Raw genomic sequence first — 89,184 nt, 5'->3', positions numbered from 1 at the left:
TTTTTTTATCGCTTTATTTTTTATTACATAAAAGTTATGGATTTTTATTTCATCATCAAGCAGATGAATACCGCCGAAATGATCTTCATCAGGATGAGTTGAAATAAATCGCATTATACTCTTTTGAGCTGATTGCTCTTTTATTTCTTCTATAATGCCTTTGGCATTTCCAGTATTAATGTTACAATCAATGATTGTGAAATTATCACTATTATGCTTTATATAACACATATCACCATTTCCTACTGAAAAACTTTTAATTATAGACACTTTGCTCTCCTTAATTTATAGTCTTTTCTAAATCGTTGTTGTTTGATTTTGATATTTAAATTGGTATATCTTTTTTCCATCTGCCGCTGCCAAATAACAATTAGATATTACATTTTGATTAGGGATTATTAAAATTATAAAAAATGGTCTGTTATGTTTAGATTTGGTAAATAACTCATGAATGCTATTAATATCAGTAGGTGATGGGTTTGCAATAGTCTCGTTGTGTGTATGCCAGTCGCCTAAATAATGGAAACCATTTTCAAATTGTATTAGTACTTCTTGTTTCGCTTTTTTCTCATCTAATTTGAAATAGTTTCTTTTCCTTATATCAGATGAGCAAGGTATTGAGATTTTATTTATTTCTATTTCTGTGTTGTCAAGTTTATTTGTAAATAACATTCCTCCAGACTCTTTACTTAGGAAATTTTTCTGTCTATAAGAAAATAACTCTTCCATAATATCTTCACTGATGCATATATAAAAATTTAAATCATAACTATAAAATTTATGCATCGTTATTCATCCAGCTTGAGTTTTCATAAATCAAAGAAATGATTCGATCGCCTTTATTTGGATTGCCAAATTTATTTATCCAACAATCATTCCATTGACCACCAAGTTCTACCAGTTCTTCTTGTCTACCAAGATAGCTATATGCAAAGGAACTGTCAGGAAATCTATTCAATATTAAGTCAATTATTGTTCTTGCAGCAAGTGAATGTAAGTTTGCTAAAGGTATCGCTCCATAAGGCTGAAATTCTCCAGCACAAGCAGCAATTCTTTTTTTTGTATTTTCTTTCCAATATGTAGCAGGATATCTCAATGCACCTATTTTTTCACCTTGTGTGTAATGCCAGGCATTAAAGGCACCAGAATCTATTTGATTTACTATTACATGTCCAGCCATTGCATGGGCTTCAACAAAAGCAAAAACAAGAACTCCCAAATTACACTGAGATTGTTTACTTAACAGTTGTTGCTCGGTATTCCAATCGGCAGTGCAGCTTAGGATAAGGTCAGCCTCAGTAATTCTTGTACTTGATTCAGCGTTTTCGGACCATTCTTCATTAAAATACTCTATATTGGTGTTTGGAAATTCTAAACGAAGTTTGGATGCGAGAGCAGATGCTTTATTTTTGTTAACAGAATCGAACCCCAGGAGATGTCGTGAAGAATTTTCTGATTTCATAGAGTCTTCATCCCAGAGCATTATATTTGTAATGCCAGATTGTATTAACAGCCTCGATATAGATGAACCGACTGAGCCACATCCGATTATAGCTACTGTATGCTCAGATATTTTTTTATAAGTAGGATTATGATCTCTACCCATTATCCATGAGTTATCGTTACGTTCAACTAAGATGTTTTGTGCTTTTAACTCACCAATTCTATTCTTTAAAATGCGGCCATTGATATAATCTCTATGACCATCTAATAATGAATTAATGTGGAATCGACCGTTAGCGATAGCTCTTGTATCATATCTATCTGTATGACGATCACCTACACTCTCAGAAATTCGAATTCCTATAATATTCATTCCTGAGGGCGTAGGAAATGCTATTAAAACAGTTGGGTTGCGATTATATATATTTGCTATTGATTTTAAAATAAACTCATCAACTATATCTGGCTCATTATGATATTCATTGATTAAATTGAATAAATCTCTTATTGTTCTTGGATATTGTTCTGGATACCATGCATTTTCAAAAAATATTAATGGAATAGATATTATTCTGGAAAGTTGTCTTTGACGTAGGTGTTTATCTCTTGCATTAGAGTTATCTGAATTGGAAGATAGTAGTTTCTGATTATCTAACCAATTAATTAATTTTTGTTCACCATCAGAATATATCCATCCTAATGTTTTTGCTATGTAGCCGTATACTAATCTTGTGTTCTTTATGTTCAGATCACATAGGCTAATAACACGTTCTATTTTATTGCAATGATAAATCCAGTAATTCTGAAACTCGTCAATAAAATCATCTCTAAGATCTCCTTTGATGCCTTTTTTCAACATCGAATAGGCATCACTTAATAATTCAAGAACATATGAATTATCACTCAAATCAATAATGTATGTATTTGGCCAAACACATAGTTTACCATTTTTTTCTATATGAGGTAATTGACATACATTTATTACTGGAGATGATACAAATACTTCTGGGATATCATGCTGTGTTAAACTTTTATACCTTATTTGTAATACAATTGAGTCGTCATTGAATACTAAATCTGTAGGTAATTCCCAGACACATATATATTTTTCATCAAGAATAGATAATTCAGTATTGGACAGCTTCCTTGCACCATAAGGTGCAAGGATTTTATTTAACTGATCTATCTTTTTTTTAAGACAATCAGGCATAACCACCACCACCTTGTCTATTTACGACAGTATTAGATGATTCTGCCATACCTAATGTAGATGCCGCTATCTTCTTAATACCATTACTGGAAATTTCAATTTCCAAAGGAACATTTTTCCCATTTTTTTTATGATCAGATACGCACAGAAATTGACCGTTTTTATCATCTGTTATTTTTTCATACTCTTCTTTTGCTCGGTAAGCTGGAGGATCTTTTTCATCGTCTTCAATTGTTTTCGAACTTGATATAATGAAAGCATTTTGTTTTGCACGGTTAAATACCTCCATTGCTTTTTCAGAGGTTTTTGCATCATCGCCTTTTTGGCTTAGACTATCATGAGATATACTGTGCCAAGAACAATGATGTGGTGTTTGTAAGATATCATAATCTAACCATGACATTTCATTCTTGTCTGACAGACGATCTTTCACACCTTCCCAGCACACAACCTCAGCATCACCTCCACTTAAAAAATAAGCAGTTTTGTTATCACCTTTTAATTCAAAGTTTATGATAACACTCGAATGATTTTTACCTAATTTATCTTCTAACTCGTCGAGATCTTTCTTGGGTGATGGACCTAATAACCGGGCTTGAAAAACTGATGAAGATTCTCCGTTAATATAACTGGTTGTATTATCTAATTCTAAAAGAATATATGGTATATCATCAGTTTTACCATTCTCGTCTTTTCCTAAAACCAAGACTTGATTTCCGACACCATCCAAATAGCCCTTCTCTTTGTAAAGATTAACTCTTCTCTTCACTTCTGTATTTAACGCTATTGCATCATCACATAATGGATGATTTTGAGCATGATGGCGTCTAAATACAATTGGGCTTGACCAAATTTCATTGATAAAAATTTTATCGCTCTTTTCACTCCAATTTTCAGGTTTCCCCAAGTGAAAGTGATCAGATACTCCATCACAATGATCTGAATCAGGATGCGTCCAAATAAAAAGATTGACGAAAAGACGCCCTTCGCTATCTCGAGAGAGTTTTTCTCTAAGTTGTGAGCGGACATCAGGATGTTCTTCTCCATCCCTAATACGGCAATCGATTAATATATTTTTTCCATCTTCAGTTTGAATAAGTGTCATATCCCCATTACCTACGGGGAAGAAACATAGTTTTGCAGCCATATTATTTCCTTTTTAACTGTTTCTTGATGGTACTATGTTGTCATTGCTGTGTAGGATTTTAAAATCCCAAAAAAGTAGTCATAACTACATCAACAATTTTGCCAACAGGCTTGTTTACATTCAACCCTCAAAAAATGGCAAATCATATGCTCATAGTTTCTACTACCGCATTTTTGTGATGGATTTAACATTTTGAAACTAGTTAAGAAATAGAGAAACCAAGAAAACACATACTTAACCCATAGCCCTCGACAGATACCATACGTGCCAACTACCATCCAAACAGTTTTTGACGTATTACCTAGAAACGCCATACGCAGCGGAGATGGCATCGGATTTCCTAAGACACAACAGTAAACCTGCTGTGAATTATGTTTTTGCCGATGAGTTTTTAGAGGAAAACTTACCTTTTAGAAATCCAGCTTATATAAGAGCAGCCAGATTGATTTCACTATTTGTAGCCTATAGGTAGCTTGTTGTGTTTGTTTTTATTTAAATATTCATACATATCAATTTACTATAATCTTATTTTCTATACTGCTGCATCATCGGCGTATGTGCGTCGAAATTGTCGATTGTGGTCATGGAGTTATGATATCCATTTCTTTGATAATATTGAGCTTTGAGCGGCTCATTGGCCGTTAGTTCCCTCTATTGTCGCATGAAAAAATGGCGCGGCGCAGAAAAATGTCGCGTGTTTACGAGACGTCTTCCGCCATTAACTCAATGACGATTTTTCCATGTTCAACGCCCACTCTTACCTGAGAGTTTGTGGTAAATCCGGCTTTTTCCAGCCAGTCTCCTTTCAGGCTTAGCGCTGCGTGGACGCTATAGCGGGTCGGGATTTTAGTTTTACGGTCTTCGTGACGCTTTCTGAAGTAACCGACCTTCAAGTGGCGATAGGGTTTGGTGATAGCGATCTCTTGCATACGCGCTCCGGTAGTTAAGCACAACGTGACGATGATATTTGCTGTATAAAATACCAGTAAATATCACGACGGGCAGAGGTAAAACTGGAAGGCGTCTTCAGCAAATGGAATGCAACGGCTGAAATCGGGTACATAAAAAGGTATTATAAATGCACGTTATTGTTGGGTGATCCGCCATGTCTGGAAAACGCATCGCACGAGAAAAAGAGACGATCGGTAAAATGATCGCGTTGTATGAAAACAAGTGCCCGCAGGCTTTGAAAGAAGAGGGGCATTATCAGGCGCTTAATGATTATGCAGATAAACGCCTGGATAAATGTGTCTTTGGCGAAGAGAAGCCCGCCTGCAAGCAGTGCCCCGTCCACTGCTATCAGCCGGCAAAACGTGAAGAGATGAAGCAGGTGATGCGTTGGGCCGGGCCGCGAATGCTATGGCGACACCCCATCCTGACTATCCGCCATCTGATTGACGATCGCCGCCCGGTCCCTGAATTACCGGAAAAATACCGGCCAAAAAAACAGTAAACCTACGCCCGGGAAGCCAGTGCTGCGCGCATTGGGCGGCAGATGAACACCAGGGCCACCGCGCTGCATAAAGGGAAAAACGCCAGCTGTAGCCAGGGGAAAACGGCCTGTGGTGACGGTGTTAGCGCGTGATCCAGCTGGCTGCCGAACAGTAAATTCCCCGCCAGCACCGCGCAACCCCCGGCGGTAGAGAGCGCGCCGTAGTGTGCGCCAAGCGTAGACTCTTTCGCAAACCACGGGATGAGATCTTTCGCGGACGGTACCAGCAGCATTTGCCCGCACGTCAGTAGCGTAACAAAACACCCCGCAGGCAGAAGCCTCAGCCAGCCTTCCGGTGGCGGGTGGGCGGCAAACAGGGCCACGCTCGCAAACGATGCCGAAAGCAGCAGAAACCCCGCCGGTAAGATTCTGACAGCCCCCACCCGACGGGCGAAACGCGCAAGCGGTAACTGAAACAGGATTATCAGCACTGAAGCCAGCATAAAGAGCGGGCCAAGATCTTTCTCACTGCCGCCAGCGCGCTCTATTTCTACCGGTAGCGCCAGATAAAGCTGGTTGTAACTCAGCAACCACGAACTGTAGGCGATAATAAAAGCGACAAATCGCGGCTGGCGGAACGTGCTCCACCACGGGTGGATCTCCAGCGTTTGCTTACTGCGCTGAGCAGGAGGAAGGCAAAAAAACAGCACGATCAGCGCAACCACAAAGACGCCTGCACCCGCCAGAGCAACCTGGCGAAAGCCAAGCCCGGTAAGCAGGGCACCAGCCACCGGGCCGAGTACGGCGCCCAGTTCACCGCATACGGCAAACAGCGCAAACCACTCCGCGCGGCTGCGCTTGCCCTTTGCTTCACTCTGTGTTCCCGCTTTTGCCAGCAGCGCTTCAATGGATGGAGAGAAAAGCGCACCGCCAATGCCCGTCAGACACGCCCCCAGAATGATGGGCCACAGGGACTGACCAAACGCCAGCAGAAGATACCCCGCGATGCGGACAAGACAGCCGCACAGGATAATCACCCGGGCACCAAACCGGTCTGAAAGCGCGCCCCCGACGATAAACATGCCCTGCTGCGAGAACGTGCGCAGCCCCAGAACCAGCCCGATAAGCCCGCCGGAAAGCATCAAATCGTCACGCAGGAAAATCGCCAGAAAGGGGATAACCGCGTAAAAGCCAATGTTAAAAACGAACTGGCTGCCCAGTAACACGGGCGGCCAGAGTGTTGTCGCAGGGCGTAGAGAAAACAGTGACATGCGCATTACCCGGCGTTAAACAATGAAGTGGATATGCTTTTTGCCATGGTACGCAGAGATCTCAATTTTGGTTTTGACCCGGAATACATCCCAGAGCAGCTCTTCGCTCAGGATCTCCTGCGGTGTCCCGGTAGCGACGATTTGGCCTTTTTGCATCACAATCAGCGAATCACAAAACATCGCTGCGTGGTTGAGATCGTGGATCGCCACAATGCTGGTTACCGGCAGTTCGCTTATCAGATGCATCAGCTGGATCTGGTGATGAATATCCAGGTGGTTGGTCGGTTCATCCAGCAGAATTTCAGTGGGGGATTGCGCCAGGGCACGGGCGATATGCACGCGCTGGCGCTCCCCGCCGGATAAGCTCAGCCAGCCTTGTTCGCTGCGATCCAGCATATCTACACGTTGCAGGGCGGAGGTGACGGTTTCATCATCCTGCGCGCTCCAGTTGGAGAAAGGCGAATGGTGCGGAATACGCCCCAGCTTCACCACATCACGCACACGCATGTTGGCATCGGTCATGCCGTGTTGTTCAACGAATGCCACGCGGCGGGCAAGCTGCTTTTTGGGCATCCGGGCGATGTTATGCCCGTCAAGCTTCACGCACCCGGCATCCGGGCGACGTAGCCCCGCCAGCACACGTAAAAGTGACGATTTACCACAGCCGTTAGGGCCAAGTAGCCCAACGGTTTCCCCGCGCGCGATGTTCAGCGAGACATCGTTGACGATGACTTTATTGCCTACCTTCCAGGTAATATTTTCAGCGGTGATACTCATCACTTATTCCTTGAACGGTAGATGATAACGGCAAAGAAAGGCACGCCAACCAGGGCGGTGACAACGCCCACAGGCAGGCTTTGGGGGGCAATCAGTAAACGCGAAGCAATGTCTGCCAGCACCATCAGAATGGCCCCGGCCAGCGCGCTGGCGATCAGCAGAATGCGATGCAACGGCCCAAAGAAGAAGCGCATCACATGCGGCACAACCAGCCCGACAAAGCCGATGGAACCTGCCATGCTGACAATGGTGGCGGTGATGAGCGCAGTCGTGGTGAACAGGATCAGGCGTACCCAGGGCACGGCAATACCCAGTGACGCGGCGGCGTCATCGCCAAAGGTAAAGGCATCCAGCGCGCGCGAGTAATAAAGGCAAACCGCCAGCCCGGCCAGAACGACCACCAGCGCCAGCTGAAACTCAGGCCACCTCACGCCACTGAAACTGCCCAGTAGCCAGAACATCACGTCGCGGGCCTGCTGCGCGCTTGCCGAGGTGCTGATGGTATATGCGGTAATGGCGTTGAAAAGTTGAGAGGCGGCAACGCCCGCCAGAATGGTGCGTTCGTTGCCGCCACGCGCGCCGTTCGTCAGGAAAGCCACAAAGACAAAGGCGGCAAACGCCCCGGCAAATGCGCCTGCCGAGAGCGACACCGCACCGGTGCCGATACCTAATACCACCACCGATACCGCGCCCGTTGATGCCCCCGCAGACACGCCCAGCACATAAGGTTCAGCCAGCGCGTTCTTCAACAAGCTTTGCAGCACCGCCCCGCAAATTGCCAGGCCCGCGCCGCAGCACGCGGCCACCAGAGCACGACTCAGGCGAAAATCCCAAATCACGCTTTCATAAATGCGGTTTAGCGGGACTGCGGTCAGCCCCATTTTATTGCTGATGGTGTAAAAGACGTTTTGCAGTGGAATAGAAAGCTCACCTACGCTGACGCCAACGGCGATCACCAGGAACAACAGCACGACGGAAAGCAAACACGAGGTCGTCAGGATGAATCCCTGTCGCGCCTGTTGAACAACAGCGGTCATCAGTTAAGCCCCAGTTTTCTGAGCTGCTCGCCCACCTGTTCAGCACCGTAGAGGGTGCGAATGGTCGGGTTCATCGCCTGGCCGTCCATCACGACGATATGACCTTTTTTAACGGCATCCATCTGGCTGACGGCCGGATCGCTTTTCAGGAATTTGATTTTTTCCTGTGCGTTATCGAGCGCCCAGCGGTTGCGATCCAGGCTTGAAACGACAATCACATCCGGGTTGGCGGCGATAATGCTTTCCCAGCTCACCGTTGGCCACTCTGTTTCGGAGGTAATGGCATTGTGCCCACCCAGAACGTTGGCAATAAAACCGGATGCACTGTTTTTACCGCCGACGTAGGCATCAGCAGAAGGTGAGGCGCTGGAGAACCAGAAGACGAAAGAGAGGTCTTTTTTATTCTTGCCAAACTCAGCGCGCAAATCGTTTTCGCGTTTTTTAAAGTCGGCAATTAATGCTTCACCGCGAGGCTGCACATTAAAAATGGTGGCGAAATCTTCTATCTCTTTATAGAGATAGGTCATATCCCACAGCTTCTGACGGCTGCCGTACATATCACCTGCGGCTTTTTTGGTGGCGCACATGCCTGGGGATAAATAACTGTTCACCCCCACGGTGGCCAGGTCTTCGCGTTTTGCGACCTTACTTTCAGGCCCCAGCAGCAGGGGAAGTTGTGCAGGCACGAAATCAGGGTTCTGGGCGAGAATGGATTCAAGGGTCGGGATTTCTACCGTCAGCGTTTTAATTTTTGCATTTTGCTCAGCCAGCGCCGGTAACACTTTTGTGGGCCAGAATGCACTGGCGGCTACGTTATTTTGCAGGCCTAACAGTAAGAGGATCTCGACGGTATTTTGCCCCAGGGCAACAACGCGCTCGGGCGCTTTGGTGAATGTTTCTTTATATCCGCAGTTTTCAAGAGTGAGAGGATATGTTGTTGCCAGAGCAGAACCGACCGATGCGAACGCCATTCCCAGCGCGCAGATGACCTTTTTCATGAAACGCTACCCTTCATTTATTGTATTTTTGATGCAAATGAAACTCATTATTAAGGCGGAATTTTATACAGAGGAAAATATATTGTGTCAATGAGGGGCAATTTCGCGGAGTGACAAGGGGCGGCGTCAGGAAACACCGCCCGGCAAGACAGGTTACACCAGGCTCTCTTTATCAATGCCCAGCCGCTTCATTCGCGAAAGCAACGTGGTGCGTTTCAGGCCCAGACGCTGCGCGGCGCCTTTCGGCCCGGCGACGACGCCGTTGGTTTCTTTCAGCACGCGCATAATCAGCTGGAATTCATCTTCGCCCGCCTGTGCCACCTCTGCCGCGACCAGCGGTTCTTCTGACATCGTCACTTCGGGCAGGGAGAGTTGCAGCACGCTGCCGCGTGTCAGTAATACGGCACGTTCAATGACGTTTTCCAGTTCGCGCACGTTGCCAGGCCACTCCATGGACGAGAGCGTTCGTAGCGTTTCGGCAGGAATGCTGTCGATACTGCGCCCCATCCGGCGGGCAATTTTCGCGGTAAAGGCTTTGACCAGCAGCGGAATATCCTCAGGGCGTTCCCGCAGCGGCGGCAGATAAATCGGGAAGACGTTCAGGCGATAATAGAGGTCGCTGCGAAACTCGCGGTCTGTGACCATTTTTTTCAGATCGCGGTTGGTGGCGGCAATCAACCGCACGTCCGTCTGGATAAGCTTATTGCTGCCCAGGCGTTCAAACTCTTGCTCCTGCAACACGCGCAGCAGCTTGGGCTGGAGCTCCAGTGGCATATCGCCCACTTCGTCCAGGAACAGCGAGCTTTTATCCGCCAGCTCAAAGCGACCCAGCCGCTGGCTGCTGGCGCCAGTGAAGGCACCGCGTTCATGGCCAAAGAGATCGCTTTCCAGCAGGCCCGCGGGCATGGCGGCGCAGTTCATCTTCACCATCCGGCGGCTGTTGCGGTTGCTGAGATTGTGGATCGCGCGGGCAATTAACTCTTTGCCCGTCCCGGTTTCCCCCAGGATAAGCACCGTACTGTCGCTTTGCGCCACCATCTCGACCTGCTTGAGCACGCTGTACATTGCATCGCTGCGACCGATGATTTCACCAAACTCGCTGTCGACATTGTTGAGCTGTTCCGTCAGGGCCAGGTTTTCATCCACCAGCCGCTCTTTCAGGCGATGAATTTCCTGATAAGCCAGCGCGTTATCCAGCGCAATGGAAATACGTTCGGCAATCTGGCGCAGCAGCTTCAGGTTGGCGGTGTTGAACACGCCTTCTTCACACTGTGCCAGCTTCAGCACGCCCAGCATGGTATTGCCGGACATCAGCGGGAGCAGGCACAGTGTCTGGATTTTATTGCCCCAGGTGTTAAACAGTAATCGTTCGTAGGGTGCCAGTGCATCGTGTTCGTTCAGATTGAGCAACAGGATCTCTTTGCTCTTAAACACGCGTTCAGAAAGGGTTCCCGCTTCATCCACTTCGCTCTGCTCGTGAGCCGGATTGGCTTCGTCGAGATAGTGTGTTGAGTAGATGTTGAGTTTGCCCTTGCGGTGGCCCCGCAGCGCGATGCTGATTGCATCAATTTTGAAATAGTGGTGGATCTCTTTAGAGACTTCACTGACCAGCTCGTCCATATCCAGGCGCGAGAGCACGGCGTTAGTAATTGCTACCAGAATGCGGAAGTTGTCGCGTTCACGGCTAAGCAGGTCGTAGTCGACATTGTTGGTCACGCGGTTCTGGATCTGCTCTGCCACCACGCCCACAATCTGGGTAAAGGTATGCAGGCGCTCATACTCCGCCTCGCTCCACGGCTGGTTAGTCTTGCGGATAAATTCGCAGCCACCAAAAATATGCCCTTCAGCCGCCAGCGGCAGCAGGCAGTAGTGTCCGAAAGGACGATACAGGTTGCTCTCTGCAAGCACCGGCCAGGCCTGGCGAAACTCTTCAAAGCTGCAGTGCAGGGCTTCAGGGCGGGAGAGGATCCGCCGCACCGGGCCATGAGCCAGGACTGTTTCATCTTCGTACTGAAAGGGTTTGCCGTTGTCGTGCGCGGAAAAATAGCTCGCGCGATGACTCCCGCTATGCCAGAGCACAATGGCAGCGCTGTCCGCCAGTGCAGACTGTCTGACCAGCCGCGTCAGGGCATCGCTCAGCGAGCCGAGGTCCGGCTGCTGTAAAAGAGTGCGCGTAATGTCGAACAGGCCCTGCTGTCCAAGATCGCTCATCGGTGTATACGGCATCATTGCTTTCCAATTGAAACTGGCAAAAAAAGAGAAAATCCTGTGCTGCCCGCTTTTGGCGCGGTTCTAGCAAATTCGGGGTAAAGGTTCGGCGTGCGGCAGATCCAGCGTACGTTTAACGCCGTAAAGCCCGGTCAGGCGCACCCCTTTGCGCTCAACCACTTCGCCGATAATCGCGGACTCTTTCCCTGAGGGATGAGCACGCAGCTGCGCCAGTACGGCTTCGGCGGCCTGGCGTTCCACGCCGATAACCAGCTTGCCTTCATTGGCAAAGTTTAGCGGGTCCAGCCCAAGCAGTTCACAAAGCCCCCGTACTGCAGGTTTGACCGGTAATCCGCGTTCGGTCAGTTCAATACCGCATCCGCTGCTTGCCGCGAATTCATGTACCACTGCATTAACGCCGCCACGTGTGGCATCACGCAGGGCTTTTACGCCCTGGCATGAACGCAGAGTCTGAATAAGCGGTGTCAGCACGGCGCAGTCGCTGCGTAACTCGCCATCCAGCCCCAATCCTTCACGCAGGTTGAGTATAGTCGCGCCGTGGCAGCCCAGCGTTCCGCTGACCAGCAACACGTCGCCGGGGGTCAGTTGCCCCGCACCCCAGTGAATATCGGCAGGAATTGCCCCCATCCCGGCGGTGTTGATAAACAGTTTGTCAGCCGCGCCGCGTTGTACCACTTTGGTGTCCCCGGTCACGATGGCGATCCCTGCTTCATGTGCAGTGGATGCCATGCTGGCGACAACGGCCTTCAGGGTGTCCATTGGCAGCCCTTCTTCAAGGATAAAGCCGCAGGAGAGATAGCGTGGAATTGCGCCGCTGACTGCCACATCGTTTGCTGTACCGCAGATGGCCAGCTTGCCGATATCACCGCCTGGGAAGAACAGTGGATCGATAACGTAGCTGTCGGTCGAAAACGCCAGCCTGTCGCCCTGAGCGGTGAGGGTAGAGAGATCAATGCGCGCCTGGTCTTCCTGTTCGGCCAGCCAGGGATTGTTAAAGGCGTCCATAAACAGCTGATTAATGAGCTGCTGCATGGCTTTTCCGCCGCTACCGTGCGCCATTTCTACCCTGTTCATACTTCACACTCCTGATTGCGATACTGATACCACGCAGCGCATGCGCCTTCTGATGAAACCATCAGTGCGCCAAATGCAGTTTGCGGGTTACAGGTGTTGCCAAATAACGGGCATTGATGTGGTTTGCATTTACCGGTGAGTACGTCGCCACAGCGGGCGCGGGGATCGTCGCAAACCTGTTGCGGTTGCGGGTGGAAATGGGCTTCGGCGTCGAACGCACGGTATGCAGACGTCAGGCGCACACCTGATTCGGCAATCAATCCCAGGCCACGCCACTCGCTGTCGCCCTCCACACTGAAAACCTCAGCAATGGCTTTTTGAGCAAGCACATTCCCGGCATCCGGGACCACGCGGCGATACTGATTTTCCACTTTACTCAGGGCTGCTATTTTCTGCTCAACAAGCATGGTCACGCCTTGCAGTAGATCAAGAGGTTCGAAACCAGCGACCACTAAAGGACGATCAAAGTCGCTGGCGATGAAACCGTAAGCCCCGGTGCCGATGACCATACTGACGTGCCCTGGCGCCAGAAACGCGTCAATGCCGTTGCCCGGCTCTTCCAGCAGGCTGCGCAGGGTCGGGATAAGCGTAATGTGCTGGCAAAAAAAGAAAAAGTTGCTGATGTTGCGCGCTTTGGCCTGCTGTAAGGTGATGGCGGTGGCAGGCATGGTGGTTTCAAAACCCAGGCCGAAAAAGACGACTTTCCGCGTGGGATTGTCGGCGGCCAGTGTTAAGGCATCTACCGGCGAGTAGACGATACGCACGTCCGCTCCCCGCGCTCTGGCCTGGAGCAACGAGCCATTTTTCCCCGGCACGCGCATGGCGTCACCAAAGGTACAGAAAATCACGTCAGGCTGGCTGGCAATCTCAATACAGCTGTCGATGCGTCCCATTGGCAGCACGCACACCGGGCAGCCCGGGCCGTGGATAAACTCGATGTTGTCCGGCAACAGCTGGTCGAGGCCAAATTTAAAGATGGCGTGGGTATGCCCGCCGCACACCTCCATGATGCGCAGCGGTTTTTCGGCGGTATAGCGCAGATGTTTTGCCCGCATTTTCAGGTGTTCAATAAGCTGCATCACCTGTTCGGGCGCTCGATATTCATCAACATAGCGCATGGTTATCGCTCCTCGCCGTACAGCAGCGCCCCAACATCAGGCTCCACATCAAACATGTTTTGCAGGGCATCCAGCGTGTCGCGCGCTTCTGCTTCGTTAATCACGCTCATGGCAAAGCCAACGTGTACCAGTACCCACTGGCCAGTGCGGGGCGCACCGTTTTCATCCACACTGCCAACCAGCGTCAGATCGACATCGCGCAGCACGCCGCACACGTCTACTTTGGCCTGATTGCCGTCAATCGCATGGATTTGCCCCGGGACGCCTATGCACATCGTTCTCTCTCCAGCCAGTTCAGCCAGTTATCCATACCTTGCCCGCCGGTGGCGGACACCAGCAGGATTTCAATATCCGGGTTCACTTCACGGGCATACGCCAGACACTTATCGACGTCGAAATTCAGGTACGGTAGTAGGTCGACTTTGTTGAGGAGCATCACCGATGCCGCAGCAAACATATGCGGGTATTTCAGCGGCTTGTCTTCCCCTTCGGTCACCGACAGCACGGCCACTTTATGCCGCTCGCCCAGATCAAAACTCGCCGGGCAGACCAGATTACCCACGTTCTCAATAAACAGAATGCCGTTATCCGCTACGGGCAAACGCGGCGCGGCATCGGCAATCATCTGTGCATCAAGATGGCAACCCTTACCGGTATTCACCTGAATGGCTGGTGTGCCGGTTTCACGAATACGCGCGGCATCGTTTACTGTCTGTTGATCGCCTTCGATAACTGCGCAAGAGACGCGTCCGTTCAGGCGTTTGAGCGTTTCGGTGAGCAGTGTTGTTTTGCCAGAGCCCGGGCTGGAGACCAGGTTCAGCACCAGCAGTTTGCGGGCGGCAAAGCGGGCGCGATTACGAGCCGCCAACTGGTTATTTTTATCAAGCACGTTGATTTCGACGTCCAGCATCTGCCGCTGGCTGATGCCTGGCGCGTGCGTACCGGCTTCGCCGTGGCCGTAATGCAGGTCGCCGTCAGCGGATTGGGTTGGCGTAAATGCCAGGCCGGTAAAGACTCCTGATGGACGAGGCGCAGGAGAGAAGGGTGCGGAGCGAAACGCAGAGTGAGGACGATGCTCATCCCCTTCTATATAGAGGTTGCCTTCGGCACAACCGCAGGTACTACACATAATTATTCCCTCTCGATTTCGAGGCGTTGGATCTGCATTCCGTCATCGGCCACGATGCGAAGCCCGGTGCTCTGACACTGCGGGCAGCTTCGTACTTTCGACGACAGCAACGTGACGTACTGCTGGCACTGTTCGCACCAGCACTCCGCCTGCTGTTCTTCAATATGAAGCTGGCAGCCTTCCGCCAGCGTGTCGCGGCACACCAGCTCAAAGCAAAAGGTGAGAGCGCTGGTTTCGACGCAGGAAAACGCGCCGAGTTTCAGCCAGACACCGGTCACACGTTTTGCGTGGTGTTGTGCTGCCTGTTGTTCGATTAACTCCAGAGCCCGTTGGCAGAGGGTGATTTCGTGCATGACGCCTCCTCAATGAATTGCGCCTGTAATGCAATAACGATGCCATCTTGATTTTTGTTAAGGCGTGACGATGTCAACGCTGTCGAAATGACACGTCGACACTGCCGTTACAGCAGTGTGTTTTGTATTTAAATCATTAAAAATCAATTAATTAAAAACTGGCATGGAATCTGCTTAATAGCCGCAATCTCCATTAACCGGATATCTGACATGACTATTTGGGAAATCAGCGAAAAAGCGGATTACATCGCACAGCGGCATCAGCAGTTACAGGAGCAGTGGCATCTTTACTGCAATTCTCTGGTTCAGGGGATAACCCTGTCGAAAGCCCGGCTACACCATGCCATGAGCTGTGCCGCACAAGGTGATATGCGCTTTGTGTTGTTCGGGCACTTTACGATTTACGTCACCTTGGCAGACAGCTTCAACAGCCACACCATCGAGTATTACGTCGAGACAAAAGACGGGGATAAACAACGCATTGCGCAGGCACAACTGATGACCGATGGCATGGTTGATGGCCACGTCAGCAACCGCGATCGCCAGCAGGTACTGGAACATTACCTGGAAAAAATTGCGCCGGTCTACAACGGCCTTTACACCGCGGTTGAGCACGATTTACCGGTCAACCTGCAACAGCTGATGAACGGAAATCCATCGGCAAACGTTGCCTGAGTATTGCGTGTCGAGAAGTGTCGATAAGACAGATTTTCGTCAAAAATGACCATCACCAGAGGATTACCCGGTGAACCGTTTTGTAATTGCCGACTCGACGGTCTGTATCGGCTGTCGAACCTGTGAAGCGGCGTGTTCGGAAACACACCGTCTGCACGGATTGCAGTCAATGCCGCGCCTGCGCGTCATGCGAAATGAAAAAGAGTCTGCGCCGCAGCTCTGCCACCACTGTGAGGATGCCCCGTGCGCGGGTGTCTGCCCTGTTAATGCCATCACCCGTGTTGATGGTGCGGTACAGCTCAATGAAAGCCTGTGCGTAAGCTGCAAGCTGTGCGGTATTGCCTGCCCGTTTGGCGCAATTGAGTTTTCCGGCAGCCGCCCGCTGCATATTCCGGCGAATGCCAATACCCCGAAAGCGCCGCCAGCGCCACCGGCTCCGGCACGCGTCAGTACGCTGCTGGACTGGGTTCCCGGCGTGCGAGCCGTCGCGGTGAAGTGCGATCTGTGCAGCTTTGATGAACAAGGCCCGGCCTGCGTGCGTACCTGCCCGACCAAAGCGCTCATTCTGGTCAACATTCGCGATATCGCCCGTACCAGCAAGCGCAAGCGCGAGCTGACGATCAACACCGATTTTGGCGATCTTTCGCTGCTTCAGGAACTTAACGAGGGGGCAAAATGAACGCGGTGACGATGATGAACAGCGCTGTGGCCTGGTTCGCCGCCGCGGCCGTTCTGGCGCTGATTTTTTCGTTCCATAAAACCCTGAGCGGCTGGATTGCCGGGATAGGTGGGGCGATAGGGAGCCTGATGACCCTGGCCGCGGGTGGGGTGGTTCTGCTCGGCGGGCAATCCGTTGAAGCCATCATTCCGGTGGTGCATCACGCGGTTCAGGTGACCCCGCTGAATGCCATCTGGCTGGTGACGTTTGGTTTGTGCGGGCTGTTTATCAGCCTGTTTAATATTGACTGGCACCGCCATCACAGCACCAAAGCGAACGGGTTGCTGGTGAATGTGCTGATGGCTGCGGCGGTCTGCACCGTGACCGCCAGCAACCTGGGTGCGCTGGTGGTGATGGCCGAAATCATGGCCCTGTGCGGCGTGTTCCTGACCGGGTGCAGTGCTTCCGGCAAGCTGTGGTTTGCGCTTGGGCGGCTCGGCACGCTGCTGCTGGCGTTAACCTGCTGGCTGGTGTGGCAACGTTACGGCACCCTGGATTTAGCCCTGCTGAACGAGCGGGCACAGCAGCTGCCGTTTGGCGCTGACATCTGGTTGTCGGGCGTGGTGGGCTTTGGCCTGCTGGCCGGGATCATCCCGCTGCACGGCTGGGTGCCACAGGCGCATGCCAATGCTTCTGCTCCGGCGGCGGCACTGTTCTCCACCGTGGTTATGAAGGTTGGGCTGTTCGGCATTCTTACGCTGTCGCTTACGGGCGGGCAGCCGCCGCTCTGGTGGGGCGTGGTGTTGCTGCTTGCGGGTATGGTAACTGCGTTTGTCGGCGGGCTGTACGCGCTGATGGAGCACAACATCCAGCGTTTGCTGGCCTATCACACCCTGGAGAATATCGGCATCATTCTGCTGGGGCTTGGCGCGGGTGTGACCGGGCTGGCGCTCAATCAACCTGCACTGATTGCTGCCGGGTTTATCGGCGGCCTGTATCACCTCATCAACCATAGTCTGTTTAAAAGCACGCTGTTCCTCGGCGCGGGCAGCGTCTGGTTCCGTACCGGCCATCGCGATATCGAAAAACTGGGTGGCATCGGCAAAAAGATGCCGGTTATCTCTCTTGCCATGCTGGTGGGGTTGATGGCGATGGCCGCGCTGCCGCCGCTGAACGGCTTTGCCGGTGAGTGGGTGATTTACCAGTCCTTCTTCGCGCTCGGTCAGAGTGATGCGTTTATTGCGCGTCTGCTCGGTCCGCTGCTGGCGGTGGGGCTGGCTATCACCGGCGCGCTGGCGGTGATGTGTATGGCGAAAGTCTATGGCGTGACCTTCCTCGGCGCACCGCGCACGAAAGAGGCGGAACAGGCCTGCTGCGCGCCGGTGCTGATGGCGGCAAGCGTTGTCGCACTGGCGCTGTGCTGCGTTATCGGCGGTGTGGCTGCGCCGTGGCTGCTGCCGATGCTGGGTAGCGCGATACCGCTGCCGCTCACGACGGCGCACACCACCGTTTCACAGCCGATGATTGCGCTGCTGCTAATTGCCGCGCCGTTGCTGCCATTCATTCTGATGCTGTTCTTCAAACGCGACCGTCTCTCCTCCCGCTCGCGCGGTGCGGCGTGGGCCTGCGGCTATGAACATGAGCAATCAATGGTGATCACCGCCCACGGCTTTGCCATGCCGGTGAAAGAGAACTTCGCTGCCGTGCTGAAGCTGCGTCACTGGCTGAACCCAGTGGTCTGGATCCCAGGCTGGCAGAGTGCTGCCGTGCCTGCGCTGTTCCGCCGTCTGGCGGTTGTCGAGCTGGCGGTGCTGGTGGTGATTGTGATTTCACGAGGAGCCTGACATGAGTCTGTTACTGGCATTACTTCAGGCGCTGGTGTTATTCGCCATTGCGCCACTGCTTTCCGGGTTGAGCCGTGTGCTGCGCGCCCGGATGCATAACCGTCGCGGGCCGGGTGTCCTTCAGGAATACCGCGACCTGTTCAAATTGTTCACCCGCCAGAGCGTTGCACCCGATGCCGCAGGTTGGGTGTTTCGCCTGACGCCGTTTGTGATGGTGGGCGTCATGCTGACCATCGCCACCGCGCTGCCGGTGGTTACCGTTGGCTCTCCGCTGCCGGTACTGGGCGATTTGATCACCCTTATCTATCTGTTTGCCATCGCGCGTTTCTTCTTTGCCATTGCGGGCCTGGACACCGGTAGCCCGTTCACCGGCATTGGTGCCAGCCGCGAGGCAATGCTGGGCGTGCTGGTTGAACCGATCCTGCTGCTGGGATTGTGGGTTGCCGCGCAGGTGGCGGGTTCAACCCATATCACGTTTATCACCGATACCGTCTACCACTGGCCTGTTGCACGTTCCATTCCGCTGGTTCTGGCGCTGTGCGCCTGCGCGTTCGCCACCTTTATTGAGATGGGCAAACTGCCGTTTGACCTTGCAGAAGCGGAGCAGGAGTTGCAGGAAGGGCCACTGACCGAGTACAGCGGCTACGGCTTTGCGGTGCTGAAGTGGGGCATCAGCCTTAAACAGCTGGTGGTGCTGCAAATGTTTGTTGGCGTTTTCTTCCCGTGGGGACAGATGACGCACTTTTCCGCTGGCGGCCTGGTGCTGGCAGTGGTGGTTGCCGTCCTCAAGCTGCTTATTGGCGTGCTGGTAATTGCGCTGTTTGAAAACAGCATGGCGCGTCTGCGTTTTGTAGCGACGTCCCGTATCACCTGGGCCGGTTTTGGCTTTGCATTTTTAGCATTCGTCTCCTTGCTGGTGGCGTGATTAAAGAGAATTTTTATGTCTGAAGAGAAAAAAGGTCAGCAGTACCTCGCCGCATTGCATCAGGCGTTTCCCGGCGTGGTGCTGGAAGAGTCCTGGCAGACCAAAGACCAGATAACCCTCACCGTGAAGGTGAACTACCTGCCAGAGGTGGTGGAGTTCCTGTATTACCAGCAGGGTGGCTGGCTCTCCGTGCTGTTCGGCAACGACGAACGTCAGCTGTGCGGGAACTATGCGGTTTACTACGTGATGTCGATGGAACAGTTCGAGAAGTGCTGGGTAACCGTGCGCGTCGAAGTGGACCCGAACAAACCGGAGTATCCGTCCGTTACGCCGCGCGTGCCTGCTGCGGTCTGGGGTGAGCGTGAAGTGCGCGATATGTACGGCCTGGTACCTGTCGGTCTGCCGGATGAACGCCGCCTGGTGCTGCCGGACGACTGGCCGGACGAACTCTATCCGCTGCGTAAAGACAGCATGGATTATCGTCAGCGTCCGGCACCGACCACCGACAGCGAAACTTACGAGTTCATCAACGAACTCGGCAGCAAAAAGAACAACGTGGTGCCGATTGGCCCGCTGCACGTTACCTCTGATGAGCCGGGGCACTTCCGTCTGTTCGTTGACGGCGAGAACATTATCGACGCCGACTACCGTCTGTTCTACGTCCATCGCGGCATGGAAAAGCTGGCGGAAACCCGCATGGGTTACAACGAAGTGACCTTCCTCTCCGATCGCGTGTGCGGTATTTGTGGCTTTGCCCACAGCACTGCCTACACCACCTCGGTGGAAAACGGCATGGGAATTGTGGTGCCAGAGCGCGCGCAGATGATTCGCGCCATTCTGCTGGAAGTGGAACGCCTGCACTCGCACCTGCTGAATCTCGGCCTGGCCTGTCACTTTGTCGGCTTCGATTCCGGGTTTATGCAGTTCTTCCGCGTGCGTGAAGCGTCAATGAAGATGGCGGAGATCCTCACCGGGGCGCGTAAAACCTACGGTCTGAACCTGATCGGCGGGATCCGCCGCGACCTGCTGAAAGATGACATGATCCAGACCCGCCAGCTTGCGCAGCAGATGCGTCGCGATGTGCAGGATCTGGTGGATATGCTGCTCAGCACGCCAAACATCGAGCAGCGTACCGTCGGTATTGGCCGTCTGGATCCTGAAATTGCCCGCGACTTCAGCAACGTTGGCCCGATGGTGCGCGCCAGCGGCCACGCCCGTGACACCCGTGCCGATCACCCGTTTGTGGGCTACGGTCTGCTGCCGATGACGGTACACAGCGAACAGGGCTGCGACGTGATTTCTCGCCTGAAAGTGCGTATCAACGAAGTGTTCACCGCGCTGAATATGATCGACTTCGGCCTGGATAACCTGCCAGGCGGCCCGCTGATGGTGGAAGGCTTCACCTATATTCCAAACCGCTTTGCCCTTGGTTTTGCTGAGGCGCCGCGCGGTGACGACATCCACTGGAGCATGACCGGCGACAACCAGAAGCTCTATCGCTGGCGCTGCCGTGCGGCAACCTACGCCAACTGGCCAACCCTGCGCTATATGCTGCGTGGCAACACCGTGTCTGATGCGCCGCTGATCATCGGCAGTCTCGACCCGTGCTACTCCTGCACCGACCGCATGACGGTGGTCGATGTACGTAAGAAGAAAAGCCAGGTGGTGCCGTACAAAGAGCTTGAGCGCTACAGCATCGAGCGTAAAAACTCGCCGCTGAAATAAGGACTCGTCATGTTTACCTTTATCAAAAAAGTCATCAAAACCGGCACCCAGACCAGCAGTTATCCGCTGGAGCCAATGCCGGTGGATAAAAACTTTCGTGGTAAGCCAGAGCACAATCCGCAGCAGTGCATCGGTTGTGCCGCCTGCGTGAATGCCTGTCCGTCTAACGCCCTGACGGTGGAGACGGACCTGAAAACCGGCGAGCTTGCCTGGCAGTTTAACCTCGGGCGCTGCATTTTTTGTGGTCGCTGCGAAGAGGTGTGCCCGACGGTGGCTATCCGTCTTTCTCAGGAGTACGAGCTGGCGGTCTGGAAGAAGGAGGATTTCCTCCAGCAGTCGCGCTTTGACCTGTGCAACTGCCGCGTTTGCAACCGCCCGTTTGCCGTGCAAAAAGAGATCGACTACGCCATTGCGCTGTTAAAGCACAACGGTGACGTCCGCGCAGAGCACCACCGGGAAAGCTTTGAAACCTGCCCGGAATGCAAACGCCAGAAATGCCTGCTGCCGTCCGACCGCATCGATTTAACCCGCCATATGAGAGAGGCCAGCTGATGGAAAACTTACTCGGCCCACGCGACGATAACGGCATTCCGGTGCCCATGACGGTGGACGAATCCATCGCCAGCATGAAGGCGTCGCTGCTGAAAAAAATCAAACGCTCGGCCTACGTCTACCGCGTGGATTGCGGCGGCTGCAACGGCTGCGAGATTGAAATTTTTGCCACGCTGTCGCCGCTGTTTGATGCCGAACGCTTTGGCATCAAAGTGGTGCCGTCCCCGCGTCATGCCGACATTTTGCTTTTTACCGGGGCGGTAACCCGCGCCATGCGATCGCCTGCGCTGCGTGCCTGGCAGTCAGCGCCTGATCCGAAAATCTGTATCTCTTACGGCGCGTGCGGCAACAGCGGCGGTATCTTCCATGACCTTTACTGCGTGTGGGGCGGCACTGACAAAATTGTCCCGGTGGACGTTTATATTCCGGGTTGCCCGCCAACGCCTGCCGCGACGCTGTATGGGTTTGCGATGGCGCTCGGTCTGCTGGAGCAGAAGATCCACGCCCGTGCACCGGGTGAGCTCGACAGCCAGCCCGCGACAATATTGCACCCGGATATGGTGCAGCCATTGCGCGTGAAAGTCGACCGCATGGCGCGCAAGCTGGCGGGCTATCGCTATGGCCGCCAGATTGCCGATGATTATCTGCGTCTGCTCAGTCAGGGCGATCATCAGGTAGCACGCTGGCTGGAGGCGGAAAACGATCCGCGTCTGAATGAGATTGTCGCAAACCTGAATCAGGTGGTGGAAGAGGCGCGTATCCGATGAGTGAAACGGTGGTGTTCAGTCAGCTGAGCCGTAAGTTTATTGATGAGAACGATGCCACGCCGGATGCGGCGCAGCAGGTGGTCTATTACAGCCTGGCGATTGGTCACCACCTGGGGGTGATCGACTGCCTGGAGGCGGCGTTAAGTTGCCCGTGGTCAGCGTATCTGGCGTGGATTGCCACGCTGGAAGAGGGCAGTACAGCGCGGCGCAAGATGGAAGGTGTCCCGAAATACGGTGAGATTGTTATCGATGCTAACCATATTGCCATGCTTGCCAATGCGTTCGACGCGGCCATAAGCCGACAAACCCCTGAACAGCAGGCGTGGAGCAAAACCCTGCTCGGGATGCTCCATGATATTCATCAGGAGAGCGCCATCTACCTGATGGTGAGGAGATTACGTGACTGACGTTTTACTGTGTGTGGGCAACAGCATGATGGGCGATGATGGCGCAGGCCCGCTGCTTGCAGAAATGTGCGCGGCCCATCCCCAGGGTAACTGGGTGGTCATCGACGGTGGCAGCGCGCCGGAAAACGACGTAGTGGCAATCCGCGAATTGCACCCGAACAGACTGTTGATTGTCGATGCCACCGACATGGGGCTAAACCCCGGCGAGACGCGCCTTATCGACCCCGACGATATTGCAGAGATGTTTATGATGACGACCCACAATATGCCGCTTAACTACCTGGTCGATCAGATTAAGGACGACGTGGGTGAGGTGCTGTTTTTGGGGATTCAGCCGGATATCGTGGGCTTTTATTACCCGATGACGCCGCCGGTGAAAGAGGCAGTGGACGTGGTTTATTCCCGGCTGGGTGCGTGGGTTGGGGATGGGGGATTTGCCAGGCTTTGAGCCGGTGCCCGGTGCCCGGTGACGCTACGCTTACCGGGCCTACGGTTTTGTAGGCCGGGTAAGGCGAAGCCGCCACCCGGCAAAACAGACTACACCAGATCCGCCCCGTTACTCGCAATCACCTTCTTATACCACCAGAACGATTTTTTGCGCTTTCTGTCCAGCGTGCCGTTCCCGGCATCGTCACGGTCAACATACACAAACCCGTAGCGCTTGCTCATTTCGCCCGTAGAGGCGGCCACCAGGTCAATACAGCCCCATGTGGTGTAACCCATCAGCGGCACGCCGTCTTCAATGGCATCGCCCATCGCGCGGATATGTTCGCGCAGGTAGCTGATGCGGTAGTCGTCGTTAATCTCGCCGTTTGCCTCAATCACATCCTTCGCGCCGAGGCCGTTCTCCACCAGGAACAGCGGTTTCTGGTAACGGTCGTACATCATGTTCATGGTGATGCGCAGACCCAGCGGGTCGATACCCCAGCCCCATTCGCTCACCTCGATGTGCGGGTTACGCAGAGATTTCACGATGTTTGCCGCATTGGTGTTTTGTGCATTCATATCCGCCGAGGCACAGCGGGAGGCGTAATAGCTGAACGACACAAAATCGACAGTGTTTTTCAGCAACTGGTCGTCACCAGGCTCTTTAACAATCACCACCCCTTTATCGCGGAACACGCGGGCAGAGTAGGCCGGGTAACTACCGCGCGCCTGCACGTCGATAAAGAACAGGTTCTCGCGGTCTTTTTCCAGCGCCATCCACACGTCTTCCGGCTTGCAGGAATATGGGTAGAAATTGCCGCCTGCCAGCATACAGCCGACCTGGTTTTCCGGGTTCACCTCGTGGGCGATTTTGGTCGCCAGCGCGCTTGCCACCAGCTCGTGATGCGCGGCCTGATATTTCACCTGATCTTCGTTTTCGCCTTCTTCGAACATTAGCCCCGCACCCGAGAACGGGCTGTGCAGCATGATGTTGATTTCGTTGAAGGTCAGCCAGTATTTCACCAGGCCGTTAAATTCTTCAAAGCAGGTGCGGGCGTAGCGGGCGAAGAGATCGACCATCTTGCGGTTACGCCAGGAGCCATACTCCGTGACCAGATGCATTGGCACATCGAAGTGGCACAGCGTCACCAGCGGTTCGATATTGTACTTTTTGCACTCTTCAAACACCGCGCGGTAGAAGGCAATACCCTCTTTATTTGGCAGCGGCTCATCACCATTCGGATAGAGACGGCTCCAGGCAATGGAGGTACGGAACACCGTGAAGCCCATTTCCGCCATCAGGGCGATGTCTTCTTTATAGCGATGGTAAAAATCAATCGCCTCGTGGCTTGGGTAAAATTCGTCGTCACGCAACGAAAAACGTCTTTCCTTACCGACCTTCACCGCCAGACGGTTTGCGCCGTGGGGGATCATATCGACGGTGGTCAGCCCTTTACCGCCTTCACGGTAAGCACCTTCACTCTGGTTGGCGGCCAGTGCGCCACCCCATAAAAATCCTTGTGGAAAAACAGACATTTTTACCTCGCTATAAAATTATGCTTGTGCGGCTTTGGCCTGAGCCGGTGCGGTTTGCAGGGCGCGCGCTTTTTCTGCTTCGTCCTCAACCGGGATGTCTTCAAAGCCGAGTATTAACGTCAGGACAAACGACAGAACAACTGCCAGCGCCATGACGCCAAACACCCAAACGATGGTCATCGGATTCGCCGGGTCGAAGAACTGTACGCTGGTAAACAACCCCGGAGCGGCCATTGAATGGCTGGCAAGACCGGCAATCCCGGCGACCGCGCCGCAGATAAAGCCGCTGATAAGACTCGCAATTAACGGACGTTTCAGACGGACCGCCACGCCGTAGAGAGCCGGTTCAGAGATACCCGCCATGATGGCAGAGGCTGCTGCCGCCAGCGCCGTCTGACGCAGTTCCGGGTTTTTGGTTTTCCACGCCACCGCCAGCGACGAGCCGCCGAGCGACAGGTTGGCACCAATTTCTGACGGCATCACCATCCCTTCTTTGCCCGTTTCGGCAATGGTCTGAATGATAGTCGGCGTAAACACGCGGTGCATCCCGGTCATCACCAGCAGCGGCCAGAGCGCGCCCATAATCGCCACGGACAACCAGCCGAGGTAACCGTGAATGGTGTAAACCAGCGCAGAGATGGCACTACCGATCCAGATCCCAAGTGGCCCAATCAGCACGATGGCGAGCGGAGCGGCAATCAGCACAATCAGCATCGGTTTGAGGAAGTTTTTGGTGACGGCAGGGGTAATACGGTCAACCCAGCGTTCGATATACGACAGACACCAGGTCATCACCAGCGCCGGGATCACGGTGTAGGTGTATTTCACCGCCGTGACCGGAATAAAAGCGAACTCGACGTGTTCACCCTGCGCCGCTTTCGCCATCAGTTCAATAAAGCTTGGGTGGACCAGTACGCCCGCAATGGCAATCGCCAGCGACATGTTGGTTTTGAATTTCACCGCCGCAGAGGCCGCCACCATTAGCGGCAGGAAGAAGAACGCCCCGTCGCCGATCACGGTCAGAATGGTGAGCGTCGGCGCACCTTTTGGCAGCACGCCGGTCATCTCCAGGATCATCGCCAGCAGTTTGACCATCGAGCCGCCGATGATCGCCGGGATCAGCGGGGACATGGTGCCGATCAGCGCATCGAGGATCCCCGCGCCAACCCGGCGGAAGGTGAGCTTTTGCGGCCCTTCAGGCACGGCGGGTTGCAGTTCTGTCGGCAGCAGGCTCACGACTTCACGGTAAGCCTGGGATACGGTGTTGCCAATGATCACCTGGCACTGGTTATCGTTGCGCACCACGCCAAGTACACCGCTGATGCTTTTCAGGCGAGCGGTGTCGGTGAGGGCTTCCTCTTTCAGGACAAAACGCAGTCGCGTCATGCAGTGGGTGACGGCGACGATGTTGTCTTTGCCGCCCAGCGCGCTGACAACGTCGTTCGCCAGCGCAGCGTAATTTTTGGCCATCGGATGAGATCCTGTTATCGTTGTGTGAAATGTAGGAAACCGGTTCCACACAATCATCATGAGTTTCTTTGAATGAAACAAGATCACATTTTGTACATTTTTTATATTCGTGATGACGATCACTTTGAGGTGTTGAAAGCGTGATATTGCCGCTGCGACAATTTTCCTGCGGTGCAGTACACTGCGCCCCATCAGTTTCAGACGGAATAAAAACATGACCACGATGCTGGAAGTGGCGAAGCGCGCAGGTGTCTCGAAAGCGACGGTTTCCCGGGTGTTGTCGGGAAATGGCTACGTGAGCCAGGAGACCAAAGACCGGGTGTTCCAGGCGATTGAAGAGAGTGGGTATCGCCCCAATTTGCTGGCGCGCAATCTGGCAACCAAACGCACGCAAACCCTGGGGCTGGTGGTGACCAACACCCTGTATCACGGCGTTTACTTCAGCGAGTTACTGTTCCATGCCGCCCGGATGACCGAAGAGAAGGGGCGGCAGCTGATCCTGGCGGACGGTAAGCACAGCGCGGATGAAGAGCGTGAGGCGATTCAGTATCTGCTGGATATGCGCTGCGATGCGGTCATTATTTATCCGCGTTTCCTGAGCGTGGAAGAGATGGATGAGATCGTCGAGAAGTGCGAGCAGCCCATTATGGTGCTCAACCGCCGCCTGCGGAAAAACAGCAGCCACAGCGTCTGGTCCGATCATAAGGCCTCCAGCCAGGACGCGGTGGCGCGGCTGATTGCGAAAGGTCACCGGGAAATCGCGTTTATTACCGGCTCGCTGGATTCGCCGACCGGGGTTGAGCGTCTCTCCGGCTACAGGGACGCGCTGGCGCAGCACGGTATTCCGCTACGCGAGGCGCTGATTGCGCAGGGGAAGTGGAACCCCGCCAGCGGCGCGGCGGCAGTGGCGGAGCTGCTGTCCCGGGGCGAAACATTTTCGGCGCTGGTGGCAAGTAATGACGATATGGCCATCGGTGCCATGAAGCAGCTGCACGACAGCGGCATCGCCACGCCTGAGAAGGTGTCGGTGATTGGGTTTGATGATGTGGCCATTGCGCCTTACATGGTGCCGTCTCTTTCCAGCGTACGTGTGCCGGTCACAGAGATGATCAAAGAAACCATCAGTCGCCTGATCTTTATGCTGGATGGCGGTGAGTTCACCTGGCAGCAAACCTTCTCCGGGGAACTGGTGTTACGCGACTCGGTTATCGACGGCCCGCATCGTTGACATCGACATCTGTCATCGTCAGAAGTGACGATGACAGTCTCCGTGTAATTGCTAAATCAATATAAATCATCAAGTTAAAAACTGGCACGGTTTATGAATGTCTCCGCGCATGACTGTTATGCTGGAGAAGCAGATGAACCGTTTTATTATGGCCGATGCCAGTAAATGCATTGGTTGCCGTACCTGTGAAGTGGCGTGCGTGGTATCGCATCAGGCGGATCAGGATTGTGCAGCACTCACCCCTGAATCTTTCCTGCCGCGTATTCACGTTATCAAGGGCGTGAATATTTCTACTGCCGCCATTTGCCGCCAGTGTGAAGACGCGCCGTGCGCCAATGTCTGCCCTAACGGGGCTATCAAACGTGAAAAAGGGTTTGTCCATGTGATGCAGGAGCGCTGCATTGGCTGCAAAACCTGCGTGGTGGCGTGCCCTTATGGCGCGATGGAAGTGGTGGTTCGCCCGGTTGTGCGCAACAGCGGCATGGGGCTGAGCGTGCGGGCAGACAAAGCCGAAGCCAACAAATGCGATTTGTGCCATCACCGTGAAACGGGCCCGGCCTGTATGGAAGCCTGCCCAACGCACGCGCTGGTGTGTGTCGATCGTAACAAGCTCGAACAGATGAGCGCTGAAAAACGTCGTCGTGCGGCGTTCGATACCTCGTCGTCCATGCTGTTCTGATCCGCCATGAGCTGTAACGGCATACAGGTGCGGGTGCGCGGAAAAGTGCAGGGCGTCGGGTTTCGTCCCTTCGTCTGGCAGCTGGCGCAGGCGCTTCAGTTGACCGGTGATGTCTGCAATGACGGGGAGGGAGTACTGGTGCGCCTCGCGGGTAATGGGGGGGCCTTTACCGCGAGGCTGCGCCAGGACTGCCCACCGCTGGCCCGTATCGATGCGATCCAGACCCAGCCGTTCGAGTGGCCAGACCCGCCTGACGGCTTCACCATCCGCCATAGCGCGGGTGGGGCGATGGATACGCAGATTGTGCCGGATGCCGCCACCTGCCCGGCGTGTCTGGCAGAAATGCGCGATCCGCGCGAACGCCGTTACCGCTACCCGTTTATTAACTGCACCCACTGTGGCCCACGTTTTACCATTATCCGCGCCATGCCTTACGACCGTCCGGCCACGGCGATGGCCGGATTCCCGCTCTGTACGCCGTGCGAATCAGAGTATCGCAACCCCGCTGACCGGCGCTTTCACGCTCAGCCTGTCGCCTGCCCGGACTGCGGGCCACAGCTTGAATGGTGCGGCGAAAACATGCACGCCACGCGCGAACAGGCGCTGGCAGCGGCCGTTGTGATGCTGAGAGAGGGCGGGATTGTGGCCATCAAAGGCCTGGGTGGTTTCCACCTGGCCTGTGACGCGCAAAATCCGCGGGCAGTGGCGCGGCTGCGGGAGCGAAAACAGCGCCCGACAAAACCCCTGGCGGTGATGATCCCCCATGCTGATGGCCTGCCGGAGTCTGTCAGTAAACTGCTGAGTTCACCCGCAGCACCCATTGTGCTCACGCCAAAAGCCTGGCTGCCTGAACTGTCTGAGGCGGTAGCACCAGGCCTGGACTGTGCGGGCATCATGCTGTCGGCTAACCCGCTCCAGCATCTGCTGATGGCGGATGTGCAGCGCCTGCTGGTGATGACCTCCGGAAATCTCAGCGGCAAACCTCCGGCCACCACCAATGCGCAAGCGCTGGACGACCTCAGGGATATTGCCGACGGTTTTCTGCTGCATAACCGTGACATCCTGCAACGGATGGATGATTCCGTGGTGGATGCGGATGGCACTATGCTGCGTCGCGCCCGGGGTTTTGTACCGGATGCCATCACGTTGCCTGCCGGATTTCACAATATTCCCGCCATGTTGTGTCTGGGGGCCGAGATGAAAAACACCTTCTGTCTTGTGCGCGGCAGTCAGGCTGTAATGAGCCAGCACTTTGGCGATCTCAGTGATGACGGCGTGGAGCACCAGTGGCGTACCGCGCTGGCGGTGATGCAGCAGATGTATGCGTTTCAACCTGTGCGCGTGGTGTGTGACGCGCATCCGGGATACCGCGCCCGGCGCTGGGCTGATGAGCAGGCACTGAGCACCGAAACGGTATTGCATCACCATGCCCACGCAGCGGCTTGCCTGGCGGAAAACAGCTGGCCGCTCGACGGTGGCGATGTTATTGCCCTGACGCTGGACGGTATCGGCATGGGCGATAACGGCGCGCTGTGGGGCGGGGAATGTTTGCGGGTGAACTACCGTGACTGTGAGCATCTCGGAGGGCTACCTGCGGTGGCATTACCGGGCGGCGATCTGGCGGCCGTTCAGCCGTGGCGTAATTTACTCGCACACTGCCTGGCATTTGTGCCTGGCTGGCAGCAGCGCAGGGAAACTCACGCGGTACAGGCGCAAAACTGGCCATTGCTGGCAACGGCGATTTCACGTGGCATCAATACACCGCTGGCATCGTCGTGCGGGCGGTTGTTCGACGCAGTTGCCTGCGCGCTGGATATCACGCCGGATAAGCAGGGCTATGAAGGTGAGGCAGCATGTCGGCTGGAAGCGCTGGCTGCCTGCTGCAGTGGCGTTGCACATCCGGTCACGCTGCCGGTGATAAACGGCAACCTGGCACTGAGCGTATTCTGGCAACAGTGGCTGGACTGGCAGGCGGAGCCGAGCGAACGCGCGTGGGCATTTCATGATGCGCTGGCAAACGGGCTGGCAGAACTCGCCGCTTTCCACGCCCGGCGCGCGTCCCTCTCTACGGTGTGCTGTAGCGGCGGGGTGTTACATAACCGCCTGCTGCGCGCGCGCCTGCGTCATTATCTTTCTGACTTTACTCTTCTTTTGCCGTGTCGCCTGCCCGCAGGTGATGGGGCTATCTCCTTCGGGCAGGCAGTGGTTGCTGCGGCCCGGTCATGTTCACAAAGGACTTAAAATGTTACGACTCTTACGCAACGAACCGCGTGCAGCGTTTTTGCTGCTGGCTCTGGTCATGGCCAATCTGCTCGCCTGGGGCTGGGCGTGGCGAACCTTCAGCGGCAGTACGGCGCTGATGGCGGCAAGCCTGCTGGCCTGGTGTTACGGGTTGCGTCACGCAGTGGATGCCGACCACATCGCGGCAATTGATACCGTGACGCGTAAGATGATGCAGCAGGGCCAGCGGCCCTCTGGCGTGGGGGCGTGGTTTTCGCTGGGCCACTCAACTATCGTGGTGCTGGCCTCGGTGGCGATTGCTGCCACCGCCACGGCGTTTCAGAAGAACATGGCCTGGTTTCATGAGACGGGCAGCCTGATCGGTACAGCGGTATCCGCGACGTTTCTGCTGGCGATGGCGCTAGTCAATATGGTGATTTTGCACGGTGTCTGGCGCAATTTTCAGGCGCTGAAAAACGGTCAGGCAATGAATGGCGATGTCACGCTTCCGGCTGCGGGTGGGGTGATGAACTGGCTGTTTGGCACTACATTCCGCCTGGTGAACAAAAGCTGGCAGATGTATCTGGTCGGTTTCCTGTTTGGGCTCGGGTTTGATACCGCAACCGAAATCGGTGTGCTGGGGATCTCCGCCGCCAGCGCCTCTAACGGTATGTCGGTCTGGTCGATCATGATCTTCCCGGCGCTGTTCGCCAGCGGGATGGCGCTTGTCGATACCCTGGATAACCTGCTGATGGTGGGAGCCTACGGCTGGGCGTTCAACAAACCGCAGCGTAAGATCTATTACAACATGACCATCACCGGCACTTCCGTTGTGGTTGCCCTGTTTATTGGCGGGCTGGAAGCGCTCGGTTTACTGATGGATAAATTTGCCCTGAGCGGTGGTATCTGGGATGCCATTGGTGCGGTTAATGACAATCTCGGTAATGCCGGGTTTGTGGTAGTTGGGCTGTTTGTCGTCTGCTGGCTCGTCTCGATGATCAACTACCGCTGGCGTGGTTACGATGCGCTGGTCGTACGCTCCTGAGACATTGCCGGGGGCAGCCAGGCTCGCGTGAAATCCAGCCAGCCGCCTGCGGTCAGTACAATATCCTGCACGTTTTCCATGGTGTTAATGCGATAGCGATAGTGGAACAGCGGCGTACATGCGCCGCATTCCAGCAGCCGCCTGAAAAAGGGGACGAGCTGTGTGTTCAGGCGCTCTTCGCTTTCGCAAAACCCCATCAACTGCTGTTTCTCTTCCTGCCAGCGGGCGTCGCCAAGTGCGGTGGCCCACGCGGGCTCGTCGGTAAACCATTCAGCCAGGGCAAAGCCTGGCAACTCGCCCGCCAGATAATCCCCCAGCACCAGGTCGGCCTGTTCTAGCGCACCGGGAGCGTGCCACTCATCGCGGTCTTTCCAGACGATAGTCAGTTCGCATTGGCGTTTTTTCAGGGCGGCATGAAGCGTATCGGCCAGCTCGAGCAGCTCCGGTGTGTGGTAGCAGACCAGGGTTAAGGTGGGCGGTAACGGGACGTCTGGTGCTGTCGGGAGCGGCGGTGTTTGCAGGCCGGGAAGGAGTTCGGTACGGGTTTGCAGATCGTCACGCTGTGCGAAGTTGTGCTGGCTCAAAAGGACGATTTCCTGGCGCAGCCAGGCGGCAAGCGGCTGCGCCAGTGCGATGTTAACCATTAACCACGCGAATCCGCCGCTGGTGGAGGTGACGGCTTCCTGAGCGCTTTTCCCTTTTCCGACGGTTATCCAGGCCGGTTTTTGCGCCCCGGCGCGGGTTCGCCAGAACTCTATCGCGTGCAAAAGCGGGTGGGCGGCAAAGTACCAGGGCTGACGCTCCAGTCGTAAAAAGTGGGAGTGATGACGGGCGATGGCAAACGGCCCGGCGCCGATATCCGGCTGTTGTGGATGAGGCAGGCGGCAGACGTGGTGCGCCAGACGATGCGCCAGCATGGCATCCGGTGCGTGCAGGGTAATATCAAGACACCAGGGTGCAGCAAGCGAAACCTGATGAACATGCTTAAGCCCCGAGTTGCGCACCGGATCGGCCAGCAGCTGTTGTACTCCTGCAAAGATATCTTCGTCACTGATGGCCTGGCCGTTATGCCAGTGTGCGCCACTGCGCAGGTAAAACCGCCAGCAGAGGTTGTTATCACGGGTTTCCCAGTGGTGCGCCAGATCTGGCGCAGGGTATGGCTGGCCGGGTGTGTAGCGCGTCAGTCCTGCATGTACCGCGCAGATAATGTGCTGTTCGGCGCGGCGGCGCTGCAACGCCGGGTAAAGCGAGGTGAGCGGGCGATACCAGGGAATACGCAGGGTCGGCTGGTGCTTAAGCCATTTTCCCCCCAGAAAAGGGGTGATGATGTGATGCAGGCTGGCAGGGTCACCGTCTGCAAGTTGCAATGCGCTTTGATAGTCTCCCTTTTCCAGGCAGGCATGCATCAGCGGCGCGCTGAGCTCGCTGGTGGTTGCCAGGCAGTGCAGGATGGCGCGGTGCCCGCGCCCAGGCTGTGCGCTCCAGCTTAACCATCCGCTCTGGGCGAGCTGGCGCAACAGGGTGCGCGCATGGCGCTCGCTGCACAGGGCTGTTTCGGCAACCTCGGCGATGGTTGTTGGCTTCGGGTCTGCTCCGTAATGCTGATAAAGCCGTTGATACTGACGGATTTTCTGAAGCTGGCGCATGGGGGCATTCCGGTGACAAAAAGGGATGCTGAGAGTGTAGGGTGTTTTGCGGAATAAATAAGGTCTGGTTAAGTAAAGTGTTCCGGTTTTTTTTGCCCGGCGGCGCTACGCTTGCACGGGCCTACGGGGTATGTAGGCTGGGTAAGCGCAGCGCCACCCGGCAATTACTGCTCATGTTTACTGACCGGCATCATCAGCTCACGCAAGCGAGCAATGCGGGCCTCCGGACTCAGATAAAGCCAGCGGAATAAAATGTATTCCGCATTCTTCGTCTGCTGGAAATAACGAGAAAGATAATTGAGTTCTTTATTAAAGGTTGCCACGATTTGTCTCCGGCTGATTAATACCTTTTCAGCGTAAGCCGGATGCGAATAATAAAACAGGTTGCTGTTTTTCAGGTGTTCCGCATTTATATATTGATGAGTGTAATAAACAAAGGACTGTAAGCAATGATTTATCTTTTTTGTATTTATATGGCGAACAGGATGCGCAAAAAAAGCCCCGGGACATCGGGGCGGCGGATAATAAAATCCTAAGGTTAAGTAAGCGTGGTAACAGACTGAAAACTAAGCGGGCAGCGATTTCAACAGTGTGAAAGCCTCCTTCATCCGATCTTCACTAACCACAAAGGCGCGTAGCTGACCGTCATTATCAGCGCCGCGGGCCACCATGCCCTGCGGCTCAATGGCTAACTGCCAGTTCAAATCCTGTCGCTGCGTTTCGCCTGCAAGATGCAGCGGTAACTCCGGCGTTTTTACCTTCACCAGCATGGCGGGTAATTTCAGCGGCGCGCTTGTCCCGAGCAGGTTTTTTGCCAGATACATGGCACTGAGCTGAATAGGTTGCAGGAAGGGCAATACCTGTCCGTTAATTTCCGCACAATCACCCAGGGCATAAATATCCGGCTGCGTGGTTTGCAGGTAACTGTCGACCTTCACACCGCGATTCGTTTCTGCGCCCGCACGGTGGGCAAGCGCTGTTTCCGGGCGCAGGCCGGTTGCGGCAATCACCACGTCAACCTCTACGCTGCGCTGGCGATCAAGCGTGGCGCGAATGCCGGTTTCGGTTTTGCTCAGACCTTGCAGCTGAGATTTCAGCAGCAGATGTACGCCCATATCGGTCAGCCGGTGTTGTAAACGACTGCTTACTTCTGCTGGCATCAGTGCGGAAAGGATGCTCGCGGCATGGTCAACCAGGGTGACCGCTTTCCCGGCGCGGCAAAAATCCATCGCCAGCTCGGTGCCAATCAGGCCGCCGCCTACAATCATTACCCGCTGTGCGTCCCGCAGCCTGGTTTCGCTGGCCTGATATTCCTGCTGGCTGTTCAGTGTCACCATCAGCTCGCGACCTTCAACCGGTGGGACAAAAGCGGCCGCACCTGTTGCCAGCACCAGCTTGTCGTACTGCCAGGTTTTATCCTGGCTCTTCACGACATGCGCGGCGGCATCGATATCCGTTACCCAGGTATAGGGAAACAGCCGCAGGTTTAATTGTTCCGCGAACTCTCCCGCCGTCTGGCGGGTGAGATCCTCTGCGCGCTGATTCTGGCTAATGACATGGCTTAAATCCGGCTTGTTGTACTCGTCCATGCTGTCGGCGGCGATAAGCGTCAGCGGCACGTTCGCGTCCTGTTTGCGGATATTTTTCACCAGCTGGCGGGCGGCAAAGCCCGAGCCGATGATCACGATCCCGTTGTTCATTTTGCCTCCGTACCCAGTTCGTCAAAGACGTCTTTACCCAGTGAACATTCAGGGCACAGGAAGTTGTCCGGGACATTGCTCCACGGTGTGCCTGGTGCTACGTCCTGCAACGGTTCGCCCAGTTCCGGGTCGTAAATCCACTGGCAAACGCTGCACTGCATACGCGGGCCGAGATTTGCCGCCGCGGCTGCCGCACAGGCGCAGGCTTCCTGCTGTTCAGGGGCTTTCACCGTGGATTCTGGCAGTGGAGCAAGCGCCCACTGACGTGCAATCTCGCGACCATGCTGGCGGCAGATTTCCAGGGCATCGATATCCGGGCGCCATTTGGCTTTCAGACTCATGGACATCTCAAAACCGGCGTCCTGCAAGCGGGTAGACAGACGGTCAACCGCGCCGCCGCTCCAGCCGTGTGAACCAAAAGCGCTGGCGCGTTTGTTACGGAAACGCAGACCTGTCATCTCTTCCACCAGACCAGCGATTTTCGGCATCATCACGTTGTTCATGGTGGACGTCCCAACCAGTACACCTTTGGAACGGAACACGTTGGTCAGGATGTCGTTTTTATCGCTGCGCGCCACGTTAAAGATTTTCACCGCCACGTTCGGATCAACTTCGTTGATGCCCTGGGCAATCGCATCCGCCATCATGCGGGTGTTGTTGGACATGGTGTCGTAGAAAATCGTGATGCGGTCTTCCTGATAATCCGCCGCCCATTTCAGATACATCTCAACGATCTGGGTTGGGTTTTCACGCCATACGACGCCGTGAGAGGTCGCAATCATATCAACCGGCAGATTGAAGCCGAGGATCTCGGTGATTTTCGGCGTCACCAGACGGCTGAATGGCGTCAGGATATTGGCATAGTAGCGCTGGCACTGCTCAAACAGCTCGGCCTGATCCACTTCGTCGTTGAACAGACGTTCGTCGCAGTAGTGCTGGCCGAATGCATCGTTACTGAACAACACCGCGTCGCCGGTCATGTAAGTCATCATGCTGTCAGGCCAGTGCAGCATTGGCGTTTCAACGAAGATCAGCTGTTTGCCGTTGCCGATATCCAGTGAGTCACCGGTTTTCACGGTGTGGAAGTTCCACTCCGGGTGGTGGTGGTGACCGTTGATTGAGTCGATAGCATTGGTGGTGCAGTAAATTGGGGTATTTGGGATGTAAGACATCAGCTCGGTCAGCGCGCCGGCGTGGTCTTCTTCTGCATGGTTGATAATGATGTAGTCGATAGCGTCCAGATCGATTTCGCTACGCAGGTTCTGCACGAACTCGCGGCTGAATTTGTGATCGACGGTATCGATCAGAACATTTTTACCTTCACGGATGAGGTAGCTGTTGTAGCTGCTGCCGCGCAGCGTTTTGTATTCAGTTCCGTGGAAATCACGCACTTCCCAGTCACGTTGGCCAACCCAATGAATGTTATTTTTAACCAGAATAGACATAGCAACCTCAATTAATACGGCGTTTTCAAATAAGATGTTTTAGCTATATCAAGTTGCGTGCCAACTTTTTATCTGATTGATTTAAATGTATTTAATTGTTTATTACTCGTAATGGGTAGTCATTATGACTATCTTAAAAACTGTCAATATGACAATATGCATTGTCAAAATGACAGCGAGGTTGAGATGAGCTTTTCTGTAAACGTACTGGCGAAGATCGCCATTGAACTGCAAACCGGTATTGGCCATCAGGACCGATTTCAACGGCTGATCTCCACGCTCCGCGACGTGCTGGAGTGTGATGCCTCAGCGCTGCTGCGTTACGAAGGTCGGCAGTTTATTCCGCTGGCCATCGACGGCCTGGCGCAGGATGTGCTGGGGCGGCGCTTTACGCTGGAAGGCCATCCACGGCTGGAAACTATCGCCCGTGCGGGTGATGTGGTGCGTTTCCCTGCCGACAGCGACTTGCCTGATCCCTATGATGGGCTGATCCCGGGGCAGGAGAGCCTCAAAGTACACGCCTGTATTGGCCTGCCGCTGTTTGCCGGGCAGAACCTGATTGGCGCCCTGACGCTTGATGGTATGTCACCGGATCAGTTCGATACCTTCAGTGACGAAGAGCTGCGGCTGATTGCGGCCCTGGCTTCCGGTGCGCTTAACAACGCACTGCTGATTGAACAGCTGGAGAGCCAGAACATTCTGCCGGGCAGCCCGGCGGCATTTGAACAGGTCACCCACACCGAGATGATTGGCCTTTCGCCGGGCATGGTGCAGCTCAAAAAAGAGATCGACATTGTGGCGGCTTCTGATTTGAACGTGCTGATTTTCGGTGAAACCGGCACCGGTAAAGAGCTGGTGGCAAAGTCGATTCACGAAGCCTCTCCACGTGCGGTCAACCCGCTGGTGTACCTCAACTGCGCTGCGTTGCCGGAAAGCGTGGCGGAAAGTGAGCTGTTTGGTCACGTTAAAGGGGCGTTTACCGGGGCCATCAGCAACCGCAGCGGTAAGTTTGAAATGGCGGATAACGGCACGTTATTCCTCGACGAGATTGGCGAGCTGTCTTTGTCGTTACAGGCCAAACTGCTGCGCGTGTTGCAGTACGGTGATATTCAGCGCGTGGGGGACGATCGCAGCTTAAGAGTGGATGTACGCGTGCTGGCGGCGACCAACCGCGACCTGCGTGAAGAGGTGCTGGCCGGGAATTTCCGTGCTGACCTGTTCCACCGCCTGAGCGTCTTCCCGCTTTCCGTCCCTGCGCTGCGTGAGCGCGGTGAAGATGTGGTTCTGCTGGCGGGTTACTTCTGCGAACAGTGTCGTCTGCGGATGGGGCTTTCCCGCGTGGTGTTAAGCCCCGGGGCGAGAACACATCTGTTAAGTTACGGCTGGCCGGGCAACGTGCGTGAACTGGAACATGCCATCCACCGTGCCGTCGTGCTGGCACGGGCCGCACGTTCAGGTGATGAAGTGGTGATCCACGCGCGTCACTTTGCGCTGCATGATGAAACCGCGCATGTTGTGACGCAGGACATCCCGGAAATCAGTAACGAGAATCTGCGCGAAGCAACGGAAGAGTTTCAGCGTCAGATGATCACCCGCGCACTAGAGCAGAATAACCGCAGCTGGGCGGCGTGCGCGCGGGCGCTGGAAACGAACGTCGCCAACCTGCACCGGCTGGCGAAACGTCTGGGTCTGAAAGGTTAGATGATCCCGGCCTGATAGAAATCTTGCAGGTTAATTGCACCGCACAGCTTGCCGCTCTCATCCACCACCGGGGCGGCAGTGATTTTGCGCTTCATCAGCACCTCTTTGGCTTCGATGGCGCGGCTTTCTGCATTCAGCGTCAGCCCGCCCTGGGTCATCGCTTCTGAAACCTGCGATTCCAGCTTGCCTCCGCCGACCAGCCAGCGACGCAGGTCGCCGTCGGTAAAAACGCCTTTCACAAAACCGTTGTTATCGCAGACGGCAACCAGCCCAAGCCCGGTACGGCTCAGCTCCAGCATCGCATCCATCACGCTGGTATCCAGTGTTACCTGTGGAATGGCATCGTCGGTGCGCATCAGGTGGTGCACTTTATTGAGTAGCCGTGCGCCCAGCGCGCCTGCCGGGTGAGAACGGGCAAAATCTTCTTCATTAAAGCCGCGCGCCTGCATAACCGCCATCGCCAGCGCGTCACCCAGCATCAGGGTGTTTACGGTGCTGGAGGTGGGGGCCAGGTGCATCGGGCAGGCTTCACGCTCTACGGAAACATCCAGCACCGCTTTTGCCGCCAGCGCCAGCGGCGAGCGGGATTTTCCGGTCATCGCCAGCAGGGCAACGGCTTTTTCCTGCAAGCGCGGAATGATGAGATCCAGCTCTTTTGCCGAGCCGGAGTAGGAGATAAACAGCATCACGTCGCGGCTTTCGATCATCCCCAGATCGCCATGCAGCGCCTCTGCTGGGTGAACAAAGAACGCAGGCGTTCCGGTACTCGCAAGCGTGGCGGCAATCTTCTTACCGATATGGCCGGATTTACCCATACCTGAGACGATCACTTTGCCTTCACACTGAATGATGGTGTTCGCCGCACGGACAAAATCATCGCCCAGGCGATCCGGCAGGCGGCTCGCTTCCTGCAATTCGAGCATCAGGGTCTGGCGGCCTGCGTTTAACAGAAAATCACTCATCTTTGTCTCCGGTTACGATAACGTCGATTCCTTTCTCTTCCAGCGCTTTTTTAAACGCCGGATCGATGCCCGCATCGGTAATCAGCTTATCGACACTTTCAAGGCTGCACACAATATTGGGGCTTTTACGGCCAAACTTCGACGAGTCAGCCATCAAAATGACTTCCCGCGCGGCGTTACACATGGCTTTGCTGACGCTGAACACTTCATTAAACGTGGTCACCCCGGCGTTCAGGTCGATGCCGTCCGTCCCCATAAACAGTTTATCAAAGCTGAAGTGGTCGAAGGCATTCTCGGCCAGTTGGCCGTGAAATGAGGCCGATTTTTTACGGAACGTCCCGCCTGGCATCAGGATGGTTTGCTCGCAGTCGTTCTCCGACAGGGCGTTGACGATATGCAGGCTGTTGGTCATCACGGTGATGTTGTTAAAGCGGTTGAGCATCGGGATCATCTGCAACACCGTGCTGCCGGCATCAAGGATGATAGAGTCGCCATCGTGGATAAACTTCACGGCAGCTTCGGCAATCAGCGCTTTCTGGTGAGTATTGATCAGCGTTTTGTGGTCGATAGGGGGATCGGCTTCGTCTTTATTGAGCATCACTCCGCCGTAGGTGCGGATGACGGCACCGGAGTTTTCGAGCAACACCAGGTCTTTGCGTATCGTTGTGCCGGTGGTGTCAAAGTAGTGCGCCAGTTCCTCTACCGAGCATTTTCCCTGCTTTTGCAGATGCTCCAGAATGGCCGCCTGCCGCTGACGTGGTTTCATAGGCGCTCTGTTCCTTAAGTTGCAAAATGATAATTTCGCAAGCTTATAGCGTTCACAACGAAATTATCCATGTTTCAGATTAAGCGCTAATGATAGTGCATTCTGACAGAGTGAATCATGGGGAAAGATCACATCAGGCTGCAATTCCTGCAACGATTTGCCGTTAATTGCCTGGATTTTCGCCGGTCGGGCAAAAACCGTCATCCCGCGCATGATGAGTGAATCGCAGACATTGTCATGTTCATCAAGCGCAACCGCCACGACCACACGCGGTTTGAAACGCCCGCCAGAGCGCCCGACGCCCACGCGGCCTTTCTGACACAATGCATCAAACGCGCGGTTGAACTGATGGATTTGCCAGCCGCCAAACGCCATCTGGCAGATCCAGGCGATAGCGGCGACGGTGATGAGTGCTGTTACCATGTTGGCTCCTTAATTGCCGGGTGGCGGTTGCACCTTACCCGGCCTACGGGGTTTTGTAGCCCCGGTAAGCGCAGCGCCACCGGGGAATGAACTCAGAACATCACCTGCCCACCGGTCACATTAATCGACTGTCCGGTGCAATAAGAGGCTTTCGGGCTGGCGTAAAACAGCAGCATATTCAGCACGTCCTGATAGTCGCAGCCGCGCTTCAGCGGCACTTTGTCGATGTAATACTGCTCTACTTCATCGGCGTTAATCCCAAGCTTGGTGGCGTACTGTGGCAGCAGGGACTGGAACATTGGTGATTTCAGCAGGTTGCCCAGCATCAACGAGTGCACGGTGATCCCGTACTCGGCGAGATCCAGCGCCAGGGATTGCGTCAGCCCTACGCCACCAAATTTGGCCGCACTGTAACCCGAGTTGTGTTTACTGCCCACTTTGCCGGATTTCGAGTTGATCTGGATGATGCGTCCCTGAACACCGTCGCGGATCATCAGACGCGAAAACTCGCGAGCGCAGAGGAAATAGCCCACCAGATTCACCTGCAAGGAGCGGTCAAAATCCCCCAGCGCAAAGTCGCTGATAAACGCCGCTTTCGCAATCCCGGCGCTGTAAACCAGCAGGTCGGTACGGCCAAAAATTTCGTCCACTCCGCGGGCAAGCGCCATTACGCTATGCTCGCTGGTGGCATCGGCGCCAAACCCGTACGCCATCCCTTCACCAAATTCGGTATTGATGGTGTCCGCCACGCGTGCGGCTTTTTCACTCTGAATATCGACAACCGCCACGCGGTAACCTTCTGCGGCAAGCCCACGGCAGAGGAACTCTCCTAAGGTTTGTCCCCCACCAATGACAACGGCAACCTGACTCATATTTCTCTCCTTAAATTACGCAACAAACTTTAATGTGCAGCCCGGGGTAACAGCCTGCGGAACAGGGCCATCCACATGAACGGTGCCGGGATATTCCGCCTGCGGCTGGCCGTCGAACCGCAGGGTGATATGCCCCAGTTCACGCAGATTTTGTTCAGCCACATCGCCCACGGCGGTCACGGCATAACGCATTTCACCCAGCTCCAGCTGGCTGCCGGGCTTGAGTTCACCGTTTAGCTCGCCATGGCAATGAATAAAACAGAACTCTTCGATATCCGCTGGCGCGCCTTCGCGAAAGGTAATCAGCATCTGGTCGCTGAGCGCATCGGCCGCGCTCTGGCCGATGCGGGTAATGGTGGTTTGGTAAATCACGGTCATCACAGGAACCTCTTATTGGTAAATAAAGCCAGAGACAAACCAGGCAATCAGCACCGTTGGCGCGCCCGTCAGGAAGCGGCTCACCAGAACCGATGGCACGCCAACGCGTACGGTGTCCTGACGCGCTTCGGCAAGCGAAAGCCCAACCGGGATAAAGTCGCACGCCGCCTGGGCGTTAATGGCAAACAGAGCGGGCAGGGCAAGGTGCGGGGGAATATTGCCCAGACCAATTTGCACGCCAATCAGCACGCCGATCACCTGCGCAATCACTGCACCCGGGCCGAGGAACGGCGACAGCAGCGGGAAGGAGCAGATCAGCGCCAGCGTCACCAGCCCAAGCGGATGGCTGGCAAGCGGGGCAAGACCGTGGGCAATCCAGTCGCCCAGGCCCGACGCCATGATGATGCCGATAAGCGCCGAAACGAATGCCATAAACGGCAGAATGGTTTTCAACACGGTGTCGATGGTGTCGCGCCCGGACTGGAACAGCACCGCCACCGCCGAGCCCATCCCCATCCCGACTTTTGCCAGCAGACCGTCGCTCTGCTCGGTGATTTTCTTGCTGGTGTCGTAATCGCGTGGCGCAGCTTTTGCTTCTGTTTTCTGTGGAGCAGCAGAACCATCAGCCAGACGAATGTTGTCTTCTTTCACGCCGGAAACATAAATGTCTTCAACGATGTACTGCGCCAGCGGGCCAGATTTCCCGGTTGAGTGGATATTTACGGTCGGGATACGGCGTTTTGGGTAAATGCCGCAGCGCAAGGTGCCGCCGCAGTCGATTACGGCAACGCCGATTTCGGACTCTGGCGGCTCGCCTTCTTTGAAGCCGTCTACCGCTTCCCAGCCAGTCAATTCGCGCAGCTTGTCGACAATCGCCGGGCGTGTGCCTGCGGTGATGTAAACAATCTTTTTACCCGGTGTGGCGTCGAGTTCCAGCGGGCCACCCCAGCCGCCCGTTCCTTTTTCAATACGAATTCGGCTCATGCTGTGGCTCCTGAAAGCTGGACGTTTTGTTCAAGCTGAATGCCCATTTTTTTCTCGAAAATCGCGGTGGTGAGGTCGGTCACCCAGCCACGGAAGAAGTTAGTGACCAGGCCGACCAGCAAATAGCTCACCGCCAGCGGGCCGAGCGGCAGGCCAAGCGTCGTCAGGCCGCTGGCAATACCGAGGTAAACAAACAATTCGCCGGGGTTGATGTGCGGGAACAGGCCGTTCATCGAGTGGCAGCTATAAGATGCAGCGGCGTAATAACTCGGCTTGTATTTCTCTGGCATAAAGCGGCCGAGGCTTAAGGTCATTGGGTTGCAGAACACGAAAGTGCCGATGAAGGGCAGGACAAGGTAACGGGATAACGGATTCCCGGCGCAGCGCTGGGCAAAGCGTTCAATGCGTTTCTGGCCGATAAAGTTAATCAGCGCGTTCATGATAACCAGCAGGCTTATCAGCAGCGGCAGGATCCCGGTCACCATGCCGGTAAACACTTCTCCGCCTTTCTGAAATAGCCCGATGAACCACTCGGCGCCGTGGGTGATGATATCTATCATTCTTCTCTCCTGTGGGGCTTCTTGTTTTTGTATAACTGCGGCTAATAATAATCACTTTGAAAGGTTTTAAAGTGTTAATTAGATCTCACAATGAAAGAAAAATGTATTATTTTGAAAGTTAATGGGCAGGGGAAAAGCGCTTTGGTTGAAAAAAGTGCAGATTTGCGTTGGGGAGCGTAAAGATTTGGTAGTGGGTGCGAGTACCGCTTCCTTGAGGTGTCGGGGATGTTTTACCATACTGGCTTCTTGTCGAACTCGTTAAATGGATGTCTCATGTTCAAGCGTCGTTATGCAGCGTTGTTACCTGCGCTTATCCTGCTTTCTGCCTGTAGTAGCAAACCTAAAACTGAAACCGCTCAGCCCACTGCTGGTGCGCCTTCAGGGGGATTCTTGCTTGAGCCTCAGCACAATACGATGCAGATGGGCGGCGACTTCGCGAATAACCCGGCAGCTGAGCAGTTCATCGATAATATGGTGAGCAAACACGGTTTTGACAGACAACAGCTGCATGAGATCCTCTCCCAGGCGAAACGTCTGGATTACGTGCTGCGTCTGATGGACAGACAAGCCCCGACCGCACAGGCGCCGACCGGGCCAAATGGCGCATGGTTGCGTTACCGCAAACAGTTTATTACCCCGGACAACGTGCAAAATGGAGTGGTGTTCTGGAACCAGTATGAAGATGCCCTGAACCGCGCGTGGCAGGTGTACGGCGTACCGCCTGAAATTATCGTCGGGATCATTGGCGTTGAAACCCGCTGGGGCCGTGTGATGGGTAAGACCCGCATCCTGGATGCGCTGGCAACGCTCTCCTTTAACTATCCACGCCGTGCTGAATACTTCTCTTCTGAGCTGGAAACCTTCCTGCTGATGGCGCGTAACGAACAGGACGATCCGCTGGATCTGAAAGGGTCGTTTGCCGGGGCAATGGGCTATGGCCAGTTTATGCCGTCTTCCTATAAGCAGTACGCCGTTGACTTTAACGGTGATGGCCACATCAACCTGTGGGATCCGGTGGATGCTATCGGCAGCGTGGCGAACTACTTCAAAGCGCATGGCTGGGTACCTGGCGACCAGGTTGCCGTGCAGGCCAATGGTCAGGCTCCGGGCCTGGAAAATGGCTTCAAAACCAACTACAGCATTTCGCAGCTGGCAGCAGCGGGCTTAACACCAACGCAATCGTTGGGTAATGCGCAGCAGGCGAGCCTGCTACGTCTGGATATTGGTACGGGTTATCAGTACTGGTACGGGCTGCCGAACTTCTTCACTATTACCCGCTACAACCACAGTACCCATTACGCAATGGCGGTGTGGCAATTGGGGCTGGCAGTGTCACAGGCGCGTGTCCCGGCAGCGTCACCGTTTAGTCAGTAACTCATTCTGACGGGTAGGCCGGGTAAGGCAACGCCGCCACCCGGCATGGTTGCGTGCACGATGCGGCCTGATGCCCTCACCCTGACCCTCTCCCATGGGAGAGGGTCATCCCGCAGAAACATTTCGCCACACTCCCTTTTACCTCTCTCATTTACATCTTAATTATCTTTCATTATTGTTATGTTATAACATTTGATGTGGTGCTGTGATGTCAACGTCCTTTTTCTCTCTTTCCGCACTGACGCGATTTCTGCTGGCGTTGGTGCTTATTGTCTTTATCGGGCTGGCCGTGCGCTGGGCGGTGGCCTTGCCATGATCGTCATGAATCAACTGACCGCAGGCTATGAACGCCAGCCCGTCACTGGTGCTATTACCGGTGTTATTGAACACGGGAGTATGACCGCCATTATCGGTGCCAACGGCTGCGGGAAATCGACATTGCTGAAAACGCTCGCCGGGTTTATCCCGCCCGTAAGCGGCAGCTTTCGCTGGCAGGGAAAACGCCCGGTGATCGGCTGGCTCGCGCAGCGCCATGCCCTGGAAACTCAATTTCCGCTGACCGTGCTGGATGTTGTCAGCATGGGGTGCTGGCCGGGAATTTCGCTGCTGGCCGGATTACGACGGGGAGCGCGGCTGCGTATCGGCAGCGCTCTTGAGCGCGTGGGGCTGGAGTCGATGGCGCTTTCCACTATTGATGAACTCTCTGGCGGCCAGTTTCAGCGCATGTTATTTGCCCGCGTATTAGTGCAACAGGCCCCGCTGGTGATGCTCGATGAACCCTTTACAGGCGTTGATGAAGCAACCTGCAACGTGCTGATGGCGCTGATGCTGGAGATGTACCAGCAGGGGCAAACGCTGCTGGCGGTGCTGCATGACAGCGAGCGCGTGGCGCGCCACTTCCCGCAAACATTACGACTGGATTCCGATATCCCTTTCTTGCAAACCGAACGGGTGAGGGTGGCATGATCTGGCATCTCTTTTTCCAGCCGTTCATCGACTACGGCTTTATGCGTCGCGCACTGGTGGTGTGCCTGGCGCTGTCTGTCAGCACCACTGCACTGGGGGTCTTTCTTCTGTTACGCCGCATGAGCCTGATGGGCGATGCCTTGTCACACGCGATTTTGCCCGGCGTGGCGGTGGGATACTTACTGAGCGGGATGTCACTGCTGGCGATGAGTCTCGGCGGTTTTATCGCCGGGATTGTGGTAGCGCTGGTGGCCGGTCTGGTTAGCCGTCGCACACCGCTTAAAGAAGATGCCAGTTTTGCCGGTTTATATCTTGGCTCGCTGGCGCTGGGCGTCACGCTGGTGTCGCTGCGCGGTTCAAACGTTGACCTGCTGCATTTGCTGTTTGGCTCCATTCTGGCGGTGGATAACGACGCGGCGATGTTCGTGGCTGGTGTGTGCATCTTCACCCTGATTACGCTGGCTATTTTTTATCGTGGCCTGGTGACGGAGGCGTTCGATACCGCCTGGTTGCAGGTTAACGCCCGCGGGTTGCCAGGCCTGCTGCACGGCCTGTTTCTCGCTCTGCTGGTACTCAATCTGGTGGCCGGTTTCCAGGTGCTCGGCACGCTGATGGCCGTTGGGCTGATGATGCTACCTGCGGTAGCCGCGCGCTGCTGGGTACGTACGCTGCCTGGGTTGCTCCTGATGGCCGGTATTAGCGGTATTTTTTGCGCATGGCTGGGGTTAAGCCTCTCCTGGGCGGTGAGTTTACCTGCCGGGCCATCCATTGTGCTGACCGCCAGCGCGTTGTTCTTTATTTCGGTTTTATTTGGCACGCGCAGCAGGCTGGCTGGCAGTCTGCGCGCGCTTTTTTAACACAAGGGGAAAAAATGAAACGTACAGGGTTAGTCGTTGCGCTCGCGCTCGGAATGATGTCGCACACTGTGATGGCAAAAACGCTTAATGTGGTGACCAGCTTTTCGATCCTGGGAGATATCACCCAGGAAGTCGGCGGTAAAAACGTAAACGTGACAACGCTGGTGGGGCCGAATGGCGACCCGCACACCTTTGAGCCGTCACCCAAAGACAGCGCTGCGCTAAGTAAGGCTGATGTGGTGGTGGTGAACGGCCTTGGGCTGGAGGGATGGCTTGACCGTCTGGTGAAAGCGTCCGGTTTTAAAGGCCAGCTGGTGGTGGCATCGGCTGGTGTGAAAACACACACTCTGGAAGAAGACGGAAAAACCGTGACTGACCCACATGCCTGGAACAGCGCGGCAAACGGTGCCCTGTATGCGCAAAATATCCTGAATGGGCTGGTGAAGGCAGACCCGGAAGATAAAGCTGCGCTGGAAGGCACCGGCAAAGCGTATATCGCACAACTCATCCAGCTGGATAACTGGGCCAAATCACGCTTTAGCCCGATCCCGCAGGAAAAACGCAAAGTGCTGACCAGCCATGATGCCTTTGGCTATTTCAGCCGCGCCTACAGTGTGACTTTTATGGCACCACAAGGGTTGTCGTCCGAGAGCGAAGCCAGTGCGGCGCAGGTGGCTGAGATTATCAACCAGATTAAAGCCGATGGTGTGAAAACCTGGTTTATGGAAAACCAGCTTGATCCGCGTCTGGTGAAACAGATCGCCAGTGCGACAGGTGCACAGCCAGGAGGCGAACTCTACCCTGAAGCGCTTTCGGCAAAAGGTGGTGTGGCGGATACCTACGTTAAAGCATTTCGCCACAATGTTGATACCATCGCCGACAGCATGAAATAAGAACCTGCGAAGCCGATGCGCCCGCATCGGCTTTTTCTGAAGCCCTCTCGTAAAACCTGAACCTCATCCCCATATCTGACGAGAAAGTGTTATCTTGTGCTGCACGTTTTTCAAAGGCCTGGAGCGATAATGACTGACCATGAATTGATGCAGCTTAGCGAAGTGGTAGGGCTGGCGTTAAAGCAGCGCGGTGCGACAGTAACAACGGCAGAGTCCTGTACTGGCGGCTGGGTAGCGAAAGTGATTACGGATATTGCGGGCAGTTCCGCCTGGTTTGAGCGTAGCTTTGTGACCTACAGTAATGAAGCTAAAGCACAGATGATTGGCGTGCGTGAATCCACGCTCGAACAGCATGGCGCGGTCAGTGAGCCGGTGGTGATTGAAATGGCCATTGGTGCCCTTAAAGCAGCGCGCGCGGATTATGCCATTTCGATAAGTGGCATTGCCGGGCCGGACGGCGGTAGCGATGTGAAACCCGTTGGCACCGTATGGTTTGGTTTTGCAACGTCGAAAGGCGAGGGGATTACCCGCCGTGAATGCTTTAGCGGCGATCGCGAAAGCGTGCGTCGTCAGGCAACGGAATATGCGTTAAAAACGCTCTGGCAACAATTTCTACAAAATACTTGATACTGTATGACCATACAGTATAATTGCACCAACAGAACAGAATTCACCCCGGTAAATACGTAAACGTATTTACTGTATGACAGGAGTAATAATGGCTATCGACGAGAACAAACAGAAAGCGTTGGCGGCAGCACTGGGCCAGATCGAAAAGCAATTCGGTAAAGGCTCCATCATGCGCCTGGGTGAAGACCGTTCCATGGATGTGGAAACTATCTCCACCGGTTCGCTTTCTCTGGATATCGCACTGGGCGCTGGCGGTTTGCCAATGGGCCGTATCGTAGAAATCTACGGGCCAGAATCCTCCGGTAAAACGACCCTGACCTTACAGGTTATTGCAGCCGCGCAGCGCGAAGGTAAAACCTGTGCGTTTATCGATGCCGAGCACGCGCTGGACCCGGTCTATGCCCGTAAGCTGGGTGTTGATATCGACAACCTGCTGTGTTCTCAGCCAGACACAGGTGAGCAGGCGCTGGAAATTTGTGACGCGCTGGCGCGTTCCGGTGCTGTTGACGTTATCGTAGTCGACTCCGTTGCTGCACTAACGCCAAAAGCGGAAATCGAAGGTGAAATCGGTGACTCTCACATGGGCCTCGCGGCACGTATGATGAGCCAGGCAATGCGTAAGCTGGCGGGTAACCTGAAGCAGTCCAACACGCTGCTTATCTTCATCAACCAGATCCGTATGAAAATTGGTGTGATGTTCGGTAACCCGGAAACCACTACCGGTGGTAACGCACTGAAATTCTACGCGTCTGTCCGTCTTGATATCCGCCGTATCGGCGCGGTGAAAGAGGGCGAGAACGTGGTCGGTAGCGAAACCCGCGTGAAGGTTGTGAAGAACAAAATCGCTGCACCGTTCAAACAAGCTGAATTCCAGATCCTCTACGGCGAAGGTATCAACTTCTTCGGCGAACTGGTTGACCTGGGTGTGAAAGAGAAGCTGATTGAAAAAGCGGGCGCCTGGTACAGCTACAACGGCGACAAGATTGGTCAGGGTAAAGCGAATGCCATCTCCTGGCTTAAAGAGAACCCGGCTGCGGCGAAAGAAATTGAGAAGAAAGTTCGTGAACTGCTGCTGAACAACCAGGATTCAACACCTGATTTCACGGTTGATGGCGCGAACGTTGAAGAAACTAACGAAGACTTTTAATTCTCTCGTTTAAAAATGAAGGGCTGCGAATGCGGCCCTTTTTGCATTTCTGAACCAGCAGGTTTTGTATGACCGAACCCACAACTCGCCGCCCTGCCTATGCCCGCTTACTGGATCGCGCGGTGCGTATTCTGGCCGTGCGCGACCACAGCGAGCAAGAGTTACGGCGTAAACTCGCGGCCCCGGTGATGGGCAAAAATGGGCCGGAAGAGATTGATGCCACGGCGGAAGATTACGACCGGGTTATCGCCTGGTGCTATGAGCATCATTATCTGGATGATGAGCGCTTTGTCTCACGGTTTATCGCCAGCCGCAGTCGTAAAGGCTATGGCCCTGCGCGTATTCGCCAGGAGCTTAACCAAAAAGGGATCGCGCGTGAATCAACCGAAAAGGCCATGCGCGAATGCGATATCGCGTGGGGAGAACTTGCGAGAGATCAGGCAATTCGCAAATACGGCGAGCCGCTGCCGCGTGAGTTTGCAGAAAAAGTTAAAATCCAGCGCTTTTTGCTCTATCGTGGCTTCCTGATGGAAGATATTCAGGATATATGGCGTAATTTTGCCGATTGAACGCATGAGGGATTTTACTTCCCTCCCAAGAAAACTTATCTTATTCCCACTTTTTCCAGTAGCTGGTCTGTCCAACTGATTACAGGTACAGACTGGCTGCGACATTTCGTTAGCTTGATTTCAGGATAATTATGAGCAAGAGCACCGCTGAGATCCGTCAGGCGTTTCTCGATTTTTTCCATAGTAAAGGACACCAGGTTGTTGCCAGCAGCTCCCTGGTACCGAATAACGACCCGACTTTACTGTTTACCAACGCCGGGATGAACCAGTTCAAGGATGTGTTCCTTGGTCTCGATAAGCGTAATTATTCCCGTGCAACAACCTCACAGCGTTGTGTGCGTGCGGGCGGTAAACATAATGACCTGGAAAACGTCGGTTACACTGCACGTCACCACACCTTCTTCGAAATGCTGGGTAACTTCAGCTTCGGCGACTACTTCAAACACGATGCTATCCAGTACGCGTGGGAACTGCTGACCGGTGAAAACTGGTTCAAGCTGCCGAAAGAGCGTCTGTGGGTTACCGTCTATGAAACCGATGACGAAGCCTACGAAATCTGGGAAAAAGAAGTAGGTATCCCGCGCGAACGTATTATTCGCATCGGTGATAACAAAGGCGCTCCATATGCGTCTGACAACTTCTGGCAAATGGGTGATACCGGTCCTTGCGGCCCGTGCACCGAAATCTTCTACGATCACGGTGATCACATCTGGGGCGGCCCTCCAGGAAGCCCGGAAGAAGATGGCGATCGCTACATTGAGATCTGGAACATCGTCTTCATGCAGTTCAACCGTCAGGCCGATGGCACGATGGAACCACTGCCGAAACCGTCCGTTGATACCGGTATGGGTCTGGAGCGTATTGCTGCGGTTCTGCAACACGTTAACTCCAACTATGACATCGACCTGTTCCACACGCTGATTAAGTCCGTGGCGGAAGTGACCGGTGCGACCGATCTCAGCAATAAATCGCTGCGCGTTATTGCAGACCATATTCGTTCCTGTGCGTTCCTGATTGCTGACGGCGTTATCCCGTCGAATGAAAACCGTGGCTACGTGCTGCGCCGTATCATTCGTCGTGCTATTCGTCACGGCAACATGCTGGGCGCGAAGGACACCTTCTTCTATAAACTTGTTGGCCCACTGGTTAGTGTGATGGGTGCGGCGGGTGATGAGCTGAAACGCCAGCAGTCGCAGGTTGAGCATGTTCTGAAAACCGAAGAAGAGCAGTTTGCGCGTACTCTGGAACGCGGCCTGGCGTTGCTGGATGAAGAGTTGACGAAGCTTAAGGGCGACACGCTGGATGGCGAAACCGCTTTCCGTCTGTATGACACCTACGGCTTCCCGGTTGACCTGACGGCTGACGTTTGCCGCGAGCGCAACATCAAAGTTGACGAAGCTGGCTTCGAATCCGCTATGGAAGAGCAGCGCCGTCGTGCGCGCGAGTCCAGCGGTTTTGGCGCTGACTACAACGCGATGATCCGCGTTGATGGCGCGTCCGAGTTCAAAGGCTACGAAAATCTGGAACTGACCGGCAAAGTGACTGCCCTGTTTGTTGACGGTAAATCCGTAGACAACATCAGCGCGGGTCAGGATGCTGTGGTTATTCTGGACAAAACGCCGTTCTATGCTGAATCCGGCGGCCAGGTTGGCGATAAAGGCGAACTGAAAGGCGACGGCTTTAGCTTCAGCGTTGCTGACACCCAGAAATACGGTCAGGCAATTGGTCACCAGGGCAAACTGGTTTCCGGTTCACTGAAAGTGGGCGAGGGCGTTCAGGCGAACGTTGACGAAGCACGCCGTGCGCGCATTCGTCTGAACCACTCCGCAACGCACCTAATGCACGCAGCACTGCGCGATGTTCTGGGTACGCACGTGGCGCAGAAAGGTTCTCTGGTTAACGACAAAGTGCTGCGTTTCGACTTCTCGCATTTTGAAGCGATGAAACCGTCTGAAATCCGCGCGGTTGAAGATCTGGTGAACGCGCAGATCCGTCGTAACCTGGCCATCGAAACCAACATCATGGATCTCGAAGCGGCGAAGAAAAAAGGTGCGATGGCGCTGTTTGGCGAGAAATATGACGAACGTGTTCGCGTACTGAGCATGGGCGATTTCTCTACCGAACTGTGCGGTGGTACTCACGCAGCGCGCACCGGTGATATCGGTCTGTTCCGTATCGTCTCTGAGTCTGGTACTGCGGCGGGTGTTCGTCGTATCGAAGCGGTAACCGGCGAAGGTGCAATTGCCAGCCTGCACGCGCAGAGCGACCAGCTGCATGATATTGCACAGTTGCTGAAAGGCGATAGCCAGAACCTGGGCGAGAAAGTGCGTGTTGCACTGGATCGTACTCGTCAGCTGGAAAAAGAACTGCAACAGCTGAAAGAACAAGCGGCTGCGCAGGAAAGTGCAAACCTCTCCAGTAAAGCGGTAGAGATTAAAGGCGTTAAACTGCTGGTCAGTGACCTGGCAGGCGTAGAGCCTAAAATGCTTCGCACTATGGTCGACGATCTGAAGAACCAGCTGGGTTCAACGGTTATCGTTCTGGCGACAGTGGCAGAAGGTAAGGTTTCTCTGATTGCGGGCGTCTCTAAGGATGTGACTGACCGCGTTAAAGCAGGGGAACTGGTTGGTATGGTCGCCCAGCAGGTGGGTGGCAAGGGTGGCGGTCGTCCGGACATGGCGCAAGCCGGTGGTACGGATGCGGCGGCACTTCCTGCGGCATTGGCCAGTGTTGAAAGCTGGGTAAGCGCAAAACTGTAATAATTACAAAGCGTAAGCAGGCGTCATAGCGGCAACGTTATGGCGTCTTGTTCACTACGCTATCGATAACGATAAAGTCAGGTTGAGTTTGTGTATATCGGCTAAACTTACGTTTAACAGAATGTGATGCCGTGACTGCTTACACTTTACGTGTTTGTCATCGCTTACTTTTTGGCGTTATATGATGGATAATGCCGGGATACAAGAGACCCGACTCTTTTAATCTTTCAAGGAGCAAAGAATGCTGATTCTGACTCGTCGAGTTGGTGAGACCCTCATGATTGGGGATGAGGTCACCGTGACAGTTTTAGGGGTTAAGGGCAACCAGGTACGCATCGGCGTAAACGCCCCTAAAGAAGTATCTGTCCACCGTGAAGAGATCTACCAGCGTATCCAGGCTGAAAAATCCCAGCAGTCCAGTTACTGATATTATCGCGTCTCGCTGTCTGGCGAGACGCAACCTTCCAGACATTTTTCCCGCTTAAAGTTACCATTCGATTTCAACAGCTCGCTTTTTCGCCTTTCTCTTTGCCTTATCTCTTACCAATAGCAGCACTATGCCTCATGAATACTGCTCAGAACTCTGCAAAATCCGCTTATAAAACACCCTCTTTGCGGATTTTACATGCGAATTGCGTGTGATTTGTGCAAACGATAAAAGCATGTGGAAAATTGTTTGACTTATAAGTCCCAGAAAGTAATATATGCGCCACGCAGCGACGAGAAGCTCTTAACGAGTTACTCGAAGCACTCGAAAGAGGCGTTGTGTGGTGAGGTGGCCGAGAGGCTGAAGGCGCTCCCCTGCTAAGGGAGTATGCGGTCAAAAGCTGCATCCGGGGTTCGAATCCCCGCCTCACCGCCATTTTGCATCCGTAGCTCAGCTGGATAGAGTACTCGGCTACGAACCGAGCGGTCGGAGGTTCGAATCCTCCCGGATGCACCATATTCTCCGAGATAACAGCAACACTGTTGTTTTAAGGTCTGCGAGTTAATCGCTAGCACCAGGGAGGATAACGTTGCTTCAGCAACGGCCCGCAGGGCGAGGCGTAAGCCGGGTAATCCTCCCGGATGCACCATCTATTACTTCATATTGCTTTCGAAGTGATATGAGTATCGAGCAGTACAGTAGTAAATCCTGATGCATCCGTAGCTCAGCTGGATAGAGTACTCGGCTACGAACCGAGCGGTCGGAGGTTCGAATCCTCCCGGATGCACCATCTATTACTTCATATTGCTTAGAAGTGATATGAGTATCGAGCAGTACAGCAGTAAATCCCGATGCATCCGTAGCTCAGCTGGATAGAGTACTCGGCTACGAACCGAGCGGTCGGAGGTTCGAATCCTCCCGGATGCACCATATTCTCCGAGATAACAGCGATGCTGTTGTTTCAAGGTCTGTGAGTTAATCGCCAGCACCAGGGAGGATAACGTTGCTTCAGCAACGGCCCGAAGGGCGAGGCGCAGCCGAGTAATCCTCCCGGATGCACCATTTACTGTTTCTAATAGCATTACCCTGATGCATCCGTAGCTCAGCTGGATAGAGTACTCGGCTACGAACCGAGCGGTCGGAGGTTCGAATCCTCCCGGATGCACCATATTCTCCGAGATAACAGCAACACTGTTGTTTTAAGGTCTGCGAGTTAATCGCCAGCACCAGGGAGGATAACGTTGCTTCAGCAACGGTCCGCAGGGCGAGGCGTAAGCCGGGTAATTCTCCCGGATGCACCATCTCTTCTTGTTATTCCCCTCCAACGTTCAGTTCTTAATCACACTTATTGTTATCACTTCGCAATCAGCGACAAAAACCACCGTTTACGATAAAGTAATGCCTTGTTAATCGTTTAGCGAGAGCACGATGTACGCACAGTATGACGGTTTGATCTTCGATATGGATGGCACCATCCTGGATACCGAACCCACACACCGCAAAGCCTGGACTGAAGTCCTGGGCCGATACGGGATGCGTTTCGACTTGCAGTCTATGGTTGCCCTCAATGGTTCCCCCACCTGGCGCATTGCCGAGGCGGTGATTGAACTGAATCAGGCCGATCTCGACCCGCACCAGCTCGCGCGCGAAAAAACAGATGCAGTAAAAGCCATGCTTTTAGACACGGTTCGTCCTTTGCCATTAATTGATGTGGTGAAAGAGTGGCATGGGCGTCGTCCTATGTCGGTCGGGACGGGCAGTGAAAGTGCAATCGCAGAGGCGCTGCTGAGCCATCTTGGCTTGCGTCACTATTTTTCTGCTGTGGTTGCCGCCGATCATGTTAAAAACCACAAACCCGCACCGGACACCTTTCTGTTGTGTGCAGAGCTAATGGGTGTGCCTGCGTCTAAATGCGTGGTTTTTGAAGATGCAGATTTTGGTCTGCAAGCCGCACGCGATGCGGGCATGGATGCAGTGGATGTCCGTCTTCTGTGAGTGACCTGCTGTCACTTTCGTCACTATTCGCCAGCAGTTTTTTAAGCGCCACACTTCTACCGGGTAATTCCGAGGTTGTGCTGGTCGCCATGCTGTTATCGGGAGTGAGTCAGCCGTGGTTGCTGGTATTAATAGCAACAATGGGTAATAGCCTTGGAGGGCTGACTAACGTTATTCTTGGGCGTTTCTTTCCGCTGCGTGAAAAATCGCGCTGGCAGGAAAAGGCAGTTGGCTGGCTAAAACGCTATGGCGCTGCCACGCTGTTATTAAGCTGGATGCCTGTAATAGGTGATTTGCTGTGCCTGCTGGCGGGATGGATGCGCATCTCCTGGGGGCCGGTGCTCTTTTTTTTGTGCCTTGGCAAGGCGTTACGCTATGTTCTCGTGGCATGGGTAACACTACAGGGTATGACGTGGTGGCACTAATTGGTGGAATGAATACGCGACCTTCAATCGTCAACCATTACAATTATGCTGAGTAACATTACTTTGACAGGCGGGAGGTCAATTTGATCCCGGACGTATCACAGGCGCTGGCCTGGCTGGAAAACCACCCTCAGGCTCTGAAGGGTATTCAGCGTGGTCTTGAGCGAGAAACGCTGCGCGTAAACGCAGATGGCAGCTTAGCGACAACGGGCCACCCTCAGGTGTTGGGCTCGGCGCTGACACATAAATGGATCACAACTGATTTCGCCGAAGCGCTGCTGGAATTTATTACTCCAGTAGATGACGATATCGATCATATGCTGAAGCTGTTGCGTGACGTTCATCGTTATACCGCCCGTAACTTGGGTGATGAGCGTATGTGGCCGCTCAGTATGCCGTGCTATATCGAGCAGGGGCAGGAGATTGAGCTTGCTCAATACGGCACCTCAAATATTGGCCGTCTGAAAACGCTGTATCGTGAAGGGCTGAAAAACCGCTACGGGGCGCTGATGCAGACCATCTCCGGCGTACACTACAATTTCTCTCTGCCGATGGCTTTCTGGCAGGCAAAGTGTGGTGAAACGGATAAAGAAGCGATTTCAGCGGGTTATTTCCGCCTGATCCGCAACTATTACCGTTTTGGCTGGGTCATTCCTTATCTGTTCGGTGCTTCGCCGGCTATTTGCTCGTCGTTCCTGCAAGGGAAGCCGACCACATTGCCGTTCGAGAAGACCGAATGCGGTATGTACTACTTACCGTACGCAACGTCCCTGCGCCTGAGCGATCTTGGCTATACCAATAAATCGCAAAGCAATCTCGGTATTACGTTTAACGAATTGCATGAATATGTGGCAGGATTGAAGCGGGCGATCAAAACGCCGTCCGAAGAGTACGAAAAAATCGGCCTCGAAAAAGACGGTAAACGCCTGCAAATCAACAGTAATGTTCTACAGATTGAGAACGAACTGTATGCGCCAATTCGTCCTAAGCGCGTGACGCGAAGCGGTGAAACACCGTCTGATGCATTGCAGCGTGGCGGGATCGAATACATCGAAGTGCGTTCACTGGACATCAACCCGTTCTCGCCAATTGGCGTGGATGAGCAGCAGGTTCGCTTCCTCGATCTGTTTATGGTCTGGTGCGTGCTGGCGGATGCGCCGGAAATGAGTTCTGACGAACTGCTTTGTACCCGTACTAACTGGAATCGCGTGATTCTGGAAGGGCGCAAGCCGGGTCTGACGCTGGGTATCGGCTGTGAAACGGCACAATTCCCGCTGGCTAAAGTGGGTAAAGATCTGTTCCGCGACCTGAAGCGCGTCGCGCAGACGATGGATAGCGTTTACGGCGGTGATGAGTATCAGAAAGTGTGCGATCAACTGGTTGAAAGCTTTGATAACCCAGAACTGACGTTCTCTGCGCGTATTCTGCGTTCTATGATTGACCAGGGTATTGGTGGTACAGGGCGCGCGCTGGGCGCAGAATACCGTGAAATGTTGCGGCAGGAACCGTTAGAGATCCTGAGCGAAGCGGAATTTGTTGCTGAGCGGGAAGCATCACTGGTGCGTCAGAAAGAGGTGGAAGCGGCAGATATTGAGTCGTTTGATGCATTTCTGGCGAAGAACGCCTGACACAAAAGAAAAAGGCCACATCGCTGTGGCCAAAATATACATCTCTGAATTCAGGGATGATGATAACAAATGCGCGTCTTTCATATACTCAGACGCGCATTCTGTAGAAGAGTTCAGTTTATTTTAAAAAAAATCACTATCGGAGGTGACGTATGCCGTTATTAGATAGCTTTACTGTCGACCATACCCGTATGGAAGCACCTGCTGTACGTGTGGCGAAGACCATGCATACCCCGCACGGCGACACGATCACCGTATTCGATCTGCGCTTCTGCGTGCCAAACAAAGAAGTGATGCCTGAGAAAGGTATTCACACTCTGGAGCACCTGTTTGCTGGTTTTATGCGTGATCACCTGAATGGCAACGGTGTTGAGATTATCGACATCTCCCCAATGGGTTGCCGTACCGGTTTCTACATGAGCCTGATTGGTGTGCCGGAAGAAACCCGCGTTGCAGATGCGTGGAAAGCGGCAATGCAGGACGTGCTGAAAGTTAAAGAGCAGAACCAGATCCCTGAGCTGAACGTCTACCAGTGTGGCACCTACCAGATGCACTCTCTGGAAGAAGCACAAGAGATCGCGCGTCATATCATCGAACGTGATGTTCGCGTAAACAGCAACGAAGAGCTGGCCCTGCCGAAAGACAAATTGCAGGAACTGCACATCTAGTGCACCTTTTCCCTCTCCCGGTGGGAGAGGGTAGGGTGAGGGTTATTTGCCCCCATGACCACCACCACAACCTTCTCTTTTACCCATCGTCCACTTGTTCCCTTTGCGCATGACTATGTTCATGGCGCCAGCGAGCCGTGGCATCAGCACGACTGCGCCCAGCTGTTGCACAGCCTGAGTGGTGTGGTGAGGGTAGATACCGCATCGGGTTGTTGGGTCGTACCTCCCGGGCGTGGCGTCTGGCTACCGGCCGGCACACCGCACGCGATTCGCATTACGGGCAATGTCGCGGCGCGAACGTTGTTTATCGATCCGCTGGCGCGAGCCGATCTCCCTGCGTCGTGTCAGATCGTGCAGATCTCTGCGCTATTACGTGAACTGATCCTCACTTCCCTTATGCTTCCCGAATCCTACGCGCCCGGCAGCCGGGATGAGCGGGTATATGAACTGATCCTGGATGAAATTCGCATTATGCCGGTGCTGCCGTTTCACCTGCCGGAGCCGGAAAGTGAAGCTTTACGCAACTTGTGCCAGAAAATCCGGCAAACGCCGGGAGAAAGCTGGAGCAGCAGCCAGGCTGCGAGCATTCTGGGGATGAGCGAGCGCACCCTTAACCGCCATTTCCAGCAACAGACCGGGTTAAGCTATAGCGAATGGGTGAGAAGGGCGCGTCTCATGGAGGCGTTGCTGCGTCTGGCACAAGGCCAGCCGGTGTTGCGCGTTGCGCTGGACCTGGGATACGGCAGCCACAGCGCATTTACGGCGATGTTTCGCCGGGTGATGGGGATATCACCCAGCGATTATTTCAGGAACGACTAACCCACAGCATTGAACAGCGCCTGAATGGATGCGCGCGCCACGTCACTGTCTATCCCCACGCCCCAGCGGCTGCTGCCGTCCTGGAACAGGCAGCGGATATACGCCACCGAGCGGCTATCGCTGCGCTCCCCCAGCGAATGCTCGTGATAATCCTTAATCACAAACGGGGTGTTAAGCCAGCGGCTGAGCCCATTGGCGGCCGCCGACAACTGACCATTTCCTTGTCCCTCCAACTGACGTGTCCCACCGCTGGTGGCAACCGTGGCGGTTAAGCGTAACAGCCCATCATGCTGGCTTTCACTGCGATAGGTTTGCAGCGTGAAGCGTGGAGTAGCAACCAGCCCGTAACGGCTGCGGAAAAGCTGCCACAGCGAGTTCTGCGTCATCTCTTTCCCGTGGTTGTCCGTTTCTTGCTGAACGTGCTGGCTAAAATCCTGCTGCAACGCGCGGGGCAGTTTCAGGCCGTGATTCTGTTCGATAAGCCACGCGCTGCCGCTTTTACCTGACTGACTGTTCACGCGGATAACTGCCTCATAAGTACAGCCGATGTCCTGCGGATCGACAGGCAGGTAGGGCATCTCCCAGCGCTCGTCAGGTTTACGGGCATCAAACCCTTTCTTGATGGCATCCTGATGTGAACCGGAAAACGCGGTATAGGCCAGACGGCCCGCCCACGGATGCCGTGGATGTACTGGCAGCTGGTTACAGTTCTCCACCACTTCAACCACGCGATTCATGTCGCTGAAGTCCAGATTGGGGCTAACACCCTGGCTGTAGAGGTTCATTGCCAGCGTGACCAGGCAGACATTTCCCGTGCGTTCGCCATTGCCAAACAGGCAGCCTTCCACGCGGTCTGCACCTGCCATCACCGCCAGTTCCGCACTGGCGACACCGGTACCGCGATCGTTATGCGGATGAACGCTGATACAGACGTCGCTGCGTCGGCTAAAGTGACGGCAGAAATACTCAATCTGGTCGGCATACACGTTCGGGGTGCTGACTTCGACGGTGGCCGGCAAGTTGATAATCATCGGGCGTTCGGCGCAGGGTTGCCAGATGTCCGCCACGGCTTCACAAATCTCCAGCGCAAATTCTGGCTCGGTAAAGCAGAAAGTTTCCGGGGAGTATTCGTACTGCCAGCGGGTTTCAGGGTTTTCTTCACACAACTTACGGATAAGGCGCGTGGAGCGTGTTGCCAGCTCAACGATTTGCGCTTTTTCCATGCCAAACACCAGGCGGCGGAACAGCGGGGCGGTGGCGTTATAAAGATGCACCGTAGCCTGACGCGCGCCTTTCAGGGATTCGAAGGTGCGAAGGATCAAGTCTTCCCGCGCCTGGGTTAACACCTGAATGGTGACGTCATCCGGGATGCGGTTTTCGTCAATCAGCTGGCGGACAAAGTTGAAGTCGGTCTGCGAGGCTGACGGGAAGGCCACTTCAATTTCTTTAAATCCACAGCTCAGCAGCAGATCCCAGAATTGCAGCTTACGTGCGCTGTCCATTGGCTCGGCAAGCGCCTGGTTGCCGTCACGTAAATCGGTGGAAAGCCAGCGTGGGGCATGGGTGATACGTTGCTCCGGCCAGCGACGGTCGGGAAGGGAAATAGCGGGATAGGGTAGGTATTTGTCGGCGGGTGTATTCAGCATGATGCGCTCCTGTTGTCTTTTCACTATCGTGAATCGATTTCAGGAGCGCTGCTTTATCGGAACTGACAATCGCTGTCGCGTTTTGGACAACCGTGAAAGTTGCCCGGTGGCGCTGCGCTTACCGGGCCTACGGGTTTTGTAGGCCGGGTAAGGCGTAGCCGCCACCGGCGACCAGCGCGCAGGGCTAGTGCGCCCCACCGCCGCCGCTACCGGCACCAAACGGTGGTTTGGCAAACCACACCAGCCCCAGCAGAACAATAAAGATCCCCGCCGATATCCAGAAAATCTCGTTTGCCGAGATAATCAGACCCTGGTTGGTTATCTGCTGGGCTATCCAGCCGGAAGCCTGCTGCTCCGTCATCCCCATGCCCTCAAGTTGGCTATACATCTGTTGAGCATTTGGGTTGAACGGGTTCACCGCTTCGGTCAATTGCGCATGGTGCATCGATTCACGGTTAGTCCACAGCGTCGTGGTGATCGACGTCCCTATGGAGCCTGCCAGCGTACGGGTAAAGTTCGACAGGCTCGATGCCGCCGCCATGCGCTCAGGCGGTAAGCCGGAAAGCGTGATGGTGGTCAGTGGCATAAAGAAGCACGCTACCGCAAAGCCCTGAATAAACTGCGGCCACGCGGAAGCGCCAAAGTCCATTCCCGGTTCGAACGTATACGCACGCCAGTAGAAGCACACGGCGTACATGATAAAGCTGAATGTCACCAGCCTGCGCATGTCGAGCTTGTGGGCGAAACGGCCGATAATCGGCGACAGCAGGACCGGAATCAACCCAACTGGCGCAGAGGCCAGACCCGCCCAGGTGGCGGTGTAGCCATATACCTCCTGCAACAACTGCGGCAGCAGAACAATGGCACCGAAGTAGAGCATGTAGGCAAGGCTAATACACAGACAGCCTATGGTGAAGTTTCGCGACTTAAACAGCGACAGGTCGACTATCGGGTTATCGTCGGTCAACTCCCAGACAATAAGGAAGCTTAGCGACACCACCGCGACAATCGTCAGGATGATTATCTCCCGGGAGTTGAACCAGTCCAGCTCTTTACCCTGGTCGAGCATAACCTGAAGGCTACCGATACCGAGGATCAGCAAAGCCAGCCCCACGGCATCAATCCGCCGCTGTTCGGTTCGCGTTTCTCTGCCACGCAGCGACTGCAACGTCATCATGACCACGATGGCGCCAATCGGTACGTTGATAAAGAAGATCCAGCCCCAGTGATAGTTATCGCTGATATAGCCGCCCAGGATAGGGCCGCAAATCGGCGCGACGATCACCGTCATCGACCACAGCGCCAGCGCGATTGAGCGTTTGGCAGGTGGGTAGTTGTTCAGCAGTAAACTCTGTGACAGCGGAATCAACGGCCCGGCCACAATCCCCTGAATGACGCGGAAGAAAATCAGCATCGTCAGGCTGGTGGACATGCCACACGCCCAGGACGCGATGACGAAGGCGATGGTAGACCAGAGGAACAGCTTCACCTCACCAACACGCTTTGCCAGCCAGCCGGTAATGGGAATCGAGATGGCGTTTGCCACCCCGAATGAGGTAATAACCCACGTCCCCTGGCTCAGTGACGAGCCCAGGTTCCCGGCAATCGTCGGAATTGCCACGTTCGCGATGGTGGAGTCCAGCACCTGCATGAATGTCGCCAGTGACAGCGCAATGGTCATAATGACCAGTTGCGCGCCTTCCAGCGGTTTTTGCGGTTGTTGCCGTTGCATAGCGCTCACCTCGGATTAACCGGCGTTTGCTTTCACGATATCATCGATCAGCTTGTTGACCGGATCGAGGCTAATTTCACGGGCGTTACTTTCATAAGCCGGACTGCTTCGCACCTGGCTTGCCAGGATCTGACCTTCGCGGTTTTCAGTATCAACCGTTACCAGCGTAGACAGGCCGATACGCAGCGGATGGTCTGCCAGCTGTTTAGGATCCAGCTCGATACGTACAGGTAAGCGCTGAACCACTTTGATCCAGTTGCCGGTGGCGTTCTGCGCAGGCAGCAGGGAAAATGCGCTACCCGTACCCATATCAAGACCGACTACTTTACCGGTGTACTTCACGTCGTCACCGTAGATGTCGCTGATGACGGTCGCCGTCTGGCCAATACGCATATGCGCAAGCTGCGTCTCTTTGAAGTTAGCATCCACCCACAGATTGTTAGCCGGTACTACCGCCATCAGCGGAGTGGTTGGGCTAATCTGCGCACCAGGCTGTACTGAACGACGCGAGACATAGCCGGTCATCGGGCTAACAATCTTTGTACGCTCCAGCGCAAGCCAGGCGTTACGCACTTCGGTCGCGGCCTGTTTTACCGCAGGCTGGTTTTCCAGGTTAGTCCCCAGAACCATCGCCTGATTGGCGTTGTACTGCTGAATAGCAACATCCAGTTGCGCCTGGGCGCTGGCAACGGCATCGCGGGCGTGTTGCAGCTCTTCACGACCAATCAGGTTGGCAGTACCGAGAGGAACACGACGATTCAGGTCGCTTTGTGCCTGCGCCAGTGCAGTTTTCTGCACATCGATGCTGGCCTGGAGTTGCTTACTGTTGATCATCAACTGGCGGGTTTGACGGACGCTGGATGCCAGCTCTGTCTGCGCTTTTTCAAATGCCAGCTGGGCATCGGTCGGGTCAAGCGTGACCAGCACATCCCCTTGTTGCACAAAGTCGGTATTGTCAGCCCAGACTTTCGTCACGCTGCCCGACACCTGCGCCATAATTTGTACCTGGTTTCCTGCCACGTATGCATCGTCTGTTTCTTCAGCATGACGCAATACTAAAAACCAATAGATCCCATATGCCACAGCAATAATGATAAAGAGCAAGGTCAGCAGAAGAAGGGCGCTCTTACGTTTACCTTTCTTGTTGGCCGGTTGCTGCGGGGTTGTGTTCTCCGCATTTGCGCTCATTGTTGTTCTCCACGATCTTTTTATTTTCACATCGGCTGAGCCGACCTGTTGTCAGAAAGGCCAGCAGTGTTACGTGCTGGCCTGTCAGTTTTCTTTTTTAAATCTGGATGTTCGAGCGTGTCGTCGCGTTAGCGCAGCGCCTCAAGGATGGCACCGTCTTCATCCATCTGATCCAGACGGGTGAGCAGTTTGCGAGTGATGTGCTCAAGCTGATCGCGCTCGGCAGTACTAAGGACAGACCAGAGTTGATGCAGACAATTGTGCTGAGGTGGCAGCACCTCACGCAGGAATTCGTGACCTTTGTCGGTCAGTTGCAGATGCAGGCAACGGCGGTCGTTGTCGCTTTCACGGCGCTCAATCCAGCCGCGTTTTTCCAGCTCATCAGCGATACGGGTGGCATTAGTACGGGACGAACCCAGCGCGCAGCTCAGCTCAGACGGCTGAATGCTGTGGTTTTCCTGAGACTCCAGCGTAATCAACGCCATAAATAACGTCTCGTTAATCCCCTGAGCTTTCAGCATCTTATTACGGTTATCCAGCAGTTTCCCCTGCATGTGCATACACAGGCGGGTCAGCAGAATTTCCTGATACGGAAACTCCTCATGACGACTGGCGCGGAATTTAAGCATTTGTTCAATGGGCGTAAACGAACTATCCATTTGGGCATAACCTCATTAATTACAGCCGATATAGTAACGATAGTGACAAATAATGTAAATGAATTATTTGTGCGGTTATATCCGCCAAACGTATGTCACCATCAGAAAGCGCCGGGTAAATCCATGACCCGGTGAGCACAAAAAAGGGTGGGCGTGGGCCCCAGGAAGACGGGATGTGAGAACCGGGAAAAGCCAACAGGTATGAGCTATTCATGCTGCTTGTTAATATGTCACCCATATTAAAATTTCTGGGATATATGATTACGCTAACCTTAACAGACATAGGGACGCCTTAACACCCTAAGACGTCCCAATGCAATGTAAAGCTTAAGAAATTGCCTCCTGGCGATGGAATCCGCGCCACCAGACCAGCAGATTGAGTGCTGCAACAATTGCCCCGATGCTGCAAACACCCGCCCAGCCAGCGTGTTGCCATGCCGAAGCTGAAATTAATGAACCTGCCGCACCGCCGATGAAATAGCTGGTCATGTAACCTGCGGTAAGGCGGTTACGCGCATCCGGCTTGACGCGATAAATCACGGTCTGGTTAGTGATATGCACGCCCTGCACGGTGAGGTCGAGCACCAGGATACCGACTATCAGCGCCAGCACGGAAGAGTGCCCAAGCCAGATAGCCCCCCAGGAGAGCAGCAGCAAAATCAGCCCGGAGGTTGTCGTCAGGTGAGATTTGCCTTTATCCGCCATGCCGCCAGCCGGACGCGCACCCAGCGCACCGGCTGCGCCCGCCAGACCAAACAGGCCAATTACCCCTTCGGAATAGTTAAAGGGCGGCGAGGCCAGCAGGAAGGCCATCGACGTCCACAGAATGCTAAAGTTGGCAAAGGTGAAACAACCAAGAAGTGCGCGCGTTCGTAGCAGTTTATCTTGTGTGAAAAGCGCAAATACGGAGCCAAGCAACTGCGGGTAGTTCAGGTGGTTTTCCTGCTTCACTTTCGGCAGTCCGCGCCACAGCGCGAGCGCCATGATAACCATCAACACGCTGGCCACCCAGTAAACGGTACGCCAGCCTCCAAGGCTTGCCAGTAGCCCGGCCACGGTACGCGCCAGCAAAATCCCCAGCAGCAGGCCGCTCATAATGGTGCCCACCACTTTGCCGCGTTTTTCCGGCGAGGCGAGCGTTGCCGCCAGCGGCACCAGGATCTGCGCCACAACGGAGAACAGCCCGGTCAGGGCAGTGCCGACAATCATCATGGTTAACGACTGGCTACTGGCGGTGATCAGCATCCCGCCCGCGGCGAGTAACGTCATGGAGACAATCAGCATCCGGCGTTCAAACATATCGCCCAGTGGCACCAGGAACAGCAGACCTGCGGCATAGCCAAGCTGGGCCGCTGTCACAATAAAACCTGCGGAGCTGGCAGAAAGGCTGAAAGCGTGGGCGATGGTGTCGAGCAGAGGCTGCGCGTAGTAGTTACTGGCGACGGCAAGGCCGGTCGCCATGGACATTAACAGGATTAGTGCCGGGCTAAGCCCTTGTGGATTTTTTGTCATCAGGTTCTGGGATCGTAAGTTAAGTGATTATTTTTCCAGAAACCATGATAACCAATGATTGTGAATGTTGGGGGATTGTTATGTGTGGGTTTGTGCGGTTAACCCCCTCTGCCCAAAGGGGAGAGGGGTAGGGTGAGGAGAAAGGTTGTTACTTCTGCGCCTCAAGCGCTTCTTTCACCCAGCCATCAAACTGCTGCTGGTGGGCTTTGATCCAGCCGTCAACGTGGCCGTTGATGTCCGCTTCAGAGGATTTACCTTCGTGCATCATGGCGTTCTGCGCGTTGATGTCCGCCAGCGGCAGCTTCATCACCGAGAACAACTTCGCGGCCGCCGGGTTTTTCTCAGCCCAGGCTTTGTTAGCCACAATATGCATGGTGTTCACCGGGAAGCCATAGTTCATACCGTTTGGCAGTTTGGTGTCGATATCTTTCTGTTCACCTGGCAGAGAAGAGAACGGAACCTGCAACCACACCACATCTTTACCCGGCTTCAGCACGTCGCTGACCCAGTACGGTGTCCAGGTGTAATAGATAACCGGTTTGCCTTCCTTAAAGCGGGCAATGGTGTCGGCCATCATCGCGGAGTAGTTACCGTGGCTCACGTCGACGGTTTTGGCCAGGTCGAACGCTTTGTTCTGGTGGTTAATGACCGCTTCGCAACCCCAGCCCGGTGAACAGCCCATCATGTCGGCTTTGCCGTCACCGTTGGTATCGAACAGTTTGGCAATCTTCGGATCTTTAAGCTGCTCAATGTTGGTGATGTGGTACTGGTCAGCGGTTTTTTTGTCGATCAGATAACCCTGTGCCGCACCGGTCACGAAGGTGCCTTCACGGTAGAATTTCTTATCACCGCCCGCTGCTGCATACATATCGTCGTGCAGCGGCTGCCAGTTTACGGCGGTAAAGGTGGCATCACCGGAGGCAATAGAGGTATAACCCACGTTGTAATCCACCTCACTTGGCGTCTTGACCGTATAACCCAGTTTTTCCAGCGCACGGCTGACAATCAGGGTCTGGAAGGTCTCTTCCGAAATGGTGCTCTGAATCGGTTGCACGGTAATGCCTTTGCCAGGCAGGTCAGCCGCATATGTGCTGGTGGAGACAAGGGTGGCAAACGCTGTGGCAAAAAGTACGCTATGTCGCATCGTTGTTCCTTATTTTACGAATGGGCGGGTGATTAACCCGACAGGGCCGGTGGTGTACCAGCGACGGTTGCCGCGACTGCGTGAATCGCGACCGACAGCCTGGGTCAGGCGGTCAAGAATAATAGCGAGGATCACAATGCCCACGCCGCCTACGGTGGCAAGCCCCATATCGAGGCGGCCAATACCGCGCAGTACCATCTGGCCAAGACCGCCAACGGCGATCATCGAGGCGATAACCACCATAGAGAGCGCCAGCATCAGCGTCTGGTTAACACCCGCCATAATGGTTGGCATCGCCAGCGGGAGCTGAACTTTAAACAACATCTGACGCGGGCTGGCACCGAACGAGCGTGAAGCCTCAATAAGATCCGCTGGCACCTGGTTGATCCCAAGTATCGTCAGACGAACAATCGGCGGCAGGGCAAAAATAATGGTGACCACCACGCCCGGCACATTCCCGATCCCGAACAGCATCACGATAGGCACCAGGTAGACAAACGCCGGGGTGGTTTGCATCGCATCCAGCAACGGACGGATTATCTTCGCTGCCCGCGGGCTACGCGCCAGCCATATCCCCAGCGGTAACCCAATCACCACACAGAAGAGCAGGGCGGTCAGCACCAGCGCCAGGGTGATCATAGCCTGTGACCATGCGCCAATGGCACCGATGGCAATCAGGGAGACCAGCGTGGCGATCCCCATGCCCGCGCTACCAAACTGCCAGGCAATCAGGGCAAATATCACGATGGCGACAGGTGCCGGCATTCCCAACAGCAACTGCTGGAAACCGTTCAGAATGTAATCCACCGGGACGCGGATCCCCTGGAACACCGGGCGGAAGTGAGTAACCACCCAGTCAATCCCTTCCGTTACCCAGCTATCCAGCGGGATCAGCGTCTTGTGGAACGGGTCCATAATATTGAAGTGTTCTGGCGCCGGTGCAGGCGCGCTGCTGAGCCAGTCTGCCGAACCGCCATTAGCTGGCGCAGGCGTTGATGAGCCCCAGGCATCGGCAGATTGCGCTGCGCTGTCTGCGGCTTCTGTGGTTCCCCATGGATTGGATTGATCAGCCATTGTTTGCCCCCTCGCGATCTAAAGCCTGAAGCAACATCCCTTTGGAGATGATGCCGACATACTGTTGTTCTTCCCCAATAACCGGCACGGCGCAGGGTGCCTGACCGACATGGGAGAGCAACTCGCTGAGCGGCGTTTCGGCGTCGACCGCAAGCGGGGACGCGATAAGCGCCGCATCGAGTCCCTGATTTTCGCCAAGCGCTTTTTTCAGGGAGTCGATGGAGACAATGCCTACAAATTTATTACCACGTTCAATCACATAGCCAAATTCACGGTCTTCATCCTGTAAGACCTTAAGTGCCGAACGCGGGCCGAAACCTGGGGTTTTGCGAATAATGCCGTTTGGCGCTCTGCGGGCAATATCTTTTGCGCTAAATACCTGGCTAATATCCACGCCACGGAAGAAGGTGCGCACATAATCGTTGGCCGGGTTATTGAGGATCTCATCCGGTGTTCCCACTTGTACCACTTCGCCGTTTTGCATAATGGCAATACGGTCGCCAATACGCATCGCTTCATCAAGGTCATGGGAAATAAATACGATCGTACGCTGGTGTTTAGCTTGCAGTTTTACCAGTTCATCCTGCATCTCAGTACGAATTAAAGGATCGAGCGCGGAGAAGGCTTCATCCATTAATAATATATCGGGATTTATCGCTAATGCGCGGGCTAATCCGACGCGTTGCCGCATACCGCCCGATAGTTCATCAGGATAAGCATGAGCATAATTTTCCAGCCCAACCTGGCGTAATGCATCCAGCGCTTTTTCCTGCCGTTCCTGGGCCGGAATTCCTGCTAATTCCATGCCGAATGCGGTATTATCTGACACCGTCATATGTGGCATTAAAGCGAATGACTGAAACACCATCGCAATCTTTTTTCTGCGCACCTCGCGGAGCTCAGCATCTGATATTTTGGCAATATCCTCACCATCAATCAGTACCTGCCCGCGGGTGGGTTCAATCAGGCGATTGAGAAGGCGAACCATAGTGGATTTACCCGAACCGGATAACCCCATGATGACGAAAATCTCGCCTTCTTCAATGGCCAGACTGGCGTCTTTAACGCCAAGCGATAGCCCTGTTTTTTCCAGAATTTGCTCTTTTGAAAGTCCTTTTTCAATATATTTGAATGCTCGCTGTGGATGCTCGCCAAATACTTTATAGAGATTTTTAACTTCTAATTTAATTGCCATGCAATAGAGTATTTCCCGTTATTTATTGTGTCGATATGGTTTCCAGTTGGAATAATTACCTGACAATACCCTAACATACTCAGAATCTGAGACAACCCTCAGTCCGCTTATGGCACGAATTTTGCCGAAGACTAAATCGCTGAATTTCCCATGAGTAAAGGGCTGAGCGGGTGTTGAATTTTTCTGAGATTTTTGTCGCGCGGTCGGGAAATTTCGTCTGAATCGGAATGATTCAGACGAATATGACGGTGGAATTACAGTATAGATGTCAGGGGAATATTACGGGGAGAATAATGGGATTTATATTTAATTAATGATCGTTATTTTCGTGCCCCTCTCTCCTGTGGGAAGAGGAGCAATAACCGTTAAAAATCCCAATCCTCGTCTTCGGTTTCCACCGCTTTGCCCATCACATACGACGAACCCGACCCGGAGAAGAAATCGTGGTTTTCATCGGCATTGGGTGAAAGCGCTGCAAGGATTGCCGGGTTCACGCCGGCCATATCTGGCGGGAACAACGCTTCATAGCCGAGGTTCATCAGCGCCTTGTTGGCGTTGTAACAGAGGAAGGCTTTTACATCCTCTTCCCAGCCGGTTCCGGCATACAACTCTTCGGTATAACGTAGCTCGTTATCATAGAGATCCATCAGCAAATCAAGCGCAAATCCTTTTAATTCCTCGCGCTTAGCCTCGCTAATTCTCTCCAGCCCTTTCTGATATTTATAGCCAATGTAATATCCGTGAACGGCTTCGTCGCGAATGATCAGGCGAATCAAATCTGCTGTGTTGGTGAGTTTGCCCCGGCTTGACCAGTACATCGGCAGCCAGAAGCCGGAATAGAACAGGAACGATTCCAGAAATACGCTGGCGATTTTCTTCTTCAGTGGTTCGTCGGCACGGTAATACTCCAGCACCAGCCGGGCTTTATGCTGTAGCGACTCGCTCGCTTCACTCCAGCTGTAGGCCTCATCCACATCTTTGGTCTGACACAATGTTGAAAAAATCGAGCTGTAGGAGCGGGCATGAACCGCCTCCATAAAGCTGATGTTCGACATCACAGCCTCTTCATGTGGCGTCAGCGCGTCGGCCATCAGCGCGGGGGCGCCTGTAGTGTTCTGAATAGTGTCCAGCAGCGTCAGGCCGGTAAAGACGCGGATCGTCAGCTGCTGCTCTGCGTGGCTTAGCGTCTGCCAGGCAGGAATATCGTTAGAAAGAGGTACTTTCTCCGGCAGCCAGAAGTTGCTGGTCAGGCGGTTCCAGACCTCCAGGTCTTTGTCGTCCTGGATTTTGTTCCAGTTAACGGCGCTAACTCGCGACAGTTTCATCCTTTCTCCTTACAGCGCGCAGGACACGCAGCCTTCGATTTCGGTGCCTTCCAGCGCCAGCTGGCGCAGGCGAATGTAGTACAGCGTCTTGATGCCTTTCTTCCAGGCGTAAATTTGCGCCTTGTTGATATCACGCGTGGTGGCGGTATCCGGGAAGAACAGCGTCAGTGACAGCCCCTGATCCACGTGCTTTGTGGCCTCGGCGTAGGTATCGATAATTTTTTCCGGGCCAATTTCATAGGCATCCTGATACAACGCCAGGTTCTCGTTCGTCATAAACGGGGCAGGGTAGTAAACGCGCCCGGTTTTCCCTTCCTTGCGGATCTCAATTTTTGACACAATCGGGTGGATGCTCGAGGTGGCGTGATTGATATACGAGATAGACCCGGTTGGCGGTACGGCCTGTAAATTCTGGTTATAGATGCCATGGCGCATCACCTCATCGCGCAGTTGGTGCCACATTTCACGCGTGGGCAGGGTGATACTGGCGCGCTCAAATAGCGCGCGGACCTTTTCAGTTTTGGGTTGCCAGTCCCCTTCCAGATACTGACGGAAATACTCGCCGCTGGCATAGCGGGACTGCTCAAAGCCTGCAAAACGCTGGTTACGTTCGCGCGCCAACAGCATTGAGGTATGCAGCGCGTGCCAGGTGATAGTAAAGAAATAGAGGTTGGTGAAATCCAGCCCTTCCGGGCTGCCATAGGCAATCCCTTCGCGTGCCAGATAACCGTGCAGGTTCATCTGCCCCAGGCCAATGGCGTGCGATGCGGCATTCCCCACCTCAATGGATGGCACGCTGCGGATGTGGCTCATGTCTGATACCGCCGTCAGGCCACGAATGGCGGTTTCCACCGTGCGGCCAAAGTCCGGGGAATCCATCGTGTGCGCGATATTCAGCGAGCCCAGGTTGCAGGAAATATCTTTTCCGGTCTGGTCGTAGTCCAGGTTTTCGTCATAGGTGGAGGCGCTATTAACCTGCAAGATCTCCGAACACAGGTTGCTCATATTAATGCGCCCGGCAATCGGGTTGGCGCGGTTCACCGTGTCCTCGTACATGATGTACGGATAACCAGACTCAAACTGGATCTCTGCAAGCCGCTGGAAGAAGTCGCGGGCATTGATATAGTTTTTGCGGATGCGATCGTCGGCGACCAGCTCGTGATACAGCTCGCTAATGGCCACATCGCCAAAGGGCTTGCCGTAAATACGCTCAATGTCGTAGGGCGAGAACAGCGCCATCTCTGCATTCTCTTTGGCGAGCGTAAAGGTGATATCCGGGATAACGACCCCCAGCGAGAGGGTTTTGATACGGATTTTTTCGTCAGCGTTTTCCCGTTTGGTATCCAGAAACCGCAAAATATCCGGGTGGTGCGCGTGCAGATACACCGCCCCGGCACCCTGACGAGCGCCAAGCTGGTTCGCATAAGAGAAGGCATCTTCCAGCATTTTCATTACCGGGATCACGCCGGAGGACTGGTTTTCAATGCGTTTAATCGGGGCCCCTGCTTCACGCAGGTTAGAGAGCAGAAACGCCACACCACCGCCGCGCTTTGAAAGCTGTAATGCCGAGTTCACTGCACGGCCAATGGACTCCATATTGTCTTCAATGCGCAGCAGGAAGCACGACACCAGCTCACCGCGCTGGGCTTTGCCGCAGTTCAGGAATGTCGGGGTGGCGGGCTGGAAACGGCCCGACAGGATTTCATCCGTCAGCTGTTCTGCCAGTTTTTCATCCCCCTGCGCCAGCGTCAGCGCCACCATGACGGCGCGATCTTCAAAGCTTTCCAGGTAGCGTTTGCCGTCGAACGTTTTCAGGGTATAGCTGGTGTAGTACTTCCATGCGCCAAGGAAGGTCTGGAAACGAAAGCCGCTGGCATGGGCGCGTTCAAACAGCATCACCACAAAGCCCCGGGCGTAACGGGTAAGAACGCGCTCTTCGTAATAACCCTCTTTAACCAGATAGTCGAGACGTTCGTGCTGGCTGGAAAAATGGACGCTGTTCGGGCGAACGTGGGCACTAAAAAAGGCGTCTACCGCCTCATGGTCTTTAGCAAACTGAATGCGCCCCTCGCTGTCGTAGAGGTTAAGCATGGCGTTTAATGCGTGGTAATCCGGCGTGGCCTGAATTACACGTTCTGCGGTTGTCGTTGCCAAAATTCGTTCACTCCTTTACGCACGATCTCTACGTCCTGCTGTGTCCCCATCAGTTCGAAACGATAGAGATACGGCACGCCGCATTTTTGAGAGATGACATCACCGGCGCGACCATACGCATCGCCAAAATTACGATTGCCTGCGGCAATCACACCGCGAATAAGCTGCCGGTTCCGTGGATCATTAAGAAAGCGGATCACCTGGCGGGGAACAGCCCCAGCCGTCCCACCACCGCCATAGCTCGGTACCACCAGGATGTAAGGTTCGTCTACCTGAATACGCTCCCGCTCATTGAGCGGAATACGTATCGCAGGCAGCCTGAGGCGCTCGATAAATCTGAGCGTGTTTTCCGAGCTGCTGGAGAAGTAGACCAGCCCACTCATGCACTGGCGGCCTGAGCAGCGATCCGGTTAATCATGTCCGGGCGAAAGCCAGACCAGCTGGTTTCCCCGGCGACCACCACCGGTAGCTGGCGGAAGCCCTGCGCGCGCAGAGTGTCGGCCGCATCCGGGACCAGGTCGACATTCACCATCTCAAACTGGACGCCGCGGCTTTCCATTGCGCGTTTTGTGGCGTGGCACTGAACACAATCGTTACGAGTGTAAATAATAATGCTCATGATTCGTATTTCCATTTAGAATAGAGAAACGGCGCGAATTGTCGCGTCAGGTTGTGTGTGTCCTGCTAAAAGGAATACTAGATGTAGTTGTAATAAGTTTCAACCATACAATATATGGGAAATTTCGATGGGTGTCGCCACGATGATGAGCACAGCGGGGCAGGGCAGGCTGTACGGGATTTTCAGCCGATGGATAAAGAAAAACCCCGGTGCCAGTGACAAGCCGGGGCTGACGTACATCTCATTGTGGGTTACTTACGCAGGCTGAGCAGGGCGCCGACAAAAATCCCGACCGCCGCCACCGTGCCAAGCGCGCAGAGCGGTTTTTCACGGACGAAGGTATTGGCGCAGCTGACTGCGTCACAGGCGGCTTGCGTGGCACGAGAACGGCCATGCATTCTGGCGCGGGTTTCACGCAGCAGAGACTGAGCCTTACGTTTTGCGGCATCTGCTTCGTCCTTTGCATCTGAACCCCAGGATTTCAGCACTTCCTCAAGCGTGTCCGCTAATTGGCTGACATCATTACGAATATCCTGAGCGTCGTCGTTTATATCGTTTCGGTTCGGTCTGTTAAACATACGATCCTCCGTCATTTTGCATTCCCATTGAGTTTAGCCCAGGATTTTATTATCTGAAGCGAGTCACGACTTATCCGGCGGTTTATGGAATATTCTGAAAGCGCTGCTAATGCTGAATACTGTAAGGTTGCCGGGCAGGAAAAGATAACGAGGATTAAATATGTATTTACGACCCGATGAGGTGGCGCGCGTTCTTGAAAAAGCGGGATTTACCATGGACGAAGTGACATCAAAAGCCTATGGATATCGCCGCGGCGAGAATTATGTTTACGTCAACCGTGAAGCCAGAATGGGGCGCACCGCTCTCATTATTCACCCGACGCTGAAAGACAGAAGTCTCTCATTTGCTGAGCCTGCCTCGGATATAAAAACCTGCGATCACTACCAGCAATTCCCGCTCTATTTAGGCGGTGAAACGCATCAACATTATGGTATTCCGCATGGTTTCAGCTCTCGCATGGCGCTGGAGCGTTTTCTGAAAGGACTGTTCGGCGAACAGCAGTAAGCGTGCGACTGGCAATGCGCCAGTCGCGATACATCACGCCTTAGCCTGGTTGTACTGGCTGACTTTAAACAGTCGACGGCAATAGTCGAGAAAATAGCCGTACACCACACCCATCAACATCGACACCACGATGTTTGAACTTACCGCAGCGGCGATTTGATGCCAGTCTGCGCCAACGGTCAGCAAAATCGCGACATATACCGGTGACTGGAAAGTGACATAGGCCAGCACGTCGGCCAGGTTTTTCACCCAACCAGCCGGGCTGATGCGGCGGGCAACGCGCATGACGGCATCACGGTACAATCCGTAGGGCCATGCAATAATAATGTTCACCGGGATAGCCACCAGGCGAGAGGAAAGTGATTGCTCGAAGGACATTCCGGAGAGGAATATTTCGATCAGCATGTTCACGACGGAACAGTAGACAACCATCGCGAAGGTATCCGCTACCGCATGGCGCAGGCGAGACTGCGGTGAGAACATGTCTGAACTCCTTGAGAAGAACACTATAATGAGGCTTTACCGTTCAGCTTTAGTGCTTTAGGTTGGTTTGTTTGACGTGTATAGCGTATATCTCTGGTTTAAAACTAACAATTAGTGATTAATTTTTATTTATTGCCTTTTTGTCCACAAAATTCTCTGTAATTGTGTATTTGTTAATCGCCTCGCTATTTTCTCTCTTTTGTTGTTTTATTTGATGTGAAATCAGTATGTTATGTTAATTTTGCATGAGTCAGTTTTTGCCCCCGACGCGTGGTTCAGCATGGCATTCTTTAGTTTGTGTGAAAACCACCCATTCCATGATGATTGTTCTTAATTATTCATTTTGGCAGATAAAAACTCTGTTGATTAATGCTATGTTTTATTCATATTAAGTGCATGGTTATTCTTTTTTTGTTTGCAGGGGGGGCAACGCGATGAGATCTCTACGGTAACGCAGGCAGATTGTGTCCCTGAGAAATAAGCCGTCTCTCCCTGGAAACATAACCGGTATCCAAAATTATATTTTTAAATATTTACAATAATGGTTTTAAGTTTCGATGGGTGGATATCGCAGGGGAAATGAATTATTCTGTCTGTTGATTTTTCGATTTATCACAAAGAAAAGGTTTTCAATTAATATGTCTTTGACGTTACAGAATCTTAATAATATCCGCACGCTTCGTGCAATGGCGCGTGAATTCTCTATTGAAGCGCTTGAAGAGATGCTGGAAAAAGTCAGGATCGTTACTGAAGAAAAACGTAACGAGCTGGCTGAATTCGAACAACAGCGCGCTGAACAGCAGGATAAAATTAATGCTCTGCTGGAACGAATGAAAGCTGACGGTATTTCTCCAGCCGATCTGCTGGGCTCTGAAGCGAGCAACGCGGGTCAACAGGCGAAAAAACGTAAAGCGCGTGAAGCAAAATATCGCTACATCGACGTTAACGGTGAAGAAAAAACCTGGACCGGCCAGGGCCGCACGCCAAAACCTATTGCGAGCGCACTGGCAAACGGTAAATCACTGGATGATTTCCTGATTTAACCCGTGTGCCGGGCGGAAGGCTCCGCCCGGCTGCGTTCTTTAGCAGACGCCGAAATCACCGTCTTCAGTATAAAGGGTGACATCAGCCGCCTTCAGCGTAAATTTCTCGCCTTGCTCATTGCTGGCTTGTACCGCCACGATGCTCTCGCCATTCACTTCGGTAACTTTTAGTTTTGGGCCGCCCATACGTGGTTGCACAAAATCGCCGACTGAAAACATAGTACCTCCTCATCATTGTTGTGTTCTTCACCTTAGCCCACGTCTTGCGCAGGGTACAGTGTATTCAACGGATTACTGCTTATGAGGTACGTCTGTTCCACGGCATTATTTTCAGCAGACGCGCCATTCCGCAAAAACCGCTCAGCCCGGCAAACAGCAACCCTGCGCCGACAAAACCGCTGAGCAGGAAAAAGCCGCTGGAGACGCTATAACCCAACACCACACCGCACAAAATCAACAGCCCGGCGGCAATTTGCACCTGGCGCATCAGCGGGAGTGGCTGTGATTTATCTTCAATGGTCGGCAGCCCGGCCTGTTTCCAGCCCTGAATTCCGCCTTCAACAACATACGCCTGCGCGGGTAATGCCGCTTGTGCAAGTCGCGCTGCATTGCCAGAGGTGCGTGCGCCCGACTGGCAGTGAAAAATAACCGTTTCACCAGGCTGCATCTGAAGCCCGGCAGGGAGCGTATCCAGCGGAACGGAGCGGGCAGCCGGAATATGCTCCCGGGCATATTCATCGGTATCACGAATATCAATCAGTTTTGCGCCTTCAGCAATCAGCGCATTCGCCTGCTGGGGGGAGATAAGAGGGAGAGACATTAGCGGCTCCTTACGGGCAATAAAGGGTTTTTAGGGTGCTGATGAGCTGATTCACCGCATCGTTTTTAATGAAGTAAAGAATGCGCTGGGCATCGCGGGTGCTGTCGATAAGCCCTTCTTCACGCATTCGCGCCAGGTGTTGCGAGGTGGCCGATGCGCTAAGCCCCGTGGCACGCGCCAGTTCGCCCGCACTGGTACCCGGCGCACCGCACAGCGTGCACAGGATCAGCAGCCGGCGGGCGTTGCTCATCGCTTTCAGAAGTGCTGCGGCCTGCTCAGCGCTGGCCTGGAGTTGTTCGAGTTCAGTCATTTTATTTTAGAGTTTACTTAATTAAGTAAATGCTAAACTAAAGGAGAGGATTAAGCCAGTGTCAAAAGCGTAAAAGAGGGTAAAAGGCCAGCGCAGAGAAGTCCCGCCCGCTAAACTGACTACGCTTAGAGGGTGTCCTCTTTTTATCTTTAATGAATTAGCTTGCACGGAGTTTGTATGGGTTTTTGGCGTATCGTTTTCACGATCATCCTGCCGCCGCTGGGCGTGCTGCTGGGTAAAGGCTTCGGCTGGGCGTTTATTCTGAACATCATTCTGACGCTACTGGGTTATATTCCGGGTCTTATTCACGCGTTCTGGGTACAAACCCGCGATTAAGCGCGCCAGAGCAAATCACTGTATATCCCGGTCAGTACACCCTGGGGGCCAAACTGCTGTTTGATCCAGCGTGTGACCTGGCCGGTCGCTGCATGTTGTGTGGCAAGCAACATGCGCGAATCCTGGCGTGGGTTATTGATACGCCGCGTCACCAGCAACCCATCTTCTACCGCATCCCGCGCCATATATTCCGGTAAAAAACCAATCCCTTCGCCCAGGATCTGACACTGACACTTGGTGTTGAAGTCCGGCACCAGAATCGCCTCTTGCCCGTGCAGCAACCAGCCGACTTTTTTGTTAATGGTGTGCGCGGTGTCTTCTACCATGATATTCGGATACAGGCGCAACTGGCTTTCGGCTATCGGCTCAGGCGTGAACGCCAGCGGATGCTCCGGGGCAATCGCAAAGACCCAGCGGATAGCGCCGATTTCGGTGTAATCAATGCCGCCGCCATCGAGCAGCGTATCCGGCGCGCCAATCGCAATGTTGGCCTGGTTATTAATGATGGAATCCCAGACGCCGTTATACACCTCGGTAGTGACGGTTATCTGGCAGGTCGGGAACTGTTTTTTCAGCACCTGTAACAGCCTGGCGGTATGGCGCGGCGTATATAAAAGTTGGTTAATGCAGATGCGCACCCGCGCCTCGATACCCTGGGAAATGGTATCTATCCCGCGCTTAATGGCGTGAAAGTCGTTCAGCAGGTCGGTGGCTTTGCGGTAAAAATAAAAGCCGGATTCGGTAAGCTCAATGCTTCGCGTGTTACGCACAAACAGCACCACGTCCAGCCCGGTTTCCATGCGTTTGATGGTGTAGCTGATGGCCGATGTCGTCAGGCCCAGTTCTTCTGCCGCCTTGCTAAAGCTGCTGTAGCGCGCCGCCGTGGTGAAGGCCAGCAGGTTCTCTTCGGTAAAAATGGAATTCATCATCAGGCTCCAGGCAAACAGGCCATCGCGGCATTGTTGAATCTATTTGTAATCCCCTGCGGGAGCAACCAGTTTTGAACGAATTTTAACACTGACGTTACAACTGATTTGAACAACATCACACTTCCTGTAATTTGTTGAGAGCCGCGCCCGGCAAGGGATTGCGAGACATAAGCAGAATGCTGTTTTCCGTCATCAAATGCAGGCAAACATAAGAAAAACATTGTACCGGCGCACGTTTTGGCTGAATTATTAATTTTTATTCAATAATCCGTCACATTCCGGTGAATGATATTTAAGCGGATTCTTTTCTGAAGGGGCTGTTGCTATTCTCAGAGCATCAGAAATGAAAACACCGGAGTCTGAATATGTCTGCAAATGAACTCGTTACTGAATTTCTGCTGGCGGCAGAACAAGGGAATATCGATGCACTAAAAGCCTGTCTGGATAAAGGTGTGGATATTAATGCCAGCAACCGACAGAAAAGAACCGCCGTTATTATTGCCAGCCTGAATAAACATTACGCCTGTGTGGAGCATTTAATTGCCGCCGGTGCAGATATCGATAAACAGGACCAAACCTGCTTTAACCCCTTCCTGATTAGCTGCCTGACCAACGATATAACCCTGTTGCGGATTGTGCTTCCGGCAAACCCTGACCTGGAAAGGCTGACCCGTTTTGGCGGCGTGGGCATCACGCCTGCCAGTGAAAAAGGACACGTGGAGATCGTACGCGAGCTGCTGGAAAAAACCGATATCAACGTCAATCACACCAACTTCGTGGGCTGGACGCCGCTGCTGGAAGCCATTGTCCTCAATGATGGCGGTGCAAAGCAGCAGGAGATTGTAACGCTGCTGCTGGATAACGGCGCCAATCCGCACATGACCGACAAATACGGTAAATCCCCGCTCGAGCTGGCGCGGGAAAAAGGTTTCCATGAAATCGCCGAATTGCTGCTGGCAGCTGGCGCGTAAATAACTCGGCCAGCCTGACCGGGCTGGCTACGAATAAACACAGCATTTTACCGTCGTGCTTTTTGCACGATGGCGGCCCCCTTTTATCCTCAAACAGGTGAAAATAATGCCAACGAAAATCGTGATAAAAAAGAACACCTATTTTGATTCCGTCTCATTAATGTCGGTTTCCACCAAAGCCAATAAATTGCCGGGCGTTGAGCAGGCATTTGTGGCTATGGCAACGGAAATGAATAAAGGCGTATTGAAAAACCTTGGGCTGTTAACGCCAGAATTAGCCGACGCTAAAAACGGCGACCTGATGATTGTCATTAAAGGCGATGCGGCGAATGACGAAACGCTGGCGGCCATTGAAGCGCTGTTCACCCGCAAAGAGAGCGGCGGAAGCCATGAAGCACGCTACGCCACCATGGCCAGCGCCAAAACCCATCGTCCCGATGCAAATCTTGCGGTGATCTCGGTGAACGGCACCTTTGCCGCCCGCGAAGCGCGTCAGGCGCTGGAAAACGACCTCAACGTAATGCTTTTCTCCGACAACGTGAGCCTCGACGACGAGCTGGCACTGAAGCAGCTGGCTCACCAGAAAGGGCTGTTAATGATGGGGCCAGATTGCGGCACCGCCATTATTAACGGCGCGGCGCTGTGCTTTGGCAACGCGGTACGCCGTGGGCCGATTGGTATCGTCGGGGCGTCCGGCACCGGCAGCCAGGAGCTGAGCGTGCGCATTCATGAGTTTGGCGGCGGTGTGTCGCAGCTGATTGGGACCGGTGGCCGCGATCTGAGTGAAAAAATCGGCGGGCTGATGATGCTCGATGCCATCGACATGCTGGAAGCCGACGACGCCACGCAGGTGATTGCGCTGATTTCCAAGCCGCCTGCGCCTGCGGTGGCTGAAAAAGTGCTGGCCCGTGCGCGCGCCTGCCGTAAACCTGTGATTGCGTGCTTCCTCGGTCGCAACGCACCGCCTGCTGATGAAGAAGACGGATTGCAGTTTGCCCGTGGCACCAAGGAAGCTGCGCTGAAAGCGGTGCTGCTGACCGGCATCAAAAAAGAGTCTCTTGATCTGCACCCGCTCAACTGGCCGCTGATCGAAGAGGTGCGCGCCCGTCTGACCCCACAGCAAAAATACATTCGCGGTCTGTTCTGCGGCGGCACGCTGTGCGATGAAGCGATGTTCGCCGCGCTCGATAAATTCGACGACGTCTACAGCAACATTCAGCCCGATCCAACGAAACGTCTCAGCGACATTAACGTCAGTAAAGCCCATACCTTCCTCGACTTTGGCGACGACGATTTCACCAACGGCAAACCGCACCCGATGATCGACCCGACCAACCGCATCAGCCGCCTGTTGCAGGAAGCGCGCGACCCGGAAGTGGGAGTGATCGTGATGGACTTTGTGCTGGGATTTGGCTCGCACGAAGATCCGGTAGGAGTGATGATCGACGCCATTAAAGAGGCACAGGCGATTGCGAAGGCCGACAACCGTCCGCTGGCGATCCTCGGCTACGTGCTGGGTACTGACCAGGATGCACCGTCACTGGCTCAGCAGTGCCAGCTTCTGACCGATGCCGGCGTTATCTGGGCCAGCAGCAGCACCAATACCGGATTACTGGCACGCGAATTTGTCTGCAAAGGGGAGAAAGCATAATGACGACTTTATTTAATCAGCCGCTGAACGTCATTAACGTCGGCATTGTGATGTTCAGTGACGACCTCAAAAAGCAGCATGTTCCCGTGACTCAGCTGGACTGGACACCGCCAGGGCAGGGCAATATGCAGGTGGTGGAAGCGCTTGATCAGCTGGCGGGTAAACCGCTGGCCGACAAAATTTCCGCCGCCAACAAAATAGCCCTTGAGCGCATTATTCAGTCACATCCGGTGCTGGTGGGCTACGACCAGGCGATTAACGTGGTGCCGGGCATGACCCGCACCACCATCCTGCACGCAGGCCCGCCGGTGGCGTGGGAGAACATGTGTGGGGCGATGAAAGGGGCGGTTACCGGCGCGCTGGTGTTTGAAGGGCTGGCGAAAAACCTGGAAGACGCGGCCAGGCTGGCGGCATCCGGCGATATCACCTTCTCGCCGTGCCACGAACATGACTGCGTTGGCTCCATGGCGGGTGTCACATCTGCCTCGATGTTCATGCACATCGTCGAAAACAAAACCTACGGCAACCGCGCGTTCACCAACTTAAGCGAGCAGATGGCGAAAATTCTGCGTATGGGTGCCAATGACCAGAGCGTGATTGACCGCCTGAACTGGATGCGTGACGTGCTCGGCCCGATGCTGCGCGATGCCATGAAAATCATCGGCGAAATTGACCTGCGCTTAATGCTGGCGCAGGCCCTGCACATGGGCGATGAGTGCCACAACCGTAACAACGCGGGCACCACGTTGCTTATCCAGGCGCTGACGCCGGGCCTTATTCAGGCGGGTTATCCGGTGGAACAACAGCGCGAAGTGTTCGAGTTTGTCGCCAGCAGTGACTACTTCTCTGGCCCAACGTGGATGGCGATGTGTAAAGCCGCGCTGGATGCCGCCCACGGCATTGAGTACAGCACCGTGGTGACCACCATGGCGCGTAACGGTTATGAGTTCGGCCTGCGCATTTCCGGCCTGCCGGGGCAGTGGTTCACCGGCCCGGCGCAGCAGGTAATTGGCCCAATGTTTGCGGGCTATAAACCGGAAGACTCCGGTCTGGATATCGGCGACAGCGCCATCACTGAAACCTACGGTATCGGCGGTTTTGCGATGGCAACGGCCCCGGCGATTGTGGCGCTGGTGGGCGGCACAGTGGATGAAGCCATCGATTTCTCCCGCCAGATGCGTGAAATCACGCTCGGCGAAAACCCGAACGTCACCATTCCGCTGCTCTCGTTTATGGGCATCCCGACCGCCATCGACATCACCAAAGTCGCGGGCAGCGGCATTTTGCCGGTGATCAATACCGCCATCGCCCACAAAGATGCGGGCATCGGCATGATTGGGGCGGGTATCGTTCACCCGCCATTTAGCTGTTTTGAAAAGGCGCTGTTGACCTTCCGCGATCGCTACTTTTTATAAGGCATGCATCCATGAAAAACATGAAACTGGAGTGGAAAAGAGGTGACTGGGCGGCATATTTCGGGTTGATGACTAACAACCTGACCAATTTGCTGACCATGATGGGGTTGCTCATTTTTGTCGTTGGCATCCCGAAAGAGATTGTTTATGGACGCATCGCGCCAGCCTTCGGGCTGGCGGTACTGGTCGCGAGCATTTGCTATGCGTGGTTTGGCCTGCAAATGGCGCGCCAGACCGGGCGTAACGACGTTACCGCGCTGCCGTCCGGCCCGAGTGCACCTTCTATTTTTACCGTGACCTTCCTGGTGCTGATGCCGGTCTACCAGCAAACCGGCGATGCGGATTTTGCCATCCAGATTGGTCTGGTGTGGTGCTTCGTGGAAGCGATGATCCTGGCGGGCGGTTCGTTTTTAGGGGAAACCATCCGCAAGATGATCCCGCGCACCGTGCTGCTGTCGTGCCTGTCCGGGCTGGGTCTGCTGCTGCTGGCGATGAACCCGATGCTTCAGGCCTTCGAAGCGCCGACCGTATCGTTCATCGTGCTGCTGCTGATCTTCATTAACTGGTTTGGCAAAAAGCCGATCTTCGCCAAAATCCCGACCGGCCTGCTGCTGTTGATTGCCGGTACGGCTCTGGCGTGGATCTCCGGCCTGCAAAGCCCGGAGGCGATTAAAGCGTCTATGTCGTCGTTTGGCTTTAACCCGCCGCAAGTGCATGTGGAAGGCTTCCTGCAAGGGCTGCCGCACGCGCTGCCGTACCTGGCATCAGCGGTTCCTCTTGGGCTGGCGAACTACATCTTTGACCTTGAGAACATCGAAAGCGCCCACGCGGCGGGGGATGAATACCCGACCCGTAAAGTGATGCTGGCGAACGGTCTGGCGTCGATGCTGGGCTGCCTGATGGGCAACCCATTCCCGGTGACGGTCTACGTGGGCCATGCGGGCTGGAAAGCCATGGGGGCAAGCATCGGCTACACGCTGGCGTCCGGTGTGACCATGTTCATCGTACCGCTGTTCGGGCTGGGGGCGTTTATGCTCGCCATCATTCCGATGACTGCCATCGTGCCGATTCTGGTGTTTATCGGCGTGGTGACTGCCAACCAGGTGGTGAGGGAAACGCCCAAAGTGGAGGTGCCTGTTATCTTCATCTGCCTGTTCCCGTGGATCGCCAACTGGGCGCTGACCATGATGAACAGCGTGATGGGGGCTGCGGGTACTAATGCGGCGAAAATCGGTACCGATGTGCTGCACAGCAAGGGCATCTACTACGAAGGGCTGATGCATCTGGGCAACGGTGCTCCGCTCGCCAGTATGTTGTGGGGCTGTATCGCCATCTTCTCCATCATCAATAAACCGCTGCGTGGAGCCATTGCCGCTGCTGTCGGCGCGCTGCTGGCACTGTTTGGCGTGATCCACGCGCCGGTGGTGGGCTTTGCCGAAGGCAGTTCGCTGATGTTCGTCACCGCGTACCTGATGATGGGTGGCATGTTTGTGGTGAAGCATGTGCTTGATAGCCGTGAAGTAGCGAGCGCTACGGCACCGGTTTCTGAATCCTGATAATGCCGTACCTTCCCCCTCTCCCTGTGGGAGAGGGCCGGGGTGAGGGCACCAGATCGCACCTTCTCAAAGGAACAAAAATGAAAGAGCTCATGGTCGTTGCCATTGGCGGCAACAGCATTATCAAAGATAACGCCAGCCAGTCGATTGAACATCAGGCGCAGGCGGTTAAAGCCGTTGCGGAGTCGGTGCTGGAGATGCTGGCATCCGATTATGACATTGTGCTCACCCACGGTAATGGCCCGCAGGTGGGGCTGGATCTGCGCCGGGCGGAAATCGCCCACGAACGCGAAGGGTTACCGCTGACCCCGCTGGCGAATTGCGTGGCGGATACCCAGGGCGGGATCGGCTACCTGATCCAGCAGGCGTTAAACAACCGCCTTGCCGCACGCGGCGAGAAAAAGGCGGTGACCGTGGTGACGCAGGTGGAGGTGGATAAAAACGATGCAGGCTTTACCCATCCTACAAAGCCAATCGGTGCGTTCTTCAGCGAAGCACAACGCGATGCGTTACAGCTTGCGCACCCGGACTGGCATTTTGTGGAGGATTCTGGCCGGGGCTATCGTCGCGTAGTGCCCTCACCGCAGCCGTTAAGTATTGTTGAAGCCGATGCCATCAAAACGCTGACACAAAAGGGATTTGTGGTGATCGGCGCCGGTGGTGGCGGTATTCCGGTTGTCCGTACTGAGCAGGGGGATTACCAGAGCGTGGATGCGGTGATCGATAAAGATCTCTCCACCGCGCTGCTGGCGCGCGAGATCGGCGCGGATGTGCTGGTTATCACCACTGGGGTGGAAAAAGTGTGCGTGAACTTCGGTAAGCCGACTCAGCAGGCGCTGGATACGGTGAACGTGGCGCAGATGACACGCTTTATGCAGGAGGGGCACTTCCCGGCGGGCAGTATGCTGCCAAAAATCGTCGCCTCACTGGAATTCCTGCACCACGGCGGCAAGCGGGTGGTGATCACCTCGCCGGACTGCCTGCCAGCGGCGTTGCGCGGTGAAACCGGCACCCACATTGTGAATGCATAAGCAAAAGGAAGAAAAGATGAGTGAGAATAAAAGCCGCCGTGAATTTATCAGCCAGAGCGGCAAAATGGTCACTGCCTGCGCGCTGTTTGGTGCTACCGGCTCTGTCGCGTATGCTGCGGATCCCGCGAAGCAAATCTGTGAGACAGGCAAACCCATGAGCATCACCGCAAAACATTACTATCTGGATAACGTCCTGCTGGAAGCCGGGTTCAATTTCGACGGCAGCGTCGCGACCAGCACCCGCACCGAGCTGAAAACGCTGGAAATCAAAGACGGGAAGATAGTCGCCCTGCGGGATAACAAAAGCCACGCCGATGCCACGCTGCCGCACTACGATGCGGGCAGCAAGCTGATGCTTCCGGCGATGCGGGACATGCACATCCATCTGGATAAAACCTTTTACGGCGGTCCGTGGCGTTCGCTGAATCGCCCGGCCGGGACAACCATCCAGGACATGATCCGCCTGGAGCAGAAACTGTTGCCGGAGCTGCAACCCTATACCCAGGAGCGAGCGGAAAAACTGATCGACCTGATCCAATCGAAAGGCTCCACCATTGCCCGCAGCCACTGCAATATTGAGCCGGTGTCCGGCCTGAAAAATCTGGAAAACCTGCAAGCCGTATTATCCCGACGCAAGCCTGGTTTTGACTGCGAAATTGTCGCCTTCCCGCAGCATGGTTTGCTGTTATCCCATTCCGAAAAGCTGATGCGCGAAGCGATGCAAGCCGGGGCGCACTACGTCGGCGGGCTTGATCCTACCAATGTGGATGGGGCGATGGAAAAATCCCTCGACACCATGTTCCAGATTGCACTGGATTACAACAAAGGGGTGGATATTCACCTGCACGAAACCAGCCCGGCGGGCGTGGCGGCGGTGAATTACATGGTCGAAACCGTGGAGAAAACGCCTGAGCTGAAGGGAAAGCTGACCATCAGCCACGCCTTCGCGCTGGCCACGCTCAACGAGCAGCAGGTGGATGAGATTGCCACCCGCATGGCGGCGCAGCAGGTGACGATTGCCTCTACCGTGCCGATTGGCACCCTGCACATGCCGCTGAAGCAGCTGCGTGATAAGGGCGTGTTTGTGATGACGGGCACTGACAGCGTGATCGACCACTGGTCGCCGTACGGCCTGGGCGATATGCTGGAAAAAGCTAACCTTTATGCCCAGATGTATATTCGCCCGAACGAGCAGACACTTTCCCGCGCACTGGGTATCGCCACAGGTGACGTGCTGCCGCTCAACGACAAAGGCGAGCGCGTGTGGCCAAAAGCGCAGGACGATGCCAGTTTTGTGCTGGTGGATGCCTCCTGTTCCGCCGAAGCCGTGGCGCGCATTTCTCCGCGTACCGCGACCTTCCATAACGGTAATCTGGTCTGGGGATCAGTGGGCTAATGTGGTGTCGGGTAAGGCGAAGCCGCCACCCGACAATGCAGTATACTGCTATGCACATTCTTAAAGAGGGATCTGCCATGGCACAAAACATCTACGACAACCCGGCGTTTTTCGAAGGCTACGCCCAGCTTCCACGTTCGGTGCACGGCCTGGCCTGCGCTGGCCGAAGAGGCTGAACGCCCGATGCTGGTGTTGATTTCAGCCCGTAAGGCTTAATAACCCACCTTATACACCCGCCCGCTCTGCACACCTTCCACGCTGCGGCGATAGGCCTGGGCCACGGTCGCCGCTGGCACACTTTCAAAGCCCGGGAAGAAACCATCGTACGCTTCGGCGGATTCGGTAAGCACCGTCGGGCTAATCAGGTTGATACGAATACCGCGCGGCAGTTCACAGGCCGCCGCGCGGACAAACCCTTCCAGCGCAGCATTCACCGTGGTGGCATTTACCCCCTGAGCAATCGGTTCGTGCGCCACAATTCCGCTAATCAGGGTGATCGAGCCGCCCTCGTTCAGGTAGTGCTGGCCGGTCAGTGCCAGGCGCACCTGCCCCAGAAGCTTGTCCTGCAAGCCCTGGTTGAAATCGCTGTCTTTCATCGTGGCGAGCTGGCCGAAGAACAGGCCGCCGCTGGCCGAGACAATGGCATCCACCGGGCCGATTTTTTCAAACAGCGCCTGCACGCTCTCCTGCGAGGTGATATCCACCTGATAATCACCCTGCGTACGCCCCACGCGGATAACCTCATGGCGACGACTTAACTCTTCCGTTACTGCGCGACCGACCGTACCGCTGGCACCAATAATGACGATTTTCATAGCAGACTCCTTATGTTGTGAGCCCTCATTCTTTAATAAATAAAAAGTCAGATAAACTGGGCTAAAGTTAGATGATTACTAATCAGAGGTTTGCAATATGGATAAGCTTCGCGGCATGGAGACCTTTATCGCCGTGGTGGAAAGCGGCAGTTTCACCCTTGCCGCATCGCGCCTTGAGATGTCGGCGGTAATGGTCGGGAAGTACATTGCGTTGTTAGAGTCTCAGCTGGGTACGCGCCTGCTGGAGCGAAACACGCGCCGCCAGAGCCTGACTGACGCCGGTCGTGTCTATTTTGACGAAGCAAAGCGGGTGTTGGAGCAGGTATCTGTAGCTGAACGCGCCGTTGAACGGCTGCGCGCGACGCCCGCCGGAACCTTGCGGGTATCCGCGCCCACGTCGTTCGGTGGCTGCGTGATTGCCCCGCTCACCGCCACGTTTTTACAGCGCTACCCGGAAGTGCGGGTCGAGCTCGATCTGACTAACCGGATGGTGGATCTGGTGGATGAAGGCGTTGATCTGGCCATTCGTATTGGCGACATCCATCACGACGATCTGGTGGCGAAATATCTCTGCCCGTATCGGATGGTGATTTGCGCCGCACCGGAGTATCTGGCCCGTCACGGCACACCGCAAACGCCCGCCGACCTGGTGGATCATCTGTGTCTTTCGCACACGGTCTGGACCGCGCGCAACGAGTGGCGGCTACCGGGCGTGGAAGGGGAAGTGCGCTGGAAACGCGATGCTATCTTAAGATGTAACGACGGCTACGGACTGCGCATGGCGGCAAGAGCGGGGGCGGGGTTACTGCTGCAACCGGAAGTGCTGGTGGCGGAAGAGCTGGCGAGCGGCAGGCTGGTGCGGGTGCTTGAGGATTACACCCCGGAGCCGAGGCCGGTACATCTGCTTTGGCGGCAGGATTTACGCCCGCTGCCAAAGCTTACGAAGTTTATTGCGCATATTATGCAGGCATTGCCTGTTGATGCTGCGCTTACTGGGTCTACATAACTGTCAGAAACGATAACCCACGGCCACGTTAAAGCCGTTAATCCACATAATAATGCTCATCCCGATCGCCGTTCATATGGATACTCCATGTCAGGTGAATCGGTCATGTTAATTCGGGCACAGCCCGGTCGGGGCTTTAAGCGGCCCGCACTCATCGTAGCCGTAGACCGTATAGCCTTTCGCTTTCATGCAGCTTGAGATTTTCTCTTCTCTGGCAACCACTTCCTGAAGCGTTTGGCCCTGACGGGCGCTGCCGCCGTTATAGCTGCCGTCGTCCAGATTGGCCGTTCTCTCTACGCCACAGCTGTAGAGATCTTCTTTACGCTGAGCGGTGTCGGTACGCCCGGTTTTATCCAGCTTCTGGAAGGTCTGGGCGTATTTCACGTACTGGTAATCGGTTGAGTCCATATTGCCCACCACGCAGCCGGTGAGCAGGAAGGGCAAAAGAACAAGCAGACTTTTTTTCATGGTTCGCTCACTCACTGAGAGGTTGAGAAGATAAATTGCAGCAGCTCTGGCGACACCAGCTCGCTCATGGCAAACGGTGTGGCAATCGGAATAGCTGCGACGGTCCAGGTATTGGCCGCCATGTTAGCCAGCGGGCCGCGACCTCGGGCGGTATTCCCTTCACCATCATAAAAACCGGGCAGCTGACCGCCCACCAAATCATGGGTACCGGCGTAGCTTTCCACCAGATCGTCGAGGAAGGAGCCAGGCGAATAGGTCCACGAGTTCATCATCCCCACGCCGCCCTGGAACCCGCCGGTCGGGCCGTACAGCCCGCCAGATAACGTCCGGTCTTCCAGCAGGGCGCCGAATGTCTTATGACGTTCATCCCCTTTGTACTGAACCCTGCCTTTGTCGTCGAGAATAAGGGCGTGATTGTTATTCTCATCATTTACGCAGCGGACGTTGTTATCGCCGCAGATGAAGTCGAGGCCAACGCGGACGCCACCGAGCTTAACGCCGTCGTAAAGCCCGTCGCTTGGCCCGGAAACGTTGCTGATTTCATTGCCGTCTTTGTCGACAACCCCCGGGAAGAGCAGGGAGTTTTTCAGCGTCTCTTCACGCATTTTGGTCGCCGCCAGCGACAGGGTGCCTTGAGTAACCGCGGCATCCGGCGATCCGGCCACCACGCCGACCAGCGTTTGCAGGAAGCGGCGCTGATATTGCAGCTTGTAGATATCCTCTATCGCCGCGTCTTGCTTCGCTTTATCGCCGGTTTTGATGGCGTCCTGAAGATCTTTACGTGCCGCCGCCTGCTTGTCATCGAGAAACTCGCCAATCTGGCGATTCGCATTCTCTTTGAAATCACGCGTCACGCTGACTTGCAGGTTCAGCTCTTTAAACACCTCGTCTCTGTCGAAGTTGTTCTTAATCGCCCCTGAGTTCGCCGCGGCGGTTTCGGTGGTGATATCCGTTTTCACGCCATCGACAGCCTGCTGCTGCGCGTCCGGGTTGGTGACGGTGATATTACCGGTGTTAATCCCGCTGCGGGTGGTGCTGCTGTCGTTCCCGCTGTCGTGACCGATACCGAAGGTGACGTTTTTATCTTTTCCGGTGTCAGGGTTGTTGCTGACCGAGGCACCAATACCAAAGCCGTTGCCTTCGAATTCCGAGGTATTGTGAACGTCGCGCCAGCTCAGCGTGCCGGTGCTGAACTGGTTTTTCCCGGCAAGCTCGGCGCTTTCACTGGAGGTAATCAGCCCGCCTGTCAGGTCGGTATTGCCTTTCACGTTGATGTTATAGCCATCGTTACCCGCGAAGACGCCGGACTGCTCCTGCACCGAGGCGTAGTTCGCATCCACTTTCGACTGGCCGTAGTTGCCCGATGCCGCAAAGCCGTAGCCCACGGTGACCTGGCCGCCCATGCTTTTCTGCTCGCCTTTGTAGGTCATGGTGTCCTGAAGGCTTTCGATGTACAGGTTATCGGCGGTGATATCCACGCCTTTGCCCAGCAATTGCCCGCCGCGCAGGGTGGTGTCGCCGCCACTGATGATGCGGGTCTGGCTGTCCATATCACCCACGTGGCTGTTGCGCCAGGAGACTTCATCCCCGTTGCCGTAACCTGTGCCTTTGTTGGCGCCTGCGGTTACGCCAAAGGATGCGCCGCCCTGGCCGT

General features: G+C 54.4%; 87 protein-coding genes, 5 tRNA genes and 2 pseudogenes (1 of these 94 running past the window's edge). 45 read left to right on the top strand and 49 right to left on the bottom strand.

Features of this window, described 5'->3' with window-relative positions:
- From ACT9TW_RS23445 to ACT9TW_RS23425, 5 genes and pseudogenes are all read right to left on the bottom strand, one after another.
- Positions 1-270: pseudogene (locus ACT9TW_RS23445) on the bottom strand (hypothetical protein); the annotation flags it as partial.
- 27 nt (positions 271-297) lie between these two features.
- Complete coding sequence (locus ACT9TW_RS23440; protein ID WP_224357279.1) at positions 298-729, bottom strand: Mov34/MPN/PAD-1 family protein; 432 nt, start codon at positions 727-729, stop codon at positions 298-300.
- 49 nt (positions 730-778) lie between these two features.
- Positions 779-2,653, bottom strand: coding sequence for a ThiF family adenylyltransferase (locus tag ACT9TW_RS23435; RefSeq protein WP_446493835.1), 1,875 nt, complete (start codon positions 2,651-2,653; stop codon positions 779-781).
- Positions 2,646-3,800 (bottom strand): hypothetical protein, encoded by a 1,155-nt coding sequence (locus tag ACT9TW_RS23430; protein ID WP_029701610.1) that lies wholly within the window; start codon positions 3,798-3,800, stop codon positions 2,646-2,648. The genes ACT9TW_RS23435 and ACT9TW_RS23430 overlap by 8 nt, the downstream gene beginning before the upstream one ends.
- Before the next feature lie 698 nt (positions 3,801-4,498).
- Positions 4,499-4,729, bottom strand: a complete 231-nt coding sequence (locus tag ACT9TW_RS23425; protein WP_182062233.1) for a SymE family type I addiction module toxin — start codon at positions 4,727-4,729, stop codon at positions 4,499-4,501.
- 176 nt (positions 4,730-4,905) lie between these two features.
- On the opposite strand from ACT9TW_RS23425, the gene ACT9TW_RS23420 reads away from it, so the two are divergent.
- The gene (locus ACT9TW_RS23420) at positions 4,906-5,253 is read left to right on the top strand and encodes a nitrous oxide-stimulated promoter family protein (protein ID WP_315686623.1); all 348 of its coding nucleotides are present in this window, start codon (positions 4,906-4,908) and stop codon (positions 5,251-5,253) included.
- Between the two features lie 2 nt (positions 5,254-5,255).
- Here ACT9TW_RS23420 and ACT9TW_RS23415 read toward each other — a convergent pair whose 3' ends face one another.
- The 10 genes from ACT9TW_RS23415 to hypA all read right to left on the bottom strand — a co-directional run bounded on the left by ACT9TW_RS23415 (position 5,256) and on the right by hypA (position 15,218).
- Positions 5,256-6,503 carry an MDR family MFS transporter gene (locus ACT9TW_RS23415; protein ID WP_446493834.1) on the bottom strand — a complete coding sequence of 416 codons (1,248 nt, stop codon included), beginning with the start codon at positions 6,501-6,503 and terminating at the stop codon, positions 5,256-5,258.
- 15 nt (positions 6,504-6,518) lie between these two features.
- On the bottom strand, positions 6,519-7,280 hold the full coding sequence (locus ACT9TW_RS23410) for an ABC transporter ATP-binding protein (RefSeq protein ID WP_446493833.1): 762 nt from the start codon (positions 7,278-7,280) through the stop codon (positions 6,519-6,521).
- Entirely contained in the window at positions 7,280-8,317 is a 1,038-nt protein-coding gene (locus ACT9TW_RS23405) for a FecCD family ABC transporter permease (protein WP_446493832.1), read from the bottom strand. The genes ACT9TW_RS23410 and ACT9TW_RS23405 overlap by 1 nt, the downstream gene beginning before the upstream one ends.
- A complete protein-coding gene (locus ACT9TW_RS23400) occupies positions 8,317-9,315 on the bottom strand; it encodes an ABC transporter substrate-binding protein (RefSeq protein WP_446493831.1) in 999 nt (332 codons plus the stop codon). Before ACT9TW_RS23400 ends, ACT9TW_RS23405 begins: the two co-directional genes overlap by 1 nt.
- 153 nt (positions 9,316-9,468) lie before the next feature.
- Positions 9,469-11,541: a formate hydrogenlyase transcriptional activator FlhA gene (flhA, locus tag ACT9TW_RS23395; protein WP_182063457.1), complete on the bottom strand. Its 2,073-nt coding sequence runs from the start codon at positions 11,539-11,541 to the stop codon at positions 9,469-9,471.
- 66 nt (positions 11,542-11,607) lie between these two features.
- A complete protein-coding gene (gene hypE / locus ACT9TW_RS23390) occupies positions 11,608-12,618 on the bottom strand; it encodes a hydrogenase expression/formation protein HypE (protein ID WP_446493830.1) in 1,011 nt (336 codons plus the stop codon).
- Positions 12,615-13,736 (bottom strand): hydrogenase formation protein HypD, encoded by a 1,122-nt coding sequence (hypD, locus tag ACT9TW_RS23385; protein WP_182062226.1) that lies wholly within the window; start codon positions 13,734-13,736, stop codon positions 12,615-12,617. The genes hypE and hypD overlap by 4 nt, the downstream gene beginning before the upstream one ends.
- Positions 13,737-13,738: 2 nt before the next feature.
- Positions 13,739-14,011 (bottom strand): HypC/HybG/HupF family hydrogenase formation chaperone, encoded by a 273-nt coding sequence (locus tag ACT9TW_RS23380; protein WP_436354327.1) that lies wholly within the window; start codon positions 14,009-14,011, stop codon positions 13,739-13,741.
- The gene (gene hypB / locus ACT9TW_RS23375; protein WP_446493829.1) at positions 14,002-14,865 is read right to left on the bottom strand and encodes a hydrogenase nickel incorporation protein HypB; all 864 of its coding nucleotides are present in this window, start codon (positions 14,863-14,865) and stop codon (positions 14,002-14,004) included. Before hypB ends, ACT9TW_RS23380 begins: the two co-directional genes overlap by 10 nt.
- A gap of 2 nt (positions 14,866-14,867) precedes the next feature.
- On the bottom strand, positions 14,868-15,218 hold the full coding sequence (gene hypA, locus ACT9TW_RS23370) for a hydrogenase maturation nickel metallochaperone HypA (RefSeq protein ID WP_166717628.1): 351 nt from the start codon (positions 15,216-15,218) through the stop codon (positions 14,868-14,870).
- 210 nt (positions 15,219-15,428) lie between these two features.
- On the opposite strand from hypA, the gene hycA reads away from it, so the two are divergent.
- The 9 genes from hycA (at position 15,429) to hycI (ending at position 23,219) form a co-directional block, all read left to right on the top strand.
- Complete coding sequence (gene hycA, locus ACT9TW_RS23365; RefSeq protein ID WP_182062222.1) at positions 15,429-15,893, top strand: formate hydrogenlyase regulator HycA; 465 nt, start codon at positions 15,429-15,431, stop codon at positions 15,891-15,893.
- Positions 15,894-15,963: 70 nt separating this feature from the next.
- Positions 15,964-16,572 carry a 4Fe-4S dicluster domain-containing protein gene (locus tag ACT9TW_RS23360; RefSeq protein ID WP_446493828.1) on the top strand — a complete coding sequence of 203 codons (609 nt, stop codon included), beginning with the start codon at positions 15,964-15,966 and terminating at the stop codon, positions 16,570-16,572.
- Complete coding sequence (gene hycC, locus ACT9TW_RS23355; protein WP_446493827.1) at positions 16,569-18,395, top strand: formate hydrogenlyase subunit 3; 1,827 nt, start codon at positions 16,569-16,571, stop codon at positions 18,393-18,395. The genes ACT9TW_RS23360 and hycC overlap by 4 nt, the downstream gene beginning before the upstream one ends.
- A gap of 1 nt (position 18,396) precedes the next feature.
- Positions 18,397-19,320 carry a respiratory chain complex I subunit 1 family protein gene (locus tag ACT9TW_RS23350; RefSeq protein ID WP_446493826.1) on the top strand — a complete coding sequence of 308 codons (924 nt, stop codon included), beginning with the start codon at positions 18,397-18,399 and terminating at the stop codon, positions 19,318-19,320.
- 15 nt (positions 19,321-19,335) lie between these two features.
- Positions 19,336-21,045, top strand: a complete 1,710-nt coding sequence (locus tag ACT9TW_RS23345; RefSeq protein ID WP_182062218.1) for a hydrogenase large subunit — start codon at positions 19,336-19,338, stop codon at positions 21,043-21,045.
- A 9-nt stretch (positions 21,046-21,054) separates the two neighbouring features.
- A complete protein-coding gene (locus ACT9TW_RS23340) occupies positions 21,055-21,597 on the top strand; it encodes a formate hydrogenlyase complex iron-sulfur subunit (protein ID WP_446493825.1) in 543 nt (180 codons plus the stop codon).
- Positions 21,597-22,364, top strand: a complete 768-nt coding sequence (locus ACT9TW_RS23335) for an NADH-quinone oxidoreductase subunit B family protein (protein ID WP_182062216.1) — start codon at positions 21,597-21,599, stop codon at positions 22,362-22,364. Before ACT9TW_RS23340 ends, ACT9TW_RS23335 begins: the two co-directional genes overlap by 1 nt.
- Positions 22,361-22,771 carry a formate hydrogenlyase maturation HycH family protein gene (locus tag ACT9TW_RS23330; protein ID WP_217186800.1) on the top strand — a complete coding sequence of 137 codons (411 nt, stop codon included), beginning with the start codon at positions 22,361-22,363 and terminating at the stop codon, positions 22,769-22,771. The genes ACT9TW_RS23335 and ACT9TW_RS23330 overlap by 4 nt, the downstream gene beginning before the upstream one ends.
- Positions 22,764-23,219 carry a hydrogenase maturation peptidase HycI gene (hycI, locus tag ACT9TW_RS23325; protein ID WP_315686607.1) on the top strand — a complete coding sequence of 152 codons (456 nt, stop codon included), beginning with the start codon at positions 22,764-22,766 and terminating at the stop codon, positions 23,217-23,219. Before ACT9TW_RS23330 ends, hycI begins: the two co-directional genes overlap by 8 nt.
- A gap of 89 nt (positions 23,220-23,308) precedes the next feature.
- Here the strand turns inward: hycI and ACT9TW_RS23320 are convergent, their stop codons facing one another.
- Positions 23,309-24,733, bottom strand: a complete 1,425-nt coding sequence (locus tag ACT9TW_RS23320; RefSeq protein WP_446493824.1) for a 6-phospho-beta-glucosidase — start codon at positions 24,731-24,733, stop codon at positions 23,309-23,311.
- Positions 24,734-24,751: 18 nt separating this feature from the next.
- Positions 24,752-26,203 (bottom strand): PTS cellobiose/arbutin/salicin transporter subunit IIBC, encoded by a 1,452-nt coding sequence (ascF, locus tag ACT9TW_RS23315; protein ID WP_182062212.1) that lies wholly within the window; start codon positions 26,201-26,203, stop codon positions 24,752-24,754.
- Between the two features lie 190 nt (positions 26,204-26,393).
- Between ascF and ACT9TW_RS23310 the strand changes: the two genes are divergently transcribed.
- The 4 genes from ACT9TW_RS23310 to ACT9TW_RS23295 all read left to right on the top strand — a co-directional run bounded on the left by ACT9TW_RS23310 (position 26,394) and on the right by ACT9TW_RS23295 (position 31,375).
- On the top strand, positions 26,394-27,431 hold the full coding sequence (locus tag ACT9TW_RS23310) for a LacI family DNA-binding transcriptional regulator (protein ID WP_409050282.1): 1,038 nt from the start codon (positions 26,394-26,396) through the stop codon (positions 27,429-27,431).
- Positions 27,432-27,564: 133 nt separating this feature from the next.
- Positions 27,565-28,110 carry an electron transport protein HydN gene (gene hydN / locus ACT9TW_RS23305; protein ID WP_446493823.1) on the top strand — a complete coding sequence of 182 codons (546 nt, stop codon included), beginning with the start codon at positions 27,565-27,567 and terminating at the stop codon, positions 28,108-28,110.
- Between the two features lie 6 nt (positions 28,111-28,116).
- On the top strand, positions 28,117-30,351 hold the full coding sequence (gene hypF, locus ACT9TW_RS23300; protein WP_446493822.1) for a carbamoyltransferase HypF: 2,235 nt from the start codon (positions 28,117-28,119) through the stop codon (positions 30,349-30,351).
- 1 nt (position 30,352) lies between these two features.
- Positions 30,353-31,375 carry a HoxN/HupN/NixA family nickel/cobalt transporter gene (locus ACT9TW_RS23295; protein WP_182062209.1) on the top strand — a complete coding sequence of 341 codons (1,023 nt, stop codon included), beginning with the start codon at positions 30,353-30,355 and terminating at the stop codon, positions 31,373-31,375.
- On the opposite strand, the gene ACT9TW_RS23290 is transcribed toward ACT9TW_RS23295, so the two are convergent.
- The 4 genes from ACT9TW_RS23290 to norV all read right to left on the bottom strand — a co-directional run bounded on the left by ACT9TW_RS23290 (position 31,348) and on the right by norV (position 36,166).
- On the bottom strand, positions 31,348-33,021 hold the full coding sequence (locus ACT9TW_RS23290; RefSeq protein ID WP_446493821.1) for an SgrR family transcriptional regulator: 1,674 nt from the start codon (positions 33,019-33,021) through the stop codon (positions 31,348-31,350). The two genes, ACT9TW_RS23295 and ACT9TW_RS23290, sit on opposite strands and share 28 nt — an antisense overlap.
- 164 nt (positions 33,022-33,185) lie before the next feature.
- Positions 33,186-33,344 carry a hypothetical protein gene (locus ACT9TW_RS23285; protein ID WP_446493820.1) on the bottom strand — a complete coding sequence of 53 codons (159 nt, stop codon included), beginning with the start codon at positions 33,342-33,344 and terminating at the stop codon, positions 33,186-33,188.
- 243 nt (positions 33,345-33,587) lie between these two features.
- Positions 33,588-34,721, bottom strand: a complete 1,134-nt coding sequence (gene norW, locus ACT9TW_RS23280) for an NADH:flavorubredoxin reductase NorW (protein ID WP_446493819.1) — start codon at positions 34,719-34,721, stop codon at positions 33,588-33,590.
- Positions 34,718-36,166 carry an anaerobic nitric oxide reductase flavorubredoxin gene (norV, locus tag ACT9TW_RS23275; protein WP_446493818.1) on the bottom strand — a complete coding sequence of 483 codons (1,449 nt, stop codon included), beginning with the start codon at positions 36,164-36,166 and terminating at the stop codon, positions 34,718-34,720. Before norV ends, norW begins: the two co-directional genes overlap by 4 nt.
- 186 nt (positions 36,167-36,352) lie before the next feature.
- On the opposite strand from norV, the gene norR reads away from it, so the two are divergent.
- Positions 36,353-37,867, top strand: a complete 1,515-nt coding sequence (gene norR, locus ACT9TW_RS23270) for a nitric oxide reductase transcriptional regulator NorR (RefSeq protein WP_446493817.1) — start codon at positions 36,353-36,355, stop codon at positions 37,865-37,867.
- On the opposite strand, the gene gutQ is transcribed toward norR, so the two are convergent.
- The 7 genes from gutQ to srlA all read right to left on the bottom strand — a co-directional run bounded on the left by gutQ (position 37,864) and on the right by srlA (position 42,812).
- The gene (gene gutQ / locus ACT9TW_RS23265) at positions 37,864-38,829 is read right to left on the bottom strand and encodes an arabinose-5-phosphate isomerase GutQ (protein ID WP_182062203.1); all 966 of its coding nucleotides are present in this window, start codon (positions 38,827-38,829) and stop codon (positions 37,864-37,866) included. The two genes, norR and gutQ, sit on opposite strands and share 4 nt — an antisense overlap.
- Positions 38,822-39,595, bottom strand: a complete 774-nt coding sequence (gene srlR / locus ACT9TW_RS23260) for a glucitol operon DNA-binding transcriptional repressor SrlR (RefSeq protein WP_217186787.1) — start codon at positions 39,593-39,595, stop codon at positions 38,822-38,824. The genes gutQ and srlR overlap by 8 nt, the downstream gene beginning before the upstream one ends.
- 63 nt (positions 39,596-39,658) lie before the next feature.
- Complete coding sequence (gene gutM, locus ACT9TW_RS23255; protein WP_446493816.1) at positions 39,659-40,018, bottom strand: transcriptional regulator GutM; 360 nt, start codon at positions 40,016-40,018, stop codon at positions 39,659-39,661.
- A 92-nt stretch (positions 40,019-40,110) separates the two neighbouring features.
- On the bottom strand, positions 40,111-40,890 hold the full coding sequence (gene srlD / locus ACT9TW_RS23250; RefSeq protein ID WP_182062201.1) for a sorbitol-6-phosphate dehydrogenase: 780 nt from the start codon (positions 40,888-40,890) through the stop codon (positions 40,111-40,113).
- Positions 40,891-40,905: 15 nt separating this feature from the next.
- A complete protein-coding gene (srlB, locus tag ACT9TW_RS23245; protein ID WP_182062200.1) occupies positions 40,906-41,268 on the bottom strand; it encodes a PTS glucitol/sorbitol transporter subunit IIA in 363 nt (120 codons plus the stop codon).
- 12 nt (positions 41,269-41,280) lie between these two features.
- Positions 41,281-42,252, bottom strand: a complete 972-nt coding sequence (gene srlE, locus ACT9TW_RS23240; protein ID WP_446493815.1) for a PTS glucitol/sorbitol transporter subunit IIB — start codon at positions 42,250-42,252, stop codon at positions 41,281-41,283.
- Entirely contained in the window at positions 42,249-42,812 is a 564-nt protein-coding gene (gene srlA / locus ACT9TW_RS23235; protein ID WP_182062198.1) for a PTS glucitol/sorbitol transporter subunit IIC, read from the bottom strand. Before srlA ends, srlE begins: the two co-directional genes overlap by 4 nt.
- A 273-nt stretch (positions 42,813-43,085) precedes the next feature.
- Between srlA and mltB the strand changes: the two genes are divergently transcribed.
- The 19 genes from mltB (at position 43,086) to ACT9TW_RS23140 (ending at position 57,969) form a co-directional block, all read left to right on the top strand.
- Entirely contained in the window at positions 43,086-44,186 is a 1,101-nt protein-coding gene (gene mltB, locus ACT9TW_RS23230; RefSeq protein ID WP_315686593.1) for a lytic murein transglycosylase B, read from the top strand.
- 312 nt (positions 44,187-44,498) lie between these two features.
- Positions 44,499-45,152, top strand: a complete 654-nt coding sequence (locus ACT9TW_RS23225; RefSeq protein WP_315686590.1) for a metal ABC transporter ATP-binding protein — start codon at positions 44,499-44,501, stop codon at positions 45,150-45,152.
- On the top strand, positions 45,149-46,009 hold the full coding sequence (locus ACT9TW_RS23220) for a metal ABC transporter permease (protein WP_315686588.1): 861 nt from the start codon (positions 45,149-45,151) through the stop codon (positions 46,007-46,009). Before ACT9TW_RS23225 ends, ACT9TW_RS23220 begins: the two co-directional genes overlap by 4 nt.
- Before the next feature lie 14 nt (positions 46,010-46,023).
- A complete protein-coding gene (locus tag ACT9TW_RS23215; RefSeq protein WP_446493814.1) occupies positions 46,024-46,902 on the top strand; it encodes a metal ABC transporter substrate-binding protein in 879 nt (292 codons plus the stop codon).
- Between the two features lie 129 nt (positions 46,903-47,031).
- Positions 47,032-47,529 carry a nicotinamide-nucleotide amidase gene (gene pncC, locus ACT9TW_RS23210; RefSeq protein WP_014071491.1) on the top strand — a complete coding sequence of 166 codons (498 nt, stop codon included), beginning with the start codon at positions 47,032-47,034 and terminating at the stop codon, positions 47,527-47,529.
- 91 nt (positions 47,530-47,620) lie between these two features.
- Positions 47,621-48,679: a recombinase RecA gene (gene recA / locus ACT9TW_RS23205; RefSeq protein ID WP_446493813.1), complete on the top strand. Its 1,059-nt coding sequence runs from the start codon at positions 47,621-47,623 to the stop codon at positions 48,677-48,679.
- A gap of 68 nt (positions 48,680-48,747) precedes the next feature.
- Positions 48,748-49,248 carry a recombination regulator RecX gene (recX, locus tag ACT9TW_RS23200; protein ID WP_182062192.1) on the top strand — a complete coding sequence of 167 codons (501 nt, stop codon included), beginning with the start codon at positions 48,748-48,750 and terminating at the stop codon, positions 49,246-49,248.
- Between the two features lie 131 nt (positions 49,249-49,379).
- Positions 49,380-52,007 (top strand): alanine--tRNA ligase, encoded by a 2,628-nt coding sequence (gene alaS / locus ACT9TW_RS23195; protein WP_446493812.1) that lies wholly within the window; start codon positions 49,380-49,382, stop codon positions 52,005-52,007.
- Between the two features lie 241 nt (positions 52,008-52,248).
- Positions 52,249-52,434: a carbon storage regulator CsrA gene (gene csrA / locus ACT9TW_RS23190; protein ID WP_000906486.1), complete on the top strand. Its 186-nt coding sequence runs from the start codon at positions 52,249-52,251 to the stop codon at positions 52,432-52,434.
- Between the two features lie 342 nt (positions 52,435-52,776).
- A tRNA-Ser gene (locus tag ACT9TW_RS23185) sits at positions 52,777-52,869 on the top strand.
- A gap of 4 nt (positions 52,870-52,873) precedes the next feature.
- Positions 52,874-52,950, top strand: a tRNA-Arg gene (locus tag ACT9TW_RS23180).
- A 197-nt stretch (positions 52,951-53,147) separates the two neighbouring features.
- Positions 53,148-53,224: transfer RNA gene (locus tag ACT9TW_RS23175), tRNA-Arg, on the top strand.
- A 63-nt stretch (positions 53,225-53,287) separates the two neighbouring features.
- A tRNA-Arg gene (locus ACT9TW_RS23170) sits at positions 53,288-53,364 on the top strand.
- 161 nt (positions 53,365-53,525) lie between these two features.
- Positions 53,526-53,602: transfer RNA gene (locus ACT9TW_RS23165), tRNA-Arg, on the top strand.
- Between the two features lie 260 nt (positions 53,603-53,862).
- Complete coding sequence (yqaB, locus tag ACT9TW_RS23160) at positions 53,863-54,429, top strand: fructose-1-phosphate/6-phosphogluconate phosphatase (protein WP_446493811.1); 567 nt, start codon at positions 53,863-53,865, stop codon at positions 54,427-54,429.
- Positions 54,426-54,854 (top strand): YqaA family protein, encoded by a 429-nt coding sequence (locus ACT9TW_RS23155; protein WP_166717649.1) that lies wholly within the window; start codon positions 54,426-54,428, stop codon positions 54,852-54,854. Before yqaB ends, ACT9TW_RS23155 begins: the two co-directional genes overlap by 4 nt.
- A gap of 83 nt (positions 54,855-54,937) precedes the next feature.
- A complete protein-coding gene (gene gshA, locus ACT9TW_RS23150) occupies positions 54,938-56,482 on the top strand; it encodes a glutamate--cysteine ligase (protein WP_446493810.1) in 1,545 nt (514 codons plus the stop codon).
- Between the two features lie 152 nt (positions 56,483-56,634).
- Entirely contained in the window at positions 56,635-57,150 is a 516-nt protein-coding gene (gene luxS, locus ACT9TW_RS23145; protein ID WP_014071484.1) for an S-ribosylhomocysteine lyase, read from the top strand.
- 54 nt (positions 57,151-57,204) lie between these two features.
- Positions 57,205-57,969 carry an AraC family transcriptional regulator gene (locus ACT9TW_RS23140; protein WP_446493809.1) on the top strand — a complete coding sequence of 255 codons (765 nt, stop codon included), beginning with the start codon at positions 57,205-57,207 and terminating at the stop codon, positions 57,967-57,969.
- Here ACT9TW_RS23140 and leuA read toward each other — a convergent pair.
- The 13 genes from leuA to ACT9TW_RS23075 all read right to left on the bottom strand — a co-directional run bounded on the left by leuA (position 57,966) and on the right by ACT9TW_RS23075 (position 72,795).
- Positions 57,966-59,615: a 2-isopropylmalate synthase gene (leuA, locus tag ACT9TW_RS23135; RefSeq protein WP_446493808.1), complete on the bottom strand. Its 1,650-nt coding sequence runs from the start codon at positions 59,613-59,615 to the stop codon at positions 57,966-57,968. The genes ACT9TW_RS23140 and leuA overlap by 4 nt on opposite strands.
- A gap of 184 nt (positions 59,616-59,799) precedes the next feature.
- Positions 59,800-61,347, bottom strand: coding sequence for a multidrug efflux MFS transporter permease subunit EmrB (emrB, locus tag ACT9TW_RS23130; protein ID WP_446493807.1), 1,548 nt, complete (start codon positions 61,345-61,347; stop codon positions 59,800-59,802).
- A gap of 15 nt (positions 61,348-61,362) precedes the next feature.
- The gene (emrA, locus tag ACT9TW_RS23125) at positions 61,363-62,535 is read right to left on the bottom strand and encodes a multidrug efflux MFS transporter periplasmic adaptor subunit EmrA (protein WP_446493806.1); all 1,173 of its coding nucleotides are present in this window, start codon (positions 62,533-62,535) and stop codon (positions 61,363-61,365) included.
- Between the two features lie 128 nt (positions 62,536-62,663).
- On the bottom strand, positions 62,664-63,194 hold the full coding sequence (gene mprA, locus ACT9TW_RS23120) for a transcriptional repressor MprA (protein ID WP_182062186.1): 531 nt from the start codon (positions 63,192-63,194) through the stop codon (positions 62,664-62,666).
- Between the two features lie 327 nt (positions 63,195-63,521).
- A complete protein-coding gene (locus ACT9TW_RS23115; RefSeq protein WP_182062185.1) occupies positions 63,522-64,706 on the bottom strand; it encodes an MFS transporter in 1,185 nt (394 codons plus the stop codon).
- A gap of 148 nt (positions 64,707-64,854) precedes the next feature.
- Positions 64,855-65,850 (bottom strand): glycine betaine/L-proline ABC transporter substrate-binding protein ProX, encoded by a 996-nt coding sequence (gene proX / locus ACT9TW_RS23110; protein WP_182062184.1) that lies wholly within the window; start codon positions 65,848-65,850, stop codon positions 64,855-64,857.
- Positions 65,851-65,859: 9 nt separating this feature from the next.
- Positions 65,860-66,924 carry a glycine betaine/L-proline ABC transporter permease ProW gene (gene proW / locus ACT9TW_RS23105; RefSeq protein ID WP_182062183.1) on the bottom strand — a complete coding sequence of 355 codons (1,065 nt, stop codon included), beginning with the start codon at positions 66,922-66,924 and terminating at the stop codon, positions 65,860-65,862.
- Positions 66,917-68,119 (bottom strand): glycine betaine/L-proline ABC transporter ATP-binding protein ProV, encoded by a 1,203-nt coding sequence (gene proV / locus ACT9TW_RS23100; RefSeq protein ID WP_315686570.1) that lies wholly within the window; start codon positions 68,117-68,119, stop codon positions 66,917-66,919. Before proV ends, proW begins: the two co-directional genes overlap by 8 nt.
- A 365-nt stretch (positions 68,120-68,484) precedes the next feature.
- The gene (nrdF, locus tag ACT9TW_RS23095) at positions 68,485-69,444 is read right to left on the bottom strand and encodes a class 1b ribonucleoside-diphosphate reductase subunit beta (RefSeq protein WP_315686567.1); all 960 of its coding nucleotides are present in this window, start codon (positions 69,442-69,444) and stop codon (positions 68,485-68,487) included.
- A 9-nt stretch (positions 69,445-69,453) separates the two neighbouring features.
- The gene (gene nrdE / locus ACT9TW_RS23090; RefSeq protein ID WP_446493805.1) at positions 69,454-71,598 is read right to left on the bottom strand and encodes a class 1b ribonucleoside-diphosphate reductase subunit alpha; all 2,145 of its coding nucleotides are present in this window, start codon (positions 71,596-71,598) and stop codon (positions 69,454-69,456) included.
- Positions 71,571-71,981, bottom strand: coding sequence for a class Ib ribonucleoside-diphosphate reductase assembly flavoprotein NrdI (gene nrdI / locus ACT9TW_RS23085; protein ID WP_446493804.1), 411 nt, complete (start codon positions 71,979-71,981; stop codon positions 71,571-71,573). Before nrdI ends, nrdE begins: the two co-directional genes overlap by 28 nt.
- Positions 71,978-72,217, bottom strand: coding sequence for a glutaredoxin-like protein NrdH (gene nrdH, locus ACT9TW_RS23080; protein WP_014071471.1), 240 nt, complete (start codon positions 72,215-72,217; stop codon positions 71,978-71,980). The genes nrdI and nrdH overlap by 4 nt, the downstream gene beginning before the upstream one ends.
- A 251-nt stretch (positions 72,218-72,468) precedes the next feature.
- On the bottom strand, positions 72,469-72,795 hold the full coding sequence (locus ACT9TW_RS23075; protein WP_010434339.1) for a DUF883 domain-containing protein: 327 nt from the start codon (positions 72,793-72,795) through the stop codon (positions 72,469-72,471).
- Between the two features lie 160 nt (positions 72,796-72,955).
- Between ACT9TW_RS23075 and ACT9TW_RS23070 the strand changes: the two genes are divergently transcribed.
- Positions 72,956-73,300, top strand: coding sequence for a DUF2002 family protein (locus ACT9TW_RS23070; RefSeq protein ID WP_182062179.1), 345 nt, complete (start codon positions 72,956-72,958; stop codon positions 73,298-73,300).
- 33 nt (positions 73,301-73,333) lie between these two features.
- Here the strand turns inward: ACT9TW_RS23070 and alaE are convergent, their stop codons facing one another.
- Positions 73,334-73,783, bottom strand: a complete 450-nt coding sequence (gene alaE, locus ACT9TW_RS23065; protein WP_182062178.1) for an L-alanine exporter AlaE — start codon at positions 73,781-73,783, stop codon at positions 73,334-73,336.
- Positions 73,784-74,421: 638 nt separating this feature from the next.
- Here alaE and stpA point away from each other — a divergent pair.
- Positions 74,422-74,826, top strand: coding sequence for a DNA-binding protein StpA (stpA, locus tag ACT9TW_RS23060; protein ID WP_446493803.1), 405 nt, complete (start codon positions 74,422-74,424; stop codon positions 74,824-74,826).
- A 39-nt stretch (positions 74,827-74,865) separates the two neighbouring features.
- Here the strand turns inward: stpA and ACT9TW_RS23055 are convergent, their stop codons facing one another.
- The 3 genes from ACT9TW_RS23055 to ACT9TW_RS23045 form a co-directional block, all read right to left on the bottom strand.
- The gene (locus ACT9TW_RS23055; protein WP_182062176.1) at positions 74,866-75,045 is read right to left on the bottom strand and encodes a hypothetical protein; all 180 of its coding nucleotides are present in this window, start codon (positions 75,043-75,045) and stop codon (positions 74,866-74,868) included.
- 79 nt (positions 75,046-75,124) lie between these two features.
- Complete coding sequence (locus ACT9TW_RS23050; RefSeq protein ID WP_446493802.1) at positions 75,125-75,646, bottom strand: rhodanese family protein; 522 nt, start codon at positions 75,644-75,646, stop codon at positions 75,125-75,127.
- Positions 75,647-75,656: 10 nt separating this feature from the next.
- On the bottom strand, positions 75,657-75,956 hold the full coding sequence (locus ACT9TW_RS23045) for an ArsR/SmtB family transcription factor (RefSeq protein ID WP_014071463.1): 300 nt from the start codon (positions 75,954-75,956) through the stop codon (positions 75,657-75,659).
- 177 nt (positions 75,957-76,133) lie between these two features.
- Between ACT9TW_RS23045 and ACT9TW_RS23040 the strand changes: the two genes are divergently transcribed.
- Positions 76,134-76,292: a YqaE/Pmp3 family membrane protein gene (locus tag ACT9TW_RS23040; RefSeq protein WP_002903230.1), complete on the top strand. Its 159-nt coding sequence runs from the start codon at positions 76,134-76,136 to the stop codon at positions 76,290-76,292.
- Here the strand turns inward: ACT9TW_RS23040 and ACT9TW_RS23035 are convergent.
- Complete coding sequence (locus ACT9TW_RS23035) at positions 76,289-77,218, bottom strand: LysR substrate-binding domain-containing protein (RefSeq protein ID WP_446493869.1); 930 nt, start codon at positions 77,216-77,218, stop codon at positions 76,289-76,291. The two genes, ACT9TW_RS23040 and ACT9TW_RS23035, sit on opposite strands and share 4 nt — an antisense overlap.
- Positions 77,219-77,586: 368 nt before the next feature.
- Between ACT9TW_RS23035 and ACT9TW_RS23030 the strand changes: the two genes are divergently transcribed.
- The 7 genes and pseudogenes from ACT9TW_RS23030 to ACT9TW_RS23000 all read left to right on the top strand — a co-directional run.
- A complete protein-coding gene (locus tag ACT9TW_RS23030; protein ID WP_182062174.1) occupies positions 77,587-78,192 on the top strand; it encodes an ankyrin repeat domain-containing protein in 606 nt (201 codons plus the stop codon).
- A gap of 106 nt (positions 78,193-78,298) precedes the next feature.
- Positions 78,299-79,843, top strand: coding sequence for an acyl-CoA synthetase FdrA (fdrA, locus tag ACT9TW_RS23025; RefSeq protein WP_446493801.1), 1,545 nt, complete (start codon positions 78,299-78,301; stop codon positions 79,841-79,843).
- Entirely contained in the window at positions 79,843-81,258 is a 1,416-nt protein-coding gene (locus tag ACT9TW_RS23020) for an oxamate carbamoyltransferase subunit AllG family protein (RefSeq protein WP_446493800.1), read from the top strand. The genes fdrA and ACT9TW_RS23020 overlap by 1 nt, the downstream gene beginning before the upstream one ends.
- 11 nt (positions 81,259-81,269) lie before the next feature.
- On the top strand, positions 81,270-82,814 hold the full coding sequence (locus tag ACT9TW_RS23015; protein WP_446493799.1) for a xanthine permease: 1,545 nt from the start codon (positions 81,270-81,272) through the stop codon (positions 82,812-82,814).
- An 80-nt stretch (positions 82,815-82,894) separates the two neighbouring features.
- Entirely contained in the window at positions 82,895-83,845 is a 951-nt protein-coding gene (locus ACT9TW_RS23010; RefSeq protein WP_446493798.1) for a carbamate kinase family protein, read from the top strand.
- Between the two features lie 16 nt (positions 83,846-83,861).
- Positions 83,862-85,241, top strand: a complete 1,380-nt coding sequence (locus ACT9TW_RS23005) for an amidohydrolase family protein (protein ID WP_446493797.1) — start codon at positions 83,862-83,864, stop codon at positions 85,239-85,241.
- Between the two features lie 77 nt (positions 85,242-85,318).
- Positions 85,319-85,393: pseudogene (locus tag ACT9TW_RS23000) on the top strand (SAM-dependent methyltransferase); the annotation flags it as partial.
- A gap of 60 nt (positions 85,394-85,453) precedes the next feature.
- Here ACT9TW_RS23000 and ACT9TW_RS22995 read toward each other — a convergent pair.
- The gene (locus ACT9TW_RS22995; protein ID WP_446493796.1) at positions 85,454-86,056 is read right to left on the bottom strand and encodes a short chain dehydrogenase; all 603 of its coding nucleotides are present in this window, start codon (positions 86,054-86,056) and stop codon (positions 85,454-85,456) included.
- Positions 86,057-86,153: 97 nt separating this feature from the next.
- Between ACT9TW_RS22995 and ACT9TW_RS22990 the strand changes: the two genes are divergently transcribed.
- Positions 86,154-87,062 carry a LysR substrate-binding domain-containing protein gene (locus ACT9TW_RS22990; RefSeq protein ID WP_446493795.1) on the top strand — a complete coding sequence of 303 codons (909 nt, stop codon included), beginning with the start codon at positions 86,154-86,156 and terminating at the stop codon, positions 87,060-87,062.
- A 108-nt stretch (positions 87,063-87,170) separates the two neighbouring features.
- Here ACT9TW_RS22990 and ACT9TW_RS22985 read toward each other — a convergent pair whose 3' ends face one another.
- Positions 87,171-87,530, bottom strand: a complete 360-nt coding sequence (locus ACT9TW_RS22985) for a hypothetical protein (protein WP_182062165.1) — start codon at positions 87,528-87,530, stop codon at positions 87,171-87,173.
- 11 nt (positions 87,531-87,541) lie between these two features.
- Positions 87,542-89,184 carry the final stretch of a two-partner secretion domain-containing protein gene (locus ACT9TW_RS22980; protein ID WP_446493794.1) on the bottom strand. 6,286 nt of this gene lie beyond the right edge of the window, so only the last 1,643 of its 7,929 coding nucleotides appear in the window; its start codon lies beyond the right edge, outside the window; it ends in the stop codon at positions 87,542-87,544.

Source organism: Enterobacter sp. C4G1 (genome assembly GCF_052886895.1).
This window is presented reverse-complemented; position numbering and strand designations above follow the sequence as displayed.

Bases quoted from the DNA above. Each gene is read 5' to 3' on its own strand.
- ACT9TW_RS23005 (WP_446493797.1), top strand. From the start codon at position 83,862: ATGAGTGAGAATAAAAGCCGCCGTGAATTTATCAGCCAGAGCGGCAAA.
- ACT9TW_RS23410 (WP_446493833.1), bottom strand. From the start codon at position 7,280: ATGAGTATCACCGCTGAAAATATTACCTGGAAGGTAGGCAATAAAGTC.
- ACT9TW_RS23215 (WP_446493814.1), top strand. From the start codon at position 46,024: ATGAAACGTACAGGGTTAGTCGTTGCGCTCGCGCTCGGAATGATGTCG.
- ACT9TW_RS23350 (WP_446493826.1), top strand. From the start codon at position 18,397: ATGAGTCTGTTACTGGCATTACTTCAGGCGCTGGTGTTATTCGCCATT.
- srlB (WP_182062200.1), bottom strand. From the start codon at position 41,268: ATGACCGTGATTTACCAAACCACCATTACCCGCATCGGCCAGAGCGCG.
- norV (WP_446493818.1), bottom strand. From the start codon at position 36,166: ATGTCTATTCTGGTTAAAAATAACATTCATTGGGTTGGCCAACGTGAC.
- alaS (WP_446493812.1), top strand. From the start codon at position 49,380: ATGAGCAAGAGCACCGCTGAGATCCGTCAGGCGTTTCTCGATTTTTTC.
- ACT9TW_RS23015 (WP_446493799.1), top strand. From the start codon at position 81,270: ATGAAAAACATGAAACTGGAGTGGAAAAGAGGTGACTGGGCGGCATAT.
- proV (WP_315686570.1), bottom strand. From the start codon at position 68,119: ATGGCAATTAAATTAGAAGTTAAAAATCTCTATAAAGTATTTGGCGAG.
- ACT9TW_RS23290 (WP_446493821.1), bottom strand. From the start codon at position 33,021: ATGCGCCAGCTTCAGAAAATCCGTCAGTATCAACGGCTTTATCAGCAT.
- srlA (WP_182062198.1), bottom strand. From the start codon at position 42,812: ATGATAGATATCATCACCCACGGCGCCGAGTGGTTCATCGGGCTATTT.
- ACT9TW_RS23035 (WP_446493869.1), bottom strand. From the start codon at position 77,218: ATGAATTCCATTTTTACCGAAGAGAACCTGCTGGCCTTCACCACGGCG.
- ACT9TW_RS22990 (WP_446493795.1), top strand. From the start codon at position 86,154: ATGGATAAGCTTCGCGGCATGGAGACCTTTATCGCCGTGGTGGAAAGC.
- nrdF (WP_315686567.1), bottom strand. From the start codon at position 69,444: ATGAAACTGTCGCGAGTTAGCGCCGTTAACTGGAACAAAATCCAGGAC.
- ACT9TW_RS23055 (WP_182062176.1), bottom strand. From the start codon at position 75,045: ATGTTTTCAGTCGGCGATTTTGTGCAACCACGTATGGGCGGCCCAAAA.
- ACT9TW_RS23020 (WP_446493800.1), top strand. From the start codon at position 79,843: ATGACGACTTTATTTAATCAGCCGCTGAACGTCATTAACGTCGGCATT.
- ACT9TW_RS23420 (WP_315686623.1), top strand. From the start codon at position 4,906: ATGTCTGGAAAACGCATCGCACGAGAAAAAGAGACGATCGGTAAAATG.
- srlR (WP_217186787.1), bottom strand. From the start codon at position 39,595: ATGAAACCACGTCAGCGGCAGGCGGCCATTCTGGAGCATCTGCAAAAG.
- proW (WP_182062183.1), bottom strand. From the start codon at position 66,924: ATGGCTGATCAATCCAATCCATGGGGAACCACAGAAGCCGCAGACAGC.
- ACT9TW_RS23030 (WP_182062174.1), top strand. From the start codon at position 77,587: ATGTCTGCAAATGAACTCGTTACTGAATTTCTGCTGGCGGCAGAACAA.
- ACT9TW_RS23335 (WP_182062216.1), top strand. From the start codon at position 21,597: ATGGAAAACTTACTCGGCCCACGCGACGATAACGGCATTCCGGTGCCC.
- hycC (WP_446493827.1), top strand. From the start codon at position 16,569: ATGAACGCGGTGACGATGATGAACAGCGCTGTGGCCTGGTTCGCCGCC.
- gutM (WP_446493816.1), bottom strand. From the start codon at position 40,018: ATGGTAACAGCACTCATCACCGTCGCCGCTATCGCCTGGATCTGCCAG.
- ACT9TW_RS23340 (WP_446493825.1), top strand. From the start codon at position 21,055: ATGTTTACCTTTATCAAAAAAGTCATCAAAACCGGCACCCAGACCAGC.
- nrdI (WP_446493804.1), bottom strand. From the start codon at position 71,981: ATGAGTGGGCTGGTCTACTTCTCCAGCAGCTCGGAAAACACGCTCAGA.
- ACT9TW_RS23045 (WP_014071463.1), bottom strand. From the start codon at position 75,956: ATGACTGAACTCGAACAACTCCAGGCCAGCGCTGAGCAGGCCGCAGCA.
- ACT9TW_RS23140 (WP_446493809.1), top strand. From the start codon at position 57,205: ATGACCACCACCACAACCTTCTCTTTTACCCATCGTCCACTTGTTCCC.
- proX (WP_182062184.1), bottom strand. From the start codon at position 65,850: ATGCGACATAGCGTACTTTTTGCCACAGCGTTTGCCACCCTTGTCTCC.
- recX (WP_182062192.1), top strand. From the start codon at position 48,748: ATGACCGAACCCACAACTCGCCGCCCTGCCTATGCCCGCTTACTGGAT.
- emrA (WP_446493806.1), bottom strand. From the start codon at position 62,535: ATGAGCGCAAATGCGGAGAACACAACCCCGCAGCAACCGGCCAACAAG.
- ACT9TW_RS23295 (WP_182062209.1), top strand. From the start codon at position 30,353: ATGTTACGACTCTTACGCAACGAACCGCGTGCAGCGTTTTTGCTGCTG.
- recA (WP_446493813.1), top strand. From the start codon at position 47,621: ATGGCTATCGACGAGAACAAACAGAAAGCGTTGGCGGCAGCACTGGGC.
- hydN (WP_446493823.1), top strand. From the start codon at position 27,565: ATGAACCGTTTTATTATGGCCGATGCCAGTAAATGCATTGGTTGCCGT.
- ACT9TW_RS23115 (WP_182062185.1), bottom strand. From the start codon at position 64,706: ATGACAAAAAATCCACAAGGGCTTAGCCCGGCACTAATCCTGTTAATG.
- ACT9TW_RS23075 (WP_010434339.1), bottom strand. From the start codon at position 72,795: ATGTTTAACAGACCGAACCGAAACGATATAAACGACGACGCTCAGGAT.
- ACT9TW_RS23435 (WP_446493835.1), bottom strand. From the start codon at position 2,653: ATGCCTGATTGTCTTAAAAAAAAGATAGATCAGTTAAATAAAATCCTT.
- flhA (WP_182063457.1), bottom strand. From the start codon at position 11,541: ATGCCGTATACACCGATGAGCGATCTTGGACAGCAGGGCCTGTTCGAC.
- srlE (WP_446493815.1), bottom strand. From the start codon at position 42,252: ATGAGCCGAATTCGTATTGAAAAAGGAACGGGCGGCTGGGGTGGCCCG.
- alaE (WP_182062178.1), bottom strand. From the start codon at position 73,783: ATGTTCTCACCGCAGTCTCGCCTGCGCCATGCGGTAGCGGATACCTTC.
- hypE (WP_446493830.1), bottom strand. From the start codon at position 12,618: ATGAACAGGGTAGAAATGGCGCACGGTAGCGGCGGAAAAGCCATGCAG.
- ascF (WP_182062212.1), bottom strand. From the start codon at position 26,203: ATGGCCAAAAATTACGCTGCGCTGGCGAACGACGTTGTCAGCGCGCTG.
- stpA (WP_446493803.1), top strand. From the start codon at position 74,422: ATGTCTTTGACGTTACAGAATCTTAATAATATCCGCACGCTTCGTGCA.
- ACT9TW_RS23225 (WP_315686590.1), top strand. From the start codon at position 44,499: ATGATCGTCATGAATCAACTGACCGCAGGCTATGAACGCCAGCCCGTC.
- ACT9TW_RS22995 (WP_446493796.1), bottom strand. From the start codon at position 86,056: ATGAAAATCGTCATTATTGGTGCCAGCGGTACGGTCGGTCGCGCAGTA.
- ACT9TW_RS23345 (WP_182062218.1), top strand. From the start codon at position 19,336: ATGTCTGAAGAGAAAAAAGGTCAGCAGTACCTCGCCGCATTGCATCAG.
- hypB (WP_446493829.1), bottom strand. From the start codon at position 14,865: ATGTGTAGTACCTGCGGTTGTGCCGAAGGCAACCTCTATATAGAAGGG.
- hypD (WP_182062226.1), bottom strand. From the start codon at position 13,736: ATGCGCTATGTTGATGAATATCGAGCGCCCGAACAGGTGATGCAGCTT.
- ACT9TW_RS23010 (WP_446493798.1), top strand. From the start codon at position 82,895: ATGAAAGAGCTCATGGTCGTTGCCATTGGCGGCAACAGCATTATCAAA.
- emrB (WP_446493807.1), bottom strand. From the start codon at position 61,347: ATGCAACGGCAACAACCGCAAAAACCGCTGGAAGGCGCGCAACTGGTC.
- ACT9TW_RS23440 (WP_224357279.1), bottom strand. From the start codon at position 729: ATGGAAGAGTTATTTTCTTATAGACAGAAAAATTTCCTAAGTAAAGAG.
- ACT9TW_RS23040 (WP_002903230.1), top strand. From the start codon at position 76,134: ATGGGTTTTTGGCGTATCGTTTTCACGATCATCCTGCCGCCGCTGGGC.
- hypF (WP_446493822.1), top strand. From the start codon at position 28,117: ATGAGCTGTAACGGCATACAGGTGCGGGTGCGCGGAAAAGTGCAGGGC.
- fdrA (WP_446493801.1), top strand. From the start codon at position 78,299: ATGCCAACGAAAATCGTGATAAAAAAGAACACCTATTTTGATTCCGTC.
- csrA (WP_000906486.1), top strand. From the start codon at position 52,249: ATGCTGATTCTGACTCGTCGAGTTGGTGAGACCCTCATGATTGGGGAT.
- ACT9TW_RS23400 (WP_446493831.1), bottom strand. From the start codon at position 9,315: ATGAAAAAGGTCATCTGCGCGCTGGGAATGGCGTTCGCATCGGTCGGT.
- nrdH (WP_014071471.1), bottom strand. From the start codon at position 72,217: ATGAGCATTATTATTTACACTCGTAACGATTGTGTTCAGTGCCACGCC.
- gutQ (WP_182062203.1), bottom strand. From the start codon at position 38,829: ATGAGTGATTTTCTGTTAAACGCAGGCCGCCAGACCCTGATGCTCGAA.
- srlD (WP_182062201.1), bottom strand. From the start codon at position 40,890: ATGAGTCAGGTTGCCGTTGTCATTGGTGGGGGACAAACCTTAGGAGAG.
- leuA (WP_446493808.1), bottom strand. From the start codon at position 59,615: ATGCTGAATACACCCGCCGACAAATACCTACCCTATCCCGCTATTTCC.
- luxS (WP_014071484.1), top strand. From the start codon at position 56,635: ATGCCGTTATTAGATAGCTTTACTGTCGACCATACCCGTATGGAAGCA.
- hypA (WP_166717628.1), bottom strand. From the start codon at position 15,218: ATGCACGAAATCACCCTCTGCCAACGGGCTCTGGAGTTAATCGAACAA.
- hycA (WP_182062222.1), top strand. From the start codon at position 15,429: ATGACTATTTGGGAAATCAGCGAAAAAGCGGATTACATCGCACAGCGG.
- mprA (WP_182062186.1), bottom strand. From the start codon at position 63,194: ATGGATAGTTCGTTTACGCCCATTGAACAAATGCTTAAATTCCGCGCC.
- ACT9TW_RS23220 (WP_315686588.1), top strand. From the start codon at position 45,149: ATGATCTGGCATCTCTTTTTCCAGCCGTTCATCGACTACGGCTTTATG.
- ACT9TW_RS23405 (WP_446493832.1), bottom strand. From the start codon at position 8,317: ATGACCGCTGTTGTTCAACAGGCGCGACAGGGATTCATCCTGACGACC.
- ACT9TW_RS23415 (WP_446493834.1), bottom strand. From the start codon at position 6,503: ATGTCACTGTTTTCTCTACGCCCTGCGACAACACTCTGGCCGCCCGTG.
- norR (WP_446493817.1), top strand. From the start codon at position 36,353: ATGAGCTTTTCTGTAAACGTACTGGCGAAGATCGCCATTGAACTGCAA.
- ACT9TW_RS23070 (WP_182062179.1), top strand. From the start codon at position 72,956: ATGTATTTACGACCCGATGAGGTGGCGCGCGTTCTTGAAAAAGCGGGA.
- yqaB (WP_446493811.1), top strand. From the start codon at position 53,863: ATGTACGCACAGTATGACGGTTTGATCTTCGATATGGATGGCACCATC.
- ACT9TW_RS23380 (WP_436354327.1), bottom strand. From the start codon at position 14,011: ATGTGCATAGGCGTCCCGGGGCAAATCCATGCGATTGACGGCAATCAG.
- ACT9TW_RS23430 (WP_029701610.1), bottom strand. From the start codon at position 3,800: ATGGCTGCAAAACTATGTTTCTTCCCCGTAGGTAATGGGGATATGACA.
- ACT9TW_RS23050 (WP_446493802.1), bottom strand. From the start codon at position 75,646: ATGTCTCTCCCTCTTATCTCCCCCCAGCAGGCGAATGCGCTGATTGCT.
- ACT9TW_RS23330 (WP_217186800.1), top strand. From the start codon at position 22,361: ATGAGTGAAACGGTGGTGTTCAGTCAGCTGAGCCGTAAGTTTATTGAT.
- ACT9TW_RS23425 (WP_182062233.1), bottom strand. From the start codon at position 4,729: ATGCAAGAGATCGCTATCACCAAACCCTATCGCCACTTGAAGGTCGGT.
- ACT9TW_RS23320 (WP_446493824.1), bottom strand. From the start codon at position 24,733: ATGTCTGTTTTTCCACAAGGATTTTTATGGGGTGGCGCACTGGCCGCC.
- pncC (WP_014071491.1), top strand. From the start codon at position 47,032: ATGACTGACCATGAATTGATGCAGCTTAGCGAAGTGGTAGGGCTGGCG.
- ACT9TW_RS22985 (WP_182062165.1), bottom strand. From the start codon at position 87,530: ATGAAAAAAAGTCTGCTTGTTCTTTTGCCCTTCCTGCTCACCGGCTGC.
- mltB (WP_315686593.1), top strand. From the start codon at position 43,086: ATGTTCAAGCGTCGTTATGCAGCGTTGTTACCTGCGCTTATCCTGCTT.
- norW (WP_446493819.1), bottom strand. From the start codon at position 34,721: ATGAACAACGGGATCGTGATCATCGGCTCGGGCTTTGCCGCCCGCCAG.